At 70.6% G+C, this 111168-nt stretch carries 115 protein-coding genes and 1 tRNA gene (2 of these 116 running past the window's edge); 53 read left to right on the top strand and 63 right to left on the bottom strand.

Annotated elements, in window-relative coordinates:
* Positions 1-282: the 5' portion of a hypothetical protein gene (locus HS041_RS07850; protein WP_196439817.1), read on the bottom strand. It extends 12 nt beyond the left edge of the window; only the first 282 of its 294 coding nucleotides appear in the window; its start codon is at positions 280-282; the stop codon falls past the left edge of the window.
* A 419-nt stretch (positions 283-701) separates the two neighbouring features.
* Here HS041_RS07850 and HS041_RS07845 point away from each other — a divergent pair, with 419 nt between their 5' ends.
* Complete coding sequence (locus tag HS041_RS07845) at positions 702-2387, top strand: serine/threonine-protein kinase (protein WP_196439816.1); 1686 nt, start codon at positions 702-704, stop codon at positions 2385-2387.
* Here HS041_RS07845 and HS041_RS07840 read toward each other — a convergent pair.
* A complete protein-coding gene (locus tag HS041_RS07840; RefSeq protein WP_230878465.1) occupies positions 2371-2937 on the bottom strand; it encodes an anthrone oxygenase family protein in 567 nt (188 codons plus the stop codon). The two genes, HS041_RS07845 and HS041_RS07840, sit on opposite strands and share 17 nt — an antisense overlap.
* Positions 2938-3028: 91 nt before the next feature.
* Here HS041_RS07840 and HS041_RS07835 point away from each other — a divergent pair, with 91 nt between their 5' ends.
* A complete protein-coding gene (locus tag HS041_RS07835; protein WP_307845202.1) occupies positions 3029-3682 on the top strand; it encodes a TetR/AcrR family transcriptional regulator in 654 nt (217 codons plus the stop codon).
* On the opposite strand, the gene HS041_RS07830 is transcribed toward HS041_RS07835, so the two are convergent.
* Positions 3676-4320: a rhomboid family intramembrane serine protease gene (locus HS041_RS07830; protein ID WP_196439814.1), complete on the bottom strand. Its 645-nt coding sequence runs from the start codon at positions 4318-4320 to the stop codon at positions 3676-3678. The genes HS041_RS07835 and HS041_RS07830 overlap by 7 nt on opposite strands.
* Before the next feature lie 347 nt (positions 4321-4667).
* Here HS041_RS07830 and HS041_RS07825 point away from each other — a divergent pair, with 347 nt between their 5' ends.
* A complete protein-coding gene (locus HS041_RS07825) occupies positions 4668-6326 on the top strand; it encodes a methyl-accepting chemotaxis protein (protein ID WP_196439813.1) in 1659 nt (552 codons plus the stop codon).
* Between the two features lie 161 nt (positions 6327-6487).
* Here the strand turns inward: HS041_RS07825 and HS041_RS07820 are convergent, their stop codons facing one another.
* The 9 genes from HS041_RS07820 to HS041_RS07780 form a co-directional block, all read right to left on the bottom strand.
* A complete protein-coding gene (locus HS041_RS07820) occupies positions 6488-7273 on the bottom strand; it encodes a crotonase/enoyl-CoA hydratase family protein (protein WP_307845201.1) in 786 nt (261 codons plus the stop codon).
* Positions 7274-7282: 9 nt separating this feature from the next.
* Entirely contained in the window at positions 7283-8056 is a 774-nt protein-coding gene (locus HS041_RS07815) for an SDR family NAD(P)-dependent oxidoreductase (protein ID WP_196439812.1), read from the bottom strand.
* 108 nt (positions 8057-8164) lie between these two features.
* Positions 8165-8503, bottom strand: coding sequence for an STAS domain-containing protein (locus HS041_RS07810; protein WP_196439811.1), 339 nt, complete (start codon positions 8501-8503; stop codon positions 8165-8167).
* A gap of 133 nt (positions 8504-8636) precedes the next feature.
* Positions 8637-9383 carry an energy-coupling factor ABC transporter ATP-binding protein gene (locus HS041_RS07805; protein WP_196439810.1) on the bottom strand — a complete coding sequence of 249 codons (747 nt, stop codon included), beginning with the start codon at positions 9381-9383 and terminating at the stop codon, positions 8637-8639.
* The gene (gene cbiQ, locus HS041_RS07800; protein WP_196439809.1) at positions 9380-10162 is read right to left on the bottom strand and encodes a cobalt ECF transporter T component CbiQ; all 783 of its coding nucleotides are present in this window, start codon (positions 10160-10162) and stop codon (positions 9380-9382) included. Before cbiQ ends, HS041_RS07805 begins: the two co-directional genes overlap by 4 nt.
* A 146-nt stretch (positions 10163-10308) precedes the next feature.
* A complete protein-coding gene (locus HS041_RS39950; RefSeq protein WP_196439808.1) occupies positions 10309-11322 on the bottom strand; it encodes an energy-coupling factor ABC transporter permease in 1014 nt (337 codons plus the stop codon).
* A 145-nt stretch (positions 11323-11467) separates the two neighbouring features.
* Entirely contained in the window at positions 11468-13375 is a 1908-nt protein-coding gene (locus tag HS041_RS07790) for a glycosyltransferase family 2 protein (protein WP_196439807.1), read from the bottom strand.
* A 404-nt stretch (positions 13376-13779) separates the two neighbouring features.
* Complete coding sequence (locus HS041_RS07785; protein WP_196439806.1) at positions 13780-14949, bottom strand: hypothetical protein; 1170 nt, start codon at positions 14947-14949, stop codon at positions 13780-13782.
* A gap of 163 nt (positions 14950-15112) precedes the next feature.
* Positions 15113-15607: a MarR family winged helix-turn-helix transcriptional regulator gene (locus tag HS041_RS07780; protein WP_196439805.1), complete on the bottom strand. Its 495-nt coding sequence runs from the start codon at positions 15605-15607 to the stop codon at positions 15113-15115.
* 120 nt (positions 15608-15727) lie between these two features.
* On the opposite strand from HS041_RS07780, the gene HS041_RS07775 reads away from it, so the two are divergent.
* Together HS041_RS07775 and HS041_RS07770 are read left to right on the top strand one after the other, a co-directional pair.
* The gene (locus HS041_RS07775) at positions 15728-16306 is read left to right on the top strand and encodes an NADPH-dependent F420 reductase (RefSeq protein ID WP_196439804.1); all 579 of its coding nucleotides are present in this window, start codon (positions 15728-15730) and stop codon (positions 16304-16306) included.
* Between the two features lie 378 nt (positions 16307-16684).
* A complete protein-coding gene (locus HS041_RS07770; protein ID WP_196439803.1) occupies positions 16685-17056 on the top strand; it encodes a hypothetical protein in 372 nt (123 codons plus the stop codon).
* Positions 17057-17302: 246 nt separating this feature from the next.
* Here the strand turns inward: HS041_RS07770 and HS041_RS07765 are convergent, their stop codons facing one another.
* Complete coding sequence (locus HS041_RS07765; protein ID WP_196439802.1) at positions 17303-18004, bottom strand: carbon-nitrogen hydrolase family protein; 702 nt, start codon at positions 18002-18004, stop codon at positions 17303-17305.
* 704 nt (positions 18005-18708) lie between these two features.
* Between HS041_RS07765 and HS041_RS07760 the strand changes: the two genes are divergently transcribed.
* Positions 18709-19116 carry a DUF4189 domain-containing protein gene (locus HS041_RS07760; protein ID WP_196439801.1) on the top strand — a complete coding sequence of 136 codons (408 nt, stop codon included), beginning with the start codon at positions 18709-18711 and terminating at the stop codon, positions 19114-19116.
* Positions 19117-19771: 655 nt separating this feature from the next.
* On the opposite strand, the gene HS041_RS07755 is transcribed toward HS041_RS07760, so the two are convergent.
* Both HS041_RS07755 and HS041_RS07750 read right to left on the bottom strand, forming a co-directional pair.
* Positions 19772-19984: a DUF2283 domain-containing protein gene (locus HS041_RS07755; protein ID WP_230878464.1), complete on the bottom strand. Its 213-nt coding sequence runs from the start codon at positions 19982-19984 to the stop codon at positions 19772-19774.
* 294 nt (positions 19985-20278) lie between these two features.
* A complete protein-coding gene (locus HS041_RS07750) occupies positions 20279-20728 on the bottom strand; it encodes a WapI family immunity protein (protein WP_196439800.1) in 450 nt (149 codons plus the stop codon).
* Positions 20729-20903: 175 nt separating this feature from the next.
* Here HS041_RS07750 and HS041_RS07745 point away from each other — a divergent pair, with 175 nt between their 5' ends.
* The gene (locus HS041_RS07745; protein WP_196439799.1) at positions 20904-21227 is read left to right on the top strand and encodes a hypothetical protein; all 324 of its coding nucleotides are present in this window, start codon (positions 20904-20906) and stop codon (positions 21225-21227) included.
* A gap of 303 nt (positions 21228-21530) precedes the next feature.
* Here the strand turns inward: HS041_RS07745 and HS041_RS07740 are convergent, their stop codons facing one another.
* Complete coding sequence (locus HS041_RS07740) at positions 21531-22412, bottom strand: hypothetical protein (RefSeq protein ID WP_196439798.1); 882 nt, start codon at positions 22410-22412, stop codon at positions 21531-21533.
* 369 nt (positions 22413-22781) lie between these two features.
* Here HS041_RS07740 and HS041_RS07735 point away from each other — a divergent pair, with 369 nt between their 5' ends.
* The gene (locus HS041_RS07735; protein WP_196439797.1) at positions 22782-23387 is read left to right on the top strand and encodes a DUF6188 family protein; all 606 of its coding nucleotides are present in this window, start codon (positions 22782-22784) and stop codon (positions 23385-23387) included.
* A gap of 886 nt (positions 23388-24273) precedes the next feature.
* Here the strand turns inward: HS041_RS07735 and HS041_RS07730 are convergent.
* The gene (locus HS041_RS07730; RefSeq protein ID WP_196439796.1) at positions 24274-24696 is read right to left on the bottom strand and encodes a hypothetical protein; all 423 of its coding nucleotides are present in this window, start codon (positions 24694-24696) and stop codon (positions 24274-24276) included.
* Complete coding sequence (locus tag HS041_RS07725; RefSeq protein ID WP_230878463.1) at positions 24687-24887, bottom strand: hypothetical protein; 201 nt, start codon at positions 24885-24887, stop codon at positions 24687-24689. The genes HS041_RS07730 and HS041_RS07725 overlap by 10 nt, the downstream gene beginning before the upstream one ends.
* Positions 24888-25275: 388 nt before the next feature.
* Between HS041_RS07725 and HS041_RS07720 the strand changes: the two genes are divergently transcribed.
* From HS041_RS07720 to HS041_RS07710, 3 genes are all read left to right on the top strand, one after another.
* Complete coding sequence (locus tag HS041_RS07720; RefSeq protein WP_196439795.1) at positions 25276-25650, top strand: hypothetical protein; 375 nt, start codon at positions 25276-25278, stop codon at positions 25648-25650.
* 291 nt (positions 25651-25941) lie between these two features.
* Positions 25942-26307, top strand: a complete 366-nt coding sequence (locus HS041_RS07715; protein ID WP_196439794.1) for a hypothetical protein — start codon at positions 25942-25944, stop codon at positions 26305-26307.
* Between the two features lie 163 nt (positions 26308-26470).
* Complete coding sequence (locus tag HS041_RS07710; protein ID WP_196439793.1) at positions 26471-26938, top strand: hypothetical protein; 468 nt, start codon at positions 26471-26473, stop codon at positions 26936-26938.
* A gap of 124 nt (positions 26939-27062) precedes the next feature.
* Here the strand turns inward: HS041_RS07710 and HS041_RS07705 are convergent, their stop codons facing one another.
* Positions 27063-27545 carry a hypothetical protein gene (locus HS041_RS07705; RefSeq protein ID WP_196439792.1) on the bottom strand — a complete coding sequence of 161 codons (483 nt, stop codon included), beginning with the start codon at positions 27543-27545 and terminating at the stop codon, positions 27063-27065.
* Positions 27546-27591: 46 nt separating this feature from the next.
* Positions 27592-28374, bottom strand: coding sequence for a transposase family protein (locus tag HS041_RS07700; protein ID WP_196440820.1), 783 nt, complete (start codon positions 28372-28374; stop codon positions 27592-27594).
* 516 nt (positions 28375-28890) lie between these two features.
* On the opposite strand from HS041_RS07700, the gene HS041_RS07695 reads away from it, so the two are divergent.
* The 3 genes from HS041_RS07695 to HS041_RS07685 all read left to right on the top strand — a co-directional run bounded on the left by HS041_RS07695 (position 28891) and on the right by HS041_RS07685 (position 30960).
* Entirely contained in the window at positions 28891-29535 is a 645-nt protein-coding gene (locus HS041_RS07695; RefSeq protein WP_196439791.1) for a hypothetical protein, read from the top strand.
* Positions 29536-30070: 535 nt separating this feature from the next.
* Positions 30071-30400: a PadR family transcriptional regulator gene (locus HS041_RS07690; protein ID WP_196439790.1), complete on the top strand. Its 330-nt coding sequence runs from the start codon at positions 30071-30073 to the stop codon at positions 30398-30400.
* Entirely contained in the window at positions 30397-30960 is a 564-nt protein-coding gene (locus HS041_RS07685) for a DUF5313 family protein (protein WP_196439789.1), read from the top strand. Before HS041_RS07690 ends, HS041_RS07685 begins: the two co-directional genes overlap by 4 nt.
* 38 nt (positions 30961-30998) lie before the next feature.
* Here HS041_RS07685 and HS041_RS07680 read toward each other — a convergent pair whose 3' ends face one another.
* Positions 30999-31472 carry an NUDIX domain-containing protein gene (locus HS041_RS07680; RefSeq protein WP_230878461.1) on the bottom strand — a complete coding sequence of 158 codons (474 nt, stop codon included), beginning with the start codon at positions 31470-31472 and terminating at the stop codon, positions 30999-31001.
* Positions 31473-31514: 42 nt separating this feature from the next.
* Complete coding sequence (locus tag HS041_RS07675; protein WP_196439788.1) at positions 31515-32729, bottom strand: helix-turn-helix domain-containing protein; 1215 nt, start codon at positions 32727-32729, stop codon at positions 31515-31517.
* 308 nt (positions 32730-33037) lie between these two features.
* Between HS041_RS07675 and HS041_RS07670 the strand changes: the two genes are divergently transcribed.
* From HS041_RS07670 to HS041_RS07635, 8 genes are all read left to right on the top strand, one after another.
* Positions 33038-33451: a hypothetical protein gene (locus tag HS041_RS07670; RefSeq protein WP_196439787.1), complete on the top strand. Its 414-nt coding sequence runs from the start codon at positions 33038-33040 to the stop codon at positions 33449-33451.
* A gap of 457 nt (positions 33452-33908) precedes the next feature.
* Positions 33909-34643: a GntR family transcriptional regulator gene (locus tag HS041_RS07665; RefSeq protein ID WP_196439786.1), complete on the top strand. Its 735-nt coding sequence runs from the start codon at positions 33909-33911 to the stop codon at positions 34641-34643.
* Positions 34644-34769: 126 nt separating this feature from the next.
* Positions 34770-35195 carry a plasmid replication, integration and excision activator gene (locus HS041_RS07660; protein WP_196439785.1) on the top strand — a complete coding sequence of 142 codons (426 nt, stop codon included), beginning with the start codon at positions 34770-34772 and terminating at the stop codon, positions 35193-35195.
* A gap of 85 nt (positions 35196-35280) precedes the next feature.
* Positions 35281-36693 carry an FtsK/SpoIIIE domain-containing protein gene (locus tag HS041_RS07655; protein WP_196439784.1) on the top strand — a complete coding sequence of 471 codons (1413 nt, stop codon included), beginning with the start codon at positions 35281-35283 and terminating at the stop codon, positions 36691-36693.
* Entirely contained in the window at positions 36690-36893 is a 204-nt protein-coding gene (locus tag HS041_RS07650; RefSeq protein WP_196439783.1) for a hypothetical protein, read from the top strand. The genes HS041_RS07655 and HS041_RS07650 overlap by 4 nt, the downstream gene beginning before the upstream one ends.
* On the top strand, positions 36890-38548 hold the full coding sequence (locus tag HS041_RS07645) for a replication initiator (RefSeq protein WP_196439782.1): 1659 nt from the start codon (positions 36890-36892) through the stop codon (positions 38546-38548). The genes HS041_RS07650 and HS041_RS07645 overlap by 4 nt, the downstream gene beginning before the upstream one ends.
* Entirely contained in the window at positions 38545-38739 is a 195-nt protein-coding gene (locus HS041_RS07640; protein ID WP_196439781.1) for a helix-turn-helix domain-containing protein, read from the top strand. The genes HS041_RS07645 and HS041_RS07640 overlap by 4 nt, the downstream gene beginning before the upstream one ends.
* The gene (locus HS041_RS07635; protein ID WP_196439780.1) at positions 38736-39947 is read left to right on the top strand and encodes a tyrosine-type recombinase/integrase; all 1212 of its coding nucleotides are present in this window, start codon (positions 38736-38738) and stop codon (positions 39945-39947) included. The genes HS041_RS07640 and HS041_RS07635 overlap by 4 nt, the downstream gene beginning before the upstream one ends.
* A gap of 60 nt (positions 39948-40007) precedes the next feature.
* Here HS041_RS07635 and HS041_RS07630 read toward each other — a convergent pair.
* The 3 genes from HS041_RS07630 to cysS form a co-directional block, all read right to left on the bottom strand.
* Positions 40008-40080, bottom strand: a tRNA-Thr gene (locus HS041_RS07630).
* 76 nt (positions 40081-40156) lie between these two features.
* Positions 40157-41125 carry a 23S rRNA (guanosine(2251)-2'-O)-methyltransferase RlmB gene (rlmB, locus tag HS041_RS07625; RefSeq protein ID WP_196439779.1) on the bottom strand — a complete coding sequence of 323 codons (969 nt, stop codon included), beginning with the start codon at positions 41123-41125 and terminating at the stop codon, positions 40157-40159.
* 67 nt (positions 41126-41192) lie between these two features.
* Positions 41193-42590: a cysteine--tRNA ligase gene (cysS, locus tag HS041_RS07620; protein WP_196439778.1), complete on the bottom strand. Its 1398-nt coding sequence runs from the start codon at positions 42588-42590 to the stop codon at positions 41193-41195.
* A 177-nt stretch (positions 42591-42767) separates the two neighbouring features.
* Here cysS and HS041_RS07615 point away from each other — a divergent pair, with 177 nt between their 5' ends.
* Entirely contained in the window at positions 42768-44171 is a 1404-nt protein-coding gene (locus tag HS041_RS07615) for a DUF2637 domain-containing protein (protein WP_196439777.1), read from the top strand.
* Positions 44172-44705: 534 nt separating this feature from the next.
* Here the strand turns inward: HS041_RS07615 and HS041_RS07610 are convergent.
* From HS041_RS07610 to HS041_RS07595, 4 genes are all read right to left on the bottom strand, one after another.
* Positions 44706-44972 (bottom strand): GlsB/YeaQ/YmgE family stress response membrane protein, encoded by a 267-nt coding sequence (locus HS041_RS07610; RefSeq protein ID WP_196439776.1) that lies wholly within the window; start codon positions 44970-44972, stop codon positions 44706-44708.
* Between the two features lie 100 nt (positions 44973-45072).
* Positions 45073-45354 carry a GlsB/YeaQ/YmgE family stress response membrane protein gene (locus HS041_RS07605; protein ID WP_196439775.1) on the bottom strand — a complete coding sequence of 94 codons (282 nt, stop codon included), beginning with the start codon at positions 45352-45354 and terminating at the stop codon, positions 45073-45075.
* Positions 45355-45520: 166 nt separating this feature from the next.
* Positions 45521-46000 (bottom strand): 2-C-methyl-D-erythritol 2,4-cyclodiphosphate synthase, encoded by a 480-nt coding sequence (ispF, locus tag HS041_RS07600; RefSeq protein WP_196439774.1) that lies wholly within the window; start codon positions 45998-46000, stop codon positions 45521-45523.
* 17 nt (positions 46001-46017) lie between these two features.
* Positions 46018-46500, bottom strand: a complete 483-nt coding sequence (locus HS041_RS07595) for a CarD family transcriptional regulator (RefSeq protein ID WP_012887713.1) — start codon at positions 46498-46500, stop codon at positions 46018-46020.
* Between the two features lie 259 nt (positions 46501-46759).
* Between HS041_RS07595 and HS041_RS07590 the strand changes: the two genes are divergently transcribed.
* A complete protein-coding gene (locus tag HS041_RS07590) occupies positions 46760-47350 on the top strand; it encodes a copper chaperone PCu(A)C domain-containing protein (protein WP_196439773.1) in 591 nt (196 codons plus the stop codon).
* Positions 47351-47456: 106 nt separating this feature from the next.
* Here the strand turns inward: HS041_RS07590 and HS041_RS07585 are convergent, their stop codons facing one another.
* The gene (locus tag HS041_RS07585; protein WP_501224825.1) at positions 47457-48137 is read right to left on the bottom strand and encodes a response regulator; all 681 of its coding nucleotides are present in this window, start codon (positions 48135-48137) and stop codon (positions 47457-47459) included.
* 5 nt (positions 48138-48142) lie between these two features.
* Complete coding sequence (locus tag HS041_RS07580; protein WP_196440818.1) at positions 48143-49333, bottom strand: sensor histidine kinase; 1191 nt, start codon at positions 49331-49333, stop codon at positions 48143-48145.
* 159 nt (positions 49334-49492) lie between these two features.
* Between HS041_RS07580 and phoU the strand changes: the two genes are divergently transcribed.
* A complete protein-coding gene (gene phoU / locus HS041_RS07575) occupies positions 49493-50152 on the top strand; it encodes a phosphate signaling complex protein PhoU (RefSeq protein ID WP_196439771.1) in 660 nt (219 codons plus the stop codon).
* Positions 50153-50190: 38 nt separating this feature from the next.
* On the opposite strand, the gene HS041_RS07570 is transcribed toward phoU, so the two are convergent.
* The 3 genes from HS041_RS07570 to mshA form a co-directional block, all read right to left on the bottom strand.
* A complete protein-coding gene (locus tag HS041_RS07570) occupies positions 50191-50934 on the bottom strand; it encodes a phosphoglyceromutase (protein ID WP_196439770.1) in 744 nt (247 codons plus the stop codon).
* Positions 50935-50961: 27 nt separating this feature from the next.
* The gene (locus HS041_RS07565; RefSeq protein WP_196439769.1) at positions 50962-51450 is read right to left on the bottom strand and encodes a type III secretion system chaperone family protein; all 489 of its coding nucleotides are present in this window, start codon (positions 51448-51450) and stop codon (positions 50962-50964) included.
* Between the two features lie 168 nt (positions 51451-51618).
* Positions 51619-52902: a D-inositol-3-phosphate glycosyltransferase gene (gene mshA, locus HS041_RS07560; protein WP_307845200.1), complete on the bottom strand. Its 1284-nt coding sequence runs from the start codon at positions 52900-52902 to the stop codon at positions 51619-51621.
* 98 nt (positions 52903-53000) lie between these two features.
* Here mshA and HS041_RS07555 point away from each other — a divergent pair, with 98 nt between their 5' ends.
* The 11 genes from HS041_RS07555 to HS041_RS07505 all read left to right on the top strand — a co-directional run bounded on the left by HS041_RS07555 (position 53001) and on the right by HS041_RS07505 (position 61420).
* Complete coding sequence (locus HS041_RS07555; protein WP_196439768.1) at positions 53001-53744, top strand: SDR family oxidoreductase; 744 nt, start codon at positions 53001-53003, stop codon at positions 53742-53744.
* A gap of 71 nt (positions 53745-53815) precedes the next feature.
* On the top strand, positions 53816-54637 hold the full coding sequence (locus HS041_RS07550) for a class I SAM-dependent methyltransferase (protein ID WP_196439767.1): 822 nt from the start codon (positions 53816-53818) through the stop codon (positions 54635-54637).
* Positions 54638-54648: 11 nt separating this feature from the next.
* Positions 54649-55170, top strand: coding sequence for a GNAT family N-acetyltransferase (locus HS041_RS07545; protein ID WP_196439766.1), 522 nt, complete (start codon positions 54649-54651; stop codon positions 55168-55170).
* A gap of 127 nt (positions 55171-55297) precedes the next feature.
* Complete coding sequence (locus HS041_RS07540; RefSeq protein WP_196439765.1) at positions 55298-55654, top strand: BlaI/MecI/CopY family transcriptional regulator; 357 nt, start codon at positions 55298-55300, stop codon at positions 55652-55654.
* A complete protein-coding gene (locus tag HS041_RS07535) occupies positions 55651-56577 on the top strand; it encodes a M56 family metallopeptidase (RefSeq protein ID WP_196439764.1) in 927 nt (308 codons plus the stop codon). Before HS041_RS07540 ends, HS041_RS07535 begins: the two co-directional genes overlap by 4 nt.
* Before the next feature lie 81 nt (positions 56578-56658).
* Positions 56659-57204: a helix-turn-helix domain-containing protein gene (locus HS041_RS39730; RefSeq protein WP_196439763.1), complete on the top strand. Its 546-nt coding sequence runs from the start codon at positions 56659-56661 to the stop codon at positions 57202-57204.
* Between the two features lie 3 nt (positions 57205-57207).
* Positions 57208-57684 (top strand): hypothetical protein, encoded by a 477-nt coding sequence (locus tag HS041_RS07525; RefSeq protein ID WP_196439762.1) that lies wholly within the window; start codon positions 57208-57210, stop codon positions 57682-57684.
* A 177-nt stretch (positions 57685-57861) separates the two neighbouring features.
* Positions 57862-58197, top strand: coding sequence for a DUF2516 family protein (locus tag HS041_RS07520; protein WP_196439761.1), 336 nt, complete (start codon positions 57862-57864; stop codon positions 58195-58197).
* 96 nt (positions 58198-58293) lie between these two features.
* Entirely contained in the window at positions 58294-58809 is a 516-nt protein-coding gene (locus HS041_RS07515) for a GNAT family N-acetyltransferase (protein ID WP_307845199.1), read from the top strand.
* A 105-nt stretch (positions 58810-58914) separates the two neighbouring features.
* Positions 58915-59919: a LacI family DNA-binding transcriptional regulator gene (locus tag HS041_RS07510; RefSeq protein ID WP_196439760.1), complete on the top strand. Its 1005-nt coding sequence runs from the start codon at positions 58915-58917 to the stop codon at positions 59917-59919.
* On the top strand, positions 59906-61420 hold the full coding sequence (locus tag HS041_RS07505; protein WP_196439759.1) for a serine/threonine-protein kinase: 1515 nt from the start codon (positions 59906-59908) through the stop codon (positions 61418-61420). Before HS041_RS07510 ends, HS041_RS07505 begins: the two co-directional genes overlap by 14 nt.
* Positions 61421-61511: 91 nt before the next feature.
* Here the strand turns inward: HS041_RS07505 and HS041_RS07500 are convergent, their stop codons facing one another.
* A complete protein-coding gene (locus HS041_RS07500; RefSeq protein WP_196439758.1) occupies positions 61512-61886 on the bottom strand; it encodes an STAS domain-containing protein in 375 nt (124 codons plus the stop codon).
* A gap of 301 nt (positions 61887-62187) precedes the next feature.
* On the opposite strand from HS041_RS07500, the gene HS041_RS07495 reads away from it, so the two are divergent.
* From HS041_RS07495 to HS041_RS07460, 8 genes are all read left to right on the top strand, one after another.
* Positions 62188-64464 carry a glycoside hydrolase family 6 protein gene (locus HS041_RS07495; RefSeq protein WP_196439757.1) on the top strand — a complete coding sequence of 759 codons (2277 nt, stop codon included), beginning with the start codon at positions 62188-62190 and terminating at the stop codon, positions 64462-64464.
* A gap of 290 nt (positions 64465-64754) precedes the next feature.
* Entirely contained in the window at positions 64755-67697 is a 2943-nt protein-coding gene (locus HS041_RS07490; protein WP_196439756.1) for a glycoside hydrolase family 48 protein, read from the top strand.
* Between the two features lie 161 nt (positions 67698-67858).
* The gene (locus HS041_RS07485; protein WP_196439755.1) at positions 67859-70390 is read left to right on the top strand and encodes a glycoside hydrolase family 9 protein; all 2532 of its coding nucleotides are present in this window, start codon (positions 67859-67861) and stop codon (positions 70388-70390) included.
* A gap of 103 nt (positions 70391-70493) precedes the next feature.
* Positions 70494-72056, top strand: coding sequence for a cellulase family glycosylhydrolase (locus HS041_RS07480; RefSeq protein ID WP_196439754.1), 1563 nt, complete (start codon positions 70494-70496; stop codon positions 72054-72056).
* Between the two features lie 97 nt (positions 72057-72153).
* Positions 72154-73779, top strand: coding sequence for an endo-1,4-beta-xylanase (locus HS041_RS07475; protein WP_196439753.1), 1626 nt, complete (start codon positions 72154-72156; stop codon positions 73777-73779).
* 78 nt (positions 73780-73857) lie between these two features.
* A complete protein-coding gene (locus tag HS041_RS07470) occupies positions 73858-74448 on the top strand; it encodes a TetR/AcrR family transcriptional regulator (RefSeq protein WP_196439752.1) in 591 nt (196 codons plus the stop codon).
* 76 nt (positions 74449-74524) lie between these two features.
* Complete coding sequence (locus HS041_RS07465) at positions 74525-75454, top strand: NAD-dependent epimerase/dehydratase family protein (protein ID WP_196439751.1); 930 nt, start codon at positions 74525-74527, stop codon at positions 75452-75454.
* Positions 75451-76056, top strand: coding sequence for a hypothetical protein (locus tag HS041_RS07460; RefSeq protein WP_196439750.1), 606 nt, complete (start codon positions 75451-75453; stop codon positions 76054-76056). The genes HS041_RS07465 and HS041_RS07460 overlap by 4 nt, the downstream gene beginning before the upstream one ends.
* On the opposite strand, the gene HS041_RS07455 is transcribed toward HS041_RS07460, so the two are convergent.
* A complete protein-coding gene (locus HS041_RS07455; protein ID WP_196439749.1) occupies positions 76016-76621 on the bottom strand; it encodes an SGNH/GDSL hydrolase family protein in 606 nt (201 codons plus the stop codon). The genes HS041_RS07460 and HS041_RS07455 overlap by 41 nt on opposite strands.
* A gap of 462 nt (positions 76622-77083) precedes the next feature.
* On the opposite strand from HS041_RS07455, the gene HS041_RS07450 reads away from it, so the two are divergent.
* On the top strand, positions 77084-77509 hold the full coding sequence (locus HS041_RS07450) for a hypothetical protein (protein ID WP_196439748.1): 426 nt from the start codon (positions 77084-77086) through the stop codon (positions 77507-77509).
* Between the two features lie 77 nt (positions 77510-77586).
* Here the strand turns inward: HS041_RS07450 and HS041_RS07445 are convergent, their stop codons facing one another.
* Entirely contained in the window at positions 77587-78555 is a 969-nt protein-coding gene (locus HS041_RS07445) for an asparaginase (RefSeq protein WP_230878459.1), read from the bottom strand.
* Between the two features lie 72 nt (positions 78556-78627).
* Between HS041_RS07445 and dtd the strand changes: the two genes are divergently transcribed.
* Positions 78628-79053, top strand: coding sequence for a D-aminoacyl-tRNA deacylase (gene dtd, locus HS041_RS07440; protein WP_196439746.1), 426 nt, complete (start codon positions 78628-78630; stop codon positions 79051-79053).
* A gap of 68 nt (positions 79054-79121) precedes the next feature.
* On the opposite strand, the gene HS041_RS07435 is transcribed toward dtd, so the two are convergent.
* Positions 79122-79397 carry a winged helix-turn-helix transcriptional regulator gene (locus HS041_RS07435; protein ID WP_196439745.1) on the bottom strand — a complete coding sequence of 92 codons (276 nt, stop codon included), beginning with the start codon at positions 79395-79397 and terminating at the stop codon, positions 79122-79124.
* Positions 79398-79538: 141 nt separating this feature from the next.
* Here HS041_RS07435 and HS041_RS07430 point away from each other — a divergent pair, with 141 nt between their 5' ends.
* Entirely contained in the window at positions 79539-80363 is an 825-nt protein-coding gene (locus HS041_RS07430) for an SDR family oxidoreductase (protein WP_196439744.1), read from the top strand.
* An 11-nt stretch (positions 80364-80374) separates the two neighbouring features.
* Here the strand turns inward: HS041_RS07430 and ygfZ are convergent, their stop codons facing one another.
* The 4 genes from ygfZ to HS041_RS07410 form a co-directional block, all read right to left on the bottom strand.
* On the bottom strand, positions 80375-81367 hold the full coding sequence (ygfZ, locus tag HS041_RS07425) for a CAF17-like 4Fe-4S cluster assembly/insertion protein YgfZ (RefSeq protein WP_196439743.1): 993 nt from the start codon (positions 81365-81367) through the stop codon (positions 80375-80377).
* A gap of 31 nt (positions 81368-81398) precedes the next feature.
* Entirely contained in the window at positions 81399-81812 is a 414-nt protein-coding gene (locus tag HS041_RS07420; protein ID WP_196439742.1) for a Fur family transcriptional regulator, read from the bottom strand.
* A 456-nt stretch (positions 81813-82268) separates the two neighbouring features.
* Complete coding sequence (locus HS041_RS07415; protein WP_196439741.1) at positions 82269-82574, bottom strand: DUF2470 domain-containing protein; 306 nt, start codon at positions 82572-82574, stop codon at positions 82269-82271.
* Between the two features lie 105 nt (positions 82575-82679).
* Positions 82680-83189, bottom strand: coding sequence for a heme-binding beta-barrel domain-containing protein (locus tag HS041_RS07410; protein ID WP_196439740.1), 510 nt, complete (start codon positions 83187-83189; stop codon positions 82680-82682).
* Positions 83190-83273: 84 nt separating this feature from the next.
* Between HS041_RS07410 and HS041_RS07405 the strand changes: the two genes are divergently transcribed.
* Positions 83274-83636, top strand: a complete 363-nt coding sequence (locus HS041_RS07405; RefSeq protein ID WP_196439739.1) for a DsrE family protein — start codon at positions 83274-83276, stop codon at positions 83634-83636.
* A 91-nt stretch (positions 83637-83727) separates the two neighbouring features.
* Here HS041_RS07405 and HS041_RS07400 read toward each other — a convergent pair whose 3' ends face one another.
* From HS041_RS07400 to HS041_RS07385, 4 genes are all read right to left on the bottom strand, one after another.
* A complete protein-coding gene (locus HS041_RS07400; RefSeq protein WP_196439738.1) occupies positions 83728-84447 on the bottom strand; it encodes a type 1 glutamine amidotransferase in 720 nt (239 codons plus the stop codon).
* Complete coding sequence (locus tag HS041_RS07395) at positions 84437-85729, bottom strand: MurT ligase domain-containing protein (protein ID WP_196439737.1); 1293 nt, start codon at positions 85727-85729, stop codon at positions 84437-84439. The genes HS041_RS07400 and HS041_RS07395 overlap by 11 nt, the downstream gene beginning before the upstream one ends.
* 72 nt (positions 85730-85801) lie before the next feature.
* The gene (locus HS041_RS07390) at positions 85802-88765 is read right to left on the bottom strand and encodes an ATP-binding protein (RefSeq protein WP_307845198.1); all 2964 of its coding nucleotides are present in this window, start codon (positions 88763-88765) and stop codon (positions 85802-85804) included.
* A 180-nt stretch (positions 88766-88945) separates the two neighbouring features.
* Positions 88946-90910 carry a hypothetical protein gene (locus HS041_RS07385; protein WP_196439735.1) on the bottom strand — a complete coding sequence of 655 codons (1965 nt, stop codon included), beginning with the start codon at positions 90908-90910 and terminating at the stop codon, positions 88946-88948.
* Between the two features lie 166 nt (positions 90911-91076).
* Here HS041_RS07385 and HS041_RS07380 point away from each other — a divergent pair, with 166 nt between their 5' ends.
* Genes HS041_RS07380 through HS041_RS07370 form a run of 3 tightly spaced genes read left to right on the top strand, consistent with a single transcriptional unit; the run spans position 91077 to position 93372 of the window.
* Positions 91077-91721 carry a hypothetical protein gene (locus HS041_RS07380; protein WP_196439734.1) on the top strand — a complete coding sequence of 215 codons (645 nt, stop codon included), beginning with the start codon at positions 91077-91079 and terminating at the stop codon, positions 91719-91721.
* A 50-nt stretch (positions 91722-91771) separates the two neighbouring features.
* Complete coding sequence (locus HS041_RS07375) at positions 91772-92440, top strand: hypothetical protein (protein WP_196439733.1); 669 nt, start codon at positions 91772-91774, stop codon at positions 92438-92440.
* Positions 92437-93372 (top strand): hypothetical protein, encoded by a 936-nt coding sequence (locus HS041_RS07370; protein ID WP_196439732.1) that lies wholly within the window; start codon positions 92437-92439, stop codon positions 93370-93372. Before HS041_RS07375 ends, HS041_RS07370 begins: the two co-directional genes overlap by 4 nt.
* Here the strand turns inward: HS041_RS07370 and HS041_RS07365 are convergent.
* From HS041_RS07365 to HS041_RS07325, 10 genes are all read right to left on the bottom strand, one after another.
* Positions 93362-94651, bottom strand: coding sequence for a hypothetical protein (locus tag HS041_RS07365; RefSeq protein ID WP_196439731.1), 1290 nt, complete (start codon positions 94649-94651; stop codon positions 93362-93364). The genes HS041_RS07370 and HS041_RS07365 overlap by 11 nt on opposite strands.
* Before the next feature lie 192 nt (positions 94652-94843).
* Positions 94844-95149 (bottom strand): DUF1416 domain-containing protein, encoded by a 306-nt coding sequence (locus HS041_RS07360; RefSeq protein WP_196439730.1) that lies wholly within the window; start codon positions 95147-95149, stop codon positions 94844-94846.
* Between the two features lie 58 nt (positions 95150-95207).
* Entirely contained in the window at positions 95208-96047 is an 840-nt protein-coding gene (locus HS041_RS07355; protein ID WP_196439729.1) for a sulfurtransferase, read from the bottom strand.
* 15 nt (positions 96048-96062) lie between these two features.
* A complete protein-coding gene (locus HS041_RS07350) occupies positions 96063-96461 on the bottom strand; it encodes a DUF4395 domain-containing protein (protein ID WP_196440815.1) in 399 nt (132 codons plus the stop codon).
* A gap of 61 nt (positions 96462-96522) precedes the next feature.
* Positions 96523-96606 (bottom strand): putative leader peptide, encoded by an 84-nt coding sequence (locus HS041_RS40385; RefSeq protein ID WP_374058838.1) that lies wholly within the window; start codon positions 96604-96606, stop codon positions 96523-96525.
* Between the two features lie 215 nt (positions 96607-96821).
* Complete coding sequence (locus HS041_RS07345; protein WP_196439728.1) at positions 96822-97247, bottom strand: TlpA family protein disulfide reductase; 426 nt, start codon at positions 97245-97247, stop codon at positions 96822-96824.
* Positions 97248-97347: 100 nt separating this feature from the next.
* Positions 97348-98184, bottom strand: coding sequence for an anti-sigma factor family protein (locus tag HS041_RS07340; protein WP_196439727.1), 837 nt, complete (start codon positions 98182-98184; stop codon positions 97348-97350).
* Positions 98181-98693: a sigma-70 family RNA polymerase sigma factor gene (locus HS041_RS07335; protein WP_196439726.1), complete on the bottom strand. Its 513-nt coding sequence runs from the start codon at positions 98691-98693 to the stop codon at positions 98181-98183. Before HS041_RS07335 ends, HS041_RS07340 begins: the two co-directional genes overlap by 4 nt.
* Positions 98694-98820: 127 nt before the next feature.
* The gene (locus tag HS041_RS07330) at positions 98821-99501 is read right to left on the bottom strand and encodes an LmeA family phospholipid-binding protein (RefSeq protein ID WP_196439725.1); all 681 of its coding nucleotides are present in this window, start codon (positions 99499-99501) and stop codon (positions 98821-98823) included.
* Positions 99502-99600: 99 nt separating this feature from the next.
* The gene (locus HS041_RS07325; RefSeq protein WP_196439724.1) at positions 99601-99852 is read right to left on the bottom strand and encodes a MoaD/ThiS family protein; all 252 of its coding nucleotides are present in this window, start codon (positions 99850-99852) and stop codon (positions 99601-99603) included.
* 269 nt (positions 99853-100121) lie between these two features.
* Here HS041_RS07325 and HS041_RS07320 point away from each other — a divergent pair, with 269 nt between their 5' ends.
* On the top strand, positions 100122-100838 hold the full coding sequence (locus HS041_RS07320; protein WP_196439723.1) for a response regulator transcription factor: 717 nt from the start codon (positions 100122-100124) through the stop codon (positions 100836-100838).
* Between the two features lie 72 nt (positions 100839-100910).
* Here the strand turns inward: HS041_RS07320 and HS041_RS07315 are convergent, their stop codons facing one another.
* From HS041_RS07315 to HS041_RS07290, 6 genes are all read right to left on the bottom strand, one after another.
* Positions 100911-102923: a glycosyl hydrolase family 28-related protein gene (locus HS041_RS07315; protein WP_196439722.1), complete on the bottom strand. Its 2013-nt coding sequence runs from the start codon at positions 102921-102923 to the stop codon at positions 100911-100913.
* A 441-nt stretch (positions 102924-103364) separates the two neighbouring features.
* Complete coding sequence (locus HS041_RS07310) at positions 103365-104042, bottom strand: response regulator (protein WP_196439721.1); 678 nt, start codon at positions 104040-104042, stop codon at positions 103365-103367.
* Positions 104039-105343 (bottom strand): sensor histidine kinase, encoded by a 1305-nt coding sequence (locus HS041_RS07305; RefSeq protein WP_307845197.1) that lies wholly within the window; start codon positions 105341-105343, stop codon positions 104039-104041. The genes HS041_RS07310 and HS041_RS07305 overlap by 4 nt, the downstream gene beginning before the upstream one ends.
* A gap of 43 nt (positions 105344-105386) precedes the next feature.
* Positions 105387-106169 carry an ABC transporter permease gene (locus tag HS041_RS07300; RefSeq protein ID WP_196439719.1) on the bottom strand — a complete coding sequence of 261 codons (783 nt, stop codon included), beginning with the start codon at positions 106167-106169 and terminating at the stop codon, positions 105387-105389.
* A 56-nt stretch (positions 106170-106225) separates the two neighbouring features.
* Complete coding sequence (locus HS041_RS07295) at positions 106226-107140, bottom strand: ABC transporter ATP-binding protein (protein WP_196439718.1); 915 nt, start codon at positions 107138-107140, stop codon at positions 106226-106228.
* A 249-nt stretch (positions 107141-107389) separates the two neighbouring features.
* Complete coding sequence (locus tag HS041_RS07290; protein ID WP_230878456.1) at positions 107390-109183, bottom strand: bifunctional metallophosphatase/5'-nucleotidase; 1794 nt, start codon at positions 109181-109183, stop codon at positions 107390-107392.
* 131 nt (positions 109184-109314) lie between these two features.
* Here HS041_RS07290 and mshD point away from each other — a divergent pair, with 131 nt between their 5' ends.
* Entirely contained in the window at positions 109315-110217 is a 903-nt protein-coding gene (gene mshD / locus HS041_RS07285; protein ID WP_196439716.1) for a mycothiol synthase, read from the top strand.
* 93 nt (positions 110218-110310) lie between these two features.
* Here the strand turns inward: mshD and HS041_RS07280 are convergent, their stop codons facing one another.
* Positions 110311-111168: the 3' portion of an inorganic phosphate transporter gene (locus tag HS041_RS07280; RefSeq protein WP_196439715.1), read on the bottom strand. It continues 147 nt past the right edge of the window; 858 of the gene's 1005 nt are visible here — the last part of the coding sequence; its start codon lies off the right edge, out of view — the gene reads right to left on this strand; its stop codon occupies positions 110311-110313.

Here is a 111168-nt window from a genome sequence, read left to right as displayed (position 1 = left end):
TTCCTTCCAATGAAGGCACTTGCTGTAGTCCCAGTTCCACAGGGTGCACACCCTCGCCCGCTCCTTCGCGTCGTCCCGGTCCACGAACCTCGTGATGATCTGGTCGCCCTCTATGCGGGAAAGCCCTTCCTTCGTGTCGTAGTCGATTCCCATCTCGGTCTGGAGCTCCAGGCTCGCGACGGCGTACTTGCCCTTCGCCTCCGGATACTGCTCGAACACCTGCTTGACCGCCTCGAAGAAGGCGGCGTGTTCCGTAGGGATGATGTCGTGGATCGCCTTCACGGGTGACTCCTCGCCATATGACGGCTTGGACGCCTCAAATGGCCGTCAGAAGCCGTCGGGTGACCAGCGGCGTGATTGCCTGCCGGAGATCGAAGCCGTCGGTGGGCACCGTTGGGAGCCTCTTCGGAGATCGATGGTGTTCCCCGCCCCGGATTCGTCGGGCAGCATCGACCGCCCGACGGCCTCATCTTCATGCTCTTCCGCCCAACGGACCGGATCAAGGGGCCGCGGGCAAAGTTAGGACAGGGTGAGCATCCGGTTCCCGGCTCCGCAGACCATGGGCCCCGGCCTCCGTCGTGAGCCGACGGCCGGTTGCGCGCCGCGGCGGACGAGGATGCCTGCCCGAACGACGGCGTGGAGAGCTCCGGCCACGTCCCAGGACGCTTCGAGGCGGCGGCGGGCCCCACTATGATCGCGGCGTGTCTGAAGTGCGCCGGTTACGTAGAAGTGACCCGGAGTTTCTGGGTCCGTATCGGATGATCGGCCTGCTCGGAGAGGGGGGCCAGGGCTCCGTCCTGCTGGGGCTGGCGCCGGACGGCTCCCGAGTCGCCGTCAAGGTGCTGCACGCCCGGCTCGCCGAGAAGGCCGAGGCGGTCAGGCGCTTCCGGCGCGAGGTCGACACGGCCCGGCGAGTGGCCCAGTTCTGCACGGCCCGCGTCCTGGACCTCGGCGTCTCGGACGGCGTGCCGTACGTCGTGAGCGAGTACGTCGAGGGCGTCTCCCTGGAGGAGACCGTCGGCACCTCCGGCCCGCTGCGCGGGGACGATCTGGTCAGGCTCGCGGTGGGGACGGCGACCGCGCTGACGGCCATCCACCGGGCGGGCATCGTCCACCGGGACTTCAAGCCGTCCAACGTCCTGCTGGCCGCCGACGGGCCACGGGTGATCGACTTCGGCATCGCCAGAGCGCTGGACGTGACGTCCGTGACGTCCAGCGGTGTCGTCGGCTCCCCCGCGTACATCTCCCCCGAGCAGATCCGGGGCGAGCCGGTGGGCCCGGCCGCCGACCTGTTCGGCTGGGCGGGGACCATGGTCTTCGCCGCCACGGGCGCACCCGCGTTCGGTGCCGACTCCGTCCCCGCCGTGCTCCACCGGGTGCTCAGCCTCGACCCCGACCTGTCGGCCGTCCCCGAACGGCTGCGCCGCACGCTCGCCGCGTGCCTGGCCAAGGACCCCGCTCTGCGCCCGGAGGCACACGACGTGCTGATGGCCCTGATGGACGAGGGCCACGTGCTCGCCGTATCCCCGCGCGAAACCGCACGGCCGCGGGAGCGCGACCGCGCCAGGAAGATCATCCCGACCCCGGCGGCGGTCGGCGGAACCGCCGTGGCGGTCGTCGTCGCCGGGGCGATCGTCTTCTGGCCGCCGGACGGTACGGCGGTCCCGCCCCGGATCCATCAGGCCCTGCCGGCCCCCACGGCGACAGTGACGGCCACGGCGACGGTGGTGCCGACCGCCGCCCCGGCGCCCGAGCCGTCCCCGTCCCGCCCGTCCCGTCCGCACGCGCGGAAGACGCCGAAGCCCACGCCGAAGCCCGCACCGGAGCCGACGCGGACCCCCGCGCCGGAACCGTCGTCCACCGCATCCAAGCCGACCTGGAAGACCGACTCCGACCTCATCCCCGGTCCGTGGAAGGTGCTCGGCCCGCGCAGCGTCGGCATGACGGGCTTCGCGGACGGCGCCTGGCGCGGGCTGCTCTGGGGGAAGCGCCCGGTGGGCACCCACTTCACCGTGTCCGTCCGGGCCAAGCTGCTCGCGACCGGGAACACCGCGGCGACCCCGAACTACGGACTGCTGCTCTCCCACACGGAGGGACGCAACGACATCGGCGTCTACATCGAGACCGGCCGCGGATACGTGCTCGCCACGCGGGTCTGGGACAAGGGCACCGCGGCCGACAAGCGCACCGGCCTTCCCGCGGGCTTCGACCCTGCGGACTTCCACACGCTGAAGGTCGTCAGGAAGGCCTCGCGCTACCACTTCTTCGTCGACGGCGTGAAGCTGCAGTCGCGGACGGCCGACGTCGACCCGCACGGGCGCGGATGGAACGGCGTGGCCGCCACGGACAGCAAGGTCACGTTCAAGAAATTCACCCAGACGAACTGACGGCGGTGTGCCGGCCGTGGAGCACCAGTGCCCGGATCAGGCAGGCCAGGGCCATGGTCGAGGCGATGGTGCGCGTGGTGTTCCAGGCCACCCAGACCCCTTCGTAGGCGGCGCGCACCGCTCCCGGGTCGGTGAGGGCCGCCGGGTCGCCGGCCGCTGCCAGCTCGTCGTTGAGCGGCACGCTGATGCCCATCGTGATGCCGAATGCGGCGCCGTACAGCACGAGGGCGGCCACGACCCAGGGGAGCACGGGCCGCCCGTCCCGCTTCAGGTGCAGCGCGGCGGCGACGGCGGTCACCGCCAGGGCCCCGAAGAAGCTGGGCGCGAACCAGACGTTGCGCACGGTCGCGTTGATCCATTGCATCGAGCTGATGAAGACGCGGTCGTCGACGCGGGCCAGCCCGATCATGACGGAGCAGGCGTAGGCGTAGAAGAACCCCGCGATCAGCCCCATGAGCGTTGTCGCGGAGGCCAGCGCCCAGCCGCGTACGAGCCCGGCGGTCCGGCTCGGGGAGGTCGAGGCGCCGGTGGACGGCGGGGAGAGCAGCATGGCAGGCCTTCCGGGTAAAATCGAACCATTGAGTACGTATTTAACCGTACCCCAAGGTTCGAATAATCGCGAGAGCACGTCAGGAGAGACCGTGACCGGACAGAGCCGCCGGGGCCGCCCCCGATCGGGCGAGCAGGCCGCCAGGCGCCAGGCGGCGCTCGACGCCGCGCTCGCCGAACTCGTCGAGCACGGCATGGAGGGCATGACGATGCAGGCGGTGGCGGCCCGCGCCGGGTCGTCGAAGGAGAGCCTCTACACCTGGTTCGGCAACCGCCACGGGCTGCTCGCGGCGCTGATCGAACGGCAGGCCGAGCAGGTCAACACCGCGGTGACGGCGGCGCTGGCGCGTCCGGCCGAGCCGCGCGCGACGCTGGCCGCCATCGCGGAGAACCTGCTCGGCCTGCTCGTCGGCGACGCCTCGGTGGCGCTGAACCGGGCGGCCATGGCGTCGGGAGAGCTGTCGGCGCTGCTGCTCCGGCACGGCCGGCACGCCACCGGCCCGCTGGTCGAGGCCTATCTCGGCAGGCTGGCCGCGGCGGGGCTGCTGCGGATCGACGACCCGGCGGAGGCGTTCCAGCTCCTGTACGGCCTGGCCGTACGCGACCTGCAGATCCGGGTGCTGCTGGGCGAGCAGCCGCCCTCACCCGAGGACGTCCGCACCGGCGCCCTCGTCGCGGCCGACCGCTTCCTGACCCTCACCGGCGGTGGAACGGCCCGGCCGGACCGGGCCGCGCGGGATCAGTAGGCCGGGAGGGCGGGGCGCCTACGGCGGACGATCCAGGCGGCCAGGACGCCGCCGATCAGGCCGAACAGGTGCCCCTGCCAGGAGACGCCCTCCTCGGTGGGGAGCACGCCCCAGATGATCGAGTAGTAGGCCAGCGCGACGCCGATGCCGATCACGATGTCGAGGGCACGGCGGTCGAACAGGCCGCGGGCCACGACCAGGCCGAAGTAACCGAAGACCAGGCCGCTGGCGCCGACCGTGACGTAGGCCGGGTCGCTGGTGAGCCAGACGCCCAGGCCGCTGACCAGGATGATGATCGCGCTGGCGGCCAGGAACCGGCCCAGACCGCGCAGGGCCGCGAGGAAGCCCAGGATCAGCAGGGGCAGGGAGTTGGCCATCAGGTGACCGAAGCCGTCGTGCAGGAACGGGGCGACGGGGATGCCCGCGAGGCCGTCGACGTCTCCCGCCCTGATGCCGTAGGCGTCGAACTCGCCGGGGAACACGTAGTCGGCGACCTCGATCGCCCACATGCCCGTGACCAGGAGGACGACGAGGACCGCTGCGCCGAGGGCGCCGACGGCCAGGCTTCCGGCGCTGCGCCGGAAGCGCTCGCCGGAGGAACCGCCGCGAGGGGTCAGCCCGGTCGGGTAGTCGCTCATGCACTCTCCTGGCCTCGTGGAGCCGTCATGTGGAGGTCACGTGCCCGTGACGCACGTGACCACACCTTCACGGTACGCACTCGCGGCCGGTAATGCGCCAGATGCGGCCCAGAACGAATCAAGCCTGACATATCAGGAGATCCCTCCTGACGACGGAAGACCATCAGCGGTGGCAGGGACCGGGTCCCGTCCGCCCTGCCGCGCGACGTGCGGAGGTCCAGAGCACCGGTGACCGGCCCGGGGCGCCCGCCGGCTCATGTATCGGTTCCCGCTGCCGATGGATGTGGCGACTCTCTGTTTTCCGCTGCCCCGGCAGCCCACCGATCCCCTGCGGGAAGGACTTGATCGTGAACGACTCCGCTGCCGGCGCTGCGGGCCCTGTGGTGACCGTACGCCGCAACCCCGTACTGGGGTGGTTCGCCGACCGCCGCATCAGTACCAAGATCCTCATCACCGTGCTGCTCATGACCGCCATGGGCGCGAGCGTCGGCACGTTGGCGCTCACCCGTATGAGCGGCATGAACGACGACATGAACACCATCAGGCAGGGCAACGTCGAACGTCTGGTCCACCTCGGCAACCTGCGCGGTTACATGGCCGACATGGTCGACGCCAGCCTCGCCTACAGCACCGTCCCCGACCCCCAGGTCAAGGCCGGCGCCAAGAAGAGCATCGAGGACTTCACCGCCGCGGTGACCCGCGAGTTCGAGGACTACCGGACCGCCGCCCCGTCGGACCCCACGTGGCGGAAGGCCGTGACGGACTTCGAGCAGGCCTGGGAGCGCTACCGGTCGATGCGCGACGCCGTCATGTTCAGCGCGGCCCCGCCGTCCGAGGCCGCCGCCCCGGCCGAGGCGCAGAAGGCCGAAGCCGAGTTCTACGCCGTCATCGCGGCGTTCAAGGACGCGCTCAGCCGGCTGGCGGACTACGAGCAGACGGCCACCGAGGCGGTGACCGCCGCGGCCGCCGACAGGTACGACAGCGCCCGCAACATGATCTTCATGCTGCTCGGCGCCGGCCTGCTGGTCGCCCTCGGACTGGCCCGGATCTTCTCCCGCCAGATGAAGCGTTCGGTGGACGCGCTCTCCCGGGCGCTGGAGGCCGCGGCCAGGGGCGACCTGACGCAGAGCGCCGAGGTGACCTCCCGCGACGAGATCGGCCGGATGGCGGCGGCGGTCAACCGGGCCAACGCCTCCACCCGCCAGGCGATCGCGGAGCTGGCCACCAGCGCCGACACCCTGGCGGCGAGCTCCGGTGAGCTGGCGGCCGTCAGCGACCGCATCGCCGCCTCCGCCGACGAGGCCTCCGCACAGGCCGGCAACGTCGCCGCCGCCGCCGGTGAGGTCTCGCAGAACGTGCAGACCGTCGCCGCCGGCAGCGAGGAGATGGGCACCTCCATCCAGGAGATCGCCCACAACGCCAACGAGGGCGCCACGGTCGCCTCCCAGGCGGTGGCGGTGGCCGAGTCCACCAACGAGACCGTCGCCAAGCTGGGCACCTCCAGTGCGGAGATCGGCTCGGTCATCAAGACGATCACGAGCATCGCCGAGCAGACCAACCTGCTGGCGCTCAACGCCACCATCGAGGCCGCCCGCGCCGGCGACGCCGGCAAGGGCTTCGCGGTCGTGGCGGGCGAGGTCAAGGACCTGGCCCAGGAGACCGCCAAGGCCACCGAGGACATCTCCAAGCGCGTGCAGGCCATCCAGGCCGACACCGAGAGCGCGGTCGCCGCGATCGCCGAGATCTCCTCCATCATCGGCAAGATCAACGACTACCAGCTCACCATCGCCAGCGCGGTGGAGGAGCAGAGCGCCACCACCAACGAGATGAACCGCAGCGTCGCCGACGCCGCCCAGGGCAGTGCCGACATCGCCACCAACATCTCGGTGCTGGCCAGCGCCGCGCACGTCACGGCCGAGGGCGTGACCGAGAGCCAGCGGGCCGCGGCCAACCTGGCCGAGCTGTCGACCCGCCTGCACGACCTGGTCTCCCGCTTCCGCTACTGAGACGCGCTCCGCGCAGCGGCAGGCAGTCGCACCCGGGCAGCCGGCCGCCGGGGCCGGACGTCACGCCGGGCGCGGTCCCGAAAGGGATCGCGCCCGGCGTTCCGGGGAGACCCGGCGGATCCTTCCCGCGGGCGGGAGCCCGCCGGCGGCCCGAAGGATCCCTACTCGCCCTTCCACTGCGGAGCGCGCTTCTCGGCGAAGGCCGCCGCGCCCTCCATGGCGTCCTTGGAGCCGAACACCGGATTGATGATCTCGCCCTGCTTCTTGAACATCTCGTCAATGCTCCAGTCGGCGGACTCGACGATCACGCGCTTGGTCGCCGCGAGCGCCAGCGGGGCGTTCGCGGCGATCTTCTTCGCGAGCTCCAGAGCCTTGGCCAGCGCCCCGCCCGCGGGCGTGACGTGGTTGACCAGGCCGACCTCGTAGAGCCGGGAGGCCGGGAAGTGGTCGCCGGTCAGGGCGATCTCCATCGCGATGTGGTACGGGATGCGCTGCGGGAGCCGCATCACGCCGCCCGCCCCGGCGACCAGGCCGCGCTTGGGCTCGGGCAGCCCGAACTTGGCCTCCTCGGAGGCGACGATGATGTCGCAGGCCAGGGCCAGCTCGCAGCCCCCGGCCAGGGCGTAGCCCTCGATCGCGGCGATGATGGGCTTCTTCGGCGGCGCCTCGACGATGCCGCCGAACCCCCGGCCCTCGACGACCGGGAAGTCCCCGGTGAGGAAGCCCTTCAGGTCCATGCCCGCGCAGAACGTGCCGCCCGCGCCGGTCAGGACGTAGGCGGAGACGTCCTTGCGCTCCTCCAGTTCGTCCAGGGCCGCCGCGATGGCCCGGGCCACGACGCCGTTGACGGCGTTCTTGGCCTTGGGCCGGTTGATCGTGATGACGGCCACGCCGTCCTCTACCTCGACCAGGACCTCGTCCACAGCCTCAGGAGCCGACTCAGACACGTGTGACTCCTACTTGGGCTGGAAGCGGATGCCGCCGTCGAAACGGATGGTCTCGGCGTTCATGTAGTCGTTCTCGATCAGCGAGCGCACCAGGTGGGCGAACTCGGAGGCCAGGCCCATCCGCTTGGGGAAGACCACCGGCGCGACGAGCTTGGCCTTGAACTCGTCGGAGTTGGGCGAGAAGCCGTAGATCGGGGTGTCGATGATGCCCGGGCAGATCGTGTTGACGCGGATGCCCACGGCGGCCAGGTCGCGGGCCGCCGGGACGGTCATGCCGACGATGCCGCCCTTGGACGCCGAGTACGCCACCTGGCCGGTCTGGCCCTCCAGCGCCGCCACGGAGGCGGTGTTGATGACCACGCCCCGCTGCCCGTCCGCGTCGACCGGCTCGGTCTTGGCGACGGCCGCGGCGCCGATGCGCATCAGGTTGAAGGTGCCGATCAGGTTGACCTCGATGACCTTGCGGTAGGAGGCCAGGTCGTGCGGCGAGCCGTCGCGGTTGACGGTGCGGGTCGCCCAGCCGATGCCGGCGCTGTTCACCACGACGCGCAGCGGCTTGCCGGTGGCCACCGCGGCGTCCACGGCCGCCTGCACCTGCTCCTCGTCGGACACATCGGTCTTGACGAAAACGCCGCCGAGCTCGTCGGCGAGCGCCTTGCCGCGCTCCTCGTTCAGGTCGGCGATGACCACGGTCGCGCCGTGCGCGGCGAGGTCGCGGGCCGTGGCCTCGCCGAGGCCGCTGGCACCGCCCGAGATGATTGCTGCTGCTCCGTTCAGGTCCATGAGCGGACTTTAACGCGGATACCGAATGAAGTTCTACTCGGGGTGCACCAAATCTCGGTGACGGATGGCGCCGGTCCCCGTACGGCAGGGCGCGCCGTACGGCCGCCGCTAGACCTCCGCGACGGCGGTGCCGACGTCGGGGTAGACCTTGATGCGGCGGTCGAGGCCGGTCGTGCGCAGGATCCGGGCCACCGGGGCCTGGGGCGCGGCCAGGGAGACCCCGCCGCCCTCTCCCGTCGCCAGCCGCCACGCCTCGATCAGCACCGAGAGCCCGCTGGAGTCCATGAACGACAGGGAGGTCAGGTCGAGGACCAGCCGGGCTCCGTCGAGCTTGATGGCGTCGCGGACCTCGTCGCGGAGGAAGGGTGCGGTGAACAGGTCGAGCTCTCCCTCGACGGCCACCACCACGGTGTCGCCGACGGCCCGGCGAGCCAGCCGTAGCTTCATCAGCTTCCTCCTCGTGGCCATGAGAGGCAGATCCACTTTACTTCGACACACACCGTATGCCAGGCCGGAAGCTCTGGCGATCAATCGCGTGACCAGGAACCGGCGGGTGTGTCCATGGGCTCACCGGGCACTCTCAGGTTTCCTCTCCTCGCCCGACGGTGAAACCGTACGGCAACTCCAGCCGGTGCGCGGCGAGCAGCCCGGCGTCGGAGAGGATCTCCCTCGTCGGCCCGTCCGCGGCGATCACCCCGCCGGAGAGGATGAGCGAGCGCTCGCACAGCTCCAGCGCGTAGGGCAGATCGTGGGTGACCATCAGCACGGTCACGTCGAGGCTCCGCAGGATCTCGGCGAGCTCTCGGCGCGAGGCGGGGTCCAGGTTGGAGGAGGGTTCGTCCAGGACGAGGATCTCCGGCTCCATCGCCAGCACGGTCGCCACCGCCACCCGCCGTCGCTGGCCGAAGGACAGGTGGTGCGGAGGCCGGTCGATCGCCTCCAGCATGCCCACCCGCTCCAGCGCGTCCTTGACCCGCTGCTGGAGCTCCTCACCGCGGACGCCGAGGTTGGCCGGGCCGAAGGCGACGTCCTCCCGGACGGTGGGCATGAAGAGCTGGTCGTCGGGGTCCTGGAAGACGAGGCCGACCCTGCGCCGGATCTCCTGCATCGAGCCCTTGGCGACCGGGAGCCCGGCCACGGACACCGTGCCGTGCCCGGCGGTCAGGATGCCGTTGAGGTGCATGACCAGGGTGGTCTTGCCCGCTCCGTTCGGCCCGAGCAGCGCGACCCGCTCGCCGCGCTCGATGCGCAGGTCCACCCCGAACAGCGCCTGCGTGCCGTCCGGGTACGCGTACGCCAGCCGGCTCACTTCCAGCGACGCCGTCATGCCCCCACTCCCCCCGTCCCGAACAGCGCGGTCCCGAGCAGCACCGCCAGTGCCGCGCCCGGAAGCGTACCGGCCAGGAGCCACTGCCGCGCCGAGGCGGTCAGGTCCTGGATCACCGGCATCGAGCCGGTGTACCCGCGGCTCAGCATGGCCAGGTGCACCCGCTCGCCGCGCTCGTAGGAGCGGATGAACAGCGCCCCGGCCGACCGGGCGATCACCGGGATGTGCCGCACGTCCCTGGCGGTGAAGCCCCGCGACTCCCTCGCCACCCGCATCCGGCGCATCTCATCCATGATCACGTCCAGGTAGCGGAGCATGAACATGGCGATCTGGACCAGCATCGGGGGCAGCCGGAGCCTCTGCGCGCCCAGCAGCATCAGCCGGGGCTCGGTGGTGGCCGCCAGCACGATGCTCGCGACCACACCCAGGGTGGCCTTGGCCAGGATGTTCCAGGCCGCCCAGAGCCCCGGGAGGCTGAGCGAGAGCCCCAGCGGGGAGACCCGCTCGCCCGTCCCGACGAACGGGATCGCCAGCGCGAACACCACGAACGGGATCTCGATCGCCATCCGCCGCAGCACGAACCCGGGTGGGATCCTCGCCAGCAGGACCACACCGGCCAGCAGCAGCGCGTACGTCCCGAAGGCCGCGAACCACTCGCGCGGCGTGGCCACCACGGCCATGGCGAACGCGGCGACCGCGGCGAGCTTGCACTGCGGCGGCAACCGGTGGACGAGCGTGTCGCCCGCCCGGTAGAGCTGGTGGTGATGGCCCGCGCCCAATGGAAATCCTCTCCGACGGCTACTTCGGCGCCGGGGCCCGCCCGGATGACTCCGGGCCCCGGCGCCGTCCCGGCCGCACGTTCCGTACGGCGCCGCTCTCGTGCCGCCCCTGCCCGGCGCCGCCCCTGCCCGGCGACGTCACGGCGTCATGCCCCCTCCCGGTCGCGGCGGCGGGCGCCGTAGGCCACGGCTCCGCCGGCGACCAGCGTGATGCCCACGCCGACGACCCCGGCGACGCCGACCGGGATCCCGCCCACGTCACCGTAGTCGGCCAGCGACCACGAGCCGAACGCATGGCCGGTGGCCTGGGCGAGGAAGCCCTCGTCCTCTGCGACCCGCTCCAGGCCGTCCGGGTCGCCGGAGGCGAAGAAGGAGACCACTCCGGCCAGGACCAGCGTGAGGCCGACCCCCGCCAGCAGGAACGGGCGCGCCTTCCCCGCCGGCGCCGGGACGCGCTCCACGGTGTCCGGGGTCACGGTGACGTCGCCGTCCGCACCCCGCAGGACCAGCGGAGCGGCCAGGCCGCGCGCGCCGTACACCAGGTCGGGCCGGGCCGCGAGCACGGTGGCCACGGTGACCGCGGTGATCAGTCCTTCGCCGATGCCGATGAGCACGTGCACGCCGCCCATGGCGGCGGCGACCGTGCCGATCTCGATGGGCGCCGTCCCGCCGACCCAGAACAGCAGCGTGAACACCAGCGCCGAGGCGGGCACCGAGACCAGCGCGGCGGCGAACGACGCCGCGGTGACCGCGGCGCGGCCGTGCGCGCTCTGGGTGATCAGGCGGAAGACACCCCAGCCGGTCAGGACGGTGACGATGCCCATGAGCGTGATGTTGACGCCCAGCGCCGTCAGGCCCCCGTCGGCGAAGAAGAAGCCCTGCACGAGCAGGACCACGGCCATGCACAACACCGCCGTATACGGTCCGACGAGGATCGCGGCGAGCGCCCCGCCGAGGAGGTGGCCGCTCGTCCCCGCGGCCACCGGGAAGTTGAGCATCTGGACCGCGAAGATGAAGGCCGCGACCAGTCCCGCCATGGGAGCGGTGCGGTCGTCGAGCTCGCGGCGGGCTCCGCGCAGGCAGACCGCGGTTCCGGCGGCGGCGACGGCCCCCGCGGAGACCGAGACGGCCACGTTGAAAAAGCCATCGGGAACGTGCACGGCAAGCCTCCGGAGCGCGGGTTTGACCCCCACTTTAAGCCATCGGCTTGTTATTGCAACAAAGAGGCATTAGCGAAGGCTTCGCTCTGCGGAAGACCCGGAGAAGATCCACCGGGGCTCCGCGGGAGATCCGCACGGGAAGGGATCAGCGAAGGAACCGCCGGAGGAACCCGCGCACGGTGGCGACGCGCACCAGGAGGCTGAGCCGGCCCTTCCCCGCCGTGACGTACGGTTTGACGGTCCGCCGGGACACCCCGCGCAACCAGGTCAGCGGCGGCGCGACCGACTCCGTCTCCGCCTCGACCCGGAACCGCGCCGGCGGTCCGCCGAGGTCCAGCTCCAGATAGGCGTCCCAGGTGCCGGGCCTCAACCGGCCCGCCGCGTGCCGGGCCGTGAACGCCCCGCCCGCCGTCGCCGTGACCGGCACGGATCGCTCGAACCCCGAGCTCCGCTCCCGCCAGACCAGCCGCCGCACGGCCCGGCGGTCCGGGGTGAGCGCACCCATCGTGATCTCCCCGTCGAGGACCAGCCGGTGCCCGGCGCCCCAGCGTGCGCCCGTCAGCCGCACGATGCCGGGCGGACTGACCACGTGCCCGCCGACGTCGATGCTGAGATTGCCGTAGGGCCGGGTGAAGTACGGCAGGGCGACCGCCCCGCCGACCATCCGGGGCGCGGGGCGGGCGATCCGCTGGTCGCGGTCGGCGCCGAGCCGCGCCGTCCGGACGACTCCCTCGCAGGTGACGGCCACGTGGACGTCCCAGACCCCCGAAGGCAGCGCGGCGACGTCGACGGTCGCGGTGAACTCGTCGCCGTCCCCGGCGGCGGGCACCGTGACCTCGGTGATCCCGGTGACCGGCCCGTCACCCGCCTGCCGGAGGCGCAGCACCAGCGAGACGCCGCCGGCGACCAGTTCGGGACGGCCGCGCGACTCCATGGCGTCCAGCGCGACCCGGCCGGAGACGACCAGACCGGTGTCGCCCTCGTCCCAGCGCAGCCCGGTGAGCTCGCGGCGCACCACGGCCAGCTCGATGTGGGCCAGCCGTACCAGGCGGTCGATGTCCTCCAGCGCGGCGATCCGGCCCCGGTCCACCGGGCTGAGCCGCTCGCGCACCCCGTCGGTCATCCAGCGCTCGCACATGTCGGCCACCTCGGCCGCGATCTCCTTGCGCTCGACCTCTCCGGCGTCGAGGAAGGGCCTGCCGAGGTTGGTGAAGGCGTCCAGCCGGAAGTGGCGGCGGAGCAGGTGGTCGCGGAGCGGGCCGGGCCGTATGTGACCGACCATCAGCTCGATCGGCTTTTTGATCATCCGGATCCAGGAGACCGGGTCACGGCTCCCCTGGCGCTGCATGATGCTGGTCCCGTCGGGCCTGTCGACCAGGTGGTAGCAGTCGTAGTCGGCGACCACCGAGATCACACCGGCGTGGCAGTAGGCGTGGGTGGTGAAGACGATGTCCTCGCCGACCGCGAGGTTCTCGTCGAAGCGGATGCGGTGCCGTTCCAGCATCTCCCTGCGAAACAGCTTGAAGCAGGTCAGGCTGTTGTAGACCGTGCTCTCCTCCAGCTCGACCCGCTCGGCGCTCTCCTGGAACATCGAGACCGGCGCCTTGCGCCCGTGGCCGACGACCTTTCCCAGGACGATGTCGGAGTCGTTGCGGTCCGCCATCGCGAGCATGCGCTCCAGCGCCTCGGGACCGAGGTAGTCGTCCGCGTCGCAGAAGAACACGTATCTGCCCCTGGCCAGGGAGAGCCCGACGTTGCGCGGCCGGCCCGCGCCGCCGGAGGCCTCCTGGTGGACGACGCGGAAGACGCCGGGATGCCGGGCCGCGTAGAGGTCGGCCAGCTCCGAGCTGCCGTCGGTGGAGCCGTCGTCCACGACGACGATCTCCTTCCCCACCCGCTGGATCAGCAGGGAGGTCAGGCACCGGTCCAGGTAGGGACGGCAGTTGTGAACCGGGACGATCACGCTCACGTCGGTGACGGGCCGGGCGACCACCTCCACCGTCACACCGCCGCCGGCCCCCGCACCGACGCGATGGAGGATCGTTCGCGTCACCGCCGCCTCCTCCGTCGACTACTTTCCGCTTCCACTGTGCTTCAGTATGTGACGAAGAACCGCCCGTGTGTGGCCGATCCGGCTTGTTGCCTCTCCCGCATTCACGCTGAGGTTGCGGTACTTGGTGGAAAACAATTGGTTCGCGCGATTTGCCCCGTGCCCGGGGTTCCGGGCCGGTCGCCCCAGGCCGAGTTCGCCGAGGCCCTGCACGACGTGTTCGGCCGCCGAGCCGTACGAACCTTGCGGGCGGCCGGACCGTCCGCGTCGCCCCGGTCGGATGAGCGGCCAGGCCGGTGCCGGCGATGCGGATCTCGGATCGACGGACCGCCCGGGCCACGAGGTTCCGGGACCGGGCCGGAATCCGGCCGATCAGCTCGTCCGGCGGCCCGAGCACGGCAAGCCGGTCACCGCCTTCGTCCGGTGCCGGCCGACCGCTTACCGGGCGAGAAATCCCGTCTCCGGACCTCCCGCCACACGCCGTACCGGCACAGCCCGCGCAGGTTGTAGAAGTTCCCGTACGCCAGCGGGGTCACCCTCAGCTCCAGCCAGCTCTCCTTCTCCAGCACCTTGTGCCACTTCGCCAGGGGAAGATGGAGATGACCGTGATGCCCGGTCTTGTCCTGGCTCGTGATCTTCAAGACCTCGGCGTGGTCGCTGAAGGCGCGCAACACCAGGACCGGCCGGTCCTTCGACTCGCTCCCGTCTTCACGGAAGGGCACCTCCGCGTGCCAGACCTGACCCGGTCTGGGCGGCCACAGGCCCTGGGAGCGATCGGCGGCCCGGCGGCCCAGCGTGCCCGTGCGCAACTGGCCGGCGAGCCGCCAGCCGGCCAGGCAGAGCAGAACGACCGCGGCCACCTGGAGAACCGCCAGCAGAAAGGCCGCCCACAACACCATGCCGGAGCCGGCCTGACGACCAGTCAGCACCAGAATGCCATCGGCCTCGGTCGTCACCCCCGCGCCGATACAGACGCCGAGCAGCGTCACCGCCCCCACCGCCTGCCACAGCGGTGGAAGCCGGTCGGCCGCCCACCACACGGCGACGGAGGCGAGAGTCGCCGCCAGCGCGGCACCGGCGCCGATGCCCGCGGCCGTCGTGACCGGCAGGCCGCTGCGGTCGGCGGCGAGCACCGCGCCGGTGCAGGCGGCCAGCAGCAGTCCGGCCCGCAGCAGCAGGTACGGCAGGCGGACCGGCGGGAAGACGGGCTGGAACCACCACGCGACCGCCAGCGCGGCGAACGGCGACACGGCGGTCATCGCCCAGGCTTCGGGGTGCCGTCCCAGCTCCGTGGTGCCCAGATACATCACCACCCCGGCCGGATAGGCCATCACCGTCGACCCCGCCCACAGGGTCACCAGCCTCAGCAGCACCCCCAGGCACCCGACCCTGGCGGGACCGCCACCGCGGTGCCCGGAGAGGGCGAAGAACACGGCGGGCACGATCGCCAGGGCGATGAGGAGCAGATCCGCCCAGCTCAGCTCCAGACCGGGTGCGACCGGTTGCGCGCAGGCCGCGAACCAGACCTGATCACTGCACTGGGCCGATGCCCATCGAGCGGATACCGCTCCCGCCATGCACCGCACCCACCCTAGATCGTTTTGCCGGTTCGAACAGGTTTGCACAGTTCACTCAGGCCGTACAGACGGTCCCTCCATTCGTGCGATCACGGCGCGGGCCGTGGTGTCCCGGCCCCGGTACCCGTGCGGGACGCGGCGGGTGACGGGCGGGCAGGCGTCTTCAGCGGGAGCGGGCCCTGCGCGGCGGATGGAGCTGGACGGTGCTGCGCAGGTGGGCGCGGGTCGCGTCCATGATGGCGGCGAGCTGGGCGACCTGGTCGGGGGCCAGGAAGTCGAGGAGACCTGCGCGGACCGCCTCGACGTGGCCGGGAGCGGTCCTCTCCAGCACCTGGCGTCCCTTCTCGGTGATGGCGGCGAGCACGCGGCGTTCGTCGTCGGGGGCGTCCTCGCGGCGCAGGAGACCCGCCTTCTCCAGTTGGGCGACCTGGTAGGTGATGCCGCTGCGGGAGGAGACGAGGCGGTCGGCCAGGTCGGTCATGCACAGGCGCTTCTCGGGGCTCTCGTTGAGCCGGTGAAGGATGTCGTACTGCACCGTGGTGACCCCGCCGACCTCGCGAAGCTGCTGTTCGACCATGCGGTGGAGCAGGTCGGAGGTCTCCAGGAACCCGGTCCAGGCACGTAGTTCGGTCTCGTTCAGCCAGCGCGGTTCGCTCATGGACCCCACGATACCCAGTTGCTTCGAATGTGAAGCACATGTACAGTCACTCATGCTTCGAATTCGAAGCAAAGCGACCATGTGCTTCACATTCGAAGCACAAAGGGAAAGGTGTCCCCCATGAAGATCAGCATTCTCGGTTCCGGCAACGTCGGCTCCGCCCTCGCCTCTCGCCTCACCGAGATCGGGCACGAGGTCGCCACCGCCGACACCTCCACCGGCCCGGAGGGTACGGCCGCGCAGGCCGCCCAGGCCGACGTCGTGATCCTGGCGGTGCCGTTCGCCGCCGTCGAAGCGCTGGACGCGCGGGTCAAGGCGGCCCTCTCGGACAAGGTCGTGGTCGACGCCACCAACCCGCTGGCCCCCGACTTCATGTCGCTGACCGTCGGCCACACCGCCTCCGGCGGCGAGCAGGTGGCCGCCGCCCTGCCGGGCGCCCGTGTCGTGAAGGCCTTCAACACCGTTTTCGCCGGTCACATGGGCAAGGACGGCGCCGGCCGCTTCCTGCCGGTCGCCGGGGACGACGAGGTCGCCAAGAAGACCGTCCTCGACCTCGGCGCGCAGCTCGGCTTCGACGCCGTGGACGCGGGCCCGCTGGCCAACGCCCGCTACACCGAGCCGGCGGTCGAGCTGCTCATCCAGCTCGCCTACGGCCAGGGACTGGGCGACGGCATCGCCTTCACCCTCACCCGCGCCTGACCGGTCCTCCCGGGGGTGCCTCGTGCCCGCGAGGCACCCCGGCCGGCCGCCTGCTCGCCGGCGCTCGCCCCCTCCAGAACCCGCCGGATCCAGGTCAGGTAGACCCGGAGGGCGTGCCGCACCCGTTCTGCCAAGGGACTCCCCGTAAGGCGAACCGCCCGTTCTGGCCTGTGATCAGGCGATTGAGAAATCTGCAGGGTTTCGGCCACCGCCCTGGCCGATGCTGGACCTGCGACCGGCCCGGGTCAACCGCTTCGAGAAACGGAGGGCCAGGAACGCGGTGGGAAGCTCTCCGGCCTGGCCGTCGACCTGGCCGGAACGCCGCTTCCGGAATGCAGGGCCGTACCGCTCAACGAAACCCGTCTGCGGAGGAAATCGATGAGTTCGTCCCACAGGAAGACCCGTACTCTGCTCGGCCTGGCCACGGCGCTGGCGTTCGCGGTTCCCGGCGCCGCCCACGCGTCCGCGGCGGCCGCCGAGCCGAACCCGTGCGCGGGACGCGGCGACGGCGGCACCGGAGGCGACTACTACGACGGCATCTCGGTCGATCACAACTGGAGCCACCGGCGTATCTACGGCACCTGGTACAACTGCTCCGGTGGCACGGGGGCCGACCGGGTCCGGATCGTCGTGTCGACCGACAACGACGGGCCGTGCATCACGGTTCCCTACGGCAGAGACGCCTTCAGCAGCTTCATCCGCAAGTACAAGGTGTGGGCGCCGCACTACGACGGCTGGAAGCGCTGCTGACCCGAATCGGGAACGGCCCACCGCGCGGTCACCGATCGCCTGCGGCCGCCGGCCGGACTTCGGGCTCACGAGTCCGGCCGGTACCGCGTGCTGGACCACACGTGCCGGTACCGGGCGGTCGTCGACGGGCCGGCCTCCTGCGGGCAGGACATCGTGGAGGAGACTCTCGCTAACTCAGGTAGTGCGTCTCGATGACGTCCCGGCGCTGCTGGCCGAGGTACCACTCGGAAGCGGCGTCGGTGTCGATCACCGCATGGAGCACGGCCGACTCGCCCCGGCCACCTCCGCGAGAACCTCTCCCCGGGGAGCGACGATCATCGTCGGGCAGTGTGAGATCGGATCGGCGGCGTTGGCCGCGAGCACCCACCGCTGGTTCTCCGCCGCCCGGCTGATGAGATGGCTGCGCCAGACCCCGGGGGGCTCGTCAGGGTTGGCCGCGTTCGTCAGGTAGGCGAGCACCCGCGCCCCCGAACGAGCCATATGCCCCCACTGCTCGGGGAAGCGGATCTCCCGGCAGATCTGCACCCCCATATCGACCGCTCCTCCCGGCAGGGCGAGCCGGTGCACAGGAAGCTCGGACCCGGCGGCGAGCACGCCCCGTTCGTTCATCGCCAGGTTGATCTTCCGATAGAAGCTCCGCCCACCCCCGGGATCGAAGAGGATCGCGGCGTTCCACCACCGGTCGGCGTCGAACATCAGAGAGCCGCAGACCACGTGCACGGCACCGCGTACAGCCAGCTCGGCCAACTCAGTCATGGCCCTGTCCAGTTCGCCCGGATCCAGATCCGCGAGCGGAGACAGGTCGGTGCCGTATCCGGACAGCGCTCCTTCTGGAAGCACGACCAGGTCGTCATCCGCGCAGGCCTTCACCACCCGGGTGATCTCGGTGAGATTCTCCCGGACATTCCAGGAGACGGGAATCTGGGCGACAGCCGTACGCACGATCACGAGCGAGGACGGTAACAGCGGGAGGCGTGATCACCGCTGGCGGTGTACACGACCGCTTCCCGTGGCCGCTGTTAGCAAGATCTCAGGATTGTCCGGACAGGCAGCAGGCCCCCGATGGCGTATCTCCTGATCAGGGGCCTTTCCCATTGCGAGCCGACGAGGGGAATCGAACCCCTGGCCTTCTGTTCACCGGGGAAGGCCGAACACCTCATCGGCAACCTCTCGCCCCGGTGGAGTGGTGGATACGGGCCGGTGTCGTGTGGTCGCGTGTGGCGGTGTCGCTGTATCAGCTTGCAGCCGCACCGGCATCCTCAAGATCATGCCGGTCGCATGACTGCCGCTTGGTCGCCGAGATGCCCCATGTGCCGAGCCCGTAAGCCAAAGGGAGTGTCCACCTCGACAGCAGCTCCACGCCCAGCGGCAGCACCGCTCGTAGGCGTCCGCCACATCCCCGTTCCGGGCTGGAGGCGGGGGCGGCGCTGCGCGGTGGCGGCCAGGCGGGTGAGCCGTACGGTCCCCTCTGCCAGGACTTGCCGTCCGTGCCCGGTCAGGTCGTGGTGGCGGCGGTGGCGTCTTGATGGGCCACGGCCGAACTCCCCCCTTTGGTCATTTATCGGTTTAAGTGGTCTGCAAGTGGCACACCGCAGACTCTCCCCACCAGCACGACGCTGCCGTCCGCTCGGACGACACGAAGGGGAAACACCATGCAGTTAGGCAAGAAGCTCACTGCCATCGCCGCTTGCGCCTTCATGGCGAGCGGGGTGCTGGCTGCGGCATCCCCCGCAGCAGCTACTGCCGCTACGACGGGGGAAAGTGCAGCACGTTACTATTACGGCGCCATCGCCGTGTCGCGGGACGGCGACATCGGCAGGTCTTGGGACTACGGAACAGCGGCTACCGCCAAGCGGCGGGCACTGAGGGAGTGCGGCCACTCCAGCTGCAAAGTCCTCACCACCTTCGCCAACGGCTGTGGTGCTGTCGCCTACAACTCCAGGAGAAACGTCTATTGGGGCGGCCGGGGGAGCACACCCGCCAGAGCGAAGAGGAACGCTATTGCCAACGCCGGCGGCGGCCGCTGGATCGCCTATCAGTGCACCAAACGATACAACTAGCCCGATGTGTGAACGCCTGACGGGGTGAGTACGTCGACCGGAACACGATCACGGTCGTCGAGTGGATCGAGGGGCACGCAGCCGGGATCAAGCCGCGTCCACTCAACGGCTACCGGGTGATGATCCGGCTCTGTATCGCGCCCCGGATCGACAGACCACGGTTTCAGGCCCTGCGGTCGGCGACCTCACCGCGTTCTAGCGGGAGCTGCTGACCGGCGGGAGACGGGAACGGTGGCATCCTCTCCTCCAACACGGTCAAGCACGTTCACACGGTGCTCCGGAAGGCTCTCGGGGACGCGGTCACCGTCGGCGAGAGCCTTCCGGACAATCCGGCGGCGCGGGCGAAGCCGCCCCGCGTCGAGACGGACGAACTCGGCCCCGTGCGGACTCCCGCCCGCCTTCGGAAGTTCCTCGACGTGGCCAGCGAACACCGGTTGTCGGCGTTCTCCCGGCCGGCGGCCCATACGGGCGCCCGTCGCGGGGAACTGCTCCCCTGCGGCGGGCTGACGTCGGCCTGGACGCGCCTCAGATCCGGATCACGGGGACAACCGCCGTGATCGAGGGCAAGCGCATGGAAGGCAGGACCAAGGGAGGACGTTCCCGCGTGGTGAGCCTCGCCCCGTCAAAGGCCCTCCCACACCAGGAAGGCCTTTGGTCATGCTTCGGACTTCGTGGGCTCAGGCCACGCGGCGATGACCTCGATGCCGACTACCCGGCCGTTCTCGTCCAGATCAAGGTTCACCATGGCGTCGTCCACTTCGATCGTCTCCGCTACGCCACCTGGCGCAATCGGACCACGAAGGTAGACGTATGCGGCTTCGGCTTCGGGATCATAGGTCCATGTGCCGGGATGCCCTCCCAGGGTCAACGAGCCTCCTCGGGTCGGGTGCGGTCGGCATCTGCCGCTGTTGGCGAGATCACGAGATTGTCCGGATAAACAGAAGGCCCCTGACGGCGTGATGCCTGTTCAGGGGCCTTTCTCCTGCGAGCCGACGAGGGGCATCGAATCCCTGAGCTTCTGTTTCCAAGGTCCCCGGACGCTCTCCAGGATCGTTCAGAGCCGTTCGCCGTGCTACTCACCGGGACTCCGGTCGTTCAGGTTCGTCCGGCCTAGTTCGTGATCGTCCGCTCGGGTGGCCCCACGGTGGCTCCCGGAAAGCACTCATCCGCGCCCCAGGACCGGGAACCGCTCCTCTACGGCGACGAGTGCGTCCACGAGGGGCGGAAGGTCTGTTTGATCCAAGTCCTCGATCACGAAGTGAAGGGTGTTCCACCTCCCCGGGTCATCGGCTACTGTCCCGGAGATCGACAGAGAGCCGGTGGGATGACACTCGACGGTGAGCTCGATCCAGTGCTCCATAGAGGAAAGGGTGGCGCTTCCCCTGACCTGCGCGTAGAGGCGCTCCACATCCGCCCGGAAGTCACGGAGCTCCTGGACGCGAAGCCCTGCGGCGATCCTGGCGGTGAACCCGCCGACCTGCACGTGGATGGGTGCGGTCAGCCAGTTCCCGTCCCAGAAGTCGGTGCGGCCAGGATGCATGCGACCGAGAACCTGGATCCGCACATGATCGGACTGCCGGTCTCGGCCGATAATGATCTCCGCGTGATCCATATGGCCATCTTCTCCAAGGGGGCGGGCGGCTTCTCAGCATGCGATCATGAAGCCATGACGTCGATCAGAAAGGGCCATGCCGCGTAGGCGCCCTGCTGCGGTCGGCACGCGAGGATCGGCGTGCCGAACCCACAGAGCTTCGATCCATCATGTTCCCGGGCTTGGACGCCGGGCCATGGCCGCGGTGGTCGCTCTGGAGCACACTCGCATGCGGCCGGGTGAGGTGGCTGCGGCATTGCTGGCCTGGATGCAAGCGGTGCTCCCCGGCACCGCCGACCGGATCGCCCCGACCCGTATGTGCCCTGAGTGCTGCGGAGACGAGCCCCGCCGGCGGCTCGAACAGGCGCTCGCCGCCTTGCCGCACTGGGCCAGACCGCACCTGTACACCGTGATCTTCTCCATCGACGGACGCTTCATCGCTCGAACCTCGCCCAACCCGCGCGCCTCACCTGAATGGCCGTGGTGGCAGCAACGACGCCGAATGTTCCCAGGCTCCTGACGTCTCGTTTGCAAAGACGCATGCCGATCTTGCGCAACCTGCGAATATGCAGATCAGCCTACTGATCGCGTTCCCGGCGACTCCCCGCTGCACCCCTTGGTTTCCCGCCCTATCGGGCACGCGACGGGCACGACGTCGAACCGCCGGCGGTTTTACAGGGCGTGACCGTTGCAGGCGAATCGTAGTCTCTGACCTGCGGCGGGGCTTCTCTTCGCGTTGGCGACGGCCTTGATCATTGCACGCATGTTGCGCGGCTCCCCACGTCCGCCGTGGTGGCCGGTCGAAGGGCGAGCGCCGGACGGCCTATCGCCTGAGAACAACACGGCGGCGACACAGCAGCAGTCCGGTGGCGGCGGTGAGGGTGAGCAGGAAGCCGGCCGATACGAGCACTCGTCCGTCGGGGCCGGCCTCGCCGCCGCCTCCGGTCGCGGCTCCTCCCAGCGGGGTCTTCATCACCTTGCCGCCCGGCTGCGGTGGGGCTTCCGTCTCCGTTGCCGCAGTGGGTCGGACCGGCTGGGCGGTCACGGTGGCGGTGACGGTCTGGGTCGGCCGGGCGCTTGCGGTCGTCGTGGCGGTGGGGGGCGGTGTCACCGGGGAGGGATCGGTCGGCAGGCCGTCCGCGGAGACGATGGTGAGGGGGTAGGTCGTCAGGGCGTCGGCGTTGCGTACCTCGCACTGGATCGTCGGCTCGGTGGGCCGGGTACCGAGATTGAGGGCGGCTGGCCGTACCGTCGCGGTGCCCGCCCTGGAGGGGGTGGTCTTCAACAAGACCGCGGCCGCCGGGAGGGGGACGATCTGGCCGGGGCCGAGGGTGGCGAGGTCACTCACTCCGGTGGCGGAGGTCAGTCCGGGGAGTTCGCTGATGGAGGCGTAGGTGTACAGCTTGGTGCCGTCGGCCAGTCCCGTGGCGGGTGCTCTCAAGGCGGTGGCGTCATCGAGGTAGGTTCCGCGCCAGCCGATGCTCATCTGCCTGCCGGCCTCGGCGTCGATCGGCATCTTCATCTCGATCTTGACTCTGACATCCTGTTTCTCGGCTGCGCCGGTTGCCGTGCACTGGTATTCGACGATGTCGGTGATGACGGTGGCGTCCTGTCGCGCCCCCGCGGTGATGGCGTGCGCCGGTTGGTGCAACAGGGCCAAGCCGCCGACCAGCGTGACGGCCGAGAGAATCGATCGGATGCGCAAGACGGCTCCTGTTGTGACAGATGGGGACACAGGAGAGACGGAGCGTGATGACATCTGGTTGACATGGTTGGCCCCTTTCGTCCGACCAGCACCGATCGAAACGGCCTGGAGCCCATAAGACAGGGGCTGGAACCCAGGGACAGGACTCCTGACGCCCTGCTTGCATATCGGTCCGGTCTCCGGCTGTACCCGGACCGCGAGTGGGTGTTCGGCCGGTCGTGAGCAACCGTGACTGACCCTTCGTCACCCTGGCCAATGGCACGGGCGGCAGGATGATCCGGTGAAGCTGACCGAGAAGGTCGCGACGGGATCGCGGAGGAGTACCTGGACCGGTGGCGGCGTGTCGCACGCTACGACGAGCTTGCTGTGATGGAAGAGAACGGTGACAAGGACTGGGAGAGCGTCATCGGCGAGGACGGCCGGGAGTACAAAGTCCTCGCCTACGTGTTTCCGCATGGCGACGAGACGCTTCGGATGGTGGTCTCGGTGAACCACCGCAGGAAGGATCATTCGGCTGCTGACCCGTTGCACCGGGAAGCGGTCATCCGATCAGACGGCACCATGGACACACCGGCAGAGCTGGCTGAGCTGGAGGACCGTTGGCTGCTGCCCTACAGGGGAATGCAGGTGATCCAAGTCCGGGTGAGCCATCAGTTGACGTTGCTCCTCGACGGTGACGCCCAGGTGGACATCGAGTCTACGGCGACGCTCACCAGAGGCTCGCTGAGTGCTCCTGATGCGGAGCCGGTCCGGCTGGCCCCTGAGCGTCAGGAGGTGGCGCCGGCTCTGGCCCTCTTCGGCGCGACACTCCTGTCGTCGGTTGCCTTCAAGTCCGGTGCGCTGCGGTTGGTCTTCGGCACCGGGATGCACCTGAACGTGGAACCCGATCCTCAATACGAGGCGTGGAGCACCTGCGGTCCTGACGATTTACGCTTCGTCTGCCTGCCGGGCGGTGGGCTTTCGATTTTTCGCTGATCGGAGGAGCAGTTCGGAAGACTGTGATACCCCGATCTTCGGTGGGCCGGTGCTGAGGAACGAGGTACCGACCCGTCGATCACCCCGGCCCGGTACGGAGATCAGCCATCCTCGGGCGATCGTAAGAGCGCAACCAGGCTTTGGGGAACCCTCCGCTGAGGAACTGGTGGTTACGATCACGAGATTAAGTGAAGACGAGTCATACGGGGTGGATGTGTCTGCTCGTGACCGCAGATTGGCGCGGGGCGCCTCATGGCCCCTGACCAGGTCAGATCTGGTGGAAGGGCTCGGTGAGAGCTTTAAGCATGTTCGTGAGCTGCAATTTTGGGGTGAGATGCCGCTGCGCTGGACGCTGGAGGCCTCTTGGCGCCCTGGGCGTGCAGGCGGGATGCACCCAAACATCTACGGGATCGCGGTGACCGTTCACCCGGTTCGGTCAGTAGATCGTGCTGAGGTTCGGCGGGGACTGCGAGAGACTGCTCTGCCGGAGCTAGGTGACTGGATAGCGCATGCGGTGGTGGCTTCTGAGATACAGAAGGCCAGAGAGCATAGGCGTTTGTGGCGTTGGGCCGAGGACGGGGTGTTGGAGTCGCAGGAGAATTACTGAGGACTCGGTGGCGGGCCGGTCGTCGGCGCGCTGGTTCGGTACGGCGGATGCGGAGTGCGGTCACGGCCCGGGGCGCCGTCGGCCAGGACCGGCCTCCAGGCCGCATGCCCGGGCGGCGGGCGGCAGGCGGCAGGCGGCCGGGTACGGCGGCGCGCGCGCCGCCGTTTGATCCGTACAAGAACAATTCGGCAACGCTACGGTGGCCCTGTCAGGACCGTGCGACCCTCACGGCGAAAACCGGGAACGGGTACTCGGCTTCCTCGTTCGGATCAGCGGTTTCTACGGCAGGGACATCTTCGAGGTCAACCCAAGGCACCACACCGGGCTGCGCATCGCAGCCATCAGAGCCAGCACGGGCGCGGGAGTGTTCACAGGCCATGGCTGACCTCCGAATGGCAGATCATCCGGCTCCGCAGAGGCCACCGAGCAACGCAACTGGCCGGCCTGTTCGTCGTACCAGGCGTAGAACGTCACCGGTCCTGGGACGTCGGCGAACCGCTCGTTGAGTTGGTCGCCGACCGCATCGAGAGCTTGCCCGACGAGTAGCGCATCGAAATCTTCGGGGTCGAAGTCGAACACCACCAGGTTGCTTCGCGCCTCCGCGTTTGGGTTCTCCCGGTTCAGGGAGAGTTCCTCGTCCGCGAAGGACCGTACAAGCCGCGCGAGAGCCTCTGACAACCCACCGTCTCCGATCATCGGCACTCCGGCTCCTCTCCAACCAGCAGAGCATGTCCCGGGTCGCAGCGGAGTGCGGACTCGGCGCGGCTGTAGGTGCCATCCATTCCGGCCAGCGAGGAGCGCAGGTCCTCGACGGTACCGGGGTCACCGAAGCGCACCAGGCAGTTGCCGCGCCGGCGGGCCGGGGGGTGGCGATCCAGTGACAGGTACAGCATGTCCTCGTCGGCGGCCCTGTCCGGCAGTAATGCGGCGGCCTGCTCCAGCGCGGTCCGCCGGGTGGCCTCGTCTCCGAGGACACCGGTTGAGCACCGGAAACAGAAGGCCCCTGATGGCGTATCGCCTGTTCAGGGGCCTTTCACCTGCGAGCCGACGAGGGGAATCGAACCCCTGACCTTCTGTTTACAAGGTCTCCGAACGACGTCCAGGATCGTTCAGATCCGTCCGCCGTGCTGCTCGTCGGGACTCCGGCCGTTCGGATCCGTACGGCTCGGTTCGTGGTCGTCCGTTCTGGTGGCTCCCAAGGTGGCTCCCAGAAGATGGGTAGGACATCTGCTGGCCCGGCGGTATCAGGGATGGGTTGACGGTGTGACCGGAGAGTGCTCGATGACCGATGAGCCTGCCGAGGCGCTTCCCGTGGACAAGCTGAATGCGCTTCGGCTCGGTCGGTTCCTCGTCGCCGAGGTGGAGGCGAGCCGGCCGGAGTGCCGGGCATGGGTCGAGATTCGCCCGATCCTGATGGAGGTCGATGTTGCCGCTCAGCGGGAGGGATGGACACGAAGCGATGCGGGGCGCGCCTTCCGGCTTGCGTATCGAGAGTTCGTCGCCGAGCACCTTGACGGCTGGGACTACGACGTGGGAAGCAGGGAGATCAAGCGGGTACTGGCTCACGATGAGGCAGAACTCATAGGGCTGCTTCAAGCATGGGGTGTGCCGCTTGAGCACCTGGCCTACCCGTGGAACACGGACTATCCGGCGTAATGCGCTGTCAGCTTGGGAATCGGCTGCTGATCCCGCTGCTCTGAGCTGGGGAAACGGGGGTGCAGGTCAGAGTTGGCCGATTGGCCGTGAGTCCCCGTGAGTGAACGCGGTTCCCCGCCTGTTCTGGCACGCATCTGGCACGTGATCAAGGAATGACCACTTCCTTGTCAGGACCATCGGGCCGTGATCAGAGACTCGCAGCTCGGCCCTGAACAGTGCTGGACGGGTACGGATGCGGGCGGTTGCGTGCCTCTGTTGCAGTACCTCGGCACCGTAGGCAGAGTGAGCCGCATGATCGAGATCGACGGTCCTTTCTATCGGGTCAGCGAGCCCGACTTCGAGATGCTGATCCCTCGATGGGAGGGGCAGGAACCCGAGAGCACCGAGGAGGCCGACGCGACCATCACCCTTCCGGATGGCACTCGTCGTTACGCCACCTTCATGACCCTTGATGTCGTCGGCAGAGTCATGGACCGCTGGAAGAGTACAGGTGAGAACCTCGGCGGCCGGTACTTCTGGTGCTCCGATCTGATCGTCATCCGTGAGCCGGGCTTCGCCTCGATGATCGACGCCGTGCGGGACATGATCGCAACAGGAGAGATCAATAGCGCTTGCAGCGTGCTTCCACCTGACGGCGAAGAAGAACATGCGGATTAAAAGCTCGGACTTGATCAGTTCCGGATAGTTCATTGCAGATCAGAGGCCGCGAGCGGTCCACCCTGAACGGCTGCGAACGGTCCTGGACTGCAAGGGGGACTGCAACGCCGGCCTCTGCCTCAGCGGACAGTCTGATCTTGATTGACTCCGGTACGCTCCGGCCATGAAATCCCGCTCCACCCCAGTTGAGATCGTCACCGTCCTGGCTGTAGCAGCTCTCCTGCTGGGAGGTCTCGCATACGCGACCTGGAGGAGCATCACTGGGCCGCACTGCACGGCCGCCGAGGAAGACCTGCTGCCGACGCTGGCGGCTCAGAAGATCCTCGATGTCCACCCCGACGGCGCTGTCGAGCAAGACAGCTACGCCAACTGCTTTCAGGATGACCCGTTTCCCTACGCCGGCAAGCGATACAGGTTCGTCGGGACGCGAGAAGACCACCTGTCCTTCTATGAGGCGGCGGCAAGAAACGACGGGTGGCAGCTGGTTACCCCTGAAGAACCGTCCGACTTCGTCTGCTATACCAAGAAGCTCGGCGACGACACCGTGTTCCTGTCGGTATCGGGAAACAAAATCGGCGGCGTTAGTGAGTACAACATCGACATCGGCACAGGCTATGAGTTCATGTGCTAACGCCACGGATTAAAAGAGGAGGGCTTCTTATGGGTTGCTCGGCGCTCTGACCTGGAGATCGGCGGAATGTTCCGGCCAGGTGCGCCGGAAGCATTCCGCGTATGCTCCGGATCTTGAGAGGGGCCTACCGTTTGCGGCCGACTGAGCGGACCCGAGAAGGTTCGAGGCTGTGAGGGTGCAGCTGTGTGGCGAGGCATTCGCGGTGGGAGACGATGGCGGTGCTGCCAGGGCCGTCGGCGCTCCGAACATCCATGACCACTCCGTCGCCGCCTGGGCTCAAGACGGTGAGCGTCCCGCAGAAGTCGCACCGCCGTTGAAAACATGCCAGGTCCTCGCTGCGCATGGTCAGGCGGACCCAGACGGGTGGAGAGTACCGGCTGACCTCCTGGACGACGGCATTCACCTCGGAACCGACACCGGGGTATTCGTGAGGGAGCGCGCGAGAACTCCCTGAAGGACTGTCGATCATTGCGGCGTCAATGGAGGCGCCGATGCCCTCATGACCCGAGATCAGCGCCATGACGCCCCACGGCTCATGACCGGTCACCTGGACCTGCACCGCTTGCCCGGGGACGAGGCCGGCCCCTGCGGCATCGAATCGCTGCATCCGGCCATTCTGCCGTCTGAGTGTCTCTCGGCTCACTGAATGCATTTCATCCTCGGGCGCCCTGAGCAACACGGTGGTTCTGTAGGACGGCGATGGCCTTGACGAGGTGGCCGGCTTTGCTGGGGCTGCAGCGCAGCTTCCGGAGGATTCTCCATGACTTGAGCTGCGCGTTCGCGCGCTCGCCGGGTCCGCGGAGCTTGGCGTGTGATCGGTTGGCCTGCTTCTGGGACTGCGGCTTGTTGCGGCCTTTGTACGGGGTGATGACGACGGTGGCCTCGGCCCCCTGGTAGCCCTTATCGGCCAAGGTGAGGATCCCTGCCTTCTCCAGTTCGCGCAGGATGCCCCATACTCTGGCCGCGGTCAGGTCGTGCATGCTGCCCGGCATCGCGCCGGAGGTCCACAGGATCGTCCCGTCCGGGCCCGCGATCACCTGCACGTTCATGCCGTGGATTCGATGCTTGCCGGAGAAGTAGGGACGGTCGGCCCGCACGCGGTCGGTGTGGATGAGCGTGCCGTCCAAGATGAGGTGGGTCAGCCCGTCCTGCTTGGCTTTGCGTAAGGCCTGGGTGAGCTTGGGCGAGCGTGCTGACAGCAGCATGACGGTCTCCTGCACGTACCGCCAGGCCGTCGTCGCCGACACGCCGAATCCCGCGCTGATCTCGGCGAACGTCTCATCTTTGCGCAGGTGGATCAGCACCATCAGGGCCTGCTGGCCGGGGTTGAGTCGCCGCCAGATCGATCCGATGGCCTTGCGGTGGCGGCGGATGAGCCCGGCGACGTAGTTCAGCGTTGAACGCGACAAATCGACGGCAGCACGGTAGAACAGCACCCGAAGCTCCTGGTTGTAGCGGGCGTTGGTTGTGGTGATCAACCCGTCTACCAGGAGCTTCTCTACTTCCGAGGACGAACCGTCAACTCGCGATCATGCCGTGACCAGCGGCCCGGCCCTCAGGGATGAAATGGGTTCACTCGGTGTTTCCCTGGTCGAGACACTGTCAGCTTGGGAAGTCTCTATCGATCTTGGCTCCTGAGCTGGGGAAGCACTGACCTGCGGGGGAGTGCTTCGATTCCCCTTGGTTCCCCATGAGTCCCTCGTGATCCCCCTTCTGACGGGCACGCAACGGGCACGAGAGGAGAACGCCAACTTCATCCATCGTCCCGGAACCGGCGACTGGCCCCTCTCGTTGATCGCATGGAAACTTCCCCTGAGATTCGAGGACATTTGTCTCCTGCTGCTCTCCGGTCGCTGCTTGTCCTCCTGGCCGTTGCGCTGATCGCCGGATGTACCTCTGATCGCTCAGTGCCCTCACCTCCGGAAACCGCCGACATGGAACCGGAGAGCAACATGGACGTAGATGATTTTGAGGAGTTGGAAGAGGACTCTTCGGCCATCGTGATCTGTGTCAGAAAGCGCACACGGGTCCGCATGGCCTACCGTCCGTGTGATGACGCCGAACCCGGCTTTACCTGGTACTTCATACCGTGGGAGCAGAAAGTCCCCGCCACCGGCAGGAAAGCCGAAGGCGGGACGTTCGAGGATCCCGGCTACATGATGACCTCTCCCGCACGAAGGCGCGGAGGGGCCGGCTCTGAGGCGGCCCTCTCCGATGATGTCCGGTTCGAGGTGTGTGTGAAGGAGAAGACGCGGGTCCGAGTCCCCGACAGTAGATGCGACGATGAGGACAACGGCTTCGCCTGGTATCACATCCCCTACGATGATCACGTACCTGCGGTGGGCAGGAGAGCCTTCGGCGGATCCTTCTATCGCACCGGTGTCGACAACCACAGGGCACGCGCAAAAGGTGGGACAGGCGATCAGGCCGTTCTTGAGCCTGACCGGCCGAACAACGCGCCCACGAAGCGCCCGCCGCGCTGCACACGGACCGTGAACGGTAAATGCGGTGATGCGACCAGTAGTTGTACGTACACCGTCAATGGGCGCTGTCGGGACAACGGGGGCTTACCCGGTCGTGTGCCTGGAGGGTTGTGATCCTGCTGCCGGTATGGCTCAGGTCGAGCATGTCTGTCGTCAGGGTGATCAGTGAGCCGGTGCTGAGGGACGAAGCACCGGATCGGCGATCGCCCCCAGCCATGAACGGTGACCAGCTGCGATGAGGCGATCGTGAGGGCTGTAGCTGGGCGGCGGCGTGGCCCACCTGTGGCCGGTTCGGTTGAGTACGGCGGGGCCGGCGGTCGGCGGGCGGCCCGAGTGCGGCCCCGGCCGTGACCGGCCCCCAGGCCGCATGCGCGGCCGGGGTCCGCGACGCTGGGCCGTGCGGCGGCGCGCCGCGCCGCCGCCTTGATCCATACAAGAACAATTCGGCAACTCACTCGGAACGCGACCCTGTCGGGTACGGGATGCTCCTGAGCAAAGCAAAGACAGAACCGGTCTGCATGAGCCGGTTCGGCGGTTGGCAGAGACGGCCAGGGCTGGGCGGCCTGGATGGGCTCGGGATCTGCTCCTCGGCGAGGCCGAGCGGCTTTTACGCGATCACCATTGACCTATACAACGCTCAACGATATATATGGCGTTACGCGAGCAGAGCTACCTCATCCTGTTGGCCCTGGCCGACGGTCCGCTCCACGGCTACGGTGTGATCAAAGCCGTCCTGGAGCTGTCGGAGCAACGAGTACGGCTCGGCGCAGGAACCTTGTACGGTGCCCTCGACCGCCTGTCGAGTGATGGTCTGGTGTCGGTGGTCAAGGAAGAGGTCGTCACCGGCCGTCATCGCCGCTACTACGACCTGACCGGCCATGGCCGTACCGTCCTGGCCGAGGAAACCGATCGCCTGACGCGTCTAGCCACTACCGCCCGGACCCGCCTGTCTCTGCAACCGGGCTGGGGAACGCGATGACCCGGTACGACAGCCTCGCTCCGGAAAGCCTGAGCGAGGCATATGCGGATCGCTGCCGCCTGCTGCTGCGCGTGGCCTATCCGCCGCGCTTCATGCAGACGCGGGGCGAGGAGTTCCTGAGCACTCTTCTCGATCTCGCCGAGCCCGGCCGGGTCCGACCGAACCTGCGCACCACGCTGGACGTCTTGCGCGCTGGCATGATCTGGCGGCTACGCGAGCGCCCACCCCTGTGGCGCTGGCTCTGCTACCGCCTGTTCGGTAAGCGGCTTCCCCTGCGCTACCGCTGGTGGGTCCGCGATGACGTCCGTGGCCGGTTCTTCCTCACGCGTCTCCTGGCGGCGTGGGCAACTTTGATTTTCCTGCCGTTCGCCCTGGTGGACAGCCTCGGGTTGATGGGGGAACCCGGCTCTTGGTGGATCAAGGCCGGCGTACTCCTGGGTGCCTGCCTGAACGCCGTTGTCGGCCGCCGACGGATCCGGCGTGACTTACTGGCCAAGCACTATTTCACTCCTAACGGCACTCCCGTCGCCTCACAGGCTGACGGGGGTGTGTCACAGTGACCCGTCCCGCGTCCTCATGTGGAGAGGCAGTGCGTTGATTAGTTCGGCAACTGCTGGCCGTGCTCCAGATACAGCGGACGGCCGAGGCTGCGGGCGGTGACGGCGGCCGTGATGCGGGTGGCGAGTCGTTCGATCAGGAGGCCGGGCAGTTCCTCGACGGGGTGGAAGTCGTAGCCGGCCAACTCGTCGACACCGAGCCGGATGCTGTCGCGCATGCTCGGGCTGAGGATTCCGCCGTCGAACAGGAACAGGACCTTGTCGCCCTCCTGCGGGTGGGGTGCCCAGTCGACCACCAGGAGGTCACCGATCGGCGGTTGGATGCCGAGTTCCTCGTGGACTTCGCGTACGCACGCCTGGAACGGGGTCTCGCCGGGTTCGATATAGCCGCCGGGGACGTCGCGGTAGTCCTTGTAGTGGGGGCGGACCAGGAGTAGACGGCCGTGCTCGTCGAAGAAGAGGGCCCCGGCTGCGGCGCGGGGGGTGGCCATGGGCGGGGTCTCTTGTCCGGTCATGATCCCTACGGTACGGGATGTCCGCCCGGTGTGAAGGGCGGCTCAGGTGACGCGTAGCCGGCGGGCCAGATCGGTGAGCCGGTGGCTGGGTTTGCCCTTCTGGCGGCGGATCCAGTTCAGGACGAGTTGGCGGCTGAGGTAGTGATGGCGGATCTGCTCGGGGGCCAGGTGCTCGGCCTGAAGCAGCGCCTCCAGCGCCTCGTCGGTGCGGTTCCACAGGCTGAAGGCCTGGGCGACGGCGATGCCGTGGCGGGCGCGGCGTTCGATCGGCAGGGCGCTGGTGTCGAGGCCGGGGCCGAGGTCGATGGCGACTTGGATGTCTCCCAGTTCGATGGCGGTGGCCACCTGGTGGATGGCGACGTTGGTGGGGCCGAACGCGGTCCAGACGTGGTTGGCGTCGCCTCCAAGACGGCGGGCGGACTCCGCGGCTTCGTTCAGGAAGGCCCGGGTGGTGGCGCGGTCGTCGGCGCGGGCGGAGGCCATCGATCCGGCCAGCAAGAGCGTGCCGTGCACTGACAGGAGTTCGGGGCTCGCCTGGGACAGGTCGGCCTGGAGAAGCCCGGCAGCGTCGCCGGTCAGTTGGGAGGCGGCGTCGTAGCGGCCGTTGGAGAGCAGGGCGTGGGTGACCGAGCGCAGCAGTGAGGCGACCACGATCTGATCGCCGGAGTTCTGCGCGTAGGTCAGGCCGCGTTCGGCGGCGATCCACGCGAGGTCGGTCTCTCCGATCTTCACGAGGATGCTGGCGGCGGCGTGGTAGGTCTGGCCGAGCAGGCTGAGCGTCTGGATGCGTTGGTCGCCTTCGTGGGAGTTGGCGGCGTGGTGGGCTTCGGCGAGAAGGGCCGGCAGGCGGCGGACCACCAGTCCGTAGCGGGACGCCTGGTAGGCGTGCCAGACGTCGGCGATCTCGCTGCGCAGCTCGGTGAGGCTGGGCGGTTCGTGGGCCTGGGCGAGGGCGGCGAGCGGGGCGAGTTGGCGGTAGTCGGTGATCGCCGCCCGCAGTGCCGGGACGGTGCGGTCTCCGCTGTCGGGGCTCCAGTCGAGCAGGGACGGCTCGGCGAGGAGGTCGCCGAGGGCGACGTCCAGGGCGACCGCGAGGGATTTGATGACCGACAGGCGGTCAAGCTCGATCCGGTCGTTTTCGATTTTGCTGAGCCAGTCGACCGTGCGGCCGACAAGTCCGGCCAGGACTTCTTGTGACATTCCGCGTCGTCGCCGGTACCACGCTATGCGTTCCCCGATGGTCAGGTGATCCGTCATGCCTCGCATGTTGGTCAGCCTCGCACGGATATCTCGGAGACCCCGGAATTCTTTTCCGGGGCGGAGCGGCCTGCCCTTCCTAGTGTCTCGACTGACCGAGTAAGCGTCCATTGCGACGGAGGAAAAGGAGTGGATACGAAGGGCTCACAACAGACCGGCGGGGAGGGCCGTTGCTCGTCCTGCCGGGGCAAGGGGTGGCGATACACGCAGGTGAGCGCGGCCTACGGTGCGCAGGCCATCGACGGTCGGCGCGCCCTGAGAACACGGGGCGATTGCTTCGACTGCGCCGGAACCGGACGGCGGGAGACATGACAGACACACTTGTTTGGTGGCGATCGGCTGAACCCGTGGCCAATGGTCCTGCGTATGCCGCCGCGAGACTCGCCGAGGAACTGCAGCGGTTGGAAATGCCCGCCGATATTCACCAGGGCGTCGGGATAGCACTGGTTTCGGTCTGGATCGATCTGGTCGTCTGGACCAACGGAATCTCCTACCACTGGTGGTCGGGAACCACGTCGGCGCGCGGACGCCGCCTTTATGCCTACAGCCCGGTGAGTGATCCGATGACAACGGCCCGCCGGGTCGCCGTCCGCTATGCGGAGCTGCGGAACGGCCACCCTCTGTCGAAGCTGGTCGAAGAGGTCCAACGCGCGCTCCCGGATGACCGCCGACCGGTCGACCTTCGCGGGCCGCGGCCCGTCGTGCCTGCGCATCCGGAGTGACCCCATGACTCTCGATGAGCTGAACGTCATCTACGGCAGGCATTGGAGGATCTCGGCGAGTCTCGGGGGCGGGTGGTATGCGGTACGTCGAAGTGATCTCTCTCGGGAGAGTCTCCAACGTGGCCTGTCCAATGTGCGTGGTGGCCTGACGCTGGAGGAGTTGGCCGTCCATCTGGCGGCCGAGAAACGAATCGAAGACCGGTGGTGGAACCCTAGAGCAACGGAGCAGAGTCCCGGCTTTCCTGCCGGTGATCCGCCCAAGCAGGTGCGGCGGTGAGGTTGACCCCCTATCGGATCATGGGCGTGTCCTTCTCCACTGCGCCTCGGGGCCCGGCGAGCCTGCCCTCCCACACCCAGGCTCGCCGGGTCTTCAAGCCCGAGCCAGGGGGTGGAAGATCAAGAACTGGATGCTACGCTCAACCTGATAGAACATGTTAAGGCTGATGAGGCGGTTGTAATGGCAGCTCCAGGCGGGGACGGCCTCAAGTATGAGCGCGTGCTGAACGCCCTGCGATCGCGCATCGCGGACGGGACCTATCCACCGGGGATGATGCTGCCCTCGCAAAGTCAGCTCGTCACCGAGTTCGACGTCTCGCGGCCCACGGTGATCGAGGCGTTGCGGCTCCTCCGCCAGGAAGGCTTGATCGAATCCCAGACCGGACGCGGTTCGTTCGTGCGCGGGAAGGTCCCCGCCCTGAACCTGGAGCGCGCGCACCCCGGTCAGCGTCTTCTCGACCTCGCCGAGGCGGAGTCCTCGGCCGAACTGCTGCAAGCCGGAATCATCGTGGCCCCTGCCCGGGTCACCACCCTGCTCGACCTGCCCGCCGGATCCAAAGCATTCCTGCGGCAGTACGTCCTCAGCGACGAGGACGGCCCCATAGAGCTGGTCTCGGCGTGGTTCCCCATCGACCTGGTCTCGGGGACCAAGCTGACCTCACCCGAAGCCATGGACGAGGGAATCCGGCGCCATCTGTACGGCCGCAAGCGGCTCCGGCTGGACTACGCCGTTGAACGCACCCTCTCCCGCTCGGCGACGGCGGACGAGGCGCAAGCGTTGAAGATGCCCGTCGGCGCGCCGGTGCTCAACCTCGTGGTGACCGGACACGACGCCGACGGCAGAGCGCTCCAGCTCGTTGACGCGGTCCTTCCCGGGGATCGCCATGAGCTGCGTGACGCCTATCCACTGACCTGACCCCACCTAATCAATTTCCTCTATATCCCAACTTGACATGACAGGTTGGCGAACCTACCTTTATGGGACAACCTGATAGGTCAGGTTGAATGGAAAAGGATTCCTGTCACGCTAGGAGTATTCCTCATGGCCCTGCAAGGACCCATCCCCGTCAGCTTCGACCAGGTCTTCCCGCACGGCTGCTACCTCGTCGGCGAGGTCGAGCAGGTCAAGGACTTCGACGCCTCGACCAACGGCCGGACCGTCTACGCCAAGGACAAGACCACCGGAGAACTCGTCTGGCAGGTCGCCGTCATGGACGCCGACCCCGCCGTGAAGATCAGCCAGAAGACCATCGCGGTCAAGCTCCTCGCCCCGGTTCAGCCGGTTCCCCCGCCTCCGGTGCCCGGCCTGCCGATCATCCCCGTCGAGTTCGACGGCATGACCGTCACCCCCTACGTCAACCAGAACACCGGCCGCCTGGCCTACTCCATCCGCGCCACGTCCATACGGACTCCCCGCTCAACCGCCCCGGCCAAGCACGCTCCGGGCGGCAAGGACATCGCGGCCTGACGACACAAAGCGGGGCCGCCGGAACTGGTCCTTCCGGCGGCCCCTCGTCTCCCCAGATGCCAATCACAGAGAGAACTGAAGTCTAATGTTCAAGAAACTGCCCGGGGACGAGGCGCAGAACCTCGTCTCCACCACCCCTGATACCGCCGTGGTCTTCCGTCCGGCCGTCGTCCGCACTCCCGCGTTCGTCACCCTGGTCATCTTCGCCTGGCGGCTGGTCGCCGGCCTGGTCCGGTTGGTCTGGCGGCATCCGATCGCCTCGGCCGTCGTCGCCGCCCCGTGCGCGCTGGCCTGGTTGTACGGCTGGCGCTGGGGCCTGGGCCTCGTCGCCGGGACCGTGGCCGCTCTGGTGGTCTGGTGTTTTCTTCATCGGCCGTCGTTCCTGCGTCTGGCAGGCTGGCGGCTGCTGGCCTGGTGGCGCTTCGTCTGGATCTACCGGCGGCACTGGCAACCGGTGATGATCGTCTCCGGTCTCGGACGTCACTTACGCGGCCGGGACTACCTCCCGCATCTGGTCGCGGTCACCTGTACCTCGTGGGCCGACGTGGTCACGGTGAAGATGCTGCACGGTCAGGCGGTCAAGGACTGGAGCGACCGCATCGAGCACCTGGCCCACGGCTTCGGCGCCCGTTCCTGCCGGGTGTCGATCGCTCGGGCGGGCCGGTTGCATCTGGTCTTCCCTCGACGTGATCCACTCGCCACGCCGCTTCCTGCGGTGCCGGTCCCGGATGAGGTGTCGGTGGGGCCGGTGCACATCGGCCAGCGTGAGGACGGCTCGCCCTGGTTGCTCAAGGTGCACGGTACCCACGTGCTGATCGCGGGCGCGACCGGCGCGGGCAAGGGCTCGGTGCTGTGGTCGGCCATCCGCGGCCTGCTCCCGGCCCTACGGGCGGGCCTGGTGGAGATCTGGGCGCTGGATCCCAAGCGCATGGAACTGTCCTTCGGCCGGTCCCTGTTCGGCACGCGGTACGCCGCGACTCCCGCCGAGTGCGCCGAGCTGCTGGAAGCAGCCGTTGCGGTCATGCAGGAGCGGGCCGGTCGCTTCGCCGGCCTGCGCCGTGACCACGTCCCCACCGTCGAGGATCCGTTCGTCCTGGTGGTGGTCGATGAGGTGGCGTTCCTGACCGCCTACCAGTCCGACAAGGGCCTGAAGCTGCGCATCTCCGCGGCGCTGGCGACGCTGACCACGCAGGGCCGGGCGGTCGGCGTCGGGGTGATGGCAGCGTTGCAGGACCCGCGCAAGGAGGTCATGAACGTCCGCAACCTGTTCCCCGACAAGATCGCACTCCGGCTGGACGAATCCGAACAGGTGGACATGGTGCTCGGCGATGGCGCCCGCGACCGGGGCGCACTGGCCGATCACATCTCTCCAGTTCCCCATGAGGGTGCGGGCGTCGGCTACGTACGGCTGGAAGCCTCGCCCGATCCGATCCGGGTCCGCGCGGCCTACGTCTGCGACGCCGATATCCGGGCCATGGTCGCGGAGGTGGCGGCATGAGGGTCTGCTTCTACGGCACCGACGAGGAGATCACCCGCCTCTGCGAGCGGCCGATCCTGGCCCTGCTCGGGCCGCGCCGCACCCAGCGCGTGGTGGCCTTCGAGCTGCTGCACGTGGCGGTCAGCGCCGACCCCTACGCGGGCGTGTATCGGCTGCGGGCGGACCTGGCCGAGGTGCACCGGCAGGAGGTGAACGAATGACCGTCCCGAACTCACGGGCCGAGCGGCAGAGGATGCCGGTGGCGCTGGATGTCGCGGTGGAGATCGCCAAGCACAACGGGGTGTGCATCCGGCCGATCGTATTGCGGCGGCTGGATGTCCATACCGGCCACAGCGAGGACGTCAACGTCCCCTGCGGCGCCACGCGGGAGGCCAAGTGCCCGCCGTGTGCCAAGCGCAACCGCTACCTGCGCATAGCGCAGTGCCGGGAGGGCTGGCACCTGGAGGCCGAGCCGGTCGCCGAACCGGACCCCTCAACCGAGGACCAGCGCTGGCTGATCGGGTTCCGGGCCGATGTGCAGGCGCACCGGGACCGGGCCGAACGCGACGGCGAGGAGGTCGCGGACTGGGATGCGGCGGTCGCCGAGATCGATGATGAGATCCGTGTGGCCGGGATGCGCGGCACCCTGTCCGGCCGTACGGCTCCCAAGCGCTCCCGCTCGACCCGGCGGCGCCAAGACGCCCCGGACCTGCCCAAGCGGGCCATGAGTCCCACCACGCTCGGCCGGGCCTTCCCCGGAGCGGGCGGGAAGGTCTACCGGCCGTCGATGTTCATCACGCTCACCCTGCCCTCGTACGGCCGGATTCGCGCCGGTCAGGGTGTGCCGGTCGACCCTGCCACCTACGACTATCGGCGGGCGGCTCGGGATGCCCTGCACTTCTCCAAGCTCGTGGACCGGTTCGTGCAGAACCTTCGCCGCGTCGCAGGCTATGACGTGCAGTACTTCGCGAGCGTGGAGCCTCAGAAGCGGCTCGCCCCGCACCTGCACATGGCGATCCGCGGCACCCTGCCCCGCGCGGAGATCAAGCAGATCGCGGCGGCCACCTATCACCAGGTGTGGTGGCCTGCCGTCGATGAGGTCCGCTTCGCGGGCGAGCACCTGCCAGTCTGGAGTCCCCGGGCCGACCTGCCGGACGGTGCGGCCTACCCGGACGGGCAGAGCGGCGACTACCTCGACCCGGCCACCGGGGAAGTCCTACCCACCTGGGGTGAAGCCCTCGACCGGCTCGACGCCGACGAGGACGCCGAACCCCTGCACGTGCTCCGCTTCGGCGACCAGGTCGACGTCCAAGGCGTCTTGGCCGGCACCCCGGACGCCGACCAGTGCATCCGCTACCTGTCCAAGTACCTGACCAAGTCCCTCGGCGAGAGCCTCGATGCCGACGACTCCGCCCGGCGAGACCACGCGGCCCGGCTCATCGAGGCACTCCGCTACGAACCCTGCTCGCCGAGCTGCCCGAACTGGCTGCGCTACGGCGTGCAGCCCAAGGGCGCCAAGCCGGGCATGACGCCGGGCCGGTGTCGGGGCAAGGCCCACAAACCCGAACACCTCGGCTACCCGGGCCGGCGGGTCCTGGTCTCCCGCAAGTGGTCGAACAAGACCCTGGCCGAGCACAAGCGCGACCGGCGCACCTGGGTCCTGGAAGCCCTCGGCCTGCCCGATGAGCCGACCGACCCGCACCGCTACCTCTGGAAGCCCGTCCCGGCCGGAGACGGTGACGTCCCCTCGCTCGCCCTGCGGCTGCTGCGCATGGTCGCCGAACGCCAGCGCTGGCGCGCAACCCTCCTGACCCTGCAAGAGCAAGCCACCGGCCAACCCGTCCCCGACCTTTCGGCAACGAGGGCGGCCGCATGACCAGTGACCTCGGCCCCCTGCTGCTGCGCCCTGAGAAGGCGGCGGAACTGCTCGGTATCGGCCGGACGAAGGTCTACGCGCTCATGAGGTCGGGCGCTCTCCGTTCGGTCCGCGTCGGCGGGCTCCGCCGGATTCCTCGGGCCGCGCTCATCGAATTCGTCACCCACCTGGAAGAGGAGAACGCGGCATGAGCGGCAAGAGGCGTGGCCAGAACGAGGACTCCATCTACAAGGACGGCGACCGGTGGCGCGGCGCGATCTCTCTCGGGTACGGGCCGGACGGCAAGCGCATCCGCAAGAAGGTGTCCGGCAAGACGCGCGCCGAGGTCGTCGAGAAGATCCGGAAGATCCGTGAAGGCATTGCCAAGGGCATTCCCGTTCCTGACGACAAGATCACCGTGGGTGCGTTCCTCGACCGGTGGGTTTCCATGCTTCCGGGGAGCATCGCGGACTCGACCTTGGACGACTATGAGGATACGGTGCGGCTCCACCTCAAGCCGGGGCTCGGGCGGCACAAGCTCACCGCGCTGACCGTCGCCCACGTCGATGCCCTCTGGCAGGCCAAACGGGAGAAGTACAAGCCCAACAGCGTGCGGAACATGCGGGCCGTACTGCGCAAGGCGCTCGGGCAGGCCGAGCGTGAGGGCCTGGTCGGGCGGAACGTCGCGGCGCTGTCCATGCCGCCCCGGATCAATGCCGACGAGGGCCGGACGCTCACCCTCGACCAGGCACACAAGCTCCTCAACCAAGTGAACGGCCACCGGATGGGACCGCTCGTCCTGCTCTCGCTGGTCTTCGGGCTCCGCCGCGGTGAGGCGCTCGGGTTGATGTGGGACGGCTTCGACCCGGATGCCGGAACCCTGCGGGTGACACACGCCGTCAAGCGGCTCAAGAACCGCGCTCCCGGTGCCGAACGGAGAACTCGACTCGTGATCTCCGAGCTCAAGACCAAGAAGTCGCGCCGTACGCTCTTCCTGACTCCGGAGCTGGTCGACGCGCTCCGGCGGCACCGGGCCGCGCACAACGCAGAGCGTCTCCAGGCCGGACAGGAGTGGGCCGAGCATGGGCTGATCTTCCCGACCACCTTCGGTAATCCGTCGGACCCGGACAACTTCTCGCGCCTGTTCTCCCGGCTGTCGCAGAAGGCCGGCCTCGGGCACTGGCATCCGCACGAGCTGCGGCACTCGGGGGCCTCGCTCATGCTCGCCCAGGGCACTCCCCTGCACGTCGTCTCCGAGATCCTCGGGCACGCAAGCATCGCCATCACGAAGGACGTCTACGGCCATCTGATGGAGGGCGACAAGCGCGCGGCGACGACGGCGATTTCCGGGGCTCTGCTGGGCGGACAGACGCCCGTGGCTCCCAGAGTGGCTCCCAAAGGCTCCGAGGACACCGGTTGAGCACCGGAAACAGGAAGGCCCCTGATGGCGTATCGCCTGTTCAGGGGCCTTTCTCATGCGAGCCGACGAGGGGAATCGAACCCCTGACCTTCTGTTTACAAGACAGATGCTCTGCCGATTGAGCTACGTCGGCGTGGTTGCCTGACGAGTGTAGTCGGACTGAGCCCCTGACGTCACCGAGGTATGGCGGACGATCCCTCGGACGGGGCCTACCTCTTACGGTGGCGGGCCACCTCGTACAGGGCGATGCCGGCGGCGACGCCCGCGTTGAGGGACTCGGCGGCGGCGTGCATGGGGATGCGGACCACCAGGTCGCAGGCCTCGCGCACCAGGCGGGACAGCCCCTTGCCCTCCGAGCCGACGACCACGACCAGCGGACCGTCGAGGAGGTTGGCGTCGCCGATGTCGACCTTGCTCTCGCCGTCCAGGCCGATCACGAACAGCCCGGCCTCGCGGTACTCCCGCAGGGTTGCGGTGAGGTTGGCCGCACGAGCCACGGTCATGTTCGCCAGCGTGCCCGCGGAGGTCTTCCAGGCCCCGGCGGTCACCCCGGCCGAGCGGCGGGAGGGGACGACCAGGCCGTGGGCGCCGAAGGCGGTGGCGGAGCGGGCGATGGCGCCGAGGTTGCGCGGGTCGGTGACGCCGTCGAGGGCGACGATCAGCGGGACCTCGGCGGCCTCCTGGGCCGCGTGGACCAGGTCCTCGGGGTGGGCGTACTCGTAGGCGGGGATCTGCAGGGCCACGCCCTGGTGGACCCCGCCCTCGGTCAGCCGGTCCAGCTTCTCCCGCCCGACCTCCAGCATCGCGATGCCCCGGTCGGCGGCGATCCGGATCGACTCCCTGACCCGGTCGTCGTTGTCGATGCGCTGCGCGACGTAGAGCGCGCTGGCGGGGACACCCGCGCGGAGCGCCTCGACGACCGGGTTGCGCCCGCCGATGTACTCGGGGCCGTCCTCGCTGCGCCGGGTGCGAGCCGGGGTCCGCGGGGAGGAGGACCTGCCGGTCTTCTCCTCGCGCTCGATCCGCTCGGTGCGCGCCTTGTCCTTGTACCAGTGCCGCATGTGCGCCGGCGGGGTCGCCCCCTTGCCCTCCAGGCCACGCCGGATGTTTCCACCCGTGCCCTTGGTCGGACTCTTCTTCTTCGCGGGTCGCCCGGACCCTCTACCCCCACCAGCCATGGTCCCTAGGGTACGGCCTGCTTTCGGACGGCCGGGCCACGCGCGATCCGCCGCGGCCCGGCGGCCGTCACTTCGACAGCTCCCAGCGGGGGCCCTGAGGGGTGTCCTCCACGGCGATCCCGGCCTCGGCGAGCTGGTCGCGGATGGCGTCGGCGGCGGCGAAGTCCTTGCGGGCACGGGCCGACTGACGCTGCTCCAGGGCCACGGCGACCAGGGCGTCCACGGTCGTGCGCAGGCCGGAGTCGCCTCCCGAGGAGCGCCACTGCTCCGAGCGCGGGTCCAGGCCGAGGACGTCGAGCATGTTCTGCGTCTCGGCCAGCAGCCGGGCCACCTGCTCCTTGTTGCCCTGCGAGAGGGCGACGTTGCCCTCGCGGACCACCTCGTGCACGACGGCGAGCGCCTGGGGGGTGCCCAGGTCGTCGTCGAGGGCGTCGGTGAACGCCTGGGGCAGCGGGGCGTGCGCGTCCACGTCGTGGATCACTTCGGCGGCCCGGGTGACGAAGCCCTCGATGCGCTGGTAGGCCGCGGCGGCCTCGAACAGCGCCTCCTCGGAGTAGTCGATCGAGGAGCGGTAGTGCGGGGCGGCCAGGTAGTAGCGGAGCTCGACCGGGCGGACCTTCTTGGTGACCTCGGGGATCAGCAGGGAGTTCCCGAGCGACTTGCTCATCTTCTCCGCGCCGATCTTGAGCATGCCGTTGTGCATCCAGTAGCGCGCGAAGCCGTCGCCGGCCGCCTGCGACTGCGTCAGCTCGTTCTCGTGGTGCGGGAAGATCAGGTCGACTCCGCCGCCGTGGATGTCGAAGGTCGCCCCGAGGTATTTGGTCGCCATGGCGGAGCACTCCAGGTGCCAGCCGGGCCGGCCGCGGCCCCACGGGGTCGGCCAGGTCGGCTCGCCTGGCTTCTCCCCCTTCCACAGGGCGAAGTCGCGCACGTCGCGCTTGGTGGAGTCGGTGTCGGTGTCACCGGCGGCCCGCATGTTCTCCAGCTTCTGGTTGGAGAGGGAGCCGTACTTGTCGGCGTAGGAGACGACGTCGAAGTAGACGTCCCCGCCGGAGGCGTAGGCGTGACCCGCCGCGATCAGCCGCTCCATCAGCTCGATCATCTCGGGGACGTGGCCCGTGGCGCGCGGCTCGACGGTCGGCGGCAGGCAGCCGAGCACCTGGTAGGCCCAGGTGAAGGCGCGCTGATTGCGCTCGGCGATCACGAACCAGGGCACGCCCTCCTCTGCCGCGACCCGGATGATCTTGTCGTCGATGTCGGTGACGTTCCGGCAGAAGGTGACGTCGTATCCGGACCGGGTCATCCACCGCCGGAGCACGTCGAAGTTGACGCCGGAGCGGATGTGCCCGATATGCGGTGGAGCCTGCACGGTGGCGCCACACAGGTAGATCGACGCCCGGCCGGACTCGACCGGAACGAACTCGCGGACCGTACGCGTGCTGGTGTCGTAAAGGCGCAGACTCACGATGGCAAGGCTAACGCCTTGTCCCGCCCAACAGGCCGGGTTATCGGACGTTGAAGCCGCCCGGCGTTCTCTTTTGGGGGCATAAAGGGCTTCTGACATCCGGATGGCACGGTTCGCCCCGCCGGAGGCCCGCTCCGTCGATCACACTGGGTGTCGATTCTGTACGCTCGTAAGGCCATGGACGTGAAATCCCCCGCGGCGGCAGGCTCGCTCTCCCGCCCGTCCTCAGCCCCGCCCGCTCCCGCCGAGCGCGGCCGGGCCGCCACCGCCCTGCGCCATGCGGGCGTCGTCCTCGCCGGGATCGGAGTGGCCGCCCTCACCGGGGCGGCGTGCGTGCTCTCCTTCGAGAACCTGCGTGCCCTCGCCGTCCTCGGCGAGGCCCGGCCCGACCTGGCCTACCTCTATCCCGCGGGCTTCGACGCGCTGCTCGTCGTCACGATGATCAGCGTGCTGCTGCTGCGCGGCGGGCGCTGGCCGGTCCGCGTGCAGGCGGGTCTCGTCCTGACACTGCTGCTCGCCGCCGCGGCCGCCGTCGAGGTGATCACGGCCGTGCGGGTCGCGGTGGACGTACGGCAGGCGGCCGTCGTGGTCGCCGTCGCCCCCTGGGTGATGCTGACCGTGGCGCTGTGGCTCTGGCTGCTGCTGATCAAGCATGCCCACACCCGGCGGACCGCCCTGGACGCGCATGCCGCAGGCCACGGGGACGGCCGCCGAGGACACGGCCACGACGGCCGCGACATCGTGCCGTTCCCCGAGGCCGAGGCGCCCACCGCCGAATACCCCGCCCGCCCGGACACCTCCCCGCAGGCGCGTCCGGCCCCCGGCTCCCCCGCTCCCCACGCGACGGCGCCCGACGCCCCGGCCCACGTCGCCGGGCACCCGGCGGCCGAGGTCGTGCTCGACCCGCGCTCCGCCCCGCCGATGGAGTCCGCACCCCATCACGATCTCCCGGCGGTCCCGGTGGTCGGCCCCACGCCCGCCCCGGAGACCCCCGAGGTCGACGAGATCCCTGAACCTCCGGGACCCGCAGAGCCCGCCGGCCCCGCCGTACCCGCCGCGCGGGAGGCCGGGGACGCCGCCCCCGACGGGTGGACCGCCCCGCGGGACGCCGAGGGCCCCGAGCACTCTTCGGACCCGGGCGGCCCGGAGGAAGGCGGCGTGGAAGCCGCCGGGGAAGGCACGGGGGAAACGCAGGAGGAGCAGGACAGGCCGGTGCGCTGGGGCGACCTGGTCCGGCCCCGCCGGGGTGACCTGCTCGTCCACCCGCCCCGCGCCGCCGGGCCGAAGCCCGATCCCGAGTCCCGGAGCCGGGTCAGCGAGCGGGTGGAGACCTGGGACGCCGCGCCCGAAGCGGCTCAGGAGCCCGCGCAGGAGAACCCCGCCGAGGTCACCGGGTACGGCGACGACACTCAGCCGATGCGGACCCTCGATCTCACCGACTCCCCGGATCCGGCGCACGGCTCCGAGGCCGCCGATCTCGAGGAGGGCTCTGCGGAGCGGCACCGGCCGTATCCGGACGATGACGACGTCGCACCGCCGTCCGGGCGCATGCGCAGCACGCCCACCCCTCCGGAGGAGTGAACACCCCGGGCGGGGAACGGCCTCGACGGCGGGCAGGGCCTGAGACGACGGGTCCGGCAGCCGGTGGTGTGCCCGTGGGCCAGCTCCGGGGCCTCGGGGGAGCTGGCCCGGACTTCGGGCCGACCGGCGGACGGGCATGTCCGCCGGGGATCGGCTACGGGCCGGCGTCCCGTCCGCTGCGCCGTACCCGCTGGGCACCGGGGCGGAGGTGAGCGGCCGGCTTCCGCCGGAGCCGCTCCTCGTCACCCGATGGTTGGACCGGTCCGCAGCTTCTCGCCCACACCTCGGTGGGCGGCGCCCCGCTGCGGACCGGCGATCTGCTCACTTCCGGTCCTGTGCCGGGGGCGGTCCGGGCCGGTTCGGCACGCTGCTCGAACCGGCCTCGAACGGCCGCGACCCGCTCGGCGTACCGGATGGAGCCGAGCGGGTCTTCCTGGAAGGCGGCGACGTGGTGCGTGCCGCCGCGAACACCTCCGGACCGGAGAGTGTCCAGTTCAGCCTCGGCGAGCCCACCGCGAGGGTGTGTCCCGCCACTTAGACCCTGGAACGACGGAGCCCGGCGACCAGGCCGACACCGACGACCGCCAGGACGACCTGCATGACGAGTTCGATCCAGTCGATACCGTCAGTGGTGGCGACGTTCATGACCTGGGCGATCGCGGTACCGATAAGCGCCGCGACGATTCCGACGACGATAGTCAGGATCCATCCGATCGGCTGCCTGCCGGGAAGCAGGAGACGGCCGACGGCGCCGACGATGGCGCCGATGACGATGGCTCCGAGAATGGATGCGATGGTCATATCAACCTCCCCGTGAGGGTGAGACCTTCACTCTCACGGGAAGACGGCTACCCCCTGCACCACGGTTATTCCTGGGCACGGCAAAATCCCAGGTCACCTCTCATGTCCGATCGGTTCTTCCCGTTCTCCCGGGCCGCATCTGGGTGACGAGCAACACCCCGGCGACCGCGAGGGCGAGCTGGAGGACGTGCTCCCACCAGTCGATGCCTCTCGTGTTCGCGAAGCCCAGGGCGCTCGCGATGAGCGTTCCGATGAGCGCCGCGGCGATGCCGACGATGAGCGTCAGTCCGATGTTGATGCTCTGCCGACCGGGAATGATGAGGCGCGCCAGCGCCCCGACGATGGCTCCGATGACGATCGCGGAGACGATCGATCCAATCATGTCCAGCTCCCCCCGTTACGAGGACATGGTTATTAGGGGGTTACCCAGGACATTCGCGGATTATCCATGCAAAAGGGGGCGACCCGTACCGCGCCAGGCAACGGGCCGCCTCCTGAGGTGTGACGGGCTTTCCGCGCCGCCCGCCGGAGCGCCCATGCGCTCCGACTTAAGGGACGCGTGAATCAGGATTCAGGTTCACCACGATCGCCGTGGCGACGGCCGCCACGCCCTCACCACGGCCGGTGAGGCCCAGACCGTCGGTCGTGGTGGCACTGACGCTCACGGGCGCCCCCACGGCCGCGCTGAGGGCCTTCTCGGCCTCGGTACGGCGCGGCGCCAGCTTGGGGCGGTTCCCGATCACCTGGACGGCCACGTTGCCGATCTCGAAGCCGGCCGCGCGCACCTTCCGCGCGGTCTCCTCCAGCAGGACGGCCCCGGAGGCTCCGGCCCAGCGCGGGTCGGAGGTGCCGAACAGCACGCCGAGGTCGCCGAGACCGGCGGCGGACAGCAACGCGTCGCACGCGGCGTGCGCGGCCGCGTCGCCGTCGGAGTGCCCGGCCAGCCCGGTCTCGCCCGGCCAGTGCAGGCCCGCCAGGTGCAGTTCGCGCCCGGATGCGAACGGGTGGACGTCGACTCCGACGCCCACCCGTGGAAATGTCGTGTTCAGGAGTTGAGAACCTCGTCGAGCAGGGCCTCAGCCTTGTCCTCGTTGGTCTTCTCGGCGAGCGCGAGCTCGCTGACCAGGATCTGCCGCGCCTTGGCGAGCATGCGCTTCTCGCCGGCGGAGAGCCCGCGTTCCTTGTCTCGTCGCCACAGGTCGCGAACGACCTCGGCCACCTTGTTGACGTCACCGGACGCCAACTTCTCGAGGTTGGCCTTGTAGCGGCGGGACCAGTTCGTGGGCTCTTCGGTGTGAGGCATACGAAGCACGTCGAAGACGCGCTCAAGGCCCTCTTGGCCGACGACGTCGCGAACTCCGACGAGTTCGGCGTTGTCCGCCGGCACCTGGACGGTAAGGTCGCCCTTGTCGACCTTGAGCACCAGGTAGGTCCTTTCCTCACCCTTGATGGTTCGGGTCGTGATCGCCTCGATCCGAGCAGCCCCGTGGTGGGGGTAGACGACAGTGTCGCCGACCTGGAAAGTCATGTGACAAGTACCCCTTCCGCTGTACTCCAGAGTACCACGTATCCACAGGCTCCCGGAACAGTGAAATCACCATAACTGCAGGTCAAAGCCGCGTTTTGAGCCTTGACAAGCGCTCAACTCTGTGAATCAACAGGTAAAAAACTGCGATGACCTGGTCTCTCCCGGTGTGCGCGATCAGGCGGGTCGCCGGAAAACCCGAGAAAGTCCACAGATAGGGTTGGCCTGCCCTATCTCATGTGTGACAAGGAGAACTCGCACCGTGACCCGCAACAGCCGTCACTGGGCGATCGCCGCCGCCGCGTTCCTCGCAGCCGCCCCGGCCCTGGCGGGCTGCGGCGCCGGATTCGACGCGATCACCAACCAGCCCTACGCGCCCACCGAGGCGCTGAGCACCCGGATCAAGGACACCAACAAGAACCTCTCCATCGCCCAGGCCTACTTCCTGGGCCCCGACTCCGGTGGAACGCTCCCCGCGGGCGCGGGCACGCCGCTCTACCTCTACATGGTCAACCACGGCAAGGAGGACGACCAGCTCCTCGGCCTCGGTGTCGATCCCAACGTCGGCACCGCCAAGGTCCCCGCGCCGGTCCCGCTGCCGGTCGGCAAGGCCGCGAGCGTCGGCAGGCCCACGCCCTCGATCATGATCGAGCAGCTGAAGAAGCCGCTCAAGGGCGGTGAGAGCGTCAAGGTGCAGCTGCAGTTCGCCAAGGCGGGCATCGTCACCCTGGACGTCCCGGTGATCACCCGGAGCCGCGAGTACACCAGCCTGCCGGCCGTCCCGGGCGCCTCCGCCGCTCCCACGCCGACTCCCACGCCCACGGTCGACACGGAGGGCGAGGGCGGCCACTAGGCCGGGCTCCGGACCGCCCGTCACCGCCCGGAGCAGGGCGGCGCACACGGCAAAGGGGGTGCACGGCCCGCGCGGGCCGTGCACCCCCTTCTGCGATCCGGCGGGCCTACTCGTCCGCGGGGTCGAACTTGTAGCCCAGGCCGCGGACGGTGAGGATGCAGCGCGGGCTGGAGGGGTCCGCCTCGACCTTGGCGCGCAGCCGCTTGACGTGGACGTCCAGGGTCTTGGTGTCGCCCACGTAGTCGGCCCCCCAGACGCGGTCGATGAGCTGCCCCCGGGTGAGCACCCGGCCGGCGTTGCGCAGCAGCACCTCCAGCAGCTCGAACTCCTTCAGGGGGAGCTGCACCGCCTCGCCCCGGACGGCGACGGTGTGCCGGTCGACGTCCATCCGGACCGGCCCGGCGGCCAGCACGGCCGACTCCAGCTCCTCCACGTCGCCCTGGCGGCGCAGCACCGCGCGGATGCGGGCCACCAGCTCGCGGGAGGAGAACGGCTTGGTCACGTAGTCGTCGGCGCCGAGCTCCAGCCCGACGACCTTGTCGATCTCGCTGTCCTTGGCTGTCAGCATGATCACCGGCACGTTGGAGCGCTGCCGCAGGGTGCGGCAGACCTCGGTGCCGGGCAGGCCGGGGAGCATCAGGTCCAGCAGCACCAGGTCGGCGCCGTTGCGGTCGAAGGTGTCCAACGCCTCCGGGCCGGTGGTCGCCACCGCGACCTCGAAGCCCTCCTTGCGCAGCATGTAGGACAGGGCGTCGGAGAACGATTCCTCGTCCTCGACAACGAGCACGCGAGTCACTGCGCGGCCTCCAGGGGGATTGTGGTGGTGCTGGGTGTTACCGGTACCGCCACGCCGCCGAAGGCGGGCAGGCGGAGCGTGAAGGTGGAGCCGGAGCCTTCCTTGCTCCACACCGTCACCGTGCCGTTGTGGGCGACGGCGACGTGTTTGACGATGGCCAGGCCGAGGCCGGTGCCGCCGGTGGCGCGCGAGCGGGCGGCGTCGACGCGGAAGAACCGCTCGAAGATCCGCTCCTGGGCGCTCTCCGGGATGCCGATGCCCTGGTCGCTCACGCTGATCTCGACGCAGTCGCCGGCGGGCCGGGCGCTGACCACGACCCGGGTGTGCTCGGGGCTGTAGGCGACCGCGTTGTCGATGAGGTTGCGCAGCGCGGTGACGAGGAGCTCCTCGTCACCCCAGATCTGCAGGCCCTCGGCACCGCCCGCGGCGAGGGTGATGTCCTTGGCCGCCGCCGTGGTGTTGCAGCGGTCGATCGCGTCGTGCACGGCCTCGTCGATCGGGACCGGGCACGGGGTGGGGATGGGCTCGGCGCCCTGGATGCGGGAGAGCGTGATGAGGTCCTGGACCAGGTAGGTCAGGCGGGCGGCCTCGTGCTGCATGCGCCCGGCGAAGCGGGTGACCGCCTCCGGATCGTCGGCGGCGTCCTGGATGGTCTCGGCCAGCAGGCTCAGCGCGCCGACGGGCGTCTTGAGCTCGTGGCTCACGTTGGCGACGAAGTCGCGGCGCACCGCCTCGACCCGGTGGTGCTCGGTCTGGTCCTCGGCGAGCACGAGCACCTGCCCGTAGGAGCCCAGGGGGGCGACCCGGACCGCGAAGTTGGTCGATTCCTGGCCGAACTTGTGCCCGGCCACCTCGATCTCGCTCTCCCGGATCTCGCCGTCCCTGCGCACCTGCCTGGCCAGCGCCAGCAGCTCGGCCGCCATCAGGCGGTCGCCCTTGACCAGGCCGAAGGCCCGCGCGGCCGAGCTGGCCCGCAGCACCCGGTCCTCCTTGTCGAGCACGACCGCCGAGGAGGGCAGGACGGCGAGCACGGAGGCCACCCCCTGCGGCAACGCGCCCGGCTCGACGTCGTCGACCGGCGGCATCGCCCGCTGCCGTCCCGCGTTCTGGCGCACGACCATCATGGTCAGCACTCCCACGACGAACCCGGCCAGGACGAAACCGGCCAGCACGGCTAGGCTCGCCATCAGCTCACTCACATGGTCCTCCCGTCGCCTTCACGCCCTCGATGGTAGGTCTGCCTTTTCCTCTTCGTGAGCGTGAAGAGCGGCATGACCACGGCTTTTCCCGCAAAGTTCACTTTATGGTCGGGGTTCGTTCACTGACGCGCGCGTACGGTGAGACCCATGCGTGACGCCTACCACGAAGACCTCGACGCCCTCACCGTCAAGCTGGTCGAGATGACCCGCCTGGTGAGGTCGGCGATCTCCCGTGCCACCACCGCCCTGCTGGACTCCGACCTCGAACTGGCGGAGAGCGTCATCTCGCGGGACGCGGAGGTGGACCGGCTCTTCGCGGAGATCGAGGCGTCGATCTTCGATCTGATGGCCCGCCAGCAGCCGGTGGCCGTGGACCTCCGCATGATCATCACGGCCCTGCGGATGGGCACCGACCTGGAGCGGATGGGCGACCTGGCCGAGCACGTGGCCAAGGTCGCGCGGCTGCGCCACCCGGAGTCGGCGATCCCCGCGGAGCTCCGCGCGACCATCCTGGAGATGGGCCAGATCGCCGAACGCCTGGTCACCAAGACCGGCAGCTGCATCGCCTCGCGCGACGTGGAGTCGGCGCTGGAGCTGGAGCACGACGACGACGCGATGGACAGGCTGCACCGCAGGCTCTTCAAGGTCCTGATGGCGAGCGACTGGAAGTACGGCGTCGAGCCGGCCATCGACGTGACGCTGATCGGCCGCTACTACGAGCGCTACGCCGACCACGCGGTCCGCGTGGCCCGCGACGTGGTCTACCTGGTGACCGGCTCACGCCCCCACGGCGTCGCCGCCACCTGAGGGCTGACGGGCCGTGCGCAGCACGGCCCGTCAGCACATCACTTGCCCTGGTTGGCCACGGCCTCGATGGCGGCCCGGGCGGCGTCGGGGTCGAGGTAGAGCCCGCCCTTGGCGACGGGGCGGAAGTCGGCGTCCAGCTCGTAGCGGAGCGGGATGCCGGTGGGGATGTTCAGCCCGGCGATCTCGTCGTCGCCGATCCCGTCCAGGTGCTTGACCAGGGCGCGCAGCGAGTTGCCGTGCGCGACGACCAGGACGGTCCGGCCCGCCGACAGGTCCGGGACGATGCTGTCGTACCAGTACGGCAGCATGCGCTCGACGACGTCCTTGAGGCACTCCGTCTTCGGCATCAGCTCCTGGGGCAGCAGCGCGTAGCGCGCGTCGCCGGCCTGGGAGAACTCGTCGTCGTCGTCGATCGGCGGCGGCGGGGTGTCGTAGGAGCGGCGCCAGAGCATGAACTGCTCGTCGCCGAACTGCTCGCGGGTCTGCGCCTTGTTCTTGCCCTGCAGCGCGCCGTAGTGGCGCTCGTTGAGCCGCCAGGACCGGGTCACCGGCAGCCAGAGCAGGTCGGCCGCGCCCAGCGCGAGGTTCGCCGTCTGGATCGCCCGGGTCAGCAGCGAGGTGTGCACCACGTCGGGGCGCACCCCGGCCTCCAGCAGCAGCCTCCCGCCGCGCCGCGCCTCCTCCTCGCCCTTGGCCGAGAGCCCCGCGTCCACCCATCCGGTGAACAGACCCTTGGCGTTCCACTCACTCTCACCGTGCCGCAGCAGCACCAAAGTCGCCATGCGCCCAAGCCTAGCGAGCGCCGCGGATCAGCCACGCTCCGCATCGGGGGCGGCGAAGCGGGCGAAGGCCTGGAGGTTGGCGAGGGACTCTCCGCGCCTGGCCCGCCAGGCCCACTCCTTGCGGATGGAGGAGGCGAAGCCCAGCTCCAGCGCCCGGTCGAAGCCCTCGTCGGAGTAGGTGAGCACGCAGCCGAGCAGCCGGTCGACCTCCTCCTCCGAGACCGCCGCCAGCGGGACGCGCCCCACCAGGTAGACGTCGCCGACCGGGTCCAGGGCGAAGTGCACGCCGTACATGGAACCGTTCTTGGCGAGCAGCCAGCGGTAGAAGGCCTCGTGGTTCTCGTCGGGCTGGCGGCAGAAGAACGCTTCCACGTGCAGCGCCTGGTCCCCGACGATCAGCCACGTCATGGTGGCGAGCTTGTGCTGGCCGGGGAGCTTCACCAGGAAGGCTCCCGGCCGGGGCTCCTCGAAGGAGACCTCGGCGCCCTTGAGCGCCGCCTCGATCACTTCGCGCATGGGCCCACCCTACGAGCTGACCCCGGCCCGGTTCACGGCGATCCCGCAGCGACCCCACGGCGATCCCCACGGTGACCCCACGGTGACCCCACGGCGGTCCCACGGCGATCCCCAAGGTGACCCCACGGCGGTCCCGTGAGGTCCGCCGCGAACCGTCCGCCGCGGACCCTAGGAGTTCACCGCGATCGGCGAGCGGTGCAGGTTGGCCATGGCCCCCGCGTAGACCTCGGCGAGCCGGGCCGCGGTGGCCGACCAGCCGAAGGCGGCGGCCTGGGTGACCGCCCCGGCCGACAGCGCGTCGCGCCAGGCGTGCTCCTGCACGAACCGGCGCAGGACCCGGGCCCAGTCGTGCGGGTCGTGCCCCTCGACGAGCACTCCCGACACGCCGTCCCGTACGGCGGTGCGCAGCCCGCCCACGGAGGCCGCGGCGACCGGGGTGCCGCACGCCTGGGACTCCAGGGCCACCAGGCCGAACGACTCGTTGTGGGAGGGGACCACGGTCACGTCGGCCGCGCGGTACCAGTCGGCCAGCTCGTGCTGGGGGGCCGGGGGCACGATCCTGACCACATCCGGGATACCCAGGTGGACGGCGAGGTCGGTCAGGTACGAAGGCCGGGCCAGGCCGTTGCCGCTGGGCCCGCCGACGCAGGCGACGACCAGCCGCCCCCGGAGCGCGGGATCCTCCACGAGCATCCGGGCGGCGGCGCGCAGCAGCACGTCCGGGGCCTTGAGCGGCTGCACCCGGCCCACGAACAGCAGGACGTGGGCGTCCTCCGGGAGACCGAGCCGGCGCCGCGCCACCGCCTTGGATCCGGGACGGAAGACCGTGAGGTTCACGCCGGGGTTGACGACCTCGACGCGACCGGGGGCGGCGCCGTACAGCTCGACGAGCTCGCGCGCCTCCGTCGGCGTGTTGGCCACCAGCCGGTCGGCGATCTCGACGACCTGCTCCTCGCCGCACACGCGGGCGGCGGGCTCGGGCCTGTCGTCCTCGGCGAGCAGGAGGTTCTTGACCTTGGCCATGGTGTGCATGGTGTGCACCAGCGGGACGCCCCAGCGCTCCTTGGCCAGCCAGCCCACCTGGCCGGAGAGCCAGTAGTGGGAGTGGATGACGTCGTAGCGGCCCGGGTCGTACATGGCCTCGGTGCGCAGCACCCCGGAGAGGAAGGCGCACAGCTGGCCGGGCAGGTCGCCCTTGTCGAGCTCCTCGTACGGCCCCGCGGTGACGTGTCTGACCGAGACGCCCGGGACGATCTCGGCGACCGGCGGCAGATCCCTGGCCGTCTGCCGGGTGAAGATCTCCACCTCGATCCCCAGCCGCGCCAGGCGCTTGGCCGCCTCCACGATGTAGACGTTCATCCCGCCCGCGTCCCCTGTCCCCGGCTGGTCCAGGGGAGACGTGTGCATGCTGATCGTCGCGACTCGGCTGACCCGCCGTCGCCTCACCGACACCACCTCCGAGACGGATACAACTGCCCATCCCGTGCCGACATTCCCGACATATGACCCCCGAGGAGGCCAGAGGCGCCTTCCTGGCAGGATGGCGAGCCATGACGAAGACAGTTGTGGTGACAGGCGCCAGCAGTGGCATCGGCCGGGCGACGGCGCGCCGTCTGGCCGCCGAGGGCTTCGACGTGGTCGCCGCCGCCCGCCGCCGGGACCTGCTGGACGAGCTGGCCGCCGAGGTGCCCGGGATCCGCCCGGTCACCCTGGACGTGACCTCCGCCGAGTCGGTGGGGGAACTGGCCGCCTCGCTGCACCGCTGCGACGTGCTGGTCAACAACGCCGGCGGCGCGATCGGCCTGGAGCCGGTGGCCACCGGGGACGTCGGCGACTGGCGGCGGATGTACGAGACCAACGTGATCGGCTCGCTCCGGGTCACCCAGGCGCTGCTGCCCAAACTCGTCGCCTCCGGTGACGGCGTGCTGCTGATGCTGACCTCGGTGGCCGGGCTCGTCTCCTACGAGGGCGGCGGCGGCTACAACGCCGCCAAGCACGCCCAGACCTCGATGACCGAGGTGCTCCGGCTGGAGCTGTGCGGCCAGCCGGTCCGGATCGTCGAGATCGCGCCCGGCATGGTCCACACCGAGGAGTTCTCGCTGAACCGCTTCCGCGGCGACGCGGACCGGGCGGCGAAGATCTACGACGGCGTCCCCGACCCGCTCTCCGCCGACGACGTCGCCGACGCCATCGCCTGGTGCGTCACCCGCCCCTCCCACGTGAACATCGACCGCCTGGTCATCCGCCCCCGCGCCCAGGCCGCCCAGCACAAGATCCACCGAGTCACCTCCTGACCCGGCGGTCCGGTACGGCCGTGCCCCGGCGGCCGGCCCCGGCAGGGGCGCGACCGGCCGACAATGGGGGGATGCGCTCCAGGAGGCCGGTCGGCGAGATCACCAGGGGGACGACCGGCCACAACCGGCTGCGCCGGTCCGACCGCTGGATCGCCGCCGTCCACGGGCCGCTGCTGCGCTCGGCCGACCGGCCGCTGGTGGTGGACCTCGGCTACGGGGCCTCGCACACCACGACGCTGGAGCTGTTCGTACGGCTGCGCCGCGTCTGCCCGGAAGTCGAGGTCGTCGGGATCGAGATCGACCCGGCCAGGGTGGCCGCCGCGAAGCCGTACGAAACCGAGGGCCTGACGTTCCGGCTGGGCGGCTTCGAGCTGCCGGTGGATCGGCCGCCGCTGCTGGTGCGGGCCTTCAATGTGCTGCGGCAGTACGGCGAGGCGCAGGCGTGGGAGCACTGGGACCTGCTCAGGTCCCGGCTCGCGCCCGGCGGGGTGATCGTGGAGGGAACCTGCTCGGAGGTCGGGCACCGCGCGGTCTGGGCCGGGCTGGACGCCTCCGGGCCGCGGACCCTGACCCTCTCGGCCCGTTTCGACGCCTTCGAGCGCCCCTCCGACCTGGCGGAGCGGCTGCCCAAGACGCTCATCCACCGCAACGTGCCCGGCGAGCCCGTCCACGCCTTCCTGCGGGACTTCGACCACGCCTGGGCCGTCAGCGCCCCGATGGCCTCCCACGGCGCGCGGCAGCGCTGGATCGCCGCGGTGGAGGCGCTCGCCGCGGCCTGGCCGGTCCGCCGTCACCCCCCGCTGGGCGGCCGGGCGCGGTGGCGGCTGGGCGAGGTGACCGTCGCGTGGAGCGCGGTCGCCCCCCTCCCCCTCCCTTCCGGGACCTCCCGCTAAGGTTTCCGATCGTGTCCCAACTGCACTTCGTGACGGATCCCGAGCTGACTCCGGAGCTCGTCGACGAGCTCGTCGAGGTCTGGACCGACGTGAGCAACGCCGGCGGCGCCGTCGGGTTCGTGCCGCCGGTGAACACCGCCGACGTCCGCCCGACCGCCGAAAGATCCTTCGCCCGCTGCGACGGCGGCCCCGACCACCTGCTCGTGGGCTTCGACCCCGACGGCCGGGTCGCCTGCTGGCTGATGATGGGCGACACCGGCTCCCCGCTGCGCTCCCACTGGCGCTGGCTCCTGCGGGTGATGGTCCACCCCAAGCACCAGGGGCAGGGCTACGGCGCCCGGCTCCTGCGCGCCGCCGACGACGCCGCCCGCGCCCTCGGCCTCGAGGCGCTCCACCTGACCGTCCGGGGCGGCACCGGCACCGAACGCTTCTACGCGGGCCTGGGGTACACCGAGGTGGGGCGCGCCCCCGGGGCCATCCGGGTGGCCCCCGGCGACGACCGCGACGAGATCTACATGATGAAACGCATCTGACGGGGGCTCCCGCCGTGCCCGCGCCATCGGAGAGGCCGCCGTGCGGCCGGCAGACCCGGCGGCACGGGAGGACCGAACTCGACAGCCCGTAGTACTACCCGTCGTGGTAGGGAGCTAGTCTTACAGTGTGAAGGGTCTCGGTGAACTTGAGCGCAGCATCATGGACGTCATCTGGGCGCAGCCCTCGGCGGTGACGGCCCGTGAGGTCGGACGGCTCATCGCGGAGCGGGATCTGGCGCCCACGACGGTGATGACGGTGCTCGACCGGCTGACCCGCAAGGGCTTCCTGAAGCGCACCCGCGACGGGCGCGCGTGGCGGTACGAACCCCAGGAAAGCCGCGACGGCTACATCGCCGAGCTTATGCTTGAGGCGCTCGACCTGACCGGCGACCGGTCGGCCGCCCTCACTCGCTTCGCCCAGGCCGTCTCCGGCCCCGAGGCCGAGATCCTGCGGAGAGCGTTGACGGAGCTGGAGGACGAGTGATCACCGCGGCAGCCCTGGCGTTCCTCGCCCTGGTCTGCGCGGTCGGAGCCTGGCGGCTGGTCAGGGCGCGGTGGACCTACCGCGCCCCGCACGTGGCCATCGTCCTGTGGCAGGCGCTGGGGGTGACCTGGGGTCTGGCCGGGACCGGCGCCCTGCTCTCCTACGCCCTGGAGCCCTACGGCCGGGGCGTCCTGTACGGCCTGCACGCCTTCGCCGTCTCGGCGATCGACGGCGGGTATGGCCCGCCCGAGCCGTACGACCTGCCGAGGATCTTCGCCTTCATCGCCGGGCTGACCGCATTCACCGTCCTGGTCGTGGTGCTCCTCACCGCGGGCGCGCAGACCCTGCGGGCCCGCCACCGCCACCGCACGCTGCTGGCGCTCGTCTCCGGCGAAGATCCCGAGGTCCCCGGCGTGCGGGTGGTCGACCACCCGGCCGCGGCCGCCTACTGCGTACCCGGTCTCCGCTCCCAGGTCGTGGTCAGCAAGGGGACCCTGCGCCTTCTCTCCCCGGCCGAGCTGACCGCGGTGCTGGCCCACGAGGCCGCCCACGTCCGCGAGCGGCACGACCTGGTGTTGCTGCCGTTCGCCGCGCTGCGCAGGGCGCTCCCCTTCTCCCGCACGGTCAGGGACGCCCAGCGCGAGGTCGGCCTCCTGGTCGAGATGGCCGCCGACGACGTCGCCCGGCGCTACTGCTCGCCCCGCCGGCTGGCCACCGCCCTGCTCCGCTTCGGCACCGCGGGCGCCATCCCGACCCCGCACGGAGCGCTGGGCGTCGCCGCCCCCTCCTCCGCCGTGATGGCCAGGGTCGAGCGCCTGATCACCCCCGGCCCCGTGCTGCCCCGCCGGATCCGCTACGGCATCGTGGCCTTCTCCCTCACGCTGACCGCCTCCGCCCCGCTGCTCTGGGTGATGCCTCACTGACCCTCATCGGATGGGCCGTAGTGCTAGCAAGCGTTAACCAGTCTGTTTGCAATTGCAAGCAGCGTGGGGCAGACTGAGGGCATGGCACTACCCAAGGTCGGCTCGATCGGTGAATACATCCGCGAGCAGCGCACGCAGGCGAAGATCTCACTTCGCCAGCTCGCCGCGGCGGCGGGGGTCTCCAACCCCTATCTCAGCCAGATCGAACGCGGGCTCCGCAAGCCCAGCGCGGAGATCCTCAACCAGATCGCCAAGGGTCTGCACATCTCCGCGCAGGCGCTCTACGTCCAGGCCGGGCTCATCGAGGACCGCGAGCCGGACAGCGACGTGCTGACCGCGATCAGAGCCGACACCCTCATCACCGAGCGGCAACGCCAGGTGCTGATCGATATCTACGAGTCGTTCCGCAAGGAGAACCGGCCCGGGGCCCCGGACGAGGATGCGCGGACCGCCAAGAACGCGCATCCCACGCCGGAGCCCCACGGGAATGACGCCGGCTCCTCGCCGGACGACGAGGCGCCGCTGCCCGAGGAGCTGCTCACCGCGCTGAAGTCCTTCACGGAGACGTCAGCGCCCCCAGCCCCCGCGGCCAACGGCCACGTCACACCGGAAACGAAGGAAGGTTAACCCATGACTCTGGCCACCGAGGTCAAGAAGCTGACCGACTCCAAGCCGTTCTACGCCGTCGCGGGCGCGGGCGACTTCGCCGTGGAGAAGCTCCGCGAGCTGCCCGAGCAGCTCCAGAAGCTCCAGGGCCGCCGCGAGGAGGTCCGTGAGGTCACCCGGGAGCTGCCGGAGAAGGCCAAGCAGTTCGCGGGCCGGGCCGAGGGCTACGCCCGGCAGTTCGGCGACCGCGCCGAGGAGTACGCCAAGGACTTCCCCGAGAAGGCCCGCGGCTACGCCGACCAGCTCACCGCCAAGGCCGCCGAGCTCTACGAGGAGTTCGCCACCCGCGGACGCAAGGTCGTCTCCAAGGTGAGCGGTGAGGCCGCCCTGGAGCTGGAGGAGGTCTCCGAGGCCGCCGAGCCCGCGATCGCCGCCGCCCCCGCCCCCCGCAAGAACACCCGGGCCCCCAAGTCCTCGGCCAAGACCACCACGACGGCCTGACCCCGCGTCGCGCGGGGACGTCCCGGACCGCGCGTCCGCAGGCTCCCGAAGACCCGTCCCGGCACGCCGGGGCGGGTCTTCCCGGCCGTACGGGGACGTACGCTGATCCCTTACCGGTGGGCGGGCGATATCGCCTAGGCTGATACATGTCGGCAGGGCGAACGTGTTGGAGAGACCATGTTCCAGATCTACGGCGTGCTGGACCTGATCTTCTGGATCCTGGCCATCATCGCGTTCGGCATGTCCGCCTGGGCTCTGTTCCACGCGATCCGGACCCCGGCGCGGGCGTTCGCGGTCGCCGGCAAGCAGACCAAGAAGCTGTGGACGATCATTCTGGGCTTCGCGACGCTGTTCGCGTTCGCCTCGGCCGTGGGCTACTTCGGAATCGGTTTCGGACAGCTCAACATCTTCGTCATCGCCGCGGTCATCGCCGCCGGGATCTACCTCGCCGACGTGAAGCCCGCCGTGAGCCAGAGCAAGGGCGGCAGCTCCGGGCCCTACGGCCCCTGGTAGACCCCCGGCGGGCCCCGTCGGGTTGCCCCGCCCGGCCCGGACCGGTAAACACACCGGGTGATGTTCGCGAGCAAGCCCACACTCACCGGAGAGCGCGTGACGCTCAGGCCCGTCGGCCCCGAGCACGTCGACGGCCTCTGGGAGCTGGTCAACGACCCGGAGACCACGCGGCTGACCGGCTCGCACGGGTCGATCGACCGCGAGGCCGCCGCGTTCTGGTACGGCTCCCGCGGCGAGCACGACGACCGGCTGGACCTGGCGATCTGCACCGCCGAGGACGACGCCTACGTCGGCGAGGTGGTGCTCAACGAGCTGGACACCGCCAACCTCTCCTGCAACCTGCGGATCGCGCTGGTCGGGCCGAGGGCGTACGGCAGGGGCTACGGCACGGAGGCGATCCGGCTCGTGCTCGGCCACGCCTTCGCCACCACGGACCTGCACCGGGTCGAGCTGGAGGTCTACGCCTTCAACGACCGGGCCGCGCACGTCTACCGGAAGATCGGATTCGTCGAGGAGGGCGTGCGCCGCGACGCGCTACTCTGGGGCGGCGAGTGGCACGACGCGATCCTGATGTCGATCCTCGCACCTGACTGGGAGGTCAAGCGAGTTTGACAGACATCTAGTGATTTTTCCGAAATATCTGTTGACTCCAGCGAAACAATGCTACGTTCTCTGGGAGCGCTCCCACCTGCACGACATTTAGGTGTGGAGGAAGTTATGCCCGACGTTCCCACCCTCGCCCAGGTCGCCGCCGAAGCGGGCGTCTCCCCCGCGACGGCGTCCCGAGTCCTTACCGGTTCTGTCAGGGTCGCCACGTCGACCCGACGGCAGGTGCACGACGCCATCTCGCGACTCGGTTACGTACGGCACCGCGCTCCCCGTGGCGGAACGGGACGGCGCTGCGACCAGACCGTGACCGTGGTGGTCTGCGAACCCGCGCAGCGGCTGTTCACCGAACCCTTCTACGCCAGGATGATCACCGCCGCCGAGGAGGTGCTCGCCGGTCACGGCATCCCGCTCACAGTGATGACGGTCCCCCCGACCGGCTCCACCATCGCCACCCCGCAGCTCGTCTCCGGAAACGTCGACGGCGTCCTGCTGATCGGCGCGCGGGAGCGGCACCCGCTCGTGGTGACGCTGGCCGCCTCCGGCATCCCGGTGCGGAGCGCGGGCCGCCTGCCCGACGGCATCGACCTGCCCTACGTGGACATGGACAACCAGGACGGGGGCAGGCAGGCCGCCGAGCACCTGCTCCTCGGCGGGAGGCGGGCCATCGCCGCCATCGCGGGACCGCCCGGACTGCCCGCGGCCCGCGACCGGCTCGACGGCTTCACCCGCACGCTCGCCCTGGCCGGGATGGCCGGGATCCCGGTGGCCTACGGCGACTTCACCCACTCGTCGGGGGCGCACGCCGCGCAGTGGCTGCTGCGCAGGATGCCCCGCCTGGACGCGATCTTCGCCGCCTCGGACGTGATGGCCGCGGCCGCGGTGCAGACCCTGCGCCGGGCCGGCCGCCGGGTGCCCGACGACGTGGCCGTGATCGGCTTCGACGACGCGCCCATCGCCCGCCACACCTCTCCGACGCTGACCACGGTGCGCCAGCCCGTGGAGGAGTACGCCGCGCTGGCCACCCGGTTGCTGCTGCGCACCATGAGCTCGGGTGAGATGTCCAGGAACAACCCCGTGTTACCGACGGAGCTGGTGGTCCGTGAATCGGCCTGACACCGCCGCCGGCCTGAGCACCGGCGACCTGCTCACCCGCCGCTACCTGCTGATGGAACCCATCGGCAGGGGCGGCATGAGCGTCGTCTGGCGGGCCTACGACCAGATCCTGGAACGGATGGTCGCGGTCAAGATCCTGGACGGGGATCTCGGCGGGGACCGGGAGCTCATCCGGCGCGAGGCCCGCGCCACCGCGCGCCTCATCCACCCCGACGCGATCGAGATCTACGACTACGGGGAGACGGTCACCGCCCGCGGCCGCCTCGCCGCCTACGTGGTCATGCGCCTGCTCCAGGGGCGCCCGCTGGCCGACCGGATCGCCGAGGGCCCGCTGCCGTGGGCGGAGGCCGTGGCGGTGGCCGGGAGGCTGGCCGCCGTCCTGGCCACCGCCCACGAACGGGGCATCGTCCACCGGGACGTCACCGCCGAGAACGTGCTGCTGACCGCGGACGGCGCCAAACTGCTCGACTTCGGCATCGCGGCGCTCGCCGGGGAGGAGGACGACCCCACCTGCGAGTACGGCACGCCTCCCTACGTGGCGCCCGAGCGGCTGACCGGCACGGCCGCCGATCCGGCGGGTGACGTCTACGCGCTCGGCGTGCTGCTGTTCGAGATGCTCACCGGTGCCGCGCCGTACCCCGAGCGGACCTGGGAGGAGATCGAGGGCGCCCGGCGGGACGGCCCCCCGCCCGCCGTCCACGTTCCCGGGCTGCCTGCGGAGGTGGCGGCGCTGTGCCGGCGCTGCCTGTCGCACCGGCCGCAGGACCGGCCCGGGGCCCGGGAGGCCGCCGCCGTTCTCTCGGACCTCCTCTCCGTTCTCCCGGACGCCTCCGCCGGGGGCCGGACGAGGGCCAGGACCGCCGTGCTCCGGCCGGAGCACCCGGCCGGAGTTCTGGAAGGACCGGGGACGGCACGCATCCCGGTGGCGGCCGCCACGCGGGGCTGGAGCCCGTTCCGGGCGGTGATCACGGTGGTCGCGTCGGTCGCCGCGGTCGCCGCGTCGGGCCTCCTGTGGGTCCAGGTCACCGGCGTCCCCCGCGAGCCGTCCGGCTCCGCCCTCGGCACGGCCTCGCCTGCGGCCCCCTCCTCCACGGCGGAGCCCTCAGCCGCCGGGTCGCCCTCGCCGGGACCGGAGGCGGACGCCCGGACCCCACCCGGCGGCGAGCCGACCGCCGGACCGACGAGGGAACCGGCCCGCAGGACGATCGTGAAACCGACCTCGCCGGTGGTCATGGTGGAGGCCACGCGCGCGCCCACGCTCGACCAGAGCGTGCGCAGCTTCAACGCCCTGCTGGCCAGGGGGGCGAAGGCGGGGGAGATCCGTCCGGACGTGGCGCTGGATCTGCGGCAGGTGCTGGCCGGCAGCGTCTGCTGCGCCCGCGACCTGGCGCCGATCCGGGGGAAGATCGCCGACCGGTACCGGGAGGGATCCCTTCCCGGTCCGCTCCGGGAGGCGCTGGACGACCAGTTGGAGGTCGTGGCGAACGCCCTTGCCGGCTGAGCCGGTCCGGCCGGACGCGGCGGGGTCGCAGCGTCCGCCGCACCCCACCGCGTCCGGCCGTCCGGTGCGACCGCGCGGCTGCGGGCGGGCTCTACGCGACCGTGGGGGGCGAGGAGCGCCGGGTGGGGGCGTGGCTCAGGGACTCCGCGACGGTGGGGTCGGTGGGGAACGCGTCGCTGAGCCGGGTGAGCTCCAGCAGACGCTGGAGGAACCCCCTGACGCCCGCCAGGCGCAGCCAGCCGCCCGCCTCGAAGGTCCGGCGCAGGCCGGACAGGAGCAGCCAGACCCCGGTGGAATCGCAGAAATCCAGCTCCGACACGTCGGCGATGAGATGGATGTGCCCGCCCGCGAGCAGGTCCGTCAGCGTCTGCTCCAGTTCCGGAGCCGAAACCTTGTCCAGGTCGCCCGCGATCGATACGACGACGCAAGCACGGTAGTGGGTGACCTGGATGGACAACTTCGTCATGGTCGCCTGCCTATGAGCCTGGCCGCGGGAACGGCGTGATGGTGCGACAGGCGCGAGGGCCAGTTAAGGTCAACGTACAGGGACGATCAAGAGCACACAGCCCCTGAGTCCCGACAATATGAGGATACTTGCCATTCGCGGGCACGCTCACCGCTCATGGGCCCTCCTCTTCCATCGTTTGTCGTGTCTTCGCAGGATGAATCCATAGAAGCCATATGAAGCGGCAAAAGTCACAAAGCTGTTCGAAGGGCGTCTTGGCCATTCCTTTATGATCCTTGGGTCACGTTCCGACAGGGGGCTCATGGACGAGCTGAAGGACAACGATCCGCGCCGGATCGGGCCCTACACCGTGCTCGGCAGGCTCGGCCGGGGCGGGATGGGCCTGGTCTATCTCGCCCGTGACGAGGCCGGCGCCCAGGTGGCCGTCAAGGTGGTCCACGCGCACCTCGCGGACGATCCCGGATTCCGGAGCCGGTTCCGGCAGGAGGTGGCCGCCGCCCAGCGGGTCGCCCGATTCTGCACCGCTCCGGTGCTCGCCGCCGACGTGGACGGGGCCCTGGCCTACCTGGTGACGGAGTTCGTGCCCGGCCCCAGCCTGGAGCAGGCCGTCCAGACCGGCGGTCCGCTGACCGGCTCCAGCCTCGACGGCCTGGCGGCCAGCATCGCGGTCGCGTTGCGGGCCATCCACAGGGCGCAGGTCGTCCACCGCGACCTCAAACCCTCCAACGTGCTGCTCTCCCCGGTCGGGCCCAAGGTCATCGACTTCGGCATCGCCCGGCTGGCGGAGAACCTCGGCAAAGTCAGCAGCGTTCTGGTGGGCACCCCCGCGTTCATGTCGCCGGAGCAGGTGAAGGGCGAGCCCGCCACCCCGGCCTCGGACGTCTTCGCCTGGGGCGGGGTGCTCGTCTTCGCCGCCAGCGGTCACGGCCCCTTCGGCACCGGCGCCGCCCCGGCGCTCCTCTACCGGGTGGCGCACCACGAGCCCGATCTGTCCGGGCTGCCCGGCCACCTCCTCCCGCTCGTCACCGCCGCCCTCGCCAAGGACCCCGCCGACCGCCCGACCCCCCAGGATCTGCTGGACGAGCTCAGCGCCGGTCCGGTGGACGCGGACGCGACGCCTCCCCCGGGCCGGGTCGCCGTGGCGGCCCGTCCGGACGTCCTGCCTGCGCCGGAGGAACCGGGAGCGACCGGCGGGCCCGCCGGTCCGAGCACGCACGATGCCGAGACGGGAGAGACGGGGCGTGTCCGGGGAGGCGGCGCCGGGACCGGCACCCACGGCGCGATGATCGCCGAGGGGAGCCCCGGCCGGTCCCGGACACGGCTGTGGGCGGGCGCGGGAGCGGTGCTGAGCGTCTTCGCGGTCGCGGTGACGCTGCTGGTGGCCTCGCGATCCGAAACGGTGGACGGCTCCTCCCGGTCCTCCCCGCCCGCCACGGCGGACTCCCGCACGACGGCACCGGGGACGGCACCGGGGACGGCCGGGGGGCGCGCCACGCCGTCCGCCGCAGCCGCCGTAGGGCCCTTCGGCGCCTCCGGGCACAACCCCCTCGACGAGGGAGGTGTGCGGTTCTTCAACCCGCCGGACAGCGGCGCCGCCCGGCAGGCGGAGTCATGGGCGGCCTCCGGGCGGCACGAGCAGGACGTGGAGCTGATGCGGATGCTCTCGGCGGTTCCCCGGGCCATCTGGCTGAAGGGCACCGCCGCCGAGACCCGCCGGACCGTCTCCGCCACCGTGGAGGAGGCCTCCCGGACCGGCTCCGTCCCCATCTTCGTCGTCTACAACCTGCCCATGCGGAACTGCCAGGCGGCCGGCGCGAAGGACGGCTCCGCCTACCGCGCCTGGGTCCGGGAGATCGCCGAGGGGATCGGCGACGCCCGGGCGGTGCTGATCCTGGAGCCCAACAGCCTCGGGAACGTCCCCGGCACCGAGGGGTGCGGCCGGGGAGACGACGAGGCCGCGCGCGAGCGGTTCCGCAGCCTCGCCTACGCCGTCGGACGGTTCGGGGAGCTGCCCCGCTCAGCCGTCTACCTCGACGGCAGTTTCGAGAAGTGGCCCCCGCTGAGCACGATCGCCCACCGGCTCGTCGAGGCGGGGATAGACGGGGCCGACGGCTTCTTCCTCAACGTCGGCGCCTACCAGCCCACCGGCGGCCTCGTGGAGTACGGCACCCGGCTGGCCAAGTGCGTGCACGTCCAGGTGACGGCGCGGACGAACGACTGCCTCGACGCGGAGATCGGGGCGGCGCCGGACGACCCGGCCGTGCTTCCGCACTTCGTGATCGACACCAGCCGGAACGGCCGGGGCGAGTGGATTCCCGACGAGATCTATCCGAAACCTCAGACGTGGTGCAACCCTCCCGGCCGGGGCGCCGGCCTCCGGCCGGCGACGGTGACGAACGCGGAGCTGGTCGACGCCTACCTGTGGATCTCCGACCCCGGCCTCGCGAACGGGCCGTGCACGCGCGGCACCGTCGGCCCCGAGGATCCGGTCTACGGCGTGGAGACCCCGCGCCCCGGGACATTCTGGCCGGAGCTGGCTCTGGAGCGCGCCAGACTGGCCAATCCGCCTCTGCCCTGACGGTTCCCGTCCCCATGCGGCCGGCGGAGGCCGGCGGAGGCCGAGGTGTGAGCGGCGTGATCGCATCTGAAAGTTTCACGTTCCGGAAAGCCCGCCCACCCGGGTGCAGCGGTCTGACCGGCACCGGAGGGAAACCCCCGCGCAACCCGACGGACACACCATTGACATCCTCCCGGCGCTCTCCAGAATCCCTTTTGGGAGCGCTCCCACAGACCTTCGCCCTTACTTGATCCGGCGCGACGCCTCTACCAGCGGAATCGCAACGAGTCACCCCTGGAGGACCCTTTCCCATGGACCGATACCCCACGAGAGCGGGAGCGCTCCCACACCCCAGGAGGCGGAGACGCGTCGCGACGCTGGCTCTCCTCAGCCTGGCGGCCGGGACGACCACCGCGCTGGCGGCCTCCCCCGCCCACGCGGCCGTCGCGTGTGACGTCGCCTACTCCACCAACGACTGGCAGGGCGGGTTCACCGCCAGCGTCACGATCAAAAACCTGGGCGACCCGCTGGACGGCTGGACCCTCGGTTTCGACTTCCCGACCGCCACGCAGAAGGTGATGCAGGGCTGGAGCGCGACCTGGGCGCAGGACGGCGCCTCGGTCACCGCCAAGAGCCTGGACTGGAACGGCAGACTCGCCACCGGCGCCTCGACGAACATCGGCTTCAACGGCAGCTGGTCGGGGAGCAACCCCAAGCCGGACGCCTTCACGATCAACGGCGTCGCCTGCGGCGGCGGGCCGGGCAACCAGGCCCCCGCGGTGAAGCTCACCAAGCCGGTCGCCGGGGCGAGCTTCACCGCTCCCGCCACGGTGGAGATCGCCGCAGACGCCTCCGACGCCGACGGCACGGTGGCCAAGGTCGAGTTCTACAGCGGCAGCACGCTGCTGGGCACCGACACCAGCGCGCCGTACTCCCACAACTGGACCGGCGTGCCGGCCGGCGACTACTCGATCACCGCGAAGGCCACCGACGACAAGGGTCTGGCGAAGACCTCCGAGCCGGTCGGGATCAGCGTGAAGGCCGACACCGCGCCCGCGGTGGTCCTCACGCCCGCCACGGTCGCCGTGCCCGAAGGCGGCTCGGAGACCCTCTCGGTCAAGCTCTCCAAGGCCCCGGCGGCGAACGTCACCGTGACGACCGCCAGGACGAGCGGGGACGCCGACCTGTCCGTCGGCGGCGGGGCGTCGCTGGTCTTCACCCCGGCCAACTGGAACACCGCCCAGACGGTGACGGTCAGGGCCGCCGAGGACGCCGACACGACCTCCGGCAGCGCCGAGTTCACCTCCACCGCCACCGGCCACACCGCCGCCAAGGCGACCGCGACCGAGGTGGACAACGACACCCCCGGCGGGGACAACGAGTACATCAAGCGCTTCACCACGATGTACAACAAGCTCAAGGACCCGGCCAACGGCTACTTCTCCCCCGAGGGCGTGCCGTACCACTCGGTCGAGACCTTCCTGGTCGAGGCGCCGGACCACGGGCACGAGACCACCTCCGAGGCCTACAGCTACTACCTGTGGCTGGAGGCGGCCTACGGCAAGGTGACCGGCGACTGGAGCAAGTTCAACGCGGCCTGGGCCTCGATGGAGAAGTACATCATCCCGGCCACCGCCGACCAGCCGACGAACTCCTTCTACAACCCCTCCAAGCCCGCGACCTACGCCGGCGAGTGGGACGACATCAAGCAGTACCCGTCCAAGCTGGACGGCGGCGTCTCGGTCGGCGTGGACCCGATCGCAGGCGAGCTGAAGAGCGCCTACGGCACCAGTGACGTGTACGGCATGCACTGGCTGCTCGACGTCGACAACACCTACGGCTTCGGCCGCTGCGGCGACGGCACCACCAGGCCCGCCTACATCAACACCTACCAGCGCGGCCCGGAGGAGTCGGTCTTCGAGACGATCCCCCAGCCGTCCTGCGACACCTTCAAGCACGGCGGCAAGAACGGCTACCTGGACCTGTTCACCGGGGACGCCTCCTACGCCAAGCAGTGGAAGTACACCAACGCCCCCGACGCCGACGCCCGCGCCGTCCAGGTCGCCTACTGGGCGCACACCTGGGCCAAGGAGCAGGGCAAGGAGTCGCAGGTCGCCTCCTCGGTCGCCAAGGCCGCGAAGATGGGCGACTACCTGCGCTACGCGATGTACGACAAGTACTTCAAGAAGCAGGGCTGCACCAGCACGTCCTGCCCGGCCGGCACCGGCAAGGACAGCTCGGCCTACCTGCTGAGCTGGTACTACGCCTGGGGCGGGGCGATCGACACCTCCGCCGGCTGGGCCTGGCGGATCGGCTCCAGCCACAACCACTCCGGCTACCAGAACCCGATGGCCGCGTGGGTGCTGTCCAGCGTGGACGCGCTCAAGCCCAAGGGGGCGACCGCCGTACAGGACTGGGACAAGAGCCTGGACCGGCAGCTTGAGTTCTACCGCTGGCTGCAGTCGAGCGAGGGCGCGATCGCGGGCGGCGCGACCAACAGCTGGCAGGGCCACTACGCCACGCCGCCGTCGACCCTGCCGACCTTCTACGGCATGGCCTACGACTGGCAGCCGGTCTACCACGACCCGCCGTCCAACCAGTGGTTCGGCTTCCAGGCCTGGTCCATGGAGCGCGTGGCGGAGCTGTACTACGCCACCGGCAACGCCGACGCCAAGGTCGTGCTGGACAAGTGGGTCAAGTGGGCCACCGACAACACCACGATCAACGCCGACGGGACCTACCAGATCCCCTCGACGCTGGTGTGGACCGGCCAGCCCGACACCTGGAACCCGTCCAACCCGGGCTCCAACTCCGGGCTGCACGTCAGCATCAGGGACTACACGACCGACGTGGGCGTGGCCGGCTCCTACGCCAAGGTTCTGATGTACTACGCGGCCAAGTCCGGCGACACCAAGTCCCGGGACATCGCCAAGGGCCTGCTCGACGGCATGTGGAAGAACAACCAGGACGCCAAGGGCGTCTCGACCACCGAGACCAAGGCCGACTACAGCCGGCTCAACGACCCGGTCTACGTCCCGGCGGGCTGGACCGGCAAGATGCCCAACGGCGACGTGATCGACAGCAACTCCACCTTCCTGTCCATCCGGTCCTTCTACAAGAACGACCCGGACTGGCCGAAGGTGGACGCCTACCTGAAGGGCACCGGCCCCGCGCCGACCTTCACCTTCCACCGGTTCTGGGCCCAGGTCGACGTGGCCGTGGCCCTGGCCGAGTACGGCCGGCTCTTCCCCTGACCGGCCGGCCGGTCCCCCGGACGGGCCCGGGCAGGTCTCTCCCCTCTCCGGCCTGACCGGTGCCCGCGGGCGGGACCGGCCCGACACCCCGGGGCGCGGCGGCACCCCTGACCTGCCGCCGCGCCCCGGGCACCACCTTCTCTGCGAGAGGCACCCCCCTTATGAAGAGATCCCTGGCGGTGCTCGCCCTGGCGGCTCTGGCGGCCGTTCCGCTGCCGGCCGCCACCGCGGCCGCCGCCACCCTGACCGCCGCCGCGCCGGAGTTCAACTACGGCGAGGCGCTGCAGAAGTCCATCTGGTTCTACGAGGCCCAGCAGTCCGGGAAGCTGCCGAGCTGGAACCGCGTCGGCTGGCGCGGCGACTCGGCCCTGGACGACGGCAAGGACGCCGGACTGGACCTGACCGGCGGCTGGTACGACGCGGGCGACCACGTGAAGTTCGGCCTGCCGATGGCGGCCAGCACGACCATGCTGGCCTGGGGCGCGGTGGAGTACCGGGACGCCTACGCCTCCTCCGGGCAGCTCACCCACCTGCTGAACAACCTGAAGTTCGTCAACGACTACTTCATCAAGGCCCACCCGTCGGCGAACGTGCTCTACGGCCAGGTCGGGCACGGCGGCAGGGACCACGCCTGGTGGGGCCCGGCCGAGGCGATGCCGATGGACCGGCCGGCGTTCAAGATCGACGCCTCCTGCGGCGGGTCGGACCTGGCCGGGGAGACGGCGGCGGCGATGGCGGCCTCGTCGATCGTCTTCCGTCCGACGAATCCAACTTATGCCGACACTTTGGTGAAGCACGCGCGGGAGCTGTACACCTTCGCCGACACCGTGCGCAAGAAGTACAGCGAGTGCATCACCGACGCCCAGGGCTACTACAACTCCTGGAGCGGCTACAACGACGAGCTGGTCTGGGGCGCGATCTGGCTGCACCGGGCCACCGGCGAGAGCTCCTACCTGGCCAAGGCCGAGTCCGCCTACGACAGCCTCGGCACCGAGCCGCAGTCCACCACCAAGTCCTACAAGTGGACGATCGCCTGGGACGACAAGTCCTACGGCGCCTACGTGCTGCTGCACAAGCTCACCGGCAAGCAGCGCTACCTCGACGACGCCAACCGGTGGCTGGACTACTGGACGGTCGGGGTCAACGGGCAGCGGATCAGGTACTCACCCGGCGGGCAGGCCGTACTCGACCGGTGGGGGTCGCTGCGCTACGCGGCCAACACCTCGTTCGCAGCACTCGTGCACTCCGACTCGATCACCGACACCACCCGCAAGGTGAGATATCACGATTTCGCCAAGCGGCAGATCGACTACGCGCTCGGCGACAACCCCCGCAACTCCTCCTACGTGGTCGGCTTCGGCGCCAACCCGCCGAAGAACCCGCACCACCGCACCGCGCACGGCTCCTGGACCGACCAGATCACCAACCCCGCCGAGACCCGCCACACCCTGTACGGCGCGCTCGTCGGCGGTCCGCCCGACCCGGACGACGCCTACACCGACAAACGTGACGACTACGTGATGAACGAGGTCGCCACCGACTACAACGCGGGCTTCACCAGCGCGCTGGCCCGCCTCTACGGCGAGTACGGCGGAGCCCCCGCGGCGGGCTTCCCCGCGAAGGAGACCCCCGACGGACCCGAGATCTTCGTCGAGGCCGGGGTGAACGCCACCGGGAGCGCCTTCACCGAGATCAAGGCGATCGTCCGCAACCAGTCCGCCTGGCCCGCGCGGAACCTGACCGACGGCTCCTTCCGCTACTACTTCACCCTCGACGGCGAGACCACCGCGAGCCAGGTCACCGTCTCCTCCGCCTACAACCAGTGCTCGCCCCCGACCGGCCCGACCCCGCTCTCCGGCAAGGTCTACTACGTCACGATCGACTGCTCCGGCACCTCGATCTCCCCCGCAGGCCAGTCACAGCACCGCCGGGAGGTCCAGTTCCGGATCGCGAGCACCGGCGCCTGGGACCCGGCCAACGACTGGTCGTACGAGGGCGTGTCCACCACACCGGGCTCGACCCCGGTGCGGGTGGACAACATCACGCTCTACTCCGGGAGCACCAGGATCTGGGGCAACCCGCCCGGTGACGAGCCGCCGCCGGACGACGAGGTCGCGCCCTCGAAGCCCGGCGAGCCCGCCGTCTCCGCGATCACCGGGAGCACCGCCCGGCTGACCTGGGCCGCTTCCACCGACAACGTGCGGGTCACCGGCTACGACGTCTACCGGGGCGGCACCAAGGTCGGCACCGCCTCCGGCACGTCCTTCGACCTCACCGGCCTGTCCCCCGCCACGGAGTACACCGTGCACGTGGTGGCCCGGGACGCCGCGGGCAACTCCTCCGAGGCGTCGGAGCGTACGGCGTTCACCACGACCGACGCCCCGGCCGGGGGCTGCTCGGCCGTCTACAAGGTGACCAACTCCTGGCAGGGCGCCTTCCAGGCCGACGTCACCGTCACCAACCAGGGCAGTTCAGCCATCAAGGGCTGGACCGTCACCTGGAAGTTCGCGAACGGCCAGGTGATCAGCCAGCTCTGGAACGGCGCGCACACCCAGACCGGCGCCGACGTCTCCGTCAAGAACGTCGCTTGGAACGGCGCGCTGGCCCCGAACGCGTCGGCGTCGTTCGGCTTCACCGCGAGCCAGAACGGCACCAACGGCCTCCCTGCCGCGGTGACCTGTACCGCGAGCTGACCCTCCCCGGCCTCCCGGTCCTTCCGGGGCGCCTCCCACGAACGCCGGCCGGGCGCAGCGGACCCCTCCGCCCGGTCGGCCCCCTTCCCCCTCAAGGCAGGTCATGAGAGCACGACTCACCATCGCGGCGGTCGCCGCGGCCCTCACCTCGTTCCTCGTGGCGGCACCGCCCGCCCAGGCCGCCACCGGCATCCACGTGAGCGGCACGGAGATCGTCGAGGCCGACGGCACCCCGCTCGTCATGCGGGGCACCTCCCACGCGCACACCTGGTACCCGACCCAGACCGCTTCCTTCGCCGGGATCAAGGCACTCGGCGCCAACGCCGTGCGCGTGGTGCTGAGCGGCGGCCGGTGGACCGCCAACAGCGCCGCCGACGTGGCGAACGTCGTCTCCCTGTGCAAGCAGAACAAGCTCATCTGCGTACTGGAGAACCACGACACCACCGGGTACGGCGAGCAGGCCGGCGCCTACACCCTCGACCAGGCCGTGAACTACTGGATCAGCGTGAAGAGCGCGCTGGAGGGCCAGGAAGACTACGTCATCGTCAACATCGGCAACGAGCCGATCGGCAACAACGCCGTCACCCCGGACTGGACCACGGCCACCGCAGGCGCGATCAAGCGCATGCGCGAGGCCGGGTTCGACCACGCGCTCATGGTCGACGCCCCCAACTGGGGCCAGGACTGGCGCTTCGCCATGCGGGACAACGCCAAGACCGTCTTCGCCGCCGACCCGGACCGCAACACGATCTTCTCGATCCACATGTACGGCGTGTTCGACACCGCGGCCGAGGTCACCGACTACCTCCAGGCGTTCCAGACCGCCGGGCTCCCCCTGGTCATCGGCGAGTTCGGGTTCAATCACTCCGACGGCGACCCCGACGAGGACACGATCATGTCCCAGGCGCAGGCGCGGGGCCTGGGCTACTTCGGCTGGTCCTGGAGCGGCAACGGCGGCGGCGTCGAGTATCTCGACCAGGTCACCAACTTCAACGCCAGTGCCCTGACCCCCTGGGGACAGCGCCTGTTCAACGGCGCCAACGGCATCGCGCAGACCTCCGTCGAGGCGAAGATCTACGGCGGGGGCGGCACCGACACGGAGAAGCCCACCACGCCCGGCAAGCCGACGGCCTCGGCGATCACCGCGACCGGCGCCACCCTGACCTGGACCGCCTCCACCGACAACGTGGGCGTCACCGGCTACGACGTCTACCGGGGCACCACCAAGCTCGGTTCCTCGGCTGCGAACTCCCTCACCCTGACCGGCCTGACCCCCGAGACGGCCTACACCGTCCACGTCGTCGCCCGCGACGCCGCCGGGAACGTCTCCGACGCCTCCGAGACCACGTCGTTCACGACCACCTCGACCCCGCCGAGCGACTGCGCGGCCACCTACAAGCTGGTCAACTCCTGGCCGGGCGGCTTCCAGGGCGAGGTCACGGTCAAGTGCGCCGCCGCCGTGAACTCGTGGAAGACCACGCTGACCTACCCGGCCGGAGTGAAGGTCACCCAGAACTGGAGCTCGACCCTGTCGGCCTCCGGTACCGCCTTCACCTTCTCCAACGCCGCCTGGAACGGCTCCATCCCGGTCGGCGGCTCGACCACCTTCGGCTTCATCGCCTCCTGGACCGGCACGGGCACCCCGCCCGTCCCCGTCATCTCCTAGCCCCGAGGGGGTACGGCCCGCGCCGTGCCCCCTCCCGTCGGCCCGCCTCCGAAAGTTTCGGCCTATAGCCGGAAGTTTTCATCCAGAAAGGAACCCCATGTCCAGACTCCGCAGAGCGCTCCTGACCGGAGCGCTCGCCGTCCTCCCGGCCGCGGCGGTCTTGCTGCCCGCCGTACCGGCCCACGCATCGGACACCCTGCGCGCGCACGCCGAGGCGCGCGGCAAGTTCATCGGCACCGCGCTGGCCACCTCCCCGCTGGCCGGCGAGAGCGCCTACCGCACCATCGCCGCCTCGGAGTTCAACCAGATCACCGCCGAGAACGCGATGAAGTGGGACGCCACCGAGCCCAGCCAGAACCAGTTCACCTTCACCGCGGCGGATCAGATCGTCGCCTTCGCCGAGGCGAACGACCAGCAGGTGCACGGGCACACGCTGGTCTGGCACAGCCAGACGCCGAACTGGGTGCAGAACCTCTCCGCCGCCGACCTGCGCTCGGCCATGCAGAACCACATCGCCAGGGTCGCCGGGCGTTACGCGAGCAACCCCGTCGTGAAGTCCTGGGACGTGGTGAACGAGGTCTTCGACGACAACGGCGCCATGCGGAACTCGTTCTGGTACCAGAAGCTGGGCGACGGCTACATCGCCGACGCCTTCCGGTACGCCCGCGCGGCCGACCCCGACGCGGAGCTGTGCATCAACGACTACAACGTCGAGGGCGTCAACGCCAAGAGCACCGCGATGTACAACCTGGTCAGGACGCTGAAGGCGCAGGGCGTACCGATCGACTGCGTGGGCCTGCAGAGCCACCTGGCCATCCAGTACGGCTTCCCCGGCCAGGTCCAGGAGAACATCCAGCGCTTCGCCGACCTCGGGGTGAACGTCCGGATCACCGAGATCGACATCCGCATGCAGATGCCCAGGGACGCGACCAAGGACGCCACCCAGGCCGCCTACTACACGAACATGGTCAAGGCCTGCCTGGCGGTGGCCCGGTGCACCGGCATCACGATCTGGGGCTTCACCGACAAGTACTCCTGGGTCCCGGACACCTTCCCCGGCCAGGGCGCGGCCCTGATCTACGACGAGAGCTACGACGAGAAGCCCGCCTACACGGCCGTCCACGACGCCCTCGCGGGCGGCCCGCCCGTCGACCCCACGCCCCCGTCCACGCCGGGCAGACCCGCCGCCTCGGCGATCACCGCGACCGGCGCCACCCTGACCTGGACCGCCTCCACCGACAACGTGGGCGTCACCGGCTACGACGTCTACCGGGGCACCACCAAGCTGGGCTCGTCGACCGCCAACTCCGTCACCCTGACCGGCCTGACCCCCGAGACGGCCTACACCGTCCACGTCGTCGCCCGCGACGCCGCCGGAAACACCTCCACCGCCTCCGAGACGGCGACGTTCACCACCACCGCGGGCTCCGGCGGCGGCTGCACGCCCGCCTACCGGGTGGTCAACTCCTGGCCCGGCGGCTTCCAGGGCGAGGTCAAGATCACCTGCTCGGACCCCGTCACCTCGTGGCGGGTCACGCTGACCTACCCGGAGAGCGTGCGGATCACCCAGAACTGGAGCTCGGCCCTGAGCAGCTCCGGCACCGCCCACACCTTCTCCAACGCCGCCTGGAACGGCTCCATCCCGGCCGGCGGCTCGACCACCTTCGGCTTCATCGGCTCCTGGAACGGCACCGGCACCCCGCCCGCGCCCGTCATCTCCTAGCAGCCGTACGGCGGGCGGCCGCTCCGGTGGCCGCCCGCCCCTCGACAAGGGCGGTTAGCAGATGCTAACTTCCCTTCCATGGCCGACCCCTTCTTCGTGGACGAGCGCGACCCGCCCTCCAAGCGGCGCATCCTGACCGAGGCCCTGCGGCTCTTCGTCGAGCGGGGCGTGGACGGCACGACCGTGCGCGACATCGCCCGAGCCAGCGGCTACACCAATCCCGCCCTGTTCAAGTTCTTCGCCACGAAGGATGAGCTGGCCCTGCACCTGTTCGGCAGGTGCTACGCGCACCTGCACGACCGGGCCGCACTGGCGTGCGCGCCGGGGCGTCCCTTCGACGAGCGGCTCGGCTCGTTGCTGCGGGCGTTCGGCGCGATCCTGGACGGCGAACCCGAGGCCTTCCTCTACGTCCAGGACAACCTGCGGATCTACTGGCCGCGGCTGCCCCCCGCCGAGCGGAAGGCCTCCCTCATCGAGCTGATGCGGGCCCTGCTCCGCGACGGGGTGGCCGAGGGGCGGGTCACCGCCTCCGTCCCCACCGATCTGATGGTCGCCGCGATCAGCGGCACCGTCGCGCAGTACGCCCGGATGCGGCACTTCGGCGAGCTCTCCTCAGAGGAGGTGGACACCGCCCTGAAACCGCTGATCAGCCGAATGATCGCCGTTTGAGCTCCGCGGCCCCCGAGGGGGCCTTTTCACCGCCCAGTGGGTTAGCAAATGCTAACCCCCCTTTCAGGGAGTGACATTGAGACTGCTGATCCTCGGCGCCGGAGGGTTCATCGGGCGCACCGCCGTACGGGAGGCCGCCGCCGCCGGGTGGGAGGTCACCGGCCTCGTCCGCACCGGCGAGGCCGCCCGGCGGGTGGCGGAGGCGGGCGGGACGCCGCACCGGTTCACCGTGACGGACCCCGGCACATGGGCGGAGACCGCACGGGACGCGCGGGCCGTCATCGACCTCATCCAGCCCCGGCTGCCCGCCCGGATGACCCGGCGCGCGGCCCGACAGGTCGGCGCCGCCCGACGGGAGACGACCTCGGGGGTACTGCGGACCCTCGGCTCCCTGCCCGCCGACCGGTGCCCGCTGCTGGTCTCGGTCAGCGGAGTGGACGACCTGGACCCGGGAGAGGAGCGCACGGTCTCGCACACCTCCCCCCTCCGCACGGCCCCCTACGGGTTCGCCCGCATCGGACTGCCCGTCCGGCGGCTGATCGAGCAATCCGGACTGCCCGCCGTGCACGTCTACCTGGGGAACATGGTCTACGGCCCGGGCAAGGGGTTCGGCGACGTGATCGTGCCGGGTCTGGCCCGGCGCCGCATACCCGTCCTCGGCTCGGGGAACAACCGGCTGCCGATCGTGCACGTCGAGGACGCCGCGCGGGCCCTGGTCCACGTGGCGGGTCTGGACGGAGTCGCGGGCCGGAGCTTCGTGGCGACCGACGGCACGGCCACGACGCTGGGAGAGCTGTTCGGTGAGACCGCCCGGCTGCTCGGCGCCCCCGCGCCCCGGAGACTGCCCCGATGGCTGACCGCGGCGGCCGTCGGCGGGGTCGCGGCGGAGACGCTGACCCTGGACACCGCCGCCGACGTCTCGGCGCTGGCCGAGACGGGGTTCGTCCTCCGCCACCCCTCCATCCGCGAGGGCCTGCCCGCGACCCTGGAGGAGGTGAACCGGTGAGAGCCCATCTCGACGGTCCGGCGACGCGCCGCACCGGGAACGGGGAGCCTGCGGTCCGGGGCCGGGCGGCGCGGCTCGTCCGGGGCCGGGTGCTGGCGGCCCTGCTGGCGCTGCTGGTCCCGGTCCTCGTGCTGGCCAACATCGGCCTGCCGTTCAGCGCGGCGGGCATCAAGGAGATCTCGGGCGGCGTCGGCATCCTGGACCTGGAGCCGCGCGACTCCGCCGAGGGCGTGCGCCAGGCCCTGGACGCCTACGGGGAGGAGGGACGGGAGCGCTATCTGCTCCTGCTGGCCACCCTCGACGTCCTGCTCCCGCTGCTGTTCGCCCTGACCTGCGCGCTCGTGCTGGCCATGACGCTCGGCCGGGCCGCACGGTGGCTCTGGGCGGTCCCGGCGGCGGGCATGGTGGCCGACTACGCGGAGAACGTCGTCCTGGTGATCCTGCTGACCGGGCATCCCTCGCCGGGCCCGGCGGGGCTGATGCCCGCACTGACCGCGGTGAAGAGCGCGGCCGTGATGACGGACCTGCTGCTCGTCGGAGTGGGGCTGGTGTACGCGGCGGTCAGGAGGATCGCTCGAAGCCGTTCTCGCGCAGCGCGATGACCAGCCAGCGGGCGATGCCGACGTGTCCCTCCAGGGTGGGGTGGACGCCGTCGGCGAGGACCATCGCGCCGCTCCAGTGCTGGCCGAGCGGGTCGAGGAAAGGCGCGCCCGCCTCCGCGGCGGCGAGCGCGACGGCGTCCCGGACCTGGAAGGCCCAGCCCGGGGCGGTCCCCATCCACAGCGGGCCGACCACCACGACCCTGGTGCCGGGCCAGCGCTCGTGGATCGAGTCCAGCAGTCGCGCGGCGGCCCCGTAGACCTGGCTCGGCGGGGTGTTGCGGTCGTTGTGGCCGCCGGAGACGATCAGCAGATCGGGGGCGGGACGCCAGGCGAGCTCACGGTCGAAGGAGTCCTGGAAGGTCCGGCCCACCCGGCCGGGGTTGACGAAACCGGTCCCGGCCGCCCCCGCGGTGATCAGCTGCCAGTCCAGCTCCCGGGCGGCCAGCGCGGCGTAGCTCTCCCAGCGCGCCACCGGGCCCGACCCGACGGTGAAACTGTCACCGATGATCATTACGGTCTGGGCCCCGGCTGCGGGGATCACCCTGGGCGCGATCGGGTGGGCCATGGCCTGGCTCCGCGGTACGACCTCACCCACCTCCCGGCCACATCCCGCAACAAGAAAGGAAATCGCCACAAAAACAGCGAAAATGGGAATTCGGCGTCCTTTTCCCACAGGCTCGCGCATGACACCCCGGAGAACTCTGAGTTGCCGACATGGACGGTGGGCCCCCGGACCCGTGTGATGACGCGAATCCACGCGACCTCCGGGGCGGCACCCCCGCCTTCGTCCGGAGAGTCCGAAGAGACCGTCTTGAGCAGTCGTAATTGTATCGGGGCGCGGGCAAGTGGCCAGAGAAATCACGGAATGGAAAATCTTCTCCGGCGATGATCCATCCATATCGCCTTATATCAGCACGGAATCACCCCCCATACCCCGTGCGCGCAAATTTATTTGCAGAGGAACGGCAACCCGAGCGGGTATTAAGCCGTCAACACTCTGTACTTCACCCCTCGACCGGGAGCGGCCATGACCTACGCGTACGGCCTACCGTCAGACCCTCAGCCCTACCCTGCCCGCCACGGCTACGCAGCCCAGCGGTCACGGCCCGGCAACGGGCTCGGCCTGGCTTCCCTCACCGCGGGCGGCGTCGCCGTCCTCGCCACCGCCTTCACTCCCCTCGCCTCATGGGCCTCGGCCCTCATCACCCTCGCCTCCGTCGCCCTCGGCTTCGCCGCCCTCGGCAGGACGGAGCGCCGCCCGAGACCCGCCGAGCCCACCGGGTCCGGTGAGTCACGAGGCGCCGGCTGGCCCGGGCTCGTCCTGGAACTGGCCGTCGGGATCACCGTGCTCTGGATCGCGGTCGTGCTCTTCACCGTCCTCGATCACCCGGCCGACGGCCGGGGAGGGGGTTCCGGGCCGACCGGCGACGTCCGGGTGGGCACGGGAACATAGGCCACCGCGCCGAAGACGGGACCGCCGCCCGATCCGCGCGGCGAGCCCCGTCCCGGGCGAGGCGCCCCTCCCGCCGGCTACCCGGCCTGAGCCTCCGCCGGAGAGGTCTGCGGCCGCTCCCCGCCCAGCCGGACCTCCCCCACCGGACGGCCTCCGCCGTACAGCACGCCGGCGGCGAGCTCGTCGAGCTCGGGGGAGTCGAACCCGAGCGCGCGCAGGGCTGCGACGGTGACGGGCACCCGGGCGCGCTGGCCACCGTCCTCGATCTTGACCGTGCCCGCCCGGCCGTCCTCGAACGCGAAGGCGTCGAACGCCTCGGCCCCGGCCTTGACCATCAGCCCGGGGATCGCCCGCATCAGCCGGGCCTCCGGTCGGGTCGTGCCGGAGGTCCACTCGGGGTGGGCCCGGAATGCGTCGGCGATCCGACGCTCGGGAGTTCCCGGCTCGGCCAGGACGAGAGCCCGGAAAGCGCGGGCCACCCCCCGCATCGAGACGAAGAACAGCGGAGCGCCGCAACCGTCCACGCCGGTGGCGGCGACCCGCTCGCCGGTCAGCTCCTCGACCGTGTCGCGGATGGCCCGCTGCAACGGGTGCGCCGGGTCGAGATAGGTCTCCAGGGGCCAGCCGTTGACCGCGCAGGTGGCGAGCATCGCGGCGTGCTTGCCGGAGCAGTTCATGTGGATCCGAGCCCTGCCGCCGCCCGAGCGCAGCACCGCCTCACGCGAGGCGGCGTCCTCCGGCAGGTCCTCCGGGCAGCGCAGCGCCTCCTCCTCCACCCCGGCGCCGGAGAGGATCTTGCGGGCGCCTTCCACGTGGAACGCCTCCCCCGCGTGGCTCGCGCAGGCCAGCGCGAGCAGCTCCCCCTCCAGCGCGAGCCCGCTGCGCACCATGCCGAGAGCCTGCAGCGGCTTCATCGACGAACGGGGGGAGACCAGCGCGTCCACCGCGCCGTGCACCCGCACCAGGGAGCCGTCCGCTCCCACCGCCAGCATCCGCGCCCGGTGCGTGGACTCCACGAACCCCGAACGGACGACTTCGACAACCAACGACCCAGTAGACACCTTTGTCTCCTTCCGCGCAGAGTCTACGAAGGTTCCGGGAGGCGGGATGATGAGGGCATGCGTGCGGTCGTACAGCGGGTGAGTTCCGCGTCGGTGGTGGTGGACGGGGCAACGGTCGGGGCGATCGACGAGCCGGGGTTGCTCGTGCTGGTGGGGGTGACGCACACCGACACCCCGGCCGAGGCGGCGAAGCTGGCCGCGAAGCTCTGGGGCCTGCGGATCCTGTCCGGCGAGAAGTCGTGCTCGGACATCGGCGCGCCGCTGCTCGTGGTCAGCCAGTTCACCCTGTACGGCGACGCCCGCAAGGGCCGCCGGCCCACCTGGCAGGCGGCGGCCCCCGGACCGGTGGCCGAGCCGCTGGTCGAGGCCGTCTGCGCGGAGCTGCGCGCGCTCGGCGCGCACGTGGAGACGGGTGTCTTCGGCGCCGACATGAAGGTCGGCCTCACCAACGACGGCCCCATCACCCTGATCCTGGAGATCTGACGGAACCCGCGCCCCGACGGGACCCGCAGGAAGATCCGCCGCATCGGTGCGAGTGCTCGCCGCAGGGGTCAGGTGACGGCCCACTCGGCGATCGTGTCGAGGATGTCGCTCAGTCCCCGGCCGCGCTCGGTCAGCGCGTACTCCACCCGCGGCGGCTTGTCGGGGTGGACGGTGCGGGTGAGCAGCCCTTCGCCTTCGAGAGTCTGAAGCCGGTCGGCGAGCGTCTTGGGGCTGATGCCCGGCAGCAGCTGCAGCAGCTCGCTGTACCGCTTCGCGCCGGACCTCAGGCGGAAGATCACCAGGGGCGTCCACTTGCTGCCGACGAACGCGAGCGTCCTCGTCACCGAGCAGGTCTCGGGAGCGAGCCTCCCCGAGCAGGTTTCAGCGGTGTGAAGGTGCTCTCCCTGGAAGCTTTCCATGACTAAAGCTACTACAGCAAAAGTGCCTACTTCACAATATGAAGCACCTTCCTTAATGTCACCGGCATGACATCGAAAACCGTCGCAGTCCACGGCGCCAGGGGCGTCCAGGGCTCGCGCCTCGCTCACCGCCTCCAGGCGGCCGGATACGAGGTCCGGCCGCTGGACACGCGCTCGGCCGACCTGACCGACCCCCACTCACTGGTGCGGGCGTACGGCTCCGCCGACGCCGTGGTGGTGCAGCTGCCGCTGGTGTTCACCCCGATCGCCGTCGTCTACGCCGAGACGCTGCTGACGGCCCTGGCCAAGGCGGCGATCGCGCGCGTGGTGTTCAACCCCGGCATGTCCCTGCCGCCGGAACCGATCGGGGTGCCGTACGTCGACGCGCGGATCATGCTCGCGCGGCGGCTGCCGGACGCGGTCGAGAAGGCATCGGTGATCGGCCCGGCCGGCACGTACCTGGAGAACCTCCTGATGCCCTGGTCGGTGCGGAGGATCCGGGAGAAGGGCGAAGTGGCCTACCCGCTGCCCTCGGGGGCGCCCATGCCCTGGGTGACCCTCGACGACGTCGGCGACGCGACGGCCGCCGCCCTGGGCGAAGACCGCCCGGCGGCCGTCAGCGTGCTGGCCGGACCGCCGGTCACCGGCGACCGGGTCGCGGCCGCGGTCGGCGCGGCGGCGGGCCGCGAGACGCGCTGGAGCGAGGTGACCCCCGAGGAGTACCGGCGGCTGCTGGAACCGGTCCTCGGCGCCGACGCCGCGGCCGGCGTCGCGGAGGTCTACCGGCAGGCCGCCGCGGCCCCTGCCCCGCCTCAGCCGCCCGCCGGGATCCTGCGGCCGGCCCCCACCACCGTGGAGCGGTGGGCGGCGCGGCAGGACTGGACCGCCTGACCTGTGGGCGGTCAGCGGATGCGGCGGCGCAGGGCGGGGTCGATCTGGACGTTGCGGCCGGCGTCCGGCGGCACGATGACCTCCTGGGAGGCCGCCACCCCGTCGGCCTGGAGCGGGGAGTCCACCGGCACGGTCCGCTTGACCACGGCCAGCGCGATCGGGCCGAGCTCGTGGTGGCGGGCGGCGCTGCCGACGAAGCCGACCTCGTTCTCACCGTCGGTCACGGCCGCGCCGTGCTTGGGCAGCCTGTCCACGCTGCCGTCCAGGTGCAGGAAGACCAGGCGGCGCGGCGGGTGGCCGAGGTTGTGCACCCGGGCCACGGTCTCCTGGCCCTTGTAGCAGCCCTTGCTGAGGTGCAGGGCCGTACCGATCCAGCCCACCTCGTGCGGGATCGTCTTGTGGTCGGTCTCGAAGCCGAGGCGGGGCCGGTGGTCCTCGATCCGCAGCGCCTCGTAGGCCCAGAGTCCGGCGAGCCCCAGGCCGAGGTGGCCGGGGAGCAGCTCCCTGGGGAGCAGCACGTCGTCGCCGACGGCGACCGCCCCGGACGGCAGGGCCGGGCGGGCCCCGCCGGCCGCCGGCAGCACGGTGACCACGGCGTAGTCCGCCGTCACGTCGGCGACCTCGACCCGGAGCATGAACCGCATCTTGTCCAGGAACGCGACCAGCTCGGCCGAGGTGCCCGGCTCCACGTGCGCCCAGACGGCCGCGCCGTCGTCGACCAGCGTGAGGTGGTGCTCCACCCTGCCCTGGGCGTCCAGCAGCAGCGTCTGGGTCGCCTGGCCGGGCCGCAGGTCGTCGAGCTTCTGCGAGCTCAGGCTGTTGAGCCAGCTCAGCCGGTCGGGCCCGGAGATCCTGACGACCTCCCGGTTGCTCCGGTCGACCATGGCCTCGCCGGCGAGCAGCGCGCGCTGCTCGGCGAAAGGGTCGCCGTAGTGTCCGGCGACGCCGGAGTCGGGGGTGTCGGCGGCGACCGCGCCGGGGGTGTCCAGCAGAGGGCTTCGCATGTTCCAAGCCTATTCGGTGCCCGGCGTCCGCTCAGCGGCAGTTGCGGCAGCGGCCGAAGACCGTCAGGTGGTGCACGTCGGTGGCGAACCCGAGCTCCTGGTCGAGCCCGGTCACCAGGGTCTGCACCAGCTCCGGCCGGACCTCGCTGATCTCCCCGCACCCCCGGCAGACCAGGTGCACGTGGTCGGCCTCGGCGGCCAGGTGGTAGGTGGGCGCGCCGTGACCGAGGTGGTTGTGGGCGACCATGCCGAGCTCCTCGAGCAGTTCGAGGGTCCGGTAGACGGTCGAGATGTTCACCCCGCGGGCGGTCTCGCGCACCCGCGTGCAGATCTCCTCGGGGGTGGCGTGCTCCAGTGCCTTGACCGCCTCGAGCACCAGCTGACGCTGGGGAGTGACCCGATAACCGCGCGCCCGCAGTTCCTCATGCCACGACGTCTCGGTCATGTCCAGAGTCTACGAGCCGCACGCCGCGGCGACGGCCGGACACCGGAGCGGAGATGGGGATATTGGGCCTCACCTGCGGAGATCCCCTTGCTGAATATTTACTTGCCCCTGCGGATTCGGTCGCATAACGTACGGATCACGCCGAAAGGAGGTGGTCCGAACAATGGTTGATCATAGTTGGGCTAGCGAGGTGGCTGTCCGCTAGGACGCCGCAGCTCCGGACTCTGTCCGGACGTCCTGCGACGTTCGGCGAATCCACGACAATCACCGGAACCCCGGGCTGCCGGAGGGCGGGAATCCCCGCCTTTGGTCCATCCGGCCCTTCCGCCTCACGCGGGAGGAATCGGCCCGGGGTTCTTTCTTTTCCCGGCTTCTCCCGGCTTCTCCCGGCTTCTCCCTGCTTCCGGGCCTCGCCCGCGGGCCGTACCCGCCGGTGGCTCCGCCCTCCGACGGCTCTCAGTGCTCGCCGCGGGCGGGCACCCCGAGCGCGGCGCAGGCCTCCCGGTAGAGGCGCACCACCTCCCAGCGGACCTGGGCGCGCTCGGTCAGGGTCGTGCTCCACGGGACGCGGACCGTGACATCCCGCCCGCCGACGACGGCGGCGAACTCGATCCCCTCGGCGTCCACGCCCGACGTCGTCGCCGCCGTGGCCTCCGGTTGCCCGCCCAGGCCCTTGACGATCAGCAGCGCGTCGCCGGCGTGGTCGTCGTTCATGTGGCGCTTGATCGCCTCGACCGCGTCAGGGGTGAAAGGGGTGCTCATGCCCGGCATCGTAGCCAGGGGAAGCCGCACCCGCCTCCCCGGAGGCGGGTGCGGCTCGCGGGCGTGCGCCTCCGGGGAGGTCCGTTCCCGGGAGGCGTCCCGCCCTCAGACGACGTCGGGCACGAAGTCGCCCACCCGCTTGAGCTCCGCGGAGATGTGCGACTGGAGCCGCTGTCCCATGGCGGCCATGTCGTAGGCCCACATCAGGTTCCCGTTGACCAGGCCGTAGAGGCGGTGACCGCCGGTGTACTCCTTCGCCGTCGCGGTGCGGGCCACCACGTCCGTGTGGAGCTCGATCTTGTGGAAGACCACCTCGCCCACGTAGATCTCCACGATGCCCGTCGGGTGCGACAGGCACACCTCCAGCTGGCGGCCGGGGAGCTGGCGCCAGAAACCGGTCTCGGTGCCCAGCGGGCGGACCCGGTTGCCCGCCTCGTCCAGCAGCCAGGTCCGGCTGGTGTAGGTCAGGAACGGCTTGCCGTTGTGCCCGAAGACGATCTCCTGGCCGAAGTTGAAGCTCTCGATCGTCGGGTAACCGCCGACCCCGGCGCCCTCCCACCGGCCCACGAGGAAGGCGATCGGCTCAAGGTCGGCATGCAGCTCAGGAACGTCCATGGATCCAAAGCGTATCCAAGGCTCCCGGAACGGGACGCCGATCCTGGCTCGCGCCCGTGGCGCGCGGCCGAATAGTCTTCAAACATGGCACGATCATTGGTGATCAAGGTGACCGCCGGCGCGGACGCTCCGGAACGCTGCAACCAGGCGTTCACCGTCGCGGCGGCGGCGCTGGCGAGCGGGGTCCCCGTCTCGCTCTGGTTGACCGGCGAGTCCTCGTGGTTCGCCCTGCCCGGCCGGGCGAAGGAGTTCACCCTGCCGCACGCCGCCCAGCTCGGCGACCTGCTCGACGCGGTGCTGGCCGCCGGCCGGGTGACCCTGTGCACGCAGTGCGCGGCCCGGCGGGACATCACGGTCGACGACGTGATCGAGGGCATCCGCATCGCGGGAGCCCCCACGTTCGTCGAGGAGGCCCTCGGCGACGGCGTCCAGGCGCTCGTCTACTGAGGGCGCGCTCTCCCGGGGCCGTCCTCGCCGGCGTGCTCCCCGGCGGCCGCGTGGCCGCCGGGAGCGGGTCCCTCTGCGGGACGGGCGCCTCCTACGGGCGGGGCAGGACCGCGGCCAGCCGCTCCCCGCGCAGGCGCTCGTACCAGGTGTCGTCGGCCGGCGGCAGCTGGGCGCCCGTCGCCCAGGTCAGCAGCAGGTCGGCCAGGCCGGGGTTGCGGGCCAGGGCCGGACCGTGCAGGTAGGTGCCGACGACCTTCCCCGCGTAGCAGCCCTCGGTGCCGTCGCCGTTGCCGGTGCCGACCACCGTGCGCGACAGCGGCCGCACTCCGGGGCCGAGCCGGGTGACGCCCATGTGGTTCTCGAAGCCGGTCAGGGTGGGCACGCCGAGCGCGGGGTCGGTCTCGGCGACCAGCTCGCCGACGGCACGGCCGGCGCCGCGCCCGCTGGCGATGTCGAGCAGCCCGATGCCGTCCACCGGCTGCCCCTCCTCGCCGCCGAACGTGCTGCCCATGATCTGGTAGCCCGCGCAGACCGCCAGCATCGCGGCGCCCCGCGCGACGGCCCGGTGCAGCCCGCCGTCGCGGCGGAGCCGTTCGGCGGCGAGGATCTGGGGCCGGTCCTCGCCACCGCCGATCAGGTAGATGTCCCCGCTCTCCGGGACCGGGTCGGCCGAGCGCACGTGCACGGTCTCGACCGGGATGCCGCGGCGCCGGGCGCGCTGTTCCAGGACCAGGACGTTGCCCTGGTCTCCGTAGGTGCTCAGCAGGTCCGGGTAGATCCAGACGAGGCGCAGGACGCTGTCAGACGGCACGACCGAACTCCGATCGGATCTGCTGGAAGGCGGTGTAGTTGGCGATCACGTCGACCTTGCCCGGCGGCTGGGCCGCGAGCGCCTGCCCGAACGAGCCCGCCAACTGGAACGGCACGTCCGCGACCTCGAGCCGGAGTGCGAGGTCGAGCCGGCGCTCTCCCGTGACGTAGACCGGCCGGCCGCGCAGCACCCGGTAGTCGACGTCCCACAGCCAGGACGTGTCGCGCCCGTCGGGACCCTGCGCGTTCACCGAGAGGATCACCGGCAGCGAGGGGTCGAGCACGTCGAACGCCTCCAGCCAGCCCGCCGGGTTCTTGGCCAGCAGCAGACGGGCGTGACGGCCGTCGCGCTCCACCGTGGTGTAGCGCCCGGCGACCGACCTGACCTCGCGCAGCCGGGGCAGCGCCCGCTCCACCGGCAGGCCGAACGCCTCGGCGGTGGCCAGCGCCATCACCGCGTTGGCCCGGTTGGCCCGGCCCGGAAGCTGGATGTCCAGCGCCCACCGCTGCCCGCGCGGGTCGATCGCCGCGTCGCCGTCGAGGATCCAGGACGGCTCCGGCCGCCGGAAGGTGCACTCGCGGCAGGCCCAGTCGTTCTCGGCCTGGGTGGTCGCGCCCGGGACCCCGGAGACGTGACCGCCGGGCGGGACGTAGTCGAGTCCCTTGCGGTCGAGCGGGCCGCCGCACTCGGGGCAGCACCAGGAGTCCTCCTTCCACGGCTGCCCGGCGGAGACCCAGGTCACCCGGGCGGCCGTGGAGGCGCCCCAGGTCACCAGCGGGTCGTCCGCGTTGGCGATCACGTGGACGTTCCGCCCGGCCAGCGCGCGCCGCCACTTCTGGGCCAGCAGCCAGATCTCGGCGGCCCGGTCCATCTGGTCGCGGCTGAGGTTCATCAGGACGATCACGCCCGCGCCCGTGGTGTCGACGACCTCAGGGAGGTATTTCTCGTCGACCTCCAGCACGCCGTACGGGGCGTCCTTGGCCGAGGAGAGCGCCGAGACGTGGCCGGCGGGCATGTTGGCGCCGAAGGCGTTGGTGGCGACGTCACCCAGATCCTGCAGGGCAGAGGTGATCAGCCGGGTCGTGGTGGTCTTGCCGTTGGTCGCGCTCACCAGGGCGAGCTTGCGGTCTTGCGCGAGCTTGCGCAGCAGGTCGGGCTCCAGCGCCAGGCCGACCCGGCCGCCGATCACCGATCCGTCGCCGCGTCCGGTCGCCCGGGACAGCGTCGCGGCCGTACGGCCGAGAACACTCGCGAGCTGCGCCCGCAGCGGTAGCTGACTCATGCGCCGATCCTAGCCGGGTCGGCACGGCCATCGCCTACACGAGCAGGCCCGCCCCATACCGTGACGCTTCCGTCATTCGGCGAAGGCCAGCTCCGCGGTCTCCGGGGACTCCGTGTCGAACGGCAGGACGAACCGGTGCGGCCAGGAGAGCACGCCCTCCAGCCATCCCGCTCCCATCGACTGGGCCACGTGCCGCAGCCGCTCGTGCGGGTCCACCCCGATCGTGACCATGAGGACGTCCTGCTCCACGCTCGCGTACTCGTCGTCACCGAGCAGGGCCCGCCAGGCCAGCGTGCGGTTCCGGTCCACCTCCATGGAGAGCGGGTGGTGCCGGAGCGCCCGGGCCCGGTGGCCGAGCAGCTCGGCGTCGCCCGTCGGGTGGTCGAACAGCGGGTAGTCCATGATTGGCGCGGGGGCGTGCGGGTCGGGGGCCGGGTGCCCGTACGGGAAGAGCCTGTCGACCTCGTGCAACCACCGGACCTGGGGGATCACCCACGCGGCCCCCGGCCGCTCGCCGGGCGTGCGCTCCGGGCCCAGCAGCCGCGCGGCCGCCGCGGCCACCTGCTCGGTGAGGGCGGCGGGATCGGCTACGGTCCGCAGCGCCCAGGACCGGCGGGCGACGGCGCGCTCCACGGCCGTGGCCAGCAGGCACTCCCGCAACCGCGCGGGCAGCTCGGTCCAGCGGTCGGCCAGCGCCCGCGGGGCGCCCGGCAGCGGGCGGTTGACGCAGAACGCCAGCACCAGGGTGTCGCTCCAGATGCGCAGCCAGGCCGACTCCGGGGCCTCGGCGAGCAGGTCGGCCTCGCGGAGCTCGATCAGCGTGCAGGCCCGGTCGTCGCGGCACTCCTGGCCGCACGCCGCCGAACGGCGCCCGCAGATCGGCGGGGTCTGCCCGGGGATCGCACGCTCGCGGGCCTCGCCCAGCGGCACCTCGATGCGGAGAGGCCGGTCCATGCCGTCGGCGAAGACCGCGGCCGTGCCGGGCTGGAGCGAGACGACCTGCCGGGACTGCTCCTCGCTCAGGTTCATCGCGGCGCCGACCAGCTGGCGGTCGTCCTCGGCCGGGAGCCGGTGCACGACCTTCAGCGCGGTGTTCTTCACCACGTCGGAGACGAGTTTGGTGGGGATCTGCTCGGCCACCACGATGCCCTCGCCGTACGCGCGGATCTCGGCGAGCATCCCGGCGAGCAGCTCGACCGCGTGCGTGCTGGCCCGGCCCGCGCCGCGATCGCGCAGCAGCCGGTGCGCCTCCTCGATCACGATGACGTGCCGGAGCCCGGAGGTCTTCGACGACCTGGCCCGCATCCGCAGGTGCTCCACGATCCGGATGATCAGCGTGCCCATCAGGAACGCCTTGTCCTCGTCGTTGGCGACGTCCTCGATGGCCAGGACCACGTTGCGCTGGAGCAGGTCGCCGATGTCGGCGGGGTGACCGCCCTCGAAGAACCGGCCGGCCGAGCCGACCCGGAGAGAGCGCAGCCGCAGGGAGATGAATCCCTCGACGTCGGCCTGGACCTCCCGGCCGTAGCCGATCTCCTTGATCACGTCCATGGCGTGCCGCTGGAGCTGCTCCAGGGTCGGTACGGCGGGCCGCGTGGCCGCCCCCGGAGCCGCGCCGCCGGTGACCACGTCCCAGCCGTTGGCCTCGTAGACCCGCTGCAGGGCGAGCGACATGATCTGCGGGAACGGCTCCTCGGCGTCGAAGGCGGCCATGAACAGCGCCCGGACCATGTCGATGTGGGCCTGGACCGGGTAGCCGGGCTCCGGGGCGAGCGGGTTGACGCTGAACGGCACGTTGTCCGGAGCCGAAGGGTTGATCACGGTCACCGGGGCGAGGTGCTCGATCCGGCCGCCCATCGCGGCGTACTCGGACTTGGCCGGTTCGATGGCCAGCCACGGGATGCCCGCCCCGGTGAGCTGCTCCAGCAGGTGGCGGACCGTCTGCGACTTGCCGGAGCCGGTCGCACCGGTGATGAAGGCGTGCCGGTTCAGGGTCGCGAGGGGGACCCTGAACGACCCCACCGCGCGGTTCTGGCCGTCCAGGATCGCGCCGAGTTCGAGCACGGGCTCGCCCGGGGCCGGGTCGGTCTCGCTGGTCACGTCGAAGAAGCCGGCGTCGAGCACCCGGACGCCGGGCACCTCCCTGCGCGGCAGCCCGGCCAGGGCGGCGAGCGCCCCGGCGGTGGCGGCGAAGGGAGTGGCGGTGCCGTCAGCCGGGTCCTGGAAGGACGCGGCGAGCGCCTCCCCGAGGGGGAGCATCGGACCGTACAGCGCGCTGCGCAGGCGGTAGGGGTGATGGCTCATCTCGACCGAGCCGACCAGCACCGGGGCGATCTGCCGCAGTTCCTCGGGCCCCGCGGCCCCGGCCAGCACCCGCACGTTCCAGAGCCCGGCCTCGCGGAAGGCGTCGAGCTCCTGCATGCGCCGCTCGGCCCGCTCGGCGTCGTAGCGGGAGCGCTCGGAGGCGTCGCCGTACTGCCGCAGCACGTTGAGCTGGGTGCGCAGGTGCGCGACCTCGGCGTCGAGCAGATCGGTCGGCTCGGCCACCACCAGCCACGCGAACGGCCGGGACATGAGCGTCACCAGCGTGGACTCGAACAGGGTCGGCCGCCTGACCTCCTCCGGGTCCGGTTCGCGCCGCCCGCCCAGCGGCGGCGCCTGCCGTCCCGGACAGGTCGTCCACACCAGGTCGGACAGGTCGCGGAGCCACTCGTCGCCGACCCGCACGCCCCGCGCACCGCCGGGGAACAGCAGCGGTTCGGGGCCCGCCGGGAACGACTCGCCCTCGGTGGCCGTGACGGCGCGGCGGGGCGAGCGGGGCGGGGTCAGCGGTCCGGCGTTGGTGACCAGCTCCAGCGGCGCGCCGGAACCCCGGGAGAGCCAGCCGATCACGAAGGGCCGGCCGTGCTGGGCCGCGGAGAGAACGGCGGGCAGGACCGTGACGAAGTCCCACTCGGCCGACGAGCTGCGCGAGGGCGCCGTGATCGCCTGGATCCGGTACCAGGGGCCGGTCAGGCTGTACGGAAGACGGGACACGCTCTGCTGCATATGGTCTCCACCAGGAGGACCCGGCTCCAGGCCGGAGGGTTGACGCTTCACCGGTCGCCTCACCGTGACCGGTGAGGCTTGGCGGCACGACTACGGTCGAACCTCACTCGGGGGCCATACCCCCGCCTTGGCGAGGCCATTACCAGATCCATGCACTATCCAGGTGTTTCACCGCTGTCTGCGCCAGTCGAGCCGGGGCGGCGGCGGGCCGAGGTTGGGCGGGGCCTCGGTGAAGGGACTCGGCTCCTCCCGCGGCTCCGGAACCCCGTCGCCGGCGGGCTCCCTCGGGTGGACCCGCGTCGCCTCCCGGATCTCGTCGAACTCCCCCAGCGTCGTCCGGGGGAAGGTCAGGATCGCCGGGTTGGCGTCGGCCAGCCGTACCCGGCGGCCGTGGGCGGTGGCGTCAGTGATGATCACCGAGGTGGTGGGGAGCTGCTGGAGCTGGTGGGGCTCGACGAGGAACTCCCTGGAGCGGTGCAGGACCCGCTCGGTCTCGCCCAGGGCCTTGCTCGCCCGGCGACCCCACTCGGTGGACTCGGTGATGTCCTCCTTCAGGTCGGCGTGGCCGACGTCCCGTCCGTTCCCGTCCTCCCCGGCCCGGCCGATCGTGGAGGTGTAGCCGCCGTCGAGCCCGGCCCCGGCGGCGCTGACCGTCTCGGTGAGCTGGGCGAGCTCCAGCCGGTGCTCGGTGCCGACGTGCTCGCTGGCCACCCGGGCGTCCTCGGCGTTGCCCAGTCGCATGAACGCCACCGCAGCGTGCCCGCGGCCCAGCCGCTCCCGCACGGTCGGGGTGAGCGAGCGGTAGGTCAGCACCAGCCCGGTCCTGGAGGTCTCGCAGGCGTCCATCAGCCGGTCGAGCACGTCGCCGCGGAGCTTGTCCGCGCCGGCGACGATGATCGTGTGGTACCACGGCCGGTCCGCGGTGGGCGACTGGCGCAGGATGTGGGTGAGCGCGGTGGCCACGTAGGTGCCCAGGACCCGGTTGCCGAACACCCCGGCCTGGCGGTCCATGGAGACCACCCGCAGGCGCGCGGGCGGCAGCCGTACGGCCTGCGAGCCGAGGGTCTCCAGCTTGCGCAGCTGCGACTCCAGCGCCCAGGCCCGCTCGATCACCACCCGGTCGCTGACCCCCCGGCCGAAGAGGGTGCCGATCCGCTCCAGCTGGGTCGCGGTGATCAGGCCGTAGCGCAGGTCGTCGCGGGGGTCTCCGACCTGGGCGAGGGCGCGCAGCGCGGCGGTCACCTGGTTGATCGTGGCGTTCTCGCCCAGGACCTCCAGGACCCGTTCCAGGATGGCGTTGTCGAAGGAGAGGTCGCGGGTGGTGCGGTGCTCCTCGCTGACGCTGACCACGTGCGCGAGCACGTCGGCGAAGGCCTCGGGTGCGAGGGTCGCCCCCAGGTCGAGCTTGGGCAGGTCCACCGGGAGCACCCAGACCAGCGGCTCGTCGCCGCCCCGGCGGGCCAGCTCGATCAGGTCCTTGGCCACCGCGCCCTCGGACAGGTCGAGCACGGTCAGGTGGCCGCCGCTGTAGAGGCGGGTCGCGCCGAGCAGGGTGATCAGCGCCGACCATCCGGGCAGCGTGCCCCCGGCCACGTCGATGCGGTCGAGCTCGTCGGGCACGGCCACGGCGTACCAGGTGAGCTGGCGGTCGTAGCGCTCCTTGCGCTCGGCCCACTCGCGGTAGCGGGCGGCGTGCTCCTCCTGGGCCCGGTGGAGCTCCCTGTCGCGTTCCCTGCGCAGCCGCTCCCCGGCTGCCTGCCGCTCCCGGATGCGGTGGCGGACCGCGCGGTCTCCCTGATGGATCGCGTAGGTGCAGAACCCGGCGATCCCGAGCGCGACGACCAGCCCGACCACCGCGAACGGCCAGCCCATCGGCCCGACGGCGGCGACGGCGGCGATGACCAGGGCCATCCCGACCATGAACCATCGGACGATCTTGACCGGGCGGTTCAGCAGGTCCTCGTTGAGCCGTTCGCGGCGCACCCACTCGGGGTCGACCTCCGGGAGGGGCTCCTCGGCAGGGGAGGGGCGTTTGGGGGCCGGGCCCGGGTCGGGATGCAGCAGGGCATACTGCCAGCCCAGGTAGATCCGGTCCGCCTGGAGCTGCGCATGCTCGGGATGCACGTCCGTCACGGAACCTCCGCCATAGGGCTCTCGTCCGCCTCCGTGACAGCGTAAAAGCTATATCTCCTCTTGGGGCGGCGTTCCTGGCAATCCACTGTATTTTCCGCGCGTCCACCACGACTTATGGGGCGGATGAGTCTGATGATATTCAGATCAGCTATTACCATGCCTTGTCATGACGTCCCCCTCCGGCGGCACCAGGCGGCGCCGTGCGGTCGCGGTGCCTCTCACCGCTCTGGTGATCGCCGCCGCTCTGGGGACCGTCGCCGCGCTCGGAGGCTTCGCAGAGGCCCCGAAGGAGTCCCCCAGACGGCTCGGTCCCGGCGGCGTCGTCGACCAGAAGCTCTTCCTCACCAGATTCCTGGCCTCGCGGACCGTGTTCCAGCCCGGCCGGTACGGCGGCGCGGGCAAGCGGTTCCTGGAGATCGAGATCGAGGTCACCAACAAGGGCCGCAGGACCGAGGAGGTGGGTTCTCCCGGCGAGAAGGGCCTGCTCTACGGCAAGTCCCTGCTGAGAGTGACCCCGGCGCTCGGGGAGGACTCCGCCCCCGTCTCGGCGATCCTCGACGAGGGCGTGCCGAGCAGGCAGCTCCATCCGGGGACGACCTCCACCGTCGTGTTCAGGTACGAGCTGCCCCGGGGACTGCGCCCGCCCGAGGAGGTCCGCCTCGACGTCGGGACGTTCGACCCCTCACCCGAGAGTTTCACCGGGGCGGACCTGGGCCTGGTCCTGGAGACGGACGGCAAGGCGGCCGGCGCCCCGCCGAAGGTCGCGGCCCAGGTCGTCCTTCCGGTGGAGCGGAAGGGAACCGGCCGTTGAGCACCGCGACCCCCGCGACCCCTGTGACTTCCGCGGTCCGTGGGACCCCTGTGACGGCCGAGGCCCCTGGGACTCCCGCGGGGCCCGGAACCGCCGCTCCTCCTCTCCCGCCCCGGCGTCCGGGCGGGCTGCGCCGGGCCGGCGCCCTGCTCGCCGGAATCGCCCTGGCCGCCGCGGCGGTGGCCGTCCAGTCCGCCGCCCCGGGGCCCGGGGAACGCGGCGCCCCGCTGACCTGGACCGGCACGGTCGGGGAAGAGGTCGCCGCCTCCCGCTTCACCGCCCGGGTCAGGGCGGTGTACGGGGCCAGGACCGTCGAGACCGCCGACGCGGCGGGCACCGCCGGGACGGCCACCACCTCGGGGATCTTCGTCGTCGTCGAGGCCGGGGCGACCGCCCATCGGGAGCCGCAGCGGTTCGGCCCTCCCGTGCTGCTGGCCGGGGACGGCAGGCGGTACACCGCCACCGACAAGGTCGACCCCTCCCTGACGATCACCCATCCGTACGTCCAGCCGGGCTGGTGGACCGAGGGTGTGGCGGTCTTCGACGTCCCGGTCTCCGCCCTGACCGGCTCCCGGATCGTGCTCGCGCCGGAGAACGGCGGGTTCATCGGGGAGGCGTACCCGCCGGAGGTGGAGATCGACCTGGGGCTGGACGACGCGGGGACGCAGCGCCTGATCGCCGCCGCGAAGGACGTCCACCGGCTGGAGGCCGGGAGGTGACCGGTGCGCCGCCCCCCGAGCAGGAGGGCCTCCGTGACTGGTTCGCCCCCCGGCGGAGCCTGCCCGCCGGCCCCCCGTGGGTGCCGGGCCCCCGGCGGGTCTTCCCCGACGAACAGGTCTGGCCGCCTCCGCCCAGGCCCTCCGGGGAGGAGGCGGGGGTCTCGACCCAGCCGTTCCCCGCCGTTCCGGCGGCACCGCTGCCCAGGCCCGCCGCCCCCTGCCGCCCGCAGGAACCCGCCGGGGCGGGCGCGGTCGGCACAGGGATCGGCACAGCGGTCGGCACGGGGCTCCCCCCGGACGCGCGCGCCGGGACCGACGCGCCGGAGGAGCCCGCGCCCCCGGCCGGCGTCGCGGTCCCCCGCCGGCGCCGTACGGCCCCGCTCGCCGGTGCGGCGCTCCTGGCCGTGGCGCTGGCCGTCGCGATCCCCGCCTGGGAGAACTACCTGTTCTACCGGAGCGGCAACCCCGCCTACCGGATCCATCCCGTGGCCCCGGGCGGCGCCGGCACGCTCATGAACGTGTCCTGGCGGGCCGAGGTCGAGCCGGCGGACAGCCTCCCGGGGCTCGGAGCGGCCAAGCCCGGCCGCAAGTGGCTGAAGATCACGGTGACCAGGACCTCGCTGAACGCCGAGGGCGTGCTCCGGCGTGCGGACCCGGTCATCGAGGTCAGGCATCCCGACGGCCGCGCGTGGCGCACCGAGATCGCCGGGAACGACCTTCCCCCGGAAGCCGCCGAGCACAGGATCGGCACCGCCTACCGCTACGACGCGATCAGCCTGGTCCCGGGGGACGTCGCCGGCCAGGTCGAGGTCCGCGTCATCCCCAGCACGCTCCGCGTGCCGTTGCGGGAGGAGTCCACGGCGGAGCTGTTCGAGCGCGCGGGCACGGAGCAGGTCGAGCCCCAGGACCAGGTGCTGCTGTTCAGGCGGTGACCGCCTTTCCCGCCTCCCTGCCGCGGGTGGCCGCGATGTCGAACGTGGCCGCCAGCAGGCAGACCGTCAGCACTCCCACGGCCAGGTCCCGGACGAAGTCCAGGGACCCGCCGAACAGCAGCCAGAAGTGCGGGAAGTCGCTGCCGACCAGCGTCCTCACCCCCCGGTCGGCGTAGGCGGCGCCGGCCCTGAGGGCGACGTGGCACAGGCAGAACATCCCCGACAGCACCGCGCCGCCGTGTGCGACGAGCCGGAAGGCGTTCAGGATCGAGAGCCAGCGCTCCCTGAACCCGAGCATCGTGACGGTCGCGGTGCCGCGGGTCAGCTTGTGCGCGTGATCCATCCGGCCGGTCACGGCCTCCAGCCGCGTTCCCCTGAGGGCCGTCCCGGTGTCCGTGGCGAAGGCGCCGTAGACGAGCGCGGCGATCGCCAGCCAGGCCAGCGGGGCGACCAGCGCGTCCGCGGCGAGGGTGCAGAGCTGCGCGAAGCCCTCCCGGAACGCCTTGAAACCCGGGACCACCCGGTCCGCCTGCTCCAGCCACTCCTCGGCCGTGGCCGCGGCGACCCGGTCCGCCAGCCACTGCGAGAGCCAGGAGGTGAGGGCGAACACCATGTTGAGGCCGTAGAAGGCGAAGGCCAGCTCGGCGAGGGCCGCGAGCAGGCCGCTGCCCCTCCCCCTGCCGCCCGCGTGCCAGAGCCCGAACAGCGTCCTGAGCGCGTAGGCCACCGCGGCGATCGCGGCGGAGACCCACAGATCCAGACCGGCGAGCAGGATGCCGGCCTCTCCCCGGATCCCGGCGAAGGCTCCCTTGAGGTCGTGGTCGAGCCACTTCATGGTGTCGAGCGCGACCAGTTCCCTGGCGTCCTCCTCGTGGAAGCCCCAGGCGAGGTAGACCGTGGCGAAGAGCAGCGTGACCCGTTCGAGCGCGCCGAACATGCCCTCGTCGGCTTCGTTCTCCGCCCGGCGGACCCGGATCTCCCTGAGCGTGCCGCGCACGGCGCGCAGCATGCCGACCGCGACGACGAGCTCGGTCAGCACGATCAGAACGAAGATCATCATCGTGACGATGAGCCGTACCTGCCGGTGGTCGCCGTGGGCCACCTCGGTCGCCGTCCACATCAGCGCCGCGCGGACCGCCCGGCCGGCCGAGAACCAGAGCACCAGCGGGAGGGCGCAGGCACCGAAGATCCGCAAGGTGTGCGCCGGGAGCGCGTACGCCGGGAACGCCCGGGTGGCGGCGGGGAGCGGGGGCGAGGACGCGACAGACGTTCCGGGCACCCGACGAATCGTAGCGATCCGGCGTCACCGCTCACAGCCGGGCGTGACGGCCCGCCCGCGCCGCCGCGGAGGCCCGGCCGCACGCCGGAGAGGCACCCGGCTTCCGAAGACGGCGAAGGGCCGGCGCCCTCCGCGGGAGGAGGAGCGCCGGCCCTTCGCCGCCGGGCGGATCGGACCGCCGCGGCGAGCGGGTCAGACCGCCACGGACAGCTGGGTGACCTCGCCCAGGCGGGCCTGGGCGGGGATGTCCTTGGTGACGCCGCCGCCCGCGATGATGCGGACGGTCCAGTCGCCGGGAGCGGCGAAGAAGCGGAAGACGCCCTCGTCGGAGACCACGACCTCACCGGTGAACTCACCGGAGTGGTCCAGCAGGCGGGCGTAGGCCCGGCTCGCGCCGGAGACGACGCCCTGGATGACGGCCTGGGTCGACAGGTCGATCCCGGCGGGCAGGGCGACGGTCTGCTCCGGTGCGGCGCAGCCCTGAGCGGTGGTGCTCATCGTTCCTCCTTCGTCGGTCCGACGACCGAGCTGGTGTGGTTGCCGGTCCGGGGGTTCATCAGCGGGCCTCGCCCAGCTCGACCGGCACGCCCACGAGCGAGCCGTACTCGGTCCAGGAGCCGTCGTAGTTCTTGACGTTGGCCTGCTCCAGCAGCTCGTGCAGCACGAACCACGTGTGCGCCGAGCGCTCGCCGATGCGGCAGTAGGCGATGGTGTCCTTGCTGAAGTCGACGCCCGCGCCCTCGTAGAGGGCCTTGAGCTCCTCGTCGGTCTTGAAGGTGCCGTCGTCGTTGGCCGCCTTGGACCACGGGATGCTGCGGGCGGTCGGCACGTGGCCGGCGCGCTGCGCCTGCTCCTGCGGCAGGTGGGCCGGGGCGAGCAGCTTGCCGGTGAACTCGTCGGGCGAGCGCACGTCGACCAGGTTGAGCTTGCCGATCGCGGCGAGCACGTCGTCGCGGAAGGCCCGCAGGGACTTGTCCTGCTCACTGGCCTTGTACTGCGTGGCCGGGCGCTGGGGCACCTCGGTGGCCAGCTCGCGGGAGTCGAGCTCCCACTTCTTGCGGCCGCCGTCGAGGAGCTTGACGTTCTCGTGACCGTAGAGCTTGAAGTACCAGTACGCGTAGGCGGCGAACCAGTTGTTGTTGCCACCGTAGAGGACCACGGTGTCGTCGTTGGCGATGCCCCGGGCCGACAGCAGGGCCTCGAAGCCCTCGCGGTCCACGAAGTCGCGGCGGACCGGGTCCTGGAGGTCCTGCTTCCAGTCGATCTTCACAGCGCCACGGATGTGGCCCTTGTCGTAGGCGCTGGTGTCCTCGTCGACCTCGACGAGCACGACACCAGGGGTGTCGAGGTTGGCCTCGACCCAGTCGGCGTCCACCAGGGCGGCGGAGCGGCTCATGGGATTCCTCCGGGGTTATCTTGCGGCGGGCAGTAAACGGCGAATGATCAGGTACAGCTCGCAGCCGAGGCAGAAGCCGAAAGCGGCGTTGAGAAAGGCGGCGAAGAGAGCCGCGGCGGTGGCGCCGAGGGCCAGCGGCGCGATCTGCGTTGCGTGTCCGACCAGGCCCGCCAGGGCGAAGGCCAGTCCGACCAGCTGCGCGAAGCGCGGCGGCCGGGCGTCCTCCAGCTCCCGGGGAGGGCTCTTCACCATCGCCTTGAAGACCATCCCGTACGGCGAGGCGCCGAAGGCGCTCAGCGCGAACACCGTGGCCTGGACCGCCAGCAGCCATGCGCTGCCCGTGACGAGGACGAGCGCGAGGATGACGGTGGTGAGGACCGCGGCGAAGCGGAGAGCCCGGGGATCAGCCTGCATCACGTGATGCTCCTGAAGGGTCGTGCAGATCGGTGCGGCGCGAGGCCGCTTGAGATCGCCCTCAGGAAGCGCGACAGAGCGCGGTGGCCACGCGGCAGAAGTCAACCGCGCGCCGCTTCGTCAGCAGCTCTGTCGTGGGGTGCATGCCGATGACATTACCCCGGCATTCCGGTATCTGTCACATCCGTGTCCAGTTCGTGAGACGGAATCGCCCGGTAAGCGGTAAGGTGCCCCGCTCGGATCTCCCCGCGACGGCGTGTCGTCCCCGTGCCCGCATCGCCGAGTCCCTGTTCAGGGCGGTGCCGGAGCCCCGGCGGGGCCGGGCGCCCGGCCCCGCCGGGGCCGCGGACGGCCGGGCGCTCAGTCGCCGACGGCCAGTCCCAGCGCTCCGATGACGTCGGCCTTGCGCGGCTGGCCCGAGGCGCGTTTCACGACCCGCCCCTCGGGGTCGAGGACGAGCACGGTCGGGGTGCGCATGATGTCCAGCGAGCGGACCAGGTCGAGCCGGGACTCCGCGTCGATCTCCACGTGCGCGACGCCGGGCACCATTCCCGCCACCTCGGTGAGGATCCTGCGGGTCGCCCGGCAGGGCTGGCAGAACGCGCTGGAGAACTGCACGAGCGTGGCCCGATCGCCCAGCTCCGCACCGAGCTCGCCCGCGGTCAGCCGCTCCACGCCGCCCCTCACCTCTCGGGGCACGCCGCTGCGCCGCCGCATCACCACGCCCGCGAGCGTGGCCGCGGCGAGCGTCACGGCCACCACCGCCAGCCCGGTCAGTCCACCCATCGAGCACCACAACGCAGGGTGCCGGCGGGTCATTCCCGCCCGGGGCCGTACCGGCGGGCTCCCGTCCCCGGCCTCTCGCCGGCGCCCGGGGACGGGCCGGTCAGCGGCCGGGGACGCGCACGTCGAGCAGGACCCGCCCGCCGGCGGTGACGATCTCGAACCGCTCGATGCTTCCCGGGTGGATCGTGGTCGTGCCGGGGAAGACGCCCGACTCGTCGTTGGCCGCCTCGTCGACGATCCAGTTCCCGGCCGTCTCCCGGCTGCCGTCCGCGCCGACCACCACCAGCCGGAAGCGGGTACCCCTGGCGACTCCGGAGAGCACGACCTCGACCGCGGTCGCCTTCTCCCCCGGTACCGCGGTCACCGTGGCGCGGACGGGGCCCTTCGCGTCCTTCGCCACCAGCTCGCCGGGGTCGCCCTGCACGGCGCCGACCTCGGGGGCGGGGCTGGCCGACAGCTTCGGGGCATCGCTGGGCGAGGCCTTGAACTCCCGGGTGGCGTCACCGGACAGGACGGGGCTCTCCTCCGGGGCGTTCAGGGACCGGGCCTCACCTCCGGAGTCCGTGGCGTACTGGGGCGCGGAGGCCGCCTTCGGCTCATCCGCGGACTGGTCCGCCGCCATCCAGAAGGTCCCGCCGAGTCCGATCACCACGACCGAGGCGGCCAGTGAGAGCAGCGCCCTGGTCATCCTGCGCCGCCGCGCCTTGGCTCTGAGCAGCCGGTCGAGCACCGCCCGGGGCGGGCTGGCCACCTGGGCCACGTCGTCCTCGGAGACCCGGCCGAGGAACCCGGCGACCCCGGTGAGCTCCGCCAGCTCCGCGCGGCACTCCGCGCACTCCTCCAGATGCGCCTCGACCAGCACGCGCTCCTCGGGCTCCAGCGCCCCGAGCACGTGCACCCCGAGCGAGATCCGGGCTTCCTCACAGGTCATCGTCATGGCGCGAGCCCCCGCTCCTCCAGCGCCAGCTTGAGCGCCCGAAGCGCGTAATACGTGCGCGATTTCACCGTTCCAGGGGGGATGCCGAGCGCTTCGGCGGCTTCCTTGACCGACTTGCCCTGGTAGTAGACCTCGGCGAGCACCTCGCGGTGCTCGGGCCTGAGCGCCGCCACCGCCTCGGCGACGGCCCACGACTCCACCGCCCGTTCCAGCTCGTCGTCGGCGGGCACCACGGCGAGCGCCTCGTCCCCCGTCTCCTGGGGCCGCGACTTGCGCGCCCGGTGCTGGTCGAACACGAGGTTGCGGGCCACCGTGAACAGCCATGCGCGGATCGAGCGCCCGCTGAGCGCGTCAGGATGCCGCCAGGCCCGCAGCAGCGTCTCCTGCACGACGTCCTCCGCTCTCCCCGAATCGCCCGTCAGCCGCAGGGCGTAGCCGTACAGTGGCCCGCCGTGTTCGTCGAAGAGAGCTCTGACGAGCTGCTCGTCGGCGGTTCCGGCGTGGCTCACACCCTCACGACGTATGGCGGGGCGGTCCGGTTCAGGCACAGGACGACTCAACCACGGTGAGGCCGGTCACACTTCCCGATCGGCCGGTTCGGCGCCGGCACCCCGGTCGCGGTTCCCGGTCGCACGCTCAGCCGCGCAGCGGGACGTCCGCCGCCTCGGCGGTGATCTGCAGCCCGCCGGAGACCGGCCGCACGTCCGTGATCTTGAGGTTGAACGGCAGCTTCCCGATCGGCAGCTTGTAGGTGATGAACCGCTCGGGGTCGGGCACCGTGATGCCGCCGCCCAGCGTCACCTTCTCGGGGACGAACCGCAGGCCGCCCTCGATCACCTCGACGCGCAGCGTGGCCTTGGCCGGGACCTGCTGGCCGAGGAAGGTGATCTCCCCGCTGACGCCGAGGCCGCTCTCACCCGCCTGGACCTTGATCCCCCGGGGGGCCCGCTGGTTCAGCGTCGTCTCGGGGATCACGACCGCGCCCACCACCCGCTCGGCGCGGATGTCCACCCGCTCGGGGTGGAACAGCAGGTCGGACAGGGGGGCGGTGACCCCGTACAGCGTGGCGTCCACCCCGGACACCTGGGCGCCGCCCACGTTGAGCTTGCCGACGTCGACCTTGACCTCGTCGTAGCGCCCCGCGATCGCCTGGGTCAGGAACGGGATGCCGAGGATCGTCACCTCGGGCGGGGCGGCGAGGTCGTACCGGGCGGTGGCCCTGGTGGCGATCTCCCGCTGCACCCCGGCGACCGCGACCCTGTCCAGGATCCCGGCGAGAACGAGCAGCAGGATCAGAAAAACGAGCAGCTTGCGCATCCGACTCCCCGTCGTTCGTTCCGGCCGTATTTCGTTCCCGGATCAAGCCAGAGTGCCATCGCGGCACATCCCCCGGCAATCTTGGCCGAAACCCGCCGATCACCCTCCGGCGAAGGGCGGGAGCACCTCCACCGTCGCGCCTTCGGCGAGGACGACCGTCTCGTGCGCCCTCTTCCCCACCGGGTCGCCGTCCACCAGGAAGGACGACATCCTCACCACCCGGGCCAGCTTCTCGCGGCCCGCCGTGGCGCCTGCCAGCAGCTCCTCCAGGGTCGTCGCCTCGAACGGCTCCTCCGCGGTCCCCGCCGCGTCCTTCGCCGCCGCCCAGTAGCGGATCGTGCCCGTCGCCATTTGTGCCCAACTCCTCGAAAACGGGTGGTGTGAGCATACGCTCACGAGGAATTAACCGGATATCGGCTGTTCACCAGGTGGACGCGCGCTGGACGCCCCATTCCCGTCGGCTATCCTCGCCTAAGGACCTGGGCGACGTAGCCCCCGGGTCCTTACGTGTTTCTGTACGGCTATCGCGGGCACCGCGTGGGGGGAGGCACCGTGAGCCACCTGGGCCAACGGGCCGCCGCGCACGGCGGCCTGCGGGCAAGCCCGGCGAAGGAGTGCCTGTGAGCAACCTCCTGCTTCTCACCAACGTCCTGGAGCCCTCCACCGAGATCCTCCCGGCGCTGGGGCTGCTGCTGCACTCGGTGCGCGTCGCACCCGCCGAGGCGTCGGCGCTGATCGACGCCCCACCCGCCGACGCGATCCTCGTCGACGCACGCCGTGAGCTCGCCCAGGCCAAGAGCCTGTGCCGCCTGCTGCGCACCACCGGCATCGACTGCCCTCTCATGGTGATCGTCACCGAGGGCGGCCTGGCCGCGATGACCGCGGAATGGGGCGCCGACGACGTCCTGCTGGACAGCGCGGGCCCCGCCGAGGTCGAGGCCCGCCTCCGGCTGGCGGTGGGCCGGCTGAACCTGTCCGCCGTGGAGGAGGCCCCCGACGAGATCCGCAGCGGCGATCTCTCGATCGACGAGGCCACCTACACCGCCCGGCTCCGCGGCCGGGCGCTGGACCTGACGTTCAAGGAGTTCGAGCTCCTGAAATACCTCGCGCAGCACCCCGGCAGGGTCTTCACCCGCGCCCAGTTGCTCCAGGAGGTCTGGGGTTACGACTACTTCGGCGGCACCCGGACCGTGGACGTGCACGTCCGGCGGTTGCGCGCCAAGCTCGGCGCCGAATACGAGTCGCTGATCGGAACGGTCCGCAACGTCGGCTACCGCTTCGTCCCCGAGCGCGGCAACGAGCAGCCCGCCGAGGAGCCCGAGCCCGCCCGCCGCTAGGCCCCGGCCGGCGGGACGGCCGCCCGGGTCTCCCGGACGGCCGACCGGATCAGGGCGCTTCCCCGCGGAGGTTCACCAGGGGGACGGCGCCGGCGGCGCGACCACCGGCGGCCGGTCGTCGCAGGTGATGGTGTTGGGCAGCGTCCACGGGGCGAGCCAGGGTCCGGCGGTGCCGCCTCCGTCGTTGCCGCCGAGGTCCGTCAGCGAGAACTCCGAGCCGGTGGACGGGAAGCCGAACGACCCGCAGTTGTTGACGCCGACCGCGCCGACGTTGCGGGCGTCCACGTTCTCGAACGACGCCGACCCCTTCACCCGCGCGCTGACCACCGAGGTGCCCGTGCCGTCGACCCTGACGTCCTTGAAGCGGACGTTCGGGATCGCGTACAGGTCCTTCACCGACCACTCGCTGACCAGCATGATCGCGTTGTAGGTGTTGTCGAGGTAGTGGTCGCCGGCCACCTCGATGTCCGCCTCGATGTCCTTGTCGAGCGCGTAGAACCAGATGGCCCCCAGACCGATCTTCCAGTTCAGCTCGAACGTGCCGGCCCGGACCGTGGTGTTGTCCCTGATCCGCAGCCGTCCGGTGAACGCCTCGGCGCCGAAGCGGGAACCGACCTGGATGGCGCTGCCCTCGCGGACCGGGTCGGCGACGAGGTTGCCGGAGACCGTGTTGTCCCTGCCGCCGTAGATAGCGATGCCGTTGGCGAGCGTCGGCGACTGCACGGTGTTGCGGTCGAAGGTGTTGCCGGCGTTCGCGCTCTTCTCGGACCACATGGCGAGACCGTCGTCGCCCGTGTTGCGGATGAAGTTGTTCGACACGACCGAGTCCGTGACGCCGGTGTGGAAGTTGAGGGCGTCGGCGATCTGATCGACGATGACGTTGTCCGTGATCTTCACGTTCGTCATCGGCCCGTCGAACCACATGCCCACCTTGGTGTGGCGGATGTGGAGCTCCTTGATGGTCGAGTCGCTCATCGCCCCGCCGATGCCGTTCACCTGGTCGGTGTCGATGCGTTCGCGGACGTCGCCCTCGATCGCGAAGCCGGACAGGTGGACGTTCCTGCTCCCGCCGTCCTCGGCGTCCTTGCCGTAGAAGCCGACACCGGTGTGCACCGAGCCGTCGGGGGCCGGGGTGTCGAGGGCGACCTCGCGGCCCTTGATGACGGTGTACCAGTTGCCGGCGCCCTCGATCGTCACGTCGTCGACGAGGATGTGGCGGTTCACCTGGTAGGTGCCCGGAGGGATGTAGACCTTGAGGCGCTTGCGCTGCGCGAAGGCGACGGCCCTGTCGAACGCGTCGGCGGAGTCGCGTCTGCCGGAGGGGTCGGCGCCGAACGCCAGCACGTTCGCCGCGAGGAGGTTGACGTACGGCCGGCCGACGAGCTCTGAGTCGAGCAGGTCGATGACCGTCCACTCGGCGTTGCTCCCGGTGGGGACCGTGAGCCGTACCCTGTCGCCCGCGCGGTACGTCCGGCCGAGCAGGAGGCGCTGCTCGTCGTAGAAGTGCATCGGGCGGAACGGCTTGGCGATCACCGGGGGCGGCGTCGTGGCGCTGGGCACGCAGGCGCACTCGGTGATCCACCAGTCGGGGTGCAGCAGGCCGGCGCCGGGGTCGTTGGTGAACGGGTACTGGTTGTACAGCCACGCGTACTGCGAGGTGAGGGTCATGGTCTTCTTGGCCCGGCCGTTCACCGTGACGGTGAGCGGCGCGGTGATGCCGCCCCCTCCGGGCGCGTCCGGGATGCTGTAGCGCACGGTGATCGCGTTGGCCGCCTCCGGAAGCGTGAACTCGACGTGCTGTCCCGGCGCCAGGCTGACCGCCCTGCGGCCGGACGCCTCCGCCGGCAGCGTGTACGCGGAGCGGTCGGGGCCGATGACCGTGCCGTCCGTCGCGGCGTTCTCCGCCTCCTGCTCGACGAAGCCGACGTCGGCGCCCCGTCCGGCGACGAGCGACGGGTCGAGGGCGGCGCGCGTCACGACGGGAGCCGGGCCGCCTGCCGCGCCAGTGCCGGCGACGGCCGGGCCGCCGGACGCGACGCCGAGAGCGGTGGCGACCGCGGTCACCGCCGCCGCGACCGCCGCCATGATCCTTCGCGGTGGCCCGCCGGACCGCCTCGCCGCGGCTCCTGTGATGCTCCGTGACATCGCATGCTCGTTTCTCTCGGGGGGTGGACCCGCACTCCGCTCAAGGCGGCGCAGACGCCATGAGGGTGAGGTGACAGTAGGACCCCCGCCCCGGGGTTCACAAGGCCATGTGATGTATTTTCTTCGTTTTATCTGTTCGATGCGTAGACTACTTAAATTCTTGCGGAGATAATGCAAGAAGTTGCGGAATCCCGCAACGGGGCGGACGAGACGAGCGTCGAAGACGCAGCCCGCAGGCGGTATCGAGGTCTGAGGTGTGGGTCGTAGAGCGTCCTGCCGAAACGCCGAAACGCCGAGACGCCGAGCAGACGCGCGATCGAGGTCACCGAGTGCTCGGGGCCGGGCAGCGGATCGCGGGCCGCCCGAAGGATCCTCCGGCGGTCAGGACTGCTCAGACGCCCGCGGGACGAGCAGCCGCCGGTTGAACGCCTCGGTGACGGCTGCGGCGCGGTCGTTCACGCCGAGCTTGGCATAGATGTTCAGAAGGTGGCTTTTGACCGTGGCCTCGGTGATGAACAGCCGGGTGGCCGTCTCACGGTTGGTGTTCCCGGCCGCCACGAGTTCGAGGATCTCCAGCTCCCGCTGGCTGAGCAGCTGCGGCGCGGGGGTCCTGACCCGGTTCATCAGCCGTGCCGCCACCGAGGGGGACAGGACGCTCTCGCCCTTGGCGGCGGCGCGCGCACCTCGCAGCAGGTCCTCCCGGGGGGAGTCCTTGAGCAGGTAGCCGGTCGCGCCCGCCTCGATCGCCGGCAGGACGTGGGCGTCGGTGTCGTAGGTCGTCAGAACCAGCACGCGCGCGGTGACCCCGAGCCTGGCCAGCTCGGTGATGGCGGTCAGCCCGTCCATGCCGGGCATGCGCAGGTCCAGCAGGATCACGTCGGGCCGGAGCTCCTGGGCGAGCCGTACGGCTGCGGCGCCGTCCGCGGCCTCGCCGAGCACCTGGAAACCGGGCGCGGAGGCGAACATGGTGCTCAGCCCGTCTCTGACGATGGGATGGTCGTCCGCGATCAGCAGCCGGATCGGGGCCCCGGCTGCCGGCTCGGCCGTGCGCTCGGTCATGTGCGGCTCCCGGCCGGCAGGAAGGGGACGCAGGCCGAGATCCCGGTGCCGGCGCCGGGCTCGGACTCGATCCGCAACGTTCCCGACAGCTCTTCGACGCGCTGCCGCATGATGGTCAGGCCGAACCCGCCGCCGCGGGACGGCGGCCCCGGGCTGCCGTCCGCGGCCGTGCCGGCCTCGAGACCCGAGGGCTCGAAGCCCCTGCCGTCGTCACGCACGTCCAACGCCACCTCATCGTCCAGGTAGGACAGCGTGACCCCGACCCTGGTCGCGCCCGCGTGCTTGGCCACGTTGGCCAACGCCTCCTGCGCCGTGCGCAGCAGCGCGAACTCGGCCTCCGGTGTCATCGGCCGCGCCGTGCCGGTCGTCGTGACCTGGACGGCGAGCCCGTGCAACTTCGACCACCGGTCGGCGACGTCGGCGAGCGCGTCGCTCAGGCGCGCGGTTTCCAGCGGCTCGGGCCGCAGCGCGTCGACCGAGCGCCGGGCCTCGGCCAGGCTTTCCCTGGCCAGGCTCTTGACGGCGTCGAAGGGCCGGACCCACGGTGCCGGGACCTCGTGCATCTGCTCGGCCGCCTGCAGCTGCGCGATGATCCCGGTGAGCCCCTGCGCCAGGGTGTCGTGGATCTCGCGGGCCATCCGCTGGCGCTCGTCGAGAATCCCGGCCTCCCGGGCTTGGGCGAGCAGCTGGGCGTGCAGGCCGGTGTTCTCGGCGAGCGTCGCCTCCAGCAGCCGATTCGTCCGGCTCAGCTCCGCGAGGGCCTGCTCGCGCTGCTCCTTCTCCCGCTCGGCGCGCCGGAGCACCCAGGCGGTGCCGCCCATGAGGACGACGTTGGCGACGACGATGGCCAGGTACAGCGTCAGGCCGGAAGCGGTCGTCTTGGGCACATCGGATGCCTGCGCGGTACCGGCCACGACCGCCACGGCGGCCACGCCCCACAGGCGCCACGGCCAGCGCAGGAGGGTGAAGGCGTAGATGTAGGGCGCGGGGGTGAACAATCCGAACGCGGGATCCCTCACCACCAGGACCGCTGTGATCACCAGCAGTCCGGTGAAGAACACCCCCATGATCCGTGGCCGTTCCCACCAGGCGGGGCGCAGGGTGAACATGCCGAGCATCCACGCCGCGGCCAGCCCGCACACAGCGAGATCGACGGACAGGGAGTCGCCCGACGGGTACTTCGCGATCACCTTGAAGACGACGAGGGCGACCAGCAAGGTGTACGGCACCGCGGTGACCAGGAGGAACGGCAGGTCTTCCCGCGCGGCCCGGGGGCCGGGCTGTGGCCTCCGACTGCTCACGACTCCCCTCCTCCTGCTCAAGATCCCCTCCATTGTGGCGAGTCTATTCCCAGCGGAACCAGCGGACCGCGATGAGCGTGCACCCGACCGCGTAGGCCGCCAGGGTCAGCAGGGGAAGGGCGGAGGGGAAGTGGCCCAGGTAGGCCTCCTGGAAGGCCTGCATGCCGGCGCCGAGCGGGGTGTAGTGGCTGATGGTCTGCAGCACCTCGGGCATCTGCGCGACCGGCACCCACAGCCCGGCGAAGAACATCATCGGAAAGAACAGCACCGTGCCGATCGCCGTGGCCGGGCCGCGTCCGGGCGCCAGCGCGGTGATCAGCAGGCCGATGGCGAGCAGCGCGGCGGCCGCCAGCAGCCAGGAGAGGACGAAGCCGACGGGGTGCCGGGGCAGGTCGACGCCGAAGCCGAGCCCGGCCACCGCCAGGAACAGGATCGTCGCCACCAGCGCGATGGCGAAGTTGGCCACCAGCTGGGCGCTCAGCACGCGGGCCGGGCCTATCGGCGTGGTCTGCAGGCGCCGCAGCACGCCGTTCTCCCGGTAGCCCGCCAGCGTGGTCGGCAGCGCGGTCATGGCCAGGATGGCCAGGTTGAACAAGATCAGAACAGGCACGTACAGGTCGAAGTAGGTCAGGCCGCCGGCGGCCTCCACGGGTTCCTTCAAGGCGGGTACGACGCCCAGGATGATCAACACGATCAGCGGGCAGCCGACACCCCACAGGGGTCCGACCTTGTCGCGGATGCTCAGCTTGCTCTCGGCCTTGATGAGCCGCCACGTCGCGGAACCATGCGTGGCGGTGACGGGGGCAGCGGTGTTCAGGACGGACACGGCGATGGCCTTTCTCTCTTCGTCTCTTTGCGGGGGTCGGGCTGCGGGTCGGACATCTAGGAGGAGCCGAGGCGGCCACCGGTCAGCTGGACGAACGCCTCCTCCAGGCTCGCCTGCTCCACGCGCAGCCGTTCGGCCACGATCCGGTTGCGGGCCAGCACGGCGGTGACGGCGTTGAGCGCGTTGTCGTTGCCGCTGACGACGACCAGCTCGCCCCTGCGGGTGACGCCGGAGACCTCGGGCAGGCTCGTCAGCAGGCGCTCGTCCAGCGGCCGGGACGGGCGGAACTGGATGCGCTGCTCGATGCGGGCCCGTTCGGTCAGGCCTGCCGGGGTGTCCACCGCGACGACGCGACCGGCGTCGATCAGCGCCAGCCGGTCGCACAGCCGCTCGGCCTCCTCCATGAAGTGGGTGACCAGCACGATCGTCACCCCGCTCGAGCGCACGCCCTCGATCAGGTCCCAGGTGTCGCGCCGAGCCTGGGGGTCGAGGCCGGTGGTGAGCTCGTCCAGGATCGCCACCCGGGGGTTGCCGACGAGCGCCAGCGCGATCGACAGCCGTTGCTTCTGGCCGCCGGACAGCTTGGCGTAGCCGGTCCTGGCCTTGTCGGCCAGGCCGAGGCCGTGCATCAGCGCGCGCCAGTCGGCCGGGCGGGGGTAGAAGGAGCTGTAGAGCTCCAGGGCCTCGGCGACCTGCAGCCGGTCGGGGAGCTGACCGGCCTGCAGCTGGACGCCCAGACGCCGGGTCAGCTCGGCGCGGTCGCGGCGGGGGTCGAGCCCGCACACCGTGATCTCGCCCCGGTCCGGTGTGCGCAGGCCCGCGATGCACTCCACGGTCGTCGTCTTGCCGGCGCCGTTCGGGCCGAGGATCCCGAAGATCTCGCCCTCCTGCACCGTGAGTGAGACATCCTCGACCGCGACCTTGTCGGCGTAGCGCTTGTGGAGGTCGCGTACCTCGATCACTGCTGGCATGTGCGTGTCCTTGTCTGGCTGGTCCCGTCGGTGTTCGGCGTGTCTTCAGCCTGCTGGAGCGGCGCTTCTTCCAACATCGACCGGCGGACGGGACCTGGCCGCCGAACGGTGGGGGCGTCGAATCAGCCGATCGGTGGATTGCCACCCAGCCGGGGCGAACGCGGGCAGCGCCCTTCCCATGGGCGCGGAAGGCGGCACACGGAAAAGGGCCCGCCGGGAATCCGGCGGGCCCTGGGTGTTCCGGGCTTGTTACGGCTTGACGGTGATGTGGTTGGGAACCGGAGGCGCGACCACCGGGTTGGCGGCGAAGTAGGCCGCGAAGGCGTCGATGTCGAGCGGGCCGCTCCAGATGTCGGTGCTCTGCTCGAAGGTGTCGAAGGCGTCGCCGCCGCCGACCAGGAAGTTGTTGGCGGCGACCCGGATGGTCTGGGTGTCCGTCACGGCGACACCGTCGATCTTCATGTCGGAGATCTTCGAACCCCACGGCGCGCTGGCGCTGTAGGCGTAGGTGAAGTTCGACGACGGCTGCAGGATCTTGGTGAAGGCCTGCTTGTTGGGGCCGCCGGTGAACTGCTCCTCCAGGACGGTCTTGAGCTGCGCACCGGTGAGGGTGACCACCTGCACCAGGTTGTTGAACGGCTGGACCGCGAAGGCCTCGCCGTACGTCACCACGCCGTCGCCCTCGCCCGCGGGCGAGCCGGCGTAGGTGAGGCTGGCCCGCACGCCGCCCGGGTTCATCAGGGCGATCTGCGCGTTGCCTCCGGTCTTGGCCGCGGCGAGCTGGCCGTCGGCGATGAGGTTGCCGAGCGGGGACTCGCCGGAGGCGGCGGCCGTGTTGACGATGTCCGCCGTGATCTTGCCGATCGGCTTGTTGGCGACCGTGGAGACGCGGTCCTTCCAGGTCTGCACGAACGCGGAGATCTCCGGGTCGGGAGTGACGGTCCGGGTCACGACCTGGTTGTCGGCGACCACCGAGGAGCGCACGACGTCACGGGTCCGCCTGTCCACCTGGAAGTCGACCTTGGTGATCACCCGGCCGAACGAGCCGCCCTGGCTGTAGAGGCGCTTGGCGCCCTTGGGGTCGGTCACCGTGCACAGGTAGGCCTGGTGGGAGTGGCCGCTGAGGATCATGTCGATCTCGGCGTCCACCTGGGTGGCGATGCGGTTGCCCGCGCCCGGCTGGGCGCTGCAGGCGTCGGGCGACTGGTTCGGGGTGACCTGGTCACCCTCGTGCACCAGCACGACCTGGGCCCTGACGCCGACCAGCTTGAGCAGCTTGGAGGCGACGTTGGCGGCCTTGACCTCGTCGACGAACTCCAGGTCCTTGATGCCCTCGGCGGTGACGATGTTCGGAGTGGTCTGGGTGACCAGGCCGATGAAGCCGATCGGCACGCCGTTCATCCAGCGGATGGAGACCGGGGGCAGCGCCGGGACGCCGTACTTCTTCAGCAGCGCGCGCAGCGAGTTCCCGTTCTTGCCGAGCGCGGCGAGCGCGTCCTTCTCGGCGGCTGCGCTCCTCCCCTTGAGGAGGACGTTGGCACCGATGTAGTCGAACTGGGCGCCCTTCCACGGTCCGGCGGGCGAGCAGCCGTCCACCGGGTGGCAGCCGCCGTTCATGATGCGCTTGAGCTCGGCGTAGCCCTCGTCGAACTCGTGGTTGCCCACGGCCGAGGTGGTGACGCCGACCCTGCCGAGGAACTCGACCGAGGGCTCGTCGTGGAAGGCCGCCGAGACCAGCGGGGTGCCGCCGATCAGGTCGCCCTGGGCGACCTTCAACGTGTTCTTGTCGGTGAGCTGCTTGAGGTGGGTGGCCGCATAGGCCGCGCCGCCGGCCTCGACCGTGGCGCCGGTCTCGTCGACCATCCGGCCCGAGGAGCCGGTCGGGGGCTCCAGGTGACCGTGGAAGTCGTTGAGAGAGAGCAGGCGGACCGGCACCGTCTTGGCGGGCGCGTTACCCGCTTCGGCCGGTCCGACCGCGATCACGAGCCCGGCCGAGGCGAGGACGCCGGCCATGGCCAACCGCTGGAAGGAACGGGACATCATGAAACACGACATTAGAGGTGTTATCTATGCAGGGAATGTCTGCAAGGTAACGATTCGCCCTACCTCTAGCTGGCGTTTTTTGCCAGTACCCGATGATCAGAGCGGTCCGGCCCCCGCCTAGAGTCCAGAACATGAACGTGCATGTGGAACGCCGGGAACGGCTCGACGGGCAAGAGGTGGCCGCCGTCCTCGCGATGGTCGAGGCCGCCACGGAGGCCGACGGGGTCCGCCCCCTCAACGAGCACGCGATGCTGCACCTGCGTCACGGGGGCGACGGACAAGCGAGCGCCGTACTGCTCTACGCCGACGGCGCCCTCGCCGGTTATGCGCACGTGGACCCCGCGGACCCGGTCGAGGGACCCGGCGGCGAGCTGGTGATCCACCCCGCCTTCCGCCGGCTCGGGTACGGCCGCCGCCTGCTGCTGGCCGTACTGGAGCAGACCGGGGGCAGGCTCCGGCTCTGGGCGCACGGCGGGCATCCCGCGGCCGCGGCGCTCGCGGCGTCGGCGGGGCTGGCGAAGGTCCGGGCGCTGTGGCAGATGCGGCGCTCGCTGCTGACGGCCGTTCCGGGGTTCGAGCTCCCCGAGGGGGTACGGCTGCGCGCCTTCGACCCGGAGACGGACGGGGAGTCCTGGGTGGCGCTGAACGCCCGCGCCTTCGCCCACCACCCCGAGCAGGGGGCGTGGACGCTGGAGGATCTGAAGCGGCGTGAGCGGGAGTCCTGGTTCGACCCGGCGGGATTCTTCCTCGCGGTGCGCGGGGAGCGGCTCGTCGGCTTCCACTGGACCAAGGTGCACGAGGCGCAGGGCCACGGGCACGAGTCGATCGGCGAGGTCTACGTGGTCGGCGTGGACCCGGCCGAGCAGGGCGGCGGACTGGGCAGGTCACTGACCCTGGCGGGTCTGGAGTACCTCCGCTCGCGCGGCCTGGCGCAGGTGATGCTGTACGTGGACGAGAGCAACACCGCGGCGGTCCGCCTCTACGAGGCGCTGGGGTTCACCCGGTGGGACACCGACGTGATGTACCGGAGGTGACGGCGCCGGCCTGACACGGCCGGGCCGCAACGGCGGGAGGCCCGGCCGGGGAGCACCACGCTCCCCGGCCGGGCCTCCCGGACCGCCGTCCGGCTACTCGACCATCCAGTGCAACGCGTAGTAGGACAGCGCGGCCACCAGCGCGGACGCCGGGATCGTGAGGATCCAGGCGGTCACGATGTTGCCGGCGACCCCCCAGCGCACGGCCGACAGGCGCTTGGTGGCGCCCACGCCCATGATCGCGCTGGTGATGGTGTGGGTGGTGGAGATCGGCGCGCCGAAGCCGATGGCCGCGCCGTACAGGACGGTGGAGGCCGCGGTCTCCGCCGCGAACCCCTGCGGGGGGTCCAGGGCGATGATGCGGCGGCCGAGGGTGCGCATGATGCGCCAGCCGCCCGCGTAGGTGCCCAGCGAGATCGCCGCCGCGGCGGCCAGGATGACCCACTGCGGGATCGGATCGTCCTGCTGGACGTGGCCGCCGACCACGAGCGCCAGGAAGATGACGCCCATGGTCTTCTGCGCGTCCTGCAGGCCGTGGCCGAGGGCCATGGCCGCAGCCGAGATCGTCTGCGCGTGGCGGAAGCCGCGGTTGGCCTTGGCGGGGTTGGCCCGCCGGAAGATCCACAGGATGGCGATCATGATGATCGCGGCCAGGGTGAACCCGACCAGCGGAGAGATGATCATCGGAATGACGACCTTCGCCACCACGCCGTCCCAGTGGATGAAGCTGGCCGAGGCGAGCGCCGAACCGATCAGGCCGCCGATCAGCGCGTGGCTGCTGGAGGAGGGCAGCCCGAAGTACCAGGTGATGAGGTTCCATGTGATCGCGCCGATCAGCCCGGCGCACACGATCACCAGGCCGTGCGATCCCTGGGGGGCGTCGATGATGCCCTTGCCGACGGTCTGGGCCACCTGGGTGCCGAGGTGGGCACCCAGGAAGTTCATCGCCGC

It is taken from the genome of Planomonospora sp. ID67723 (assembly GCF_015711605.1).
Classification (GTDB): Bacteria; Actinomycetota; Actinomycetes; order Streptosporangiales; family Streptosporangiaceae; genus Planomonospora_A.
This window is presented reverse-complemented; position numbering and strand designations above follow the sequence as displayed.

Excerpts from the sequence above, each read along its gene's own strand:
- HS041_RS07330 (WP_196439725.1), bottom strand. The coding sequence starts at position 99,501 with ATGCGCAAGCTGCTCGTTTTTCTGATCCTGCTGCTCGTTCTCGCCGGG.
- HS041_RS07290 (WP_230878456.1), bottom strand. The coding sequence starts at position 109,183 with ATGATGTCCCGTTCCTTCCAGCGGTTGGCCATGGCCGGCGTCCTCGCC.
- HS041_RS07610 (WP_196439776.1), bottom strand. The coding sequence starts at position 44,972 with ATGACCATCGCATCCATTCTCGGAGCCATCGTCATCGGCGCCATCGTC.
- HS041_RS07485 (WP_196439755.1), top strand. The coding sequence starts at position 67,859 with ATGAAGAGATCCCTGGCGGTGCTCGCCCTGGCGGCTCTGGCGGCCGTT.
- HS041_RS07640 (WP_196439781.1), top strand. The coding sequence starts at position 38,545 with ATGACCAGTGACCTCGGCCCCCTGCTGCTGCGCCCTGAGAAGGCGGCG.
- HS041_RS07405 (WP_196439739.1), top strand. The coding sequence starts at position 83,274 with ATGGCACGATCATTGGTGATCAAGGTGACCGCCGGCGCGGACGCTCCG.
- HS041_RS07455 (WP_196439749.1), bottom strand. The coding sequence starts at position 76,621 with ATGGCCCACCCGATCGCGCCCAGGGTGATCCCCGCAGCCGGGGCCCAG.
- HS041_RS07345 (WP_196439728.1), bottom strand. The coding sequence starts at position 97,247 with ATGGGTGGACTGACCGGGCTGGCGGTGGTGGCCGTGACGCTCGCCGCG.
- HS041_RS07580 (WP_196440818.1), bottom strand. The coding sequence starts at position 49,333 with ATGGCGAGCCTAGCCGTGCTGGCCGGTTTCGTCCTGGCCGGGTTCGTC.
- HS041_RS07705 (WP_196439792.1), bottom strand. The coding sequence starts at position 27,545 with ATGCAGCGATTCGATGCCGCAGGGGCCGGCCTCGTCCCCGGGCAAGCG.
- HS041_RS07565 (WP_196439769.1), bottom strand. The coding sequence starts at position 51,450 with ATGCGCGAAGTGATCGAGGCGGCGCTCAAGGGCGCCGAGGTCTCCTTC.
- HS041_RS07520 (WP_196439761.1), top strand. The coding sequence starts at position 57,862 with ATGTTCCAGATCTACGGCGTGCTGGACCTGATCTTCTGGATCCTGGCC.
- HS041_RS07650 (WP_196439783.1), top strand. The coding sequence starts at position 36,690 with ATGAGGGTCTGCTTCTACGGCACCGACGAGGAGATCACCCGCCTCTGC.
- HS041_RS07410 (WP_196439740.1), bottom strand. The coding sequence starts at position 83,189 with ATGGACGTTCCTGAGCTGCATGCCGACCTTGAGCCGATCGCCTTCCTC.
- HS041_RS07655 (WP_196439784.1), top strand. The coding sequence starts at position 35,281 with ATGTTCAAGAAACTGCCCGGGGACGAGGCGCAGAACCTCGTCTCCACC.
- ygfZ (WP_196439743.1), bottom strand. The coding sequence starts at position 81,367 with ATGCGAAGCCCTCTGCTGGACACCCCCGGCGCGGTCGCCGCCGACACC.
- HS041_RS07480 (WP_196439754.1), top strand. The coding sequence starts at position 70,494 with ATGAGAGCACGACTCACCATCGCGGCGGTCGCCGCGGCCCTCACCTCG.
- rlmB (WP_196439779.1), bottom strand. The coding sequence starts at position 41,125 with ATGGCTGGTGGGGGTAGAGGGTCCGGGCGACCCGCGAAGAAGAAGAGT.
- HS041_RS07430 (WP_196439744.1), top strand. The coding sequence starts at position 79,539 with ATGACATCGAAAACCGTCGCAGTCCACGGCGCCAGGGGCGTCCAGGGC.
- HS041_RS07645 (WP_196439782.1), top strand. The coding sequence starts at position 36,890 with ATGACCGTCCCGAACTCACGGGCCGAGCGGCAGAGGATGCCGGTGGCG.
- HS041_RS07495 (WP_196439757.1), top strand. The coding sequence starts at position 62,188 with ATGGACGAGCTGAAGGACAACGATCCGCGCCGGATCGGGCCCTACACC.
- HS041_RS07570 (WP_196439770.1), bottom strand. The coding sequence starts at position 50,934 with ATGGCGACTTTGGTGCTGCTGCGGCACGGTGAGAGTGAGTGGAACGCC.
- HS041_RS07415 (WP_196439741.1), bottom strand. The coding sequence starts at position 82,574 with ATGAGCACCCCTTTCACCCCTGACGCGGTCGAGGCGATCAAGCGCCAC.
- HS041_RS07595 (WP_012887713.1), bottom strand. The coding sequence starts at position 46,500 with ATGACTTTCCAGGTCGGCGACACTGTCGTCTACCCCCACCACGGGGCT.
- HS041_RS07500 (WP_196439758.1), bottom strand. The coding sequence starts at position 61,886 with ATGACGAAGTTGTCCATCCAGGTCACCCACTACCGTGCTTGCGTCGTC.
- HS041_RS07395 (WP_196439737.1), bottom strand. The coding sequence starts at position 85,729 with ATGAGTCAGCTACCGCTGCGGGCGCAGCTCGCGAGTGTTCTCGGCCGT.
- HS041_RS07750 (WP_196439800.1), bottom strand. The coding sequence starts at position 20,728 with ATGGATCACGCGGAGATCATTATCGGCCGAGACCGGCAGTCCGATCAT.
- HS041_RS07690 (WP_196439790.1), top strand. The coding sequence starts at position 30,071 with ATGGCGTTACGCGAGCAGAGCTACCTCATCCTGTTGGCCCTGGCCGAC.
- HS041_RS07810 (WP_196439811.1), bottom strand. The coding sequence starts at position 8,503 with ATGAAGCTACGGCTGGCTCGCCGGGCCGTCGGCGACACCGTGGTGGTG.
- HS041_RS07660 (WP_196439785.1), top strand. The coding sequence starts at position 34,770 with ATGGCCCTGCAAGGACCCATCCCCGTCAGCTTCGACCAGGTCTTCCCG.
- HS041_RS07310 (WP_196439721.1), bottom strand. The coding sequence starts at position 104,042 with ATGACCGAGCGCACGGCCGAGCCGGCAGCCGGGGCCCCGATCCGGCTG.
- HS041_RS07490 (WP_196439756.1), top strand. The coding sequence starts at position 64,755 with ATGGACCGATACCCCACGAGAGCGGGAGCGCTCCCACACCCCAGGAGG.
- HS041_RS07450 (WP_196439748.1), top strand. The coding sequence starts at position 77,084 with ATGACCTACGCGTACGGCCTACCGTCAGACCCTCAGCCCTACCCTGCC.
- HS041_RS07550 (WP_196439767.1), top strand. The coding sequence starts at position 53,816 with ATGCGCTCCAGGAGGCCGGTCGGCGAGATCACCAGGGGGACGACCGGC.
- HS041_RS07475 (WP_196439753.1), top strand. The coding sequence starts at position 72,154 with ATGTCCAGACTCCGCAGAGCGCTCCTGACCGGAGCGCTCGCCGTCCTC.
- HS041_RS07325 (WP_196439724.1), bottom strand. The coding sequence starts at position 99,852 with ATGGCGACGGGCACGATCCGCTACTGGGCGGCGGCGAAGGACGCGGCG.
- HS041_RS07510 (WP_196439760.1), top strand. The coding sequence starts at position 58,915 with ATGCCCGACGTTCCCACCCTCGCCCAGGTCGCCGCCGAAGCGGGCGTC.
- HS041_RS07745 (WP_196439799.1), top strand. The coding sequence starts at position 20,904 with ATGGCCGCGGTGGTCGCTCTGGAGCACACTCGCATGCGGCCGGGTGAG.
- HS041_RS07380 (WP_196439734.1), top strand. The coding sequence starts at position 91,077 with ATGACGTCCCCCTCCGGCGGCACCAGGCGGCGCCGTGCGGTCGCGGTG.
- HS041_RS07615 (WP_196439777.1), top strand. The coding sequence starts at position 42,768 with ATGGACGTGAAATCCCCCGCGGCGGCAGGCTCGCTCTCCCGCCCGTCC.
- HS041_RS07470 (WP_196439752.1), top strand. The coding sequence starts at position 73,858 with ATGGCCGACCCCTTCTTCGTGGACGAGCGCGACCCGCCCTCCAAGCGG.
- phoU (WP_196439771.1), top strand. The coding sequence starts at position 49,493 with ATGCGTGACGCCTACCACGAAGACCTCGACGCCCTCACCGTCAAGCTG.
- HS041_RS39730 (WP_196439763.1), top strand. The coding sequence starts at position 56,659 with ATGGCACTACCCAAGGTCGGCTCGATCGGTGAATACATCCGCGAGCAG.
- HS041_RS07840 (WP_230878465.1), bottom strand. The coding sequence starts at position 2,937 with ATGCTGCTCTCCCCGCCGTCCACCGGCGCCTCGACCTCCCCGAGCCGG.
- HS041_RS07830 (WP_196439814.1), bottom strand. The coding sequence starts at position 4,320 with ATGAGCGACTACCCGACCGGGCTGACCCCTCGCGGCGGTTCCTCCGGC.
- HS041_RS07420 (WP_196439742.1), bottom strand. The coding sequence starts at position 81,812 with ATGACCGAGACGTCGTGGCATGAGGAACTGCGGGCGCGCGGTTATCGG.
- HS041_RS07785 (WP_196439806.1), bottom strand. The coding sequence starts at position 14,949 with ATGGCGGGAGCGGTATCCGCTCGATGGGCATCGGCCCAGTGCAGTGAT.
- HS041_RS07725 (WP_230878463.1), bottom strand. The coding sequence starts at position 24,887 with ATGCTGTACCTGTCACTGGATCGCCACCCCCCGGCCCGCCGGCGCGGC.
- HS041_RS07665 (WP_196439786.1), top strand. The coding sequence starts at position 33,909 with ATGGCAGCTCCAGGCGGGGACGGCCTCAAGTATGAGCGCGTGCTGAAC.
- HS041_RS07605 (WP_196439775.1), bottom strand. The coding sequence starts at position 45,354 with ATGATTGGATCGATCGTCTCCGCGATCGTCATCGGAGCCATCGTCGGG.
- HS041_RS07735 (WP_196439797.1), top strand. The coding sequence starts at position 22,782 with ATGGAAGAGAACGGTGACAAGGACTGGGAGAGCGTCATCGGCGAGGAC.
- HS041_RS07360 (WP_196439730.1), bottom strand. The coding sequence starts at position 95,149 with ATGAGCACCACCGCTCAGGGCTGCGCCGCACCGGAGCAGACCGTCGCC.
- HS041_RS07685 (WP_196439789.1), top strand. The coding sequence starts at position 30,397 with ATGACCCGGTACGACAGCCTCGCTCCGGAAAGCCTGAGCGAGGCATAT.
- HS041_RS07710 (WP_196439793.1), top strand. The coding sequence starts at position 26,471 with ATGAAATCCCGCTCCACCCCAGTTGAGATCGTCACCGTCCTGGCTGTA.
- HS041_RS07355 (WP_196439729.1), bottom strand. The coding sequence starts at position 96,047 with ATGAGCCGCTCCGCCGCCCTGGTGGACGCCGACTGGGTCGAGGCCAAC.
- HS041_RS07675 (WP_196439788.1), bottom strand. The coding sequence starts at position 32,729 with ATGACGGATCACCTGACCATCGGGGAACGCATAGCGTGGTACCGGCGA.
- HS041_RS07680 (WP_230878461.1), bottom strand. The coding sequence starts at position 31,472 with ATGACCGGACAAGAGACCCCGCCCATGGCCACCCCCCGCGCCGCAGCC.
- HS041_RS07295 (WP_196439718.1), bottom strand. The coding sequence starts at position 107,140 with ATGCCAGCAGTGATCGAGGTACGCGACCTCCACAAGCGCTACGCCGAC.
- HS041_RS07770 (WP_196439803.1), top strand. The coding sequence starts at position 16,685 with ATGAGTTCGTCCCACAGGAAGACCCGTACTCTGCTCGGCCTGGCCACG.
- dtd (WP_196439746.1), top strand. The coding sequence starts at position 78,628 with ATGCGTGCGGTCGTACAGCGGGTGAGTTCCGCGTCGGTGGTGGTGGAC.
- HS041_RS07350 (WP_196440815.1), bottom strand. The coding sequence starts at position 96,461 with ATGCAGGCTGATCCCCGGGCTCTCCGCTTCGCCGCGGTCCTCACCACC.
- HS041_RS07695 (WP_196439791.1), top strand. The coding sequence starts at position 28,891 with ATGGACGTAGATGATTTTGAGGAGTTGGAAGAGGACTCTTCGGCCATC.
- HS041_RS07805 (WP_196439810.1), bottom strand. The coding sequence starts at position 9,383 with ATGACGGCGTCGCTGGAAGTGAGCCGGCTGGCGTACGCGTACCCGGAC.
- HS041_RS07315 (WP_196439722.1), bottom strand. The coding sequence starts at position 102,923 with ATGGCGGCGGTCGCGGCGGCGGTGACCGCGGTCGCCACCGCTCTCGGC.
- HS041_RS07720 (WP_196439795.1), top strand. The coding sequence starts at position 25,276 with ATGACCGATGAGCCTGCCGAGGCGCTTCCCGTGGACAAGCTGAATGCG.
- HS041_RS07780 (WP_196439805.1), bottom strand. The coding sequence starts at position 15,607 with ATGAGCGAACCGCGCTGGCTGAACGAGACCGAACTACGTGCCTGGACC.
- HS041_RS07775 (WP_196439804.1), top strand. The coding sequence starts at position 15,728 with ATGAAGATCAGCATTCTCGGTTCCGGCAACGTCGGCTCCGCCCTCGCC.
- HS041_RS07340 (WP_196439727.1), bottom strand. The coding sequence starts at position 98,184 with ATGACGATGACCTGTGAGGAAGCCCGGATCTCGCTCGGGGTGCACGTG.
- HS041_RS07555 (WP_196439768.1), top strand. The coding sequence starts at position 53,001 with ATGACGAAGACAGTTGTGGTGACAGGCGCCAGCAGTGGCATCGGCCGG.
- HS041_RS07525 (WP_196439762.1), top strand. The coding sequence starts at position 57,208 with ATGACTCTGGCCACCGAGGTCAAGAAGCTGACCGACTCCAAGCCGTTC.
- HS041_RS07715 (WP_196439794.1), top strand. The coding sequence starts at position 25,942 with ATGATCGAGATCGACGGTCCTTTCTATCGGGTCAGCGAGCCCGACTTC.
- HS041_RS07760 (WP_196439801.1), top strand. The coding sequence starts at position 18,709 with ATGCAGTTAGGCAAGAAGCTCACTGCCATCGCCGCTTGCGCCTTCATG.
- HS041_RS07635 (WP_196439780.1), top strand. The coding sequence starts at position 38,736 with ATGAGCGGCAAGAGGCGTGGCCAGAACGAGGACTCCATCTACAAGGAC.
- HS041_RS40385 (WP_374058838.1), bottom strand. The coding sequence starts at position 96,606 with ATGCACCCCACGACAGAGCTGCTGACGAAGCGGCGCGCGGTTGACTTC.
- HS041_RS07670 (WP_196439787.1), top strand. The coding sequence starts at position 33,038 with ATGACAGACACACTTGTTTGGTGGCGATCGGCTGAACCCGTGGCCAAT.
- mshD (WP_196439716.1), top strand. The coding sequence starts at position 109,315 with ATGAACGTGCATGTGGAACGCCGGGAACGGCTCGACGGGCAAGAGGTG.
- HS041_RS07815 (WP_196439812.1), bottom strand. The coding sequence starts at position 8,056 with ATGGACCTGAACGGAGCAGCAGCAATCATCTCGGGCGGTGCCAGCGGC.